Raw genomic sequence first — 83620 nt, 5'->3', positions numbered from 1 at the left:
GTCGACGAACCAACTACCGGAGACCTCCCTACTTTCCATCACCGACACGCCCACACCAGCTCAACCTGCTGAAGAAGACTTCGATACAGGCCCTAGCGGCCGATCCTGCTGGAAGCGCGATCGGGGCTTGGCTCACGACTCGCATACGGATTCCGACTTCACCGCTCGCCGCTCTCGTGCTCGCGGTTGCGGCCGGACTCGTCCTCGTGGTCTGCGGTCTCGGTCCCGGGCTGCCGATATCTGTAGCGCTCTGGGGACTCTCCGGCGCCCTTTCCACCGCATTCCTCATCCAGACGCAGACGATGGTCGTCGGGATCGTTCCTGACCGGCACCTCGGTCGGGTGATGGGCCGGATGGCCACCTGTATGTACTGCTCGCAGGGTGTCGCCGTGGTTCTCGGCGGGCTTGCTGCTGAATCGATCGGCTCGTTCCGTGCGGTCGCGGGTGCCGGGCTGATCGCTGCTGTCCTGGCGTTGGTGCTACTCGGTATCTGGAACTGGACCGGCTCCCGGCGAAGGCGCGGGAACCGGTCCGAACGCGTTGCGGATTCACCTCACCATTCCTTTCCGGCCACGACGAGCACCTCCTCCCAGGAAACGGACTGCACGGACGGCTCGGCGGCGGAGGCGGGAGCAACGCCAACCGCGGCTGGACCGTCCGGGGACGCAAGCGCAGCCAGTATGAAGGGTGAGGATCACAGGACGAGCGGCCGGACGCGCAGCGTATTCAGGCGCAACCGAAGAGCGACAAGGGGGAGACTCTTCGCCTTGCGGCCTCGTGTAGTCGCCTTCGTCGTTGGCGTCGTGACAGCTGCGACTGTCACGACGGTCGTGATGGCCGTGACCAGTTCGGTGACCTTGACAGGGTGGATCGGGTTCGCGGTACTGCTCGGCGCGGGGCTGGTCGTCGCGGAAGCGACGCGGTACATCGAACGCATTCGCAGGCAGCTTTCGGATACGCCGCACGTCAACATGAGCTCGGTTTCGATCTTGGCCGTGACCATGTTGGCCGGTCCGGCTCTGGGCGCGGCGACAGTTGTCCTCCTGTACCTGCATTTGTGGTGGAGGACGTGGCGCTGGACTTCCGGCGTCCCGATCTACCGAGCGGTGTTCAACGCCAGTGTGATGATCTTGTCGGTCTATGCGGCGTGGATCGTCGTTCACGCGGTTCCGCATGGCCAGATCCTGGACATCGTCCGGCCCCAGGACCTGATCGGGCCGGTGCTGGTCATCGCGACATTCTGGACGATGAACTCCGTGCTCGTCGGGGCGGTGATCGCGCTCGAGGACGGCGAACGATCTTGCGCGCGGCTGCTGGGCAGCTGGAGCGACAACGCCTTGGAAATCGTCACACTGTGCATCGGCGTTCTGACCGCGGCGTTGATGATCTGGCGGCCATGGCTGATCGCGTTCGTATTGCCCACCGTCTACGTGCTGCACCGCAGCGTCCTCGTCAAGCACCTCGAGCAAGCAGCGACCACGGATCGGAAGACCGGCCTCCTCAACGCGACCAGTTGGCGAAGCCTCTCTGAACGTGCGTTCGGCAAAGCCAAGCGCTACCGAACGTCCGTAGCGGTCCTGATGCTCGACCTCGACAACTTCAAACGCATCAACGACACCCATGGCCACCTTGTCGGCGACCGGGTGCTCCAAACCGTTGCTGACACCGTGCGGCGTCAGGTCCGCGCGTACGACCTGACTGGACGCTTCGGCGGTGAAGAGTTCGTTGTTCTCCTGCCGGACGCGGCGGTCGACGACGCCGTCAGCGTTGCCGAGCGGATCTGCGCGGCCGTTCGAGCGCTCCGCTTCGGCGAAGAAGACGAGCAGCTAGCTGACCTTCGAGTCAGTGTGTCGATCGGCGCCGCACAGTATCCCGGCGTTGGACAGGACCTCGAAGAGTTACTTCTCGCCGCGGACAACGCGATGTTCGCCGCCAAACAGTCGGGGCGCGATCGCGTTTGCGTGGTCAAGGGCGCACCGGTATCGCCGCGGGTTCCACAGGCTGAACACCGCTGACGTCAGTCGACCCGGACGGCGTCGTGGTCGTCCTGATCCTCGTGTTCCTGAGCCCACTCGACGAGCGGACGAACTGCCCGAAGGAGGGCTCGGCCCTTGGGCGTCAGCTCGTAGACAGAGACGCCGGAGCGCTGCGGGTCTGTGCGTTTATCGATCAAGCTATGTCCCTGCGCTCGCTTCAACGTGTCGGTGAATACGCGATCTGACAGCGGGGCACGCCCACCGGGACGATGCTCGGCTGTGTTGACCGCCGTCAACAGTTCCTTGTACGGCAGTTCCCCCAGCGCGAGCGCGGCGAGGACGGAGATCGTCCACTGCCCGCGGAGAATCGAGACGGCGTCGTTCACCCTTTGCTGATACGAGACGTTCTCCCCACCCATGCCCTCAGCTAACACGATCCGGCGGCGCGTCATGGGGGAAACTTCGGTTCGGTCGGTCGCCTGCCCCAAACGGGTGAAAGGTGGCCCACTGAGCCCACACTCACCCGGGTACTTACCTTGCACTCAGTCGGGCCCGTGGGTGTACGTGTTGATCTCAGCCAGGAAATGGACTGCCTGGTGACGCAAGAGGAGCACGGTCGGCCGACTGGGTGTGGCAAGCCAGCGGGACCAACGCGTTTTCGGGCTCGCTCATTCAGTTGGCCGCCGTTCATCAGCATCGCCCTCACAGGGACGTCCTCGCTCCGGTAGGCCCTGGGGCCGGTGCCGTGAACGCCGGCATAAGCAGTGAGAACGTGGGAGGACACGGTGCTGGAACGAAGTGACTACCGACTTCGCTGTCCTGTTCGGTTGGGAGGTTTCAGTGGTTTCGGCCATGGTGGTCGCGGTGGGCACGGGAAGCCTTGTTGCGGGCCCTGCACTGCTCGCGGCCGCGAAGCGCACGACGGGCACGGCGCTGGTGACTGGACTGTGGGCACAGGTCGCGGTCGCGGCCACTATGTCAGCCGCGACGGTGGCGGCGAGCTGGATCGGCTGGCTTCGACTGGGCGCGACGCCGAGCTGGCCGGTGTGGTGCTGGGCCTGCGCGTTGGGAATTGGTCTCGCGCTCACGGATCTCCGATGCCGACGGCTTCCGTTTCCAATGGTGACCGCGCTGGCGGGCGGTTGCGCCATTCTTTTCTTCGCCATCGCACTCATGGACAGGGCCTGGTCGAGGTTCGGCTTCGCCTGCGTGGCTGCCGTGGTCATTTACGGTCTCGTGTCTCTGGTTCAGATCTGCGCGCCGAACCACACCGGAGGAGGCGATACGGCGCTGTACGGCGCACTCGCGTTGTTCCTCGGTTGGTTCGGGTGGGACGGCTTACTTCGCGGCCTGCTATTCGCCAGCGGACTTACCGCGGTGATCGCCCTCGTGGTCGCGGTGTCGTCCAAGAGCAAACATGCCACTTTCGCTGCCGGCCCGTCACTGCTCGGCGGAGCGTTGGCGAGCGTCGTCGTGGCATAGACAGATCGTTGAGCGCGGGACGGCGTGGTTGGGCACGGACCGGAGTCAGCATTGGAGAGGAATCATGAACAAAGTCAGTACTCGGCGGGCGCTGGCGGCTGTCCTGGCCGGATCGGCAGTGGTGCTGCTGATAGTGAGCTGCAGTGCGGACACGGGGCAGGTTTCGCCGTCGTCACCGAATCTGTCCGCGCCATCCGCGCCACCACAGTCGGCGAGTTCTTCAGACCAGGATGAACGGGCAGCGGTCGAATCGGCTTACTCCGCGTTCTGGTCGCGGACACTTCGGACCGACGACGAGCCGGAGGAGACGTGGCGTGCCGCGATGGCGGCGGTGGCGGTCGATCCCCAGCTCACCACGACGCTGAACGCGATGCGTAGTCAGAAGCAAGCGGGAATCAAGGTCTACGGCGAAGTCACCGCGCGGATTCAGTCCGTTCGGATCGACGGCGCGTCCGCCATCGTGAGTGATTGCCAGGACGCGTCGCGCACGGGACAGGCGGATGCGGCGACCGGTGATCCGAAAACTGTCGGGGTGCCGAGGAACCCGGTGAGCGCCGACCTCAAGCGGGACAGCACGGACGGTCGGTGGCGAGTCGCCAAGGTCGCGTTCCCCGGCGGGACATGCTGATGTTCCGGCCACCCAGCATGCGGGCTACTTCGATCGGTCTCGTCTGCCTGATCGGAGGAGCGGTCGTCCTCGTCACGCCCCAGGCGCACGCCGCGGTGCCACCGACTGCCGATGATGGTCAGGTCATCGTGGTGCCGGGGGACTCGTCGGGATTGGTCGCTCCTCCGACGGTCGACATGGAGGCGCTGCGGCAGCGGGGGCAGGCTCCTGTCCGGCCAGGCGGACAGGGAAGGAAGTCCTCGGGTCAGGATCGGCGGGCGGCAATTGGCAACGGAGCACTGGAGCCGTCGGACGGGCTTCCTGCCGGCTGTTCGCTCGGCGGTTTCGGTGTTGGGGGCTCACCCGGCGTAGGTCGGCCGGGCGGCAGTGCGTTCGGGATCCGCTGCCTTCCTTCGTTGCCTGTCGACGAACTCGCGGCTTCAGGTGGTCCGGCGGCTCCGCCGTTGCCGACGCCGGCGGAGCTTGCCGCGCGCGCGTTCGAGCAGCTGCGGTTACCGTTGCCGGTGCCCCGGCATTCTCCGGACGTGCGGTTGCCCGATGGCCGGGCTGCCACGATCGTCGGGGAGAACACCTGGATCTGGACGGATCGCAGCGTGTGGAAACCGGCGGTCGAGCGGGTGCAGGCCGGGCCGGTGTGGGCCGAAGTGACCGCGATGCCGACGGGGATGACGTTCAACTCGGGATCCGGCGGGGCGACGTCCTGCTCGGGGCCGGGAACACCGTATGACCGGTCCCATGGGCTACATGCCGCCAGCCCTGATTGCGGTTTCGTGTACACCCGCAGTTCGGTCGGGCAGCCGAACGACCAGACCAACGCGGAGTGGGCGATCCAGTGGTCGGTGACCTGGATCGGCTCGGACGGTACCGGCTCTGTCGGCGGCGATTTCCCGCTGATGCAGTCCCGGGCGAGAGCGACGTTCGCCGTCGCCGAAGTGCAGGCCTTGCGCACGAACTAACACCACACTCTGTCAAAAGGTGCGATTAGCGCATTCTTAGGCGCACCGAAGCCGTAATTCGGAATTGTGGAGGAATACCGCTATGGGTACCGCTTTGTCTTTTTCGCGGCCACCGAAAGCGCACGGCGGTGACTCGGGTTTCGCCGAACAGCCCGAGGACGGCGAGGCGCCGCGGGTGCCGCGGCGACGGCGCTGGTGGCTGCTGGGGGTTGCGGTGGTGCTGGCCGCGGTCGTCGCGTTCGGCAACTACGCGTTGATCGCGGGGCAGGACGACCGTGTCGATGTCCTCGTGCTTGCCCGTGAGGTGAGCTGGGGGCAGACGATCGGCGAGGACGATCTCGGTGTGGTCAAGGCAGCGCCGGACCAGCCGCTGGCCTTCATCCCGGTTGGTGACAAAGCCAGGGTCGTGGGGCAGGTCGCGCGGTCGATCCTGCCCGCCGGGACGGTGCTGGCGCCTGGACAGCTATCCGCGCAGCCGATTCCGGGGCCTGGGGAGCGGCTGGTGGGGCTGATGGTACGGCCGGGTCACCTGCCCGCTCGTGGCTTGTCGGCGGGGGATCTGGTGCAGATTAACCCGGTCGCGGCCGGGAGCGGGCCGGACGTTGGGCAGTCCCCGGCGAGCACGTCCGGTCCGTTTCGTGCGCGGGTGCTCGGCGTCGGCCCGCCGGATTCCACCGGCGCGGTGACGGTCGATGTCGTCGTCGGCGCTGACGCAGCGCATGCCGCGACCAGTGCCTCCGCCGGGCAGGTCGTCCTGGTCCAGCTCGGACCGGGCGCGTGAAAAGAGACCGGCTGTCGAAGGGATTTGGTGAGAAGAGATGGCGATGATCGCGATCGTGTCGGGGAAGGGATCGCCCGGCGGAACCACGTCGCTGGCCGCGTTGGCGGCGGCGTGGCCGGCGCCGGTGCTGCTGGCCGACTGTGACCCTGCCGGGGGTGATTTGGCGCTGGGCTGGCTGGGGCATTGGGTGGTGAACGGGTTTCTCCGTACTGATGTCGGTGTGTTGTCGCATTTCATCGCGACTCGGCACTCGACGTCCGGAGACCCGGCGTCGCTGATCGAGCATGTGCAGGCGGTGCCTCCGGCGCGGCATGTCGGCCTGCTGGCCGGGCTGAGCACGCCGGGCCAGCACACCGCGGTCGGCACGGCCGGATGGACCCGCCTGACCGTGGCGTTGGCCGCGTTCAAGACCGTGGCCGGGCATCCGGCTGATGCACTGGTCGACCTGGGCCGTTTCAGCTCGGCGACGCCGTGGCCGGTGCTGCTCGCGGCGGATCTCGTGCTGGTCGCGGTGCGCCCGACGCAGCGGCATGTGCTGGCCGCGCGCCCTGTCCTGGCCGAGCTCGCCGAGCGGATTCTGCCGCAACGGCTGGGGCTGGCCGTCTGCGCGACAACGCCCGCGGGCACCCGCGAAGTCCGCGTGGCGCTGGGACGGGAAGCCGCGGTGGAAGTCCCGATGGCCGCGCGGACGGCGGCGGTGTTCTCCGACGGCATCGACGGAGGAACGCCTCCCCACCGGTCGCCACTGCTGCGCACAGCACGCCGCGCCGCGCGGCGCCTGCACGGCACCTACCACGCCTACACGCCGAGCGAACCGCGCATCCCGGCCACTGCCGTACCCTTCCGCCTGCTTTCCGGAGGCGCACGATGACGTTGCCGCGCAACGGGTTCCGCCCTCCAGATGATCCGGCGACGCCGCCGTATCCCGTGACGTTACCGCCACCGCGCAGCGACTCGGCGGGACCCGCAACAGCGATACCGCGGACACCACCGCAGGACAGTGTGCAGACCGGGCGGATCGACCCCGAGGCCGTCCGGGAGATCCGGGAAGCGGTCGCTGCCCGGCTGGAACGCGTCGCGGCAGGCGAGTCCTATGTGGACGTGCCGCTGACGAGCGAGGAACAACAGGCACGGATGCGTGCCTATGTAGCCGACGAGGTCGCCGGCTGGGTGCAACGCCGCGCGACTGCCGGACACGCGCCGCTGCCTGTTGCCGAAGAACGCCGACTAACCCGGGCTGTCGTGGCGGCGTTGTCCGGGTTGGGTGTGCTGGAGGAGCTGTTGGAGCGCGATGATGTCGAGAACATTCACGTGCACGGCTGTGACCGGATCCTGCTGGAGCTGGCGGACGGCACGGTCGAGCAGTGGCCGCACCCGGTGGCCGACACCGACGCCGATCTGGTGGAGATGTTGGCGGCGATGTTCGCTCGCCAGGGCCAGACTTCCCGGGAGTTCAACGCCGGGCGTCCGCTGGGAAACTTGCGGATCGGCGCTGGTGGCCCGTTGGGGGCGCGGGTGGCCGCGGTGATGGAGGTCTCCGACCGGCCGCGAGTGGCGATCCGCCGCCACCGCCTGGTCGACGTCGGCCTGGCCGATCTCGTGGCGAACGGCACGCTCGATCCGCTACTCAGCGCTTTCCTGCGGTCGGCGGTGCGGGCGGGCTGCAACGTGATCGTGTCCGGTGGCCCGGCCGCGGGCAAGACGACGTTGCTGCGCGCGTTGTGCACGGAAATCCCGGACTACGAGCACGTTGTCACGGTCGAGGAGGAGTACGAACTCGGGTTGCACATCGGCGCCCGTCCCTTGGTCACACCCTTGGAGGCCCGCCCGGCGAACTCGGAGGGGATCGGGGAGATCTCCTTGGACGACCTGCTGAAGCAGACGCTGCGGCACTCGCCGAGCAGGGTGATCGTCGGGGAAGTCCGGGCCGGGGAAGTCACCGCGATGCTGCGTGCTCTCGGGAACGGCGCCACCGGTGGCATGTGTACCTTGCACGCCACGAGCGCTACGGCGGTGTTCGACCGGATCGGCGCGCTGGGGCAGCTCGCCGATCCACCGCTGGCGATCGAGGCGGCTCACCAGTGGACTGCCTCGGCGATTGACCTCGTCGTGCACGTCGCCCGCGCCGACCACGACACACCTAGTGGGCGGCGCCGGGAGCGGTTCGTCACCGAGATCATCGAGGTCGGCCCGGTCGGCGATTCCGGCCGCCCGGACACCACCAGGATCTTCGCCCCACGCCCGGAAGACGGCCGCGCCGTCCCAGCCTATCCGCCGAGCTATGACCTGCTGGAACGCCTGGCGAGGCACAGGTTCGACGCCGCCGGTGCCGACACCTGGCCTACCGACGGTCTGCCGGGCGGAGGCAGGCGATGACGGGCGTATGGGCGGGCCTGCTCGGCGTCGCCGCGGTGGCGGCGATCGTATGCGCCGTCGCGGCCTTCCGCCCATCCGCTGCGCGGTCGACGACATCGGTCAGGACGTGTAGTGCGGGCTGGAGGACGTTCGTGGGACGGGTACCGAAGCGGCGGGTCGTCGTCGCGGTCGCCGCGGGCGGGGTCGTGTGGTGGGGCACTGGCTGGCCGGTCGCCATCATCCTTACCGTCGCCGCGTCGCTGACGGTGCCGATCCTTGCCCGCGGACACGACGCCCGCCGCGTGATCGCGAGGTTGGACGCCCTCGCCAGCTGGGTCCGGCGTCTCGCCGATGTCCTGGCCTCCGGTGCCGGCGGACTGGAGCAAGCGATCGCCACCTCCGCCCGCACCGCACCCGAAGCACTAAGCAGCGAGATCGAAACCCTCGCGGTTCGGCTGCGAACACGTGGCCTGGAGACCGCGCTCCGCGGCTTCGCCGAGGACGTGGGCGACGAAGCCGCCGACGAAGTCGTGCTCACGCTGATCCTGCGCGCCCGCGCGGGCGGACGCGGACTGGTCGACATTCTCGACAGTAAGGCCACCGCCCTGGAACGCGAGGTCGTCGCCCGCCGCGACATCGAAGCCGACCGCGCCAAGCCACGTACCGATGTCCGCGCCATCCTCGGTATCACCGCGCTCCTGCTCACCGGCCTGGTGGTCTTCGCGCACGAGTTCCTTACCCCGTTCAACGACCTGCTCGGCCAGTTCGTGATGGCCGGGGTCGGCGGTCTGCTGGGCGCTGCCGGGTGGTGGATGCACCTGCTGACCCGAACGCGCCGCCCCGCTCGCCTGCTTGGCGCCGTCTCGAGGATCCCTCCCGGGACACCGAAACCGGGGCGCACTGTGGCGGAGGTGCCGCGATGAACCCCGGGATCACCGCTGCGCTGTTGGGCGCACTGGGCGGGTTGGCGTTGGTCTGCGTGCTCCTGGCGCTGCTGCGCCCGGCACCGGTCAACGTGGCCGCCGCGGTCGCCGAACTGGACGACCGTGCCGCCCGCCGTGGTGACGGAGCGCCGCCACGCAGCCGCTGGTCGACCCGGTTCGAACGTCTGGCAGGGGTCTCTGGACGGTCGTCGAACCGCTGGTGGGGCATCCCTGCCGCCGACCTCGACGTCCTCGATCAGTCCGCCGATCGCTACCTTGTCCGCCGCCTGACCTGGGCTGCTGGCGCTGCCGGAACTGTGTTCGTGGTGGCCGGGCTTAGCTGGTTCGGCGGCATCGGCCTTTCCGCCCCGGTGGTGGTGCTGGCCGTGATCGCCGGCGCGGCGGCCGGATCGGCGGTGCCGGTCCTGGCCGTGCAGGAAGACGCCGCCCGTGCGCGGGAGGAATTCCGTCGCGCCACCGCCGCCTACCTCGACCTCGTCGCGCAGGAACGCGCCACCGGCCGAGCCCCCAGCCAGGCACTGGGGGAGGCCGCAGCAGTCGGAGACTCGTGGGTGTTCGCCCGGATCAGCCGCACCCTCGGCCGCGCGACACAGGCCGGTCATACCCCGTGGGAAGCCTTATCCCGGCTGGGAAAACGTATGGGAGTCGTCGAACTCAGCGACCTGGCCGACATCCTCGCCACCGCGGCCGACGGCGCCGCCATCTACACCACCCTGATCGCCAAATCGAGCGCCCTGCGCGCCGCCGCGCTGGCCGCCGACAAAACCGACGCCAACGCCCGCTCCCAACGCCTCGCGCTCCCCGTCGCACTGCTGCTGGTCGCGTTCCTGCTCCTGGTCATGTACCCCGCCATGATCAGGTTGGTCGCAGGAGGGGGCTAGGCAGAACGTGCGACGCTCCCGGTCGCCACCTCCGCTTTCCTTTCCAGAGACAGAAATCGGCCCCGGCTGAAGGAGAAGCCTGATGCACAACCATGAAGCACCTGCAACGGTACCGCCGGTACTCGACTGCATGCTCCCTGACGGCTACGCCACTGTGCTGCTCAATCCTGCGATGACCCCGCGGCAGTGGCGGCGCAGGCAAGTCCTCAGCCTCGTTCGCCCGACGACCATCCTCAAAGGACTCTTCGCTGCGGGGCTGGCCATTCAGATGTCCTGCGGCGGTCACGGATTCGGCGAGAAGTTCGGCATCGGCTTGGTGACCTTGATCGTGGTGCTGGGTGTCTTTCGTCTCCTTGGTCGCCCACCCAGTGAGACCTCCTTCGAGTATGAAGGCGTACCGCGGCTTCGGCTTCGGTGGGGAGAGTTCTACCGGCGTCGCGATTTCGATGACCTGGGTGCAGGTTCCCGTGAACTGGTCGCCGAGTTGCTGACGGGGGTGCAGACGCTGCACCGGAGTCCGGCTCTCGCCTGGCTCGATCCCGCATTGCCGCGTGAGATCCACACAGTTGTGTGGCGGACTTTGTGCTGCCTCGACCGTAGCCGCGAGGCCCGCGCTCTTGCTCAGGAGGTCGCTGCCGAGCTCGACACGACGGATGACTTGGTCACCGCGACGCGGCGAGCGGTCGACGACATCGATACGAGCCTGCGGGAGGTAGCGCAGCATGTGCGGGGGTGCGTCGTGCTCTGTCGTGCATGGGAGCAGAAACTCCGGCGACGCGATCTCGCTGCGCGCGTCAGTCACACCCTGGCCACGATCCCGGGGCAAGAGCACCTCACCAGGTTGTCGCAGGACTCCGACGCGTTGCCGCGATACGTGTTCGCTCACGTCACCGCGGCACGGGATATCACGCATTCCGGGGCATTCCCGTGGGAGCAACCTCCGTCCGAGTGGCCCGGCGCAGGTCGTCTCCCGGTCGGGCGAATCAGCAACACGCCTAATCATGAAGAGGCAGCCGTGAACGCGAAGTCAACCGGCAAGCCTTATAGGCCAACGACTTCCTCGGGAAAGGAGAACGAGACTCATGTTTAACGATCTCAAGCGCTGCGCGACCACAGTCCGGCGACGCGGCGCCCGGCTCGGGCTGTTCCTCACCGCGTGGGTGCTCAGTTTCGTCGTCACTGCAGAAGACCAGTGGACGCGGGCGCGTGCATCGGGAGACCGCGGATCCGAGTCCGTGGAAAAGGCGGTCCTCGTCGCGATCGGCCTCGCCGTGGCCATCGGGCTTGGCTTCGCCATCCGTGCCGCTGTCCAGACCTACCAAGGCCAGATCAAGTGAACCTGTATGTGCCAGGAAGCCCTTAACTGCAAAGGAGACCACACGATGCCGACCGTTGAGGAGATCGAACGACGTGTCGAAGTAGCAGACACTGCCCGGAGTGAGAGGAGGTCTGCCGCGGCGCGGCGCGTCGGTGACTTGGCAGATCGCCACGCCGAGCTGGCCGAGCAACTCGGCGACATAGAACGCGAGCTGGGTGAGGTGCTGGCCGAGTCCGGCGACGTGATCGAGATCGACGAGCTGGCCGCCTTTACCGACGTCCCTGCAACCGAGCTCGCCCGCTGGCTCAACAACGCCAAACCCGGACGCGCCAAGCGGAAGAAGTCCGCCGGAACGAATCCTGCGAAGACCACCCAGGCTCGGAAGCCGGCCTCTTCACACCAGCCAGCGCACACCAACGTCGCCGCGCAGGACATTCCACCCGCGCGCGGCGGCACCGTTCCTCTCCCGGCGGTAGCGCCGTGACAACATCAACATTCCCTCTCCGCCGCGACGACCGGCCACTATGGACACCGTGTCGAGTATTCGTCCGGGCGCGGCTTCACGACGACAGGGGAGCGGAGTCCGTCGGCTTGGCCGTGCTGTTTCCGTTGGTGTTGCTGCTGATTCTCGCTGTGGTGCAAGGCGGCTTGTGGTGGCACGCGCATTCCGTGGTCGCTCAGGCTGCACAGGCCGGTGTGGACGCCGGACGTCCTGTCGGTGCCACGCAACCCGTCGCGGCCGCCGCCGCGCGGTCGTTCGCCGACCGCGCAGGCCGCGGTGTCCTGACCTCACCCGAGGTTCGTGCCACCATGACCGCTGACACTGTCCAGGTCGCGGTGTCCGGCACGACGGTCCGGCTGCTGCCGATCCCCGGGCTTGATATCGGGGTAGAAGTGACCGCGCGAGCGGTCAAGGAGCGCTTCACGACGTCGTTGACCGGGGGCGGCTCGTGACTCGCCAAGCACGTGCGCTTCGTCTCGGTCGGTTGTGGACAGATACGGGTTCCGTCAGCGTCGAAGCCGCGGTGCTCGTGCCCGCCGTGATCATCGTGGGGCTGCTGATCATCGCGGGTGCCCGTGTCAGCTCCGCGGAGCAAGCCGTCGACAACGCCGCCACAGCGGCTGCACGGGCCGCGTCGATCGCCCGCAGCCCTCACTCGGCGCAGCAGGCCGGAGCGGCTGTGGCTCGTGATCGTCTTGGACGTGAGGGCATTACCTGCCAGGAAACCAGTGTGTCGGTCGACGCCAGCCAGATCGCCGTCGGCCGCGCCGGCTTGGTAAGGGCTAGCGTGACGTGCCGTGTCGCGCTCAGCGACCTCGCCCTCCCCGTCCCTGGCGGTACTCGCCTGATCACCAGTTCGTTCACCAGCCCTGCCGATCCGTACCGGGGACGGCCATGATCACCGTGGCACGGCCACGGGATGCCGGGTCGCTCAGCGTGATGATCGCGGTCCTGGTGCCCGCGTTGCTGTTCGTGCTCGCCTTGGTCGTCGACGGCTCCGCCCGGCTGCGGACCATCGCCCGCGCCGACGCCCTGGCCGCCGAAGCCGCCCGCGCCGCCAACACGGCCGTGGACACCCGCAGCCCGCAGGTCGGCATCGACACCGCCACGGCCGCCCGCACCGCGGGCGACTACCTCGCCCGTACCGGGCACCCCGGCCAAGTCAGCATTACCAGTACCCGCACGGTCCGGGTGACGGTCACGGTCACCGAGCCCGCGCCCATCGGACTGCTCGGCCGTGCCGTCCAGGCCACCGGTACCGCGGTGGCCGAACTCGGCGTCGGCACCCGCGACGGCGGCCTCCCATGACCCCGGCGGTACAGCGCGCCCGCGGCACGCTCGCCGCGCTGGCTCTGCTCGCGTTCGTCGCCGGCATCCCAAGCGGGCTCCTGGCCCTTGGCGCCGATCCCGCCCGTCTGATTCCCGAGCGCTGGCCAGACCCGGTACAGATCACCCAGTGGCCCGAGCAGATCTGGGCCACGCTGCGCTGGGCGTGGATCACCGGCGACCTGGTGATCTGGCTGATCGTCGCCGTGGCATGGACGGGCTGGCTGGCACTCACCGTATCCGTGATCGTCGAAGTGATCCGCCAGACCGGCCGAGCCGCCCGCGGCCCGCTGCGGCGAATCCCGACCGGCCGGTGGATCGCCGGGCTCGTCGCCGCCGTCCTGATCGCCACCTCCGCAGGCACCGCGGCAGCGTCCGGACTCCCCGCCACGCCGACCGCGGCCACCGCGCCACCACGGCCTCATCCGAACCCGGCCAGCGCGACCCGCGATTCCGCCGCGGGCACGGCGACGACAACCACGCACGGCACGATCCCGTACACGGTTGTGCACGGCGACACCCTGTGGGACCTCGCCGAACGCCATCTCGGCGACGGCAGGCGTTACCACGAGATCGTGCGGCTCAACCCCGGCCTGCTCGCCGGCAACCCGGACGACCTCGAACCCGCCTGGACCCTGCTGCTCCCGCTAGACGCCGCCGATCTTCCCCAGCGCCACGCCACCACCTCGCAGACCGGACGGACCGTCACCGTGCAGCCTGCGGACACACTCTCCGGCATCGCCGAGTGCCACCTCGGCGACCCGGACGCCTGGCGCGTGCTCTTTGACCTCAACGCAGGGCGGCCCCAGCCCGATGGCCGTGCCCTCCGCCACCCCGACCAGCTCCTCCCCGGCTGGACGCTCGCCCTACCCGTCATCGCGCCAACCGCACCACCGGCAGAAACCCAGGAACCACCGCCGAGCGTGCCTGCATCCGAACTCCCGGACGATCCACCCTCAACCGGCCAAACGCTCCCGCCCACACCCGGGAACGAACAGCAGAAGCCAGCAGTTTCCGGAGACGGCAGTGTGTCGCTGCCAGGCGGGGCGTTCGTCGGCCTCGGACTGGCCGCTCTGATCACCTTGGCGACGGTCACGGTCCGAATGCGACGTCGCCGCTGGTACCGGCCTGGTGACCGAACCGACGGCGATCCCACGGGATTGCCGGTCGTGCGCGCTCTGCGCATCGCTCACGACGTCGCCACGCAACCTCCGGCCGACGAGAAGACTCCGGCGACCGAACCGACGAACTCCCGCCACACCCGGCAGGCCGAGCTGGACACCCGCGACCGAGCTAAGGCCGTAGTCCGCGCCGCACACCCGACGACACCCGGGACCACGGTCGGCATCCGGGACGGACACACCATCGCGCTCGACCTCGCCCAGGCACAAGGCCTCGGGCTCGTCGGGCCCGGCGCCCGCTCCTCCGCGCTGGCCCTGATCGTCACCCTGCTCGCGCAAGCCGCCAGCGACGGCCTCGACACCACGATCGTCATCCCACGCCCAGTCGCCCGCTCCCTGTTCGGGGACACCCTCCCGGACCACATACCGCAACGGCTGAGAATCGTCGACGCCCTGCCCGCGGCTCTCGACGCCCTAGAAGCCGAACTGCTCGCCCGCACGCACGGCCAGAGCCTCGCCGGGAATGACCCGGATACCCAGACACCTCGCCCGTCGAGCCGCCCCGGGCCCTTTCTCATCGTGGCCGCGCCCAGCGCGGACGCCGACCGGCGCCTGCACACCATCCTCGAGACCGGAGCCCACCTCGGCCTTGCAGGATTGCTCCTCGGCCCATGGCGTCCCGGCGGTACCCTGCGCGTGACCGGTGACGGCATCGTCGACACGGCTTCCCCGGCACTCACCGGCAACCTCGCCGGCGCGCGGCTCTTCACGCTCCCAGACGCCGACGCCCGCGACCTGCTCGCACTGCTCCACGCCGCCGAGCCCGACCGCGCCGAACCGTCACAGCGCTCCGCTTGCGTCGATAGCGTGGCCGCGACCACCTCCGACTACGAATTCAGTAAAGCCGGTCCCGAACACGAGCCTGAAGCGGCTCCGCCAACTACGCAACGGGACATTAGGCCGGTCGAGACCTGCACCGCGGATCGATCCCCGGCTCGGTTGCTGCGGTTGCAGGTAGTCGGCCGTTTCCGTCTGAACCGCATCGGCCCCGAACCGTACGACCTTGTCAAAGCGCTCGCGCCGCGACAACGGGAGATCCTCGTCTACCTGGCATTGCACCGTGAAGGCTGCCGCCGCGAAACCCTCAGCGCCGCGCTCTGGCCGGACGCACCGGCCGATCGCCCCTACAACACCTTCCACGCAACCCTGTCCCAGCTTCGACGGAGCCTCCGCCGCGCCACCGAGAACGACGCCCTCGACATCATCACCACCCAGGACGGCCACTACGCCCTCAACGAACAGCTCGTGACCGTCGATCTCTGGCAGCTGCACGACGCGCTCACCGCCAGCCGAACCAGCACACCGGCGAAGGCCACCGAGGCGCTGAACGCCGCGATCGCGCTCTACCGCGGAGACCTCGCCGAAGGCATCACCGCCGACTGGATCGACGGACCCCGCGAAGCGCTCCGCCGCGATGTCCTCGATGCGTTTAGCACCCTGATCCGCGCAACCCGCCGCGACGCGCCCGAATACTCTCTCGCCCTGCTGGAACAAGCCCGGCAGCTCGACCCCTACAACGAAGCGATCTACCGCGACCTCATGCGCACTCAAGCCCGCCTCGACCAGTACGACAGCATCCCGCGCACCCTGAGACTCCTCACCACGGTGCTATCCGAGCTGAGCGAACGCCCCACTCGCGACACCTTCAGCCTCGCGACCGCCCTGCAACAGCTACGAGACGGCACGCCAAGCCGGAAAGCCAGCTGATCGTGGGGTGGTATCTGCTCGTGAACCTCGACGCCGTTCCTCCGACAACGGCGTGCCGATGTTTGCCAAACGAGGCCCACCGGGTTCTCTGGAGTAACCGACCTTGTACGCTCGGCATCGTCGCGCCCTCAGCGGAGGTCGAGGCATCAGACTGAAGAATGCTTCGGAGCTCCGCTAGGAGCCGCTGGGTGCGCACGTGGACGGCGATGTGAGCCGCTCCGGGTGACGTGACCGGGTGTTGGTGCAGTCTCGGACCTGCTGAGAGACGCAGCGTGGACGTTCGTGATCCCCACGTCCCCGGTGAGCGCACTGCGCGCTCCAGCAAGGGGCAGGGCCCGGTGACTACCGGATCGCACCCAGGGTCGCGGGAGGACAGACAAAAATGTCTGTTAAAGCTCAATTTCAATCACCGCAGGCCAGCAGGCCTCGCCACACCACCTTGACTCAGACACGGGACGAGGATCGATCGGATTCCATCACACTGCATTCTGGGGATGACACTCTCACCGTCTCCAACTTCAGCCGTGAGCTGCCCGCCGTGTCCGACGCTGGTGAACGTACGAAGCTGATCCGGAACGGCCAGAGCAACCCGTACTGCGCACTGTCGGACGATGCTTGGCATGCACTTGCCCGCGCGGTTGTTCATCCTCCTGCACTGACGGCACAACTCCGCCATCAGCCTAACGCTGGCGGTTCCGCGCTCATCGAAGAGCACGTTGGTGGGGCGACCCTTCGTTCGGTGAACGGCCGTATCTGGCTTACCGACGTGTTCCTGCTCGTGCAACCCCGTACCGGGCAAGAACCCAATGTCGAGATCGACCCTGAGGTCGAGGGTGAACTGACAACGGATGAGACCCCACAGGCGATGTTGGTGTATCGGTTCCGGGATCGCGCCCATTTGCGAAACTACATGCGTCAGACGATCATCACGACGCGGAACGCAAACAACCGCTACGACGAGTCCATCCTCACCCGCCGTATCACGAGGGCTGTCGTCGCTCATGTCGCTCGACTTGAGTTCTCCGATGGATCTGAGTCGACCTATGTGATGGTCGTTCGAGACGGCATCACTCGCGTGGTCAGCGCATGGGGTGCACTCTGCGGGGAACAGGCAACTCCTGAGGAGATCGCCGACCGCGCTGTTGAGGTGCTTCTCGCAGAGAAGCGGGACCGTCGCGGCGCGAGTAAGCCGCTCACCCAACGTATGGGGCTAGGACGACAGGGCGAACTTGAGAAGCTGCGGGCGTCCTTTGTCGCCGGGCTAACCGGCGAGACTCCGACCGAAGAAGCCATCAGGATCGGGCAGACGGTTATCTTGCCGGCGCAGATCGCTGTTGGACTGGAGCTGTATCGCGGCACCGGGCTGCCGGCGAGCGAGGTGTTCGACGACGCCATCCGCAGCATTCTGTCTTCCATCCATGTCGAGTTCGGCATGTGGGACTCGGCTGCACAGAACGCCGAGATCGGATCTCGCGCGCTCAAACGCACCATGCTAGATGGAGTTGCGGACATTACTGGAATCGGTGTCGCTGACGTCTACCGACTAGCGGTTGGTCAGGCGCCACCCGAGGAGACCTCTGAAGTCTTCGCCGACGACACTATTCCGGACACGCCCTTGTGGCGAGCGATATTTCTGGTTCATTACCTGACCCGGAAGCAGGTCTTCGCAGTCATGAAGAAGCACGTCAAGGCGATCGCCGGTAAGCAGCGGCTTCACATCAATCCATACTCGGAGATTCTTGCCCCGATCGTCGATCAGCCCTGGCGACTAACGAAAAAGCAATCACTACGCCAGGCGCGCAACGCCTGGGCTAACGGCGGAGTCCTCACGAAAGAAGTGATGGACTTGGACTGGCAACCGGTGCCCTGCTCCGACTTCACCACCCTGGTCGAACCGGCACAGTCCGGAGACGTCGATGCACGCCTCACCCTTGCTGTCGCTGGCGGCATAGCACTAATTACCGACAAGCTGCTGACTCGTAACGTCGGATCTTCTGTCGGCACCACCGTTCCGTTCCGCGCAGATGTCAATGATGCTATTGACGGACTCAGTAAGGCAACCAACAGCGCTGGATTACTCCTGCTCGCGCACGCAGCCAATCGATTCGAAGCCGACCGTGTTGCCCTGAACTCCTTTACGGAAAACCAGCTGAAAAAGAGCGATCAGAAAGATGAACAGAGCGTGGGCGATCGGTACATTATGACCGATGTCGATCCCGACAAAGAGGATGGGATTGCTCGGGATAATGCGGGTGCGCCCCGTCGTCTTAGCGAGTACGCAGTAATTAGACTTTCTGACCCTAAACGAGCTGCCCAAGAAGAGGGCGAGCGTAAAAATCACGGCGGCGCGGCGGAAAAGACCGTCCTTGATCAGATGGCAGACCTGCGCCGCCAACTTCTTGGCAACCTCACAGATGCCCATGACGCTCTGAAGCTGCTCATGAAGCTAGGTGATGCTCCGGACGCAGGAGTTGCTCACCCCCTTGGGTCGCAGCACGAATGGGAGAAGGTCTCAAAGCTGGCCGTCAAGGTGCAGTCCACGATCTACTCCAACGAACCCGAAATTGACAACGAGCCCGAAAATAACTCCGGCGACGAGTACGACGCAACCTGACAGGTGAGGCGGCTGGGGTCCGTTATGCGCGGAGGCGGACCCAGCCGCCGGCATCGGCGGAGAACGACTGCGGCGGAGGTCGACGGCGAACTGTCCATCTGTGCCACGGACAGATAACAAACCCACAACCTAACTCGGCTTCGTATCCCATAGCCTAACGGTAGGGGCGCCCTGGGTGAGCTCGGCGATGACGGTGTCGAGGGGCCACGCCTTGAAATGCTGGCTACTTCTCTGCACCAAGCAAGTCGACGCGCCGTGACAGCCGCCGTTTGTCGCCTAAGGTGCTTCGACCGACAAACACCCAATAGCGGAAACCGGCGAGCTTCGCTGCAAAATCCCACGGTGGCCGACTGGCACGACAAGCCTGGGTAGCCATCGTCGAGCAGGACACCTCACCTAGGACGCCACCGGATGGCGGCCTGGCTTGGCGGGATGATGGGTTCAGGCTGGTGGATGATCTCTTCGGCGAGGCCAAGACCCCGGCCCTTCGACCTACGGGGACCCGGTACCGCGGAAACTGGCCGTTCTGTCCCGAAAGACGTGCATTCAGTGCGACACTTAGGGATTATGGCGGAACGAGCGAACGAGGTACGCAACAACGTCAGTGGCGAGGTGGACGGCCCGGTGGTGCAGGCGGGTTCCATCCAACACGTCTCACTGACTGGCGCAATGTCTGTCGACCATGGGGTGCCGCGGCAGTTGCCATTGGCGGTAGGGGACTTTACAGGCCGCGTCGAGCAGATCTCGGCGCTGGATGAACTTCTACCGCCGGGAAGCGACGTCGACCTCAATTCGAATGCCAGCGCGGCGTCCGTGGTGATCTCGGCAGTTGACGGCGCCGGTGGAATCGGGAAGACCGCCTTGGCAGTGTGGTGGGCACACCGAGTGCAGCACCGCTTCCCGGACGGCACCCTGTACGTGAACTTGCGCGGTTACGGCCCTGGCGACCCAGCCAGCCCAAGTGAAGTTTTGGAAGGGTTCCTGCGCGCGCTGGGATTACCCGCTGAGCGGATACCGATCGGGGTGGAGGCACAAGCCGGAGCTTTCCGGTCACTACTGGCCGGTCGCCGAGCGTTGCTCCTGTTGGACAACGCCCACCACGCCGACCAAGTACGGCCGCTGCTGCCCGGCGCCCCGGGCTGCATGGTGCTCGTGACCAGTCGGGATCGACTGGCTGGGCTGGTCATCACCGAGGCTGCGACCCGACTCAGCCTCGACCTGCTCACCCAGGCTGAGGCCGTCGAGTTGGTCACCGGCATCGTCGGTCCGGAGCAGGCGGCGGCTGAACCAGACGCATTACAGGCGTTGGTCCGCTACTGTGCGCGATGGCCGCTGGCACTGCGTATCGCCGCCAGCCAAGCTGCTGGCCCCTACACCACAATCGCTGACGTGGTCGCCGAGTTGGCCGATGATCGCTACAGGTTGGACGTGCTAAGCCAGTCCAGGGACGATCGAGCCACGTTGCGGACGGTGTTCGACTGGTCCTACCACCGACTGACTGCTCCGCAAGCGCAGGCGTTTCGACAGCTTGGGTTGCATCCAGGAGCGGAGTTCAGTGTGGAGGTCGCTGCCGCAGCCACCGACCTGGCCCTGCAGCCGGCGCGACGGGTACTGCAGACGCTGGTCGACGCGCACCTAGTCGAACACGCCGGCCGCGGCCGATACCGGTTGCACGACCTGTTACGCACCTACGCCGACGACCGCGCCACCACCGACGACACGTCGGAAGAACGAGACGTCACCAGGAAGCGGATCTGGCAGTGGTACGCCCACCATGCCAAAGCAGCCAACAACATCCTGTGGCCTGCGCTCCGCGACTGGCATCCCGCTTTCAGCGTCCCCACCCGAACTCGACCTGAGATCGACCTGGTCGATGCGGAGCAAGCATGGGCGTGGTTCGCTTGCGAAGAACACAACTTGATCACCGTCGCCCACAGTACTGACCAGTATGACCACGCCGCGCTGAACCAGCTCGTCGCCGCCGCCGCAGTGACGCCTTTGTGGCGGCAGGGACGTTGGGGCGACCTCTTCATCCTCCAGCAACGGGCGCTGGTAGCGGCCCGGCGCCACGACGACCGCCTTACTGAAGCTCACTTCTTATCTAGTCTGGGCGAGGTGCAACGAGCGACGCGCCAGTGGCACGACTCCCGTGACAGTCTCCAGGCCGCCTTGGCTCTGGCTCGCGAACTCGGTGATCTAGGGCTGGAAACAGTTGTACTCAATGCCTTGGGGATCCTCCTTTTAAATCAAGGACGTTATGAACAAGCACGTGAGCCTCTTCAGGAGGCGTTGCCGTTGGCCCCTGGCTTTCAATCTGGACGGTTGGAAGCGGCGATTGAATGCAATCTCAGTCGGGTCTGCATCGAACTGGGTGACTATGCACAAGCGCTACAGCATGCTCGTCGCGGCCTTGCCCTGTATCGGCGCGCCCGCGTCCGCAATGGGGAAGCCGCTGCATTGGGTCAGCTCGCCAAGGCCCGGCAGGGTTTAGGCGAGCATCAGGAGGCGATTGCGTTGTGTGAGCAGGCCTGCCAGGTCGAAGCCCACCACCGCTACCCCCTGAACACCGCTGAAATCCTAGCTACCCTCGGCATCTCACTAGACCACACTGGCCACACTGCCCGTGCCCACGCATGCTGGCAGGATGCCTTGGCGATCTACGACCAGTACGGCGACCCCAGGGCTGTTGCATTGCGGCAGCGCTACGACGCCGGCAGCCGTGTCGACGACAGCACTCGAACGGTCTGACTCCGGGGCTGGTCAATCTTGTATGGGAACGATTCTCGCCACGATGCCGTATACGACATCCGTATGACATCGGTCGTGAGGTTACGACGTCAGCGGTGAGACCCTACCTGCTTGTCCGCCTACTTCTCCAGCTTCCTTTCCGCCTTCCTCTCCGAGGACCTGCTAGAGCGGAAGGGCAGGGAACGGGCTTGTCGCAGCACAGGTACGTCGGCACACCTTCCTCTGTGCCCCCCAACTTCGGTGCCAGCAGGCATCTGAACAGTCTGTTGGGTGGGTGGTCGGCTTCCGTCTGTTTGGATTCGGTGGTCACTTTTGGGCGTGATGGTCGACTTCTCGTGGTCGAGACCTACGGCTGTCGACGGTCGTGCACGCAGCTCGCAACAAGACGCGGTGCTGACGGCCGTCACTCTCGTGCTATGAGCATCAGGCTCCACTATGGACAGTGACGGAGATGAATGTCCGTAGTGGATGGCGTGGGGCCACTAAGCGGTCTCCTTGTGGCCAGGACTGCCGACGTCGACGCGTTTGGTTGGCCGCGCGTCTCGATCGTGGAGGTGTTGCGGCCGTGCGCCGGCTGTCGGCCAACTCGGGGCGGCTGGCTCGCACGTTTCCGTGTCATAGTCCGCCTGGTACAGGAATGCGCGCTTCGATCGACGATCCGCTTGTGCCAGCTGGTGAAGTCGTCAATGCAGATGTAACAGGGAGATAACGGGTGGTCCGCAGTGCTTGAAAGTGTCTAGCTAGGGTGTCACCCTAGACATGTAATCAAGACGCTCGCAGGTTGGGCGGGGAGGCTGCGAGGTGCGGCGTCTTGTAAGTGGCCTGCTTCGTTTCTCTTCTTGAAGGCTGGGCGTTGCAAAGGGTAAGGCACGTCTGGTGAATGGGCTGCGCGGACGACACGCGGTCAAAGTACGCTGAATGTGCAATAGCTGTGCTTGTGGCCCTGTCATGGCTGCTATTCGAAATGTTCGAGTATTTCGATGTGAACTCCTGGAAGGAAAGTGTCATGTCGTACAAAGGTGAACACGTGTACTCGCCTGAGCAATACGCCAAAGCAGTTGAACTTTGGCAAGAATTGTTGGAATGTCACCGGGTGAGCCTCTCCGAGGAACGGACAGGATATGCCTACCCGGTCCAGGCGGGAGGCCTGACTGCCGACGTGATCCACGCGTTGGTGTTGTCGGACGGAGCCGAAACGGATGACGACTACGCAATCACCGTGACCCTGGTTGACTACTCGGACTACGGCGGTACCGAACGTGACGCGGCAAACGTCCGCTACTTGACGGACACCCCTGGTGTTCAGACGTCCACAAACGGTCGGCACGGCTACGGCTCCGCGTGGGTGCAACTCGGGGAGCTCCCCCACGAACGGCGACGACATCGACACGGGTATCGAGTGGCTGGCCAGCCTGGTGCAAAATGCCCAGTCGATCGACGCCGGCGAAGTCGACGAAAGCACGTTGGAAGAATATGAACGAGAGTTGCAAGAGGTGGCATGGGACGCGTGGCTTGAGTCGGATACTCGATCTGAGCTGGCCGACTGGTTCGGTTGCGATGATCTTGACGACTTCGGCTACACGCATGACGAGATTCGAGACTTCTACTACTCGTTCAAGGGAAACGAATGGACGTGTGATTCGGCAACGTCCGCGACGAACCGCCAACACGAGAACGCCATAGAACACGTAGCCAAAACGATCCTGGCCGCCTGGCGCAAGCCGTTCGTAGACCCGGCTCAAACTGAGCTTTCCATCATCGTCTGACGATCGTTCAGTCCAATTTCTCCCTTTCGTGGGATGCCAAGTAGCTACCTGATAGCTGCCGTGGCAAGCGGCGAATAGTCCTTGTGCCCTTTCGGTGCCGCGCGTGATGATGCGCGGTCGCCGTGACCGCACAACGGTCTCCCGTAACAACTCCGAGTACGAAGGCGGGTTCCGTCATGTCCAAAGAAACCAGCGAATGGCTCAACAGCAACGTGCTGATCGGCTTCACCAGCAAGCGCGGGCACGCCTGGCACTACCGGGCCTCGGCACAGGGACACGAGCCGAACCATTACCCCGATGCCATCCCGGTAGTCGACGTTCAGCGCCGCCTGTTCCACTGGACCGCCGAACCGGAACCCGTGCTCGTCGCCGGCAAGTTCGGCCTTCGTCGCGTGCCCAACAAGCAGGCCATTACCGCATCGGACACAGGCGACGTCCTCGGAATCTTCGCCGACGGCTACACGGTGCATCAGTACCAGGAATGGTTGTTGGACAAGGTCGGAACGCTCCTTGACGACGGTCTGTCGATCGGCTCCGCCGGCCTGCTGCGTGACCGCCGACAGGCCTGGGTGAGTGTGGAAGTCCCCGAGAACATCACCACCCCGGAGGGTGTGGAGTTCCGGCCGAACCTGGTCGCGTGCACGAGCCACGACGGCAGCTTGGCCACCACCTACAAGCGGACCGTGACGAACGTGGTGTGCGACAACACCATGGCGGCCGGTCTCCGCGAATACGGCCAGCAGTTCAAGGTCAAGCATTCCAAGAACGGCAAGTTCCGCATCGTGGAGGCTCGCGACGCGCTAGCCATGGTTCACACCGTGGCCGAGGAATTCGCCGCCGAGGTCAAAGCCTTGTGTGAAACGACCGTGACCGACCAGGCATGGCGCGCGTTCCTGGACGCACACACCCCGCTGCCCGAGGACAAGGGCCGCGCCCGCACCACCGCGACAAACGAGCGGGCCGCGCTGAACCGCTTGTGGAACAGCGACGACCGGGTTAGCCCGTGGCGCGGGACCGCGTGGGGAGTGGTGCAGGCGATCAACACTTACACCCATCACGAAGCGATCGTGCGCAACGCTTCCCGGGCCGAACGGAACATGTCCCGTGCCGTGGACGGAAAGGCCGACGCGCTCGACCAGGACACCGTCTCGACGCTCGCCAAGGTGTTGGCCTCGGTCTGACAGGACCGTCGCCGCTTCGGTGCCCGCGCGGCAGTTGTCGCGCGGGTGCCGTGGCCACGGGACGGCCCTTGTTTCGCGCTTGAACCGACCATTGGCGCGGCCAACCCGACGCAGGAAGAAAAGAAAGACAGTCATGGACATGCAGGCATTCGCGGCAAAGATGGCGGACTCGCTCGTCGGGCGGTGGACGGTCGAATCGGGCTACCACGGTCAGCGAGACCGCTACCTCATCGGCCCAGACGGCGAACAGGTGCATCTGTGCTACTCCGATTCGGAGAAGACGCCACGGATAAGACTGTCCGCCGATCTTCCGGCCGTGCTGGCCGCTGTTCGGCATCTGCGCGGGAACCCGGTGCCATCGCACGAGATCACGGTCTCACCGACCAAGACACCGGAGACCGTCGCTGCGGAGGCCGCTCGGCGGCTGCTTCCCGCCTACCGGATGACGCTCGCGGAATCCCGGGAGCTGAAACAGCGGCTCGAGGATCAAGCAGCCGCGCGGGACCGGCTCGCGCGCGCCATCTCCGACCCGCTCGGCGCGACCGTCCAGCATCCCCGGCCCGCCGCGATCGGCTGTGACCCACAGGACGCGATCGTGCGCTATGCCAGCCCGCTGGCCGGTACCGCGACGGTGCCGCGCCACGGCGGACGCCTCGCTTTCGCCTTCTCCGTCGCCCCGGACCGCGCCGCCCAAGTCGCTGCGTACCTGGCCGCCTTCCCGGAAGCGGACCGGCCGTAGCGCAAAGCCAGAAGCAGAGGCACCGTCACTGAAGGAGGCAGTTCGCCATGTCCCTGGGTACCCTGACGATCCATCACGACTACGAGTCCGGCACCACCGTCGAGGGCATCACCCGAAACAGCCCCGCACACCTGGCGCTCAAGGCCCACCCGTCGTGGACCTGGTCCCGCCACGCCACGGCCTGGCTCTTGCGGTCCTCCCGCCACCGTCCGCCCAAGCCGTACGCCCTCGACGAGATCACACGCGTTCTCACCGAATCGGGCTACACCGTCGAACGCGATATCGACGACACCATGCCCAGCGTCGAGCAGCAGGAAACGGACCGCGAGGACCGGATGAACGGCCGCGTCCACCGACTCACAGAACGTGCCGGACGGCAAAAGGCCAAGGCCACACGCGCCAAAGCCGACGCCGTGTTCGACAGTATCCCCATGGGCCAGCCCATGCTGGTCGACCACCACAGCTACAAGGCCGACCGCAACCGACGCGAACGGGCCTGGAACAACCTCGGCAAGTCCATCGAACAAGGCGCCCACGCGGACGAACTGGCGCGCCGAGCCGAGACCGCATCGCACCACATGGGCGCCCGGAACAACCCGGTCACCGTCGGGAACCGGATCGAGCAGCTGGAGGCCGACCGGCGGTGGCGTCAACGCGAGGTCGACGGCGAGCCAGGATGGCTCGCCGAGACTGACGAACACGGCCAGACGCGCCAGCGATGGGGCATCCGCCACCCCAGCGACGAGCGCGCGGACCGCCTACAGCGCGGGATCGCCGCCCTCACCGAGCAGATCGACTACTGGAAGAATGTCTGCAACCGGCTCCAGGCCGACGGCAAAGCCCCTGCGCTGGGCCCAGACGTCGTAGCCAAAGGCGACTGGGTGCTTTCCAGCGGCATGTGGATGCGGGTACGGCGTGTCAACAAGAAGTCGGTGACCGTGCCGAACCCTGTCTTCCCGCCGCCGAGGCCCGGAGAGAAGGAGAACACCTGGACCGTCGCCTGGCACAAGCTCCGCGGTCACCGCACTACCGAGCAGATGCCGCCCAAGTTCGTCGAAGCGTACGAGGCGCCGGGTACCGACCGGATCAGCCGCACCCCTCGCCCCACCGATGTGCTGTGAAGGCCTCCGGGTAACAGACAGGCTCCTTTGGATCGAAGCATCGTCAGCACGCGTGGACCGCCACCTCGCAAGCTCGCTCGGCAAGAGCTGCGATCAATTGCCTGCTCAGCACGGTCCGGCCTTCAACTGCACCGAAGAGATGATCGTCGTCGGTGCCTCGTGTATCCACGGCCTCAGAAGGTGGACAGCGGGTGGCCGGGGTTGCGTGACCAAGGAGATCCCCGCGGGTACGAAGCTCCCGCGGCCCCGTCCTCAGGATGTCTCGCTAGGGTGTCTAGGTCGACACGGTTGGATGCATAAGTTCGACTGGCCCGGACCATGCGAGAGAGGTCGCAGATGGACCAAGAGGAGCACATCGCGCAACTGCGCGTCCGCCGACATCGGGTGGAGGTGATCGAGACTGCATTAGAGAGCATCCGAGAAGTCGAAGGCTCGCTGCACGAAATGAAAGAGCTTCTGGCCAAGCAGCTGAAAGTCGAACGGTCTGAACGGCTCTCCGACATCCAGGAGGCGGACAAGGCCGGCGTACCGAAGACCAGGATCTCCCGTGAGGTCGGCCTCAGCCGCGCGAATCTCTACAACCACCTCAAAGGTGCTTCAGCTGACGGCTAGGGACCCCACTAGCCCGGCCGGGGGCCGCGGTGCTCCGACGAACTTGTCGCGGACCTCGTCCTGCCGGCTCCCGTCCGGCTTCCCACAAGACTGATCGCGGGGACGGCGCTACTGAAGAACCTGATCCGGGCAAGGTGCAGCCACGTCTCCTGCGAACACGTCCGCAGGAGTGAGAGCCTATGCTCTTGCAGTGCGTTGCTACCTGGTGGTCGAGTATCAATCCGACTTGTCAGCCCTTCACCGGGCACTGCAAGAGCTTGAGGTCGAGGTCGTTACTCCTGATCGGGCGTTCCCGGCGTCGCCCTCGGGCTCAGCTGGCTACTGGCTACCTGACGTCGACTTCATCCTGGCGGTCTTTCCGGAACGCTCCCACTGGGAGACACCCTCGGCACTTCTTCTCGACATCGGTGTCGCGATCGGCCGAGGTACTCCCGTGTTGCTCATCGCCGAACCGTCACGAAGGGTCGACGCTTCGCTTGCGCCTCTGCCGCTGGCACCGATCTCGCTTCGTAACCAAGTAGCGCTCACCGATCGACTCACGCGGTTCATGCGTTCGCTTGGCAGCAGCAACGGGCGAATAGGGGAGGACGCACCAATAGTCGATCACCGATTATTGGACGAAGTCAGCCGAGATCTCGAAGCGCTGCGCGTCGAGCCGCTCATGGTAGCTGAAATCGCGCACCGGTTTGAGGAGATTGCGCTTCGCTTGCTGCGAGCTGCTGGAGCTGAAGTGGAGGAAGGGGGGCGGCGAGACGACGGTTACGACGCAGCCGGGTGGGTCCCTGGCACGGAGACCCTCTTCCCTGACCCACTCTTGTTCGAGTTCAAGCTGCTACGAGAGACTCATGTCCGGAGAGCGACCCTTGCCCAGCTGGGTGCTTACGTCGCTCAGCATGGTGCTGGCTTTGGCGTCCTGATCTGCTTCGCGACTGGTTCGGCGGCGATCAAATGGCCCGATGGCTCGTCGCCGATGGTCCTCGCATTCGAGATCACGGATCTTGTACGGCAACTACGCACCCAGACTTTGGCCGCCGTGCTGCGTAATAGAAGGAACGCCATCGTGCACGGTGGACCCATCGGATGAGCTCGCTATATACAGCGCGGGTCGAGGCGTATCTCCGGCGAGCAGACGGTGGGGCCACCCATCGCAGGCGGGGACGCAATTACGAAAACCTCCTCGACTACCTGATGTCGTCGATCCCGGGATGCGAGGTTGCGCGGAACGCGCTAAACCATTACGGCACGGAAGAAGCTGATCTGTCAGTCAGCAACATGCGCCTGCCAGAAGGACTGCCTCTTCTGCCTGAATACTTCCTCGTCGAGTGCAAGAACTGGTCAGCACCCGTTGACAGTACGACCCTCGGGTACTTCGTCAACGTAGTAGCCGACCGAGGCTGCAAGCTGGGCGTCCTCGCGGCAGCTAATGGGATCACTGGCCACGCGGAGCATCGCAGTCGCTCCTACGCCATCGGGGCGAGCGCTCTCGTCAGGGGCATCCGGATTTTGGTGATCACGACTGACGACCTCCGAGCGCTCACTGGTCCTGCCGATCTTGTGAAGCTTCTGCACAAGCGAAACAACCAGTTGACAGCGAACTCGACCATCTACCTTGGGGCCTAGCCGGGCACGTCGGCTGGATATTAGAACCGTATGCATCTCCTTCAGCTAAGCGGGCTGGTCTGCAGTGCGCACGAGTTCCTATCGCCGGTGTGCCCTACGTCCTGCTCGGACCTGGTTGGACAACCTGGTGCGACGCAGGGTGGAAGGTTGGTGGTCACGCTTCTGGGTCGACACTTCTGCCGATGGGTGGAGGATGCAACCGAACAGCAGTGACCTGATGCTGTGTTTTGCCGACGAGTTCATGGACGGTCGATCAGGCGGTAGTCGGCAGTCCGGCGCTGCTTCCGGATTTCGGTGCCCCATGCTGCCGTCCTGGGCGGTTCGGTTACGTCATCGGTGTGGTCCTCCGTCCTGGCTCCGAGCCGGGGTGGTTCCGCCTTCAAACTCATCCGTGATGCGCAGCTTCATGGCTCGGTGGTGGACGTCGAGGATCTGAACTTCGCTTGCGAGTGCGTCGGTGAAGGCTCTCACCGCAGACTCTATGCGTGCCGCATAATTATTGGCACGCAAGTAAGTCTTGCCGGACAAGGGTGTCTCATGACGTTCGGCGATAGTTACTGCAATCTCCACGCGGATTTGTCTTAAGCCGTTGGGGCGACGATGGGATCTAGTCCTCCAGGTGTGAATATTCATTAATTAATCCTTCCTCGATAAATACCCCCATGGGGTATGCTGGACTGCAGAGTACGTGCTCCTACGCTTGTCGTCAAGCGTGTGGGCGTGCCCCGGGGATGGCATTCGGTCGCAGGACGGCCAGCGTGTTCGATGAGGGCGTGACGCGACAATTGTCAATACACCGAGACGTGAATGTGGTCGTAGTGGCAGCCGGTGAGGTTGTCGGGGTTGGGGCAGCCGTACGCGTTGGATCGGTAGGTGTCCCATGTTGGTTTCTCAGCTGACCAGTACTTGCCCCTGCCAGATGAGGTAGTGGATGCCCAGGTCCGTCTGGTGGGCGATGAGCCAGTTCGCGATTTGCGATCCTACGGCTACTGATGGCTGGCTCCGGGGGTTGAACATGATGTCGCAGGCGCGGCCTTGTGGATGGTCGGAGTTCTGGTTGGCTGGTCGGTGTGCGAAGCAGCCAAGCCCGTTTCCGGTCATTCCGTTGGTGCGCAGTGTTTGCACGAGTTGCAGGGTGCGTGGAGTGATTCGTCCGCCGCTGGTGGGATCGGGCATGGTGGCTTGCTCGGGCGGCCACTTGGTGCGTAGCCGGCCCGGCGTGCCGGTTGTGCATGTGGCGCCGTGAACGGCGGCTACGATCTGCCGGGCTGTCTCTTCGAAGTGGGCGTATCGGTCCGGGAATCCTGAGCGTTGTACTAACTGGGCGGCTTCGGCGACAGGAATGCTTTGCCAGTTCGGTATTGCCAGGAGATGGCGGTAGAACTGTTCGCTGCTGTAGCTGGGGTCCATGATCCGATCCGGGGTTCCCCAGCCCATGGACGGGCGTTGTTGGAACAGGCCGAGACTGTCGCGGTCGCCGTAGTCGAGGTTCCTCAGCCGCGACTCGGTGAGCGCGGTCGTGATGGCGACGACCCAGCCGTGTTCGGGGACGTGCGTACGGCCCCCGACGGCGACGATCGTTGCTGCATGGGTCATTTCCTGAGGTCCGTATCCCGCCGTCGCGAGAGTGGTGCCTGTCGGAGCGCAGTTCAGGCCACTGCCTGTGGAGCCGAACACGGTCTGCACGACGGCGATCGCGCCGCCGCCGATGAGGAGAATGAGCACCAGGACCAATGTCACGCTCGTGCCGACGATCTTGCCCATGCCCGCTCACCTTCGTCGACCGCTGCTGTCGGGTGGCGGTATGGGGGACGGGGGCGCGAGTTCCGGCCGCGGGATCGCGGACGTTTGGCTCGCCTGGTGCGGGGCCGTCGGTGCCGGTGCGCGGAGACTGGGCCAGAGCGTTGGCAGGTTGGCCAGGGCTACCCGGCTGGTGGTGCCGAGCTCGTCGACTCGTCGCCAGCGGGGCGCGGCCATGTCGAGTGGATCGGCGCTGGCTTCGCCGCTGGTCGTCGCCACCGGCACACGAGCGGGCCGGTGAAGCCCCCTGAGCGCCTCGGCCAGCGCCGTGCGTGCGTTGGACTCACGCGCGGCACTGGGCACCCACACCAGCACCGGAGTGGTGATCCCCGTGGTGTCGGCCAGGCGTTCATAGCGAGCCAGCTTGGCCGCCAGTCGGGAGAGTTGCTCGGTGCCGAAGTCGAACTCGACGAACCATTCGACTTCTCGGTTGCCCTTGCGCCAGCGGCCGTAGCCGTCCGGAGTGATGATGTCGCCCCAGTGCCGGCCGCAGCGGGCAGCGGACCACCACGTGGTGAGCATGCCGGTGGCCCCAGGCTCACGTCCTCGGCGGATCAGAGCGGTGAAAAGGCCGTTGCAGCCCACCGTGTGGGCCAACTGCAAGGAGAAGGCGCGCCCGATCTCGCGCTCACGGCTGTAGCCCAGTTCCTTGGGGTCGACGCCGGCTTCGCGGGCGAGGGCGACAGCCCCGGCAGTGTCGAGGACGTAGTACATCGGGTGCGAGCCGCGGTCGCGGTGCGGCTGGAACCGGTGCACCACTCCCCATTGGTAGAGGTTGCGCAGACGCAGGTTCGCGGCACGCCTGCCGGTGAAGGCGATGTCGATGATCTGGGTGCTGGTGAGAACGTGGTGTTCGAACAACATCCGACACAGCCACCGATCGCGGTCGGTGAGATGCCGGGCCAGCCAGGCGTGGTGCTCGACGGAGTTGAGCACGCGCGCCACGGGACGTTCCGGCCGGTGCGAGCGCAGCTGTCGCTGAGAAGTGGGATTGCTGACCATCGGGACGTGCACCTCCAAACCCGCGCAGCGCGCGGAAACGATCTGCGGCAACGGAAAAAGCGGGCGGTGTGTCAGGCCGCTCGTCGGGGATCGAACGCCACGGGCCGGACGTTCTCGACAGGTGACGGCATACTCCGGGGCTCGGTATTCACCCGTGCGAGCCGACGGATCTCCTTGGCGCGCCCCGGAATTGCAGGTATGAGCTTCTCGGTGAGTGCGGTGAACGGGGGGACTTCCTCGCTATCGAGCACCAGTCGAGCGGCGATGTGGAACCGGCCGAGGTTGGCGAGGTCGTGTTCGGAGAGCCGGGGAGCGGTGTGCCGGGCCAGGTGACGCGCGTCTTCGGGTGACGCCGAGAAAATGATCTTCGAGCGGGCGTTAGTGCTGATGCCTTCTTCCAGTTCGGGCGAGAGCTGGCGCAGATATTGGTGCGCGAGCGTCATCGACATCCGATAGCCGCGTGCCTCGGCGAGCATGTCCTCCATCGGGTATGCCAAATTCAAGAAATTGTGGCACTCGTCGATGTAGAGCGAGGCATCGCGGCGGTCGCGTTGCGGAATCCGGGCACGCCGGGTCGCGGCCTGCCATGTCCGGGCCACGATGATCGAGCCGATCAGCCGGGCGGTATCCAACCCGAGCGCGTCCTTGCTCAGGCGTACCAGGCAGATGCCGCCGTCGAGCACTTCGTCCATATCCACGGTGGACCCGCCGCCGGCGAGAGAAGCGCGTACGAACGGGCGCAGCAACAGGCCGCGGAGCTTGTTCATCAAGGGCGCGACGACTTGTGCCCGGCTTGCGTCGGACAGGTCGTCGTACCAGGTCCAGAACCCGGTCAGGACGTCGTCGGAGATCTGTTCGAGCGCGCGATGCCGGAAGGCGGGCACGGTGAGCAGCTTCGGCAGGTCGGTCAGAGTGGGCGTGCCTGGCAGTTCGCGGAGGGTGAGCAGGCCCGAGCGAAGGATGTCCTCGGTGCGTGGACCCCAGCTGGAGATGTACACGCGGGAGAAAATCGAGACCAGGTTGTCCACGGTGCGAGCGGTATCGTCCCCCTCGAGAGGGTTGAGCACCGGTGGGCGGGAGCGGCTGTCGGCATCGAAGAGCACGACCTTCGTCCCCAGCCGGGAAGGCAACCTCATCAGCGTGTCGGCTACCAGGTCGCCCTTGGGGTCGATGACGACCAGTCCTCGGCCGGCGTCGGCGTCGTCGAGGATCATCCGCGCCATCAGCTCACTTTTGCCCGAACCGGTAGCTCCCAGGATGTGTACATGGTGGCGGGCGTCGGCAACGCGCAGGCCCACCGGTCGGGAGTGGCCGGAGTCGGTGATCCCGATCGGCTTGACCCCGGGGCCTTCGGTGGCGATCCCTGGTGGTGGCGGGACCGCTTTCGCTCCGGCGCGCTGCAGACCGGGCACGGCCTCGTCCGTGGGGACGTGTGCCAGCGCGGCCAGCTCGGCGATCGAGAGTAGGTCGCCTGACGTGAAACGCCGTTCGGCCAGCGCCTGGATCGGGTGCGGGAACCGGACCCGACGGTAATAGTTGTGCTCGCTGTAGGCCGCGAACGCCGAGGCGATCGCATGTCCGCGCCCGCGTAAGTGTTCCCGCACCGGAGCCCGCTCCGTGCGGGTCGTGTGCTTGTCGACCAAGGTGGCCACCGCGTACCGGACCCGGGTTTCGTACTGCGAACCGCGCTGCTTGGCCACGATGACACGGTCTTGTGCGGAGTTCTCCAGGACTGTCTGGCGATCGGTTACCGGCTTCGTCGCGCTAGTGCGGGGTTTACTTCCCCCTGCATGCGGGGTGATCAGGTCCAGAAGACGCCCGGCCAGCTTCGTGGAGCTTCCGGTGCGGACGTGGCGGGCGGCTCGGCGGGCCTTGCGGACACGGGAGCCGGTGACCGGGCGTCCGAGGATCTGCACGACGGCACGTTCATGGGCAGCCAGCCCTACCGGCGCCCCGAGCAGTGCACGGACCGGGTCGGCGGGGAATTCGGAGCGGATCGGTAGTGCCTCGCTGCGAGCTAGGCGCATTTCCCCGCCGATGACCTCGACGGCTTTTCCCGCGGGCGTGGATTCCGGGATCGGTGGTTTGGCCGGAGTGGTCCGGGTGTGGGCGCCGGGCCAGGCCGCTTCGATCGCGCGTTCGGCCATGCCAGGCGGCACGATCCCGGGCAGCCATACTCGGACGGCGACTCCGGCGTGGGAGAAGACGTATTCCCATACGATGTGCGGCTGGCCGTGGATCCGGCGTTTCCAGCCGGGACGCAAGAGTCCGACCAGGTTGGAGAACAGCGCCTCGGCGCCGCCCGGGTCCACGGTGGGCGGGGCGAACACCGTGACCAGCCTGGCTCCGGCGGCCATCTGGTCATGGCGTCGTCGCATCCACCATCGGCGCCCGAGGATGGCGCCGGTCCAGGCCAGTGCGAGCGCGGGACCGGCGACCGGCCCCCACGACACGGCGACGTCTCGCACCGCGGCGAGCAGGGCGTGCATCGCGCCTCCGGGATCGCGGAGGTAGTCCTGCAAGGGAGAGGTAAACGCCTCCGCGTAGGCAGCCACGGATTGAGGAGAAGACATCAGAACTCCGTTCTGCACTGGGGGAAATCAGGCGTTCAGGCTGCGTGGCGATCGACGTCCGCCGGGCGCGGAAGGCTTTGCGGCGACGGGACCGCCGGGCTCGTGCCGGGTACGAGCCGGAGGTGTCGGCGTCGTTTGCGGGCATGGTCGGCGTCGATTTCGGCTTGCCATTCCGACAGTCGCCGCCCGTCCATCCGTTTGAGGAAGTGCGGGATGTTGTTCGCGGGTACCCCGACGAGCCGCGGGCCGAGTACGGCCAGTAGGTCTGATGCTTCCTGCGAGGACCATCCGGCCGCGGTGATGGCGTCGGTGTCGGGGAAGACGTCGGCGACCCGGTCGCGACTGGGGTCGATGTGGGCGTCTTCCTTGCCGCCGAAGCTGTAGACCCACAGGAAGTTGCTGGGCGGATCCGGCTCGATCAGCCGCTTGAATCGGAGGACTTCCTTGGTATAGGCGTAGAACGTGACGTCCGGGCAGGCGCGCATTACGCGGCACCATCCCAGGGTGTAGGGGTCGTCGAAGAAGTCTCCGGCGTCGTGGACGCGGATGAACTTCCCGGTGAACCGTGACGCTGAGAGTTCACGGATCATGGCCGATTCCCAGCCGGGAAGGTCGTCGAGGACGAAGGCGAGATTGGTTTGGTGGCGGGCTTTCACGGCTGGGAAGCGGTAGGTTCCGTTGTACTGGTAACCCCGGGTATCAGAACTTGCGGAATGGGTCCATGAGTCTCGTGTGGTGCATGCCCCCTCGCGACCATGCAGGCGATTCGGCCAATCCGCACCACAGCCGGTGAGACGGTGGTATCGGAGATCGTCTGAGGTCGAAGGTTCGCGATAGTCCAGAACATGACCCTGTCGACGAGGGGTACGCTGAGGCGCAACCAGCGCTGCTAGGCATGACCTATCTATGGACGGCTCGAAGTGGTAGATGATCAGGTTAACCCCGTGGCGAATGAGTCCTCGGGCGGTCGCCTTGAGGCGTTGCAGACTTTCTCTGCGCGACTCGGCAGCGCGGTTCAGATCAACCCGCTGACTTGGGGCGAATCGAACCCGGACCTGCGGGCTCTTATGATCAACAACTGCGTGCGCAGGCAGCGAGACGCGCTTGAAGGGGCGATTGCGCTCGGGCAGGCCGGGCAAGGGCATCTCACAGTTGGCTTCGTTCGAGCATTCCTTGAAGAACGAATGTGGGCTACGTTCCTTGCCGCTATGGCGCGTAGTGAGGCGGACACCCTGCTGCTGGCAATGGGCCAATGGGATGCCGTACGGGCGTTGATCGCGCAGCGGAACTACGTCGGCGACGTGGAGATGACCGTCCACCTTTGGTATCCACCAGGTTTTGTCGACGCGCGCGCAGCGACACTGCCCGATATCAAGTCTGAGTTGCAGCGGCTTCGTGGCAAGTGGGGATGGCAAGGGACGCTCCCTTCTGCAGGATGGGTTGCGGAGCGGGTATCTCTAAGTGACGAATACGAATACCTGCATTCTGCAACAAGTCGTGCGTTACACTTTTCGGCTGGGGAAGCAATGCGTAGAGGATGGGGAACGTCAGGCGGCGTACTCATCACTGATAAGCCGGAATTTCGTGCACATCTAGCGGAATTCGCCTACGACCAACTGTGGCGGCAGTGTCTAGGGACGCTCATCGGGGCAATCGACCTCCTTGAGGATGCGGCGATTAGTGTGACGGCTGACTTTTGGACGGATGAGAATCAGCGGAAGTTAACGTCGGAACTGCAAGGTTTGGGGCGCGTCCCACTCGTTCATGCGTATGAATGGAATCTGACGCCGCCGCCAGCGGGGACACGCCTAGCATGGGCTGCTGTCATGCTCGCGAAATCGACGGATACTGGACACAAGCCAGATGGTGCAAGTGGCCAGTAGGCCGCTACGGATCTGACGCACTCGGTCTGCGTTGGTGATGTGCAGACTACTTCACCGCTGCCGCCCGACGAGTGCGCCGGCGCGGAACATGCTTCAAGCTTCGAAGGGCCGTAGGGTTGGCGCATGAAGCCTCCTTCGTTCGACAGCTGGCTCTCCCATGGGTGGGGCATTCAGGTAGACACGCCGCATGAGCTGTTCAGGATCATCAGCCATATCGCCCTGTTTGCGCAGGACCGGACGTATGCCTGGAGAGGCCAGAACGATGCGTCTTGGGACCTCAGTGCGTCGCTGTTCCGAGAGATTCGGAGCGAAGGTGGCGAGGTTACGGAGGAACGGGTCCGCGCTCGTGAGCTTGAAATCCTAGAGGAAGCGCGTCGTTGGGGGCTCGGCCGTGACCTTGGGTCGTCGGCGACTGACCTGCACATGCTTGCCGTCTTGCAGCACCATGGTGTTCCGACTCGCCTGTTGGATGTGACTGCGAACCCGATGACGGCGCTCTGGTTCGCGACTGAGGAGCACAGGCCGAACGAGTCTGGCGGTGCCCGCCGAAGTCCGGGTGTGCTGTTCGCGATCGACGTCACCAAAACCGCATGGTATGAAACCTTCCAACATGGCGAGCAGGGTCAGACATGGGAGCATATGTCGAATCCTCTCGGCGCCCTCTATAGTCAGGCGTTGAAGAAATCTACCGCTGGGCGACAGATGTTTAGAGCGTTTCCAGCGCTCCCTGATGAACGAATGAAAGCGCAGGAGGGCTTCTTCATTGGCAGTGCTGTACCGAAGCGTCATAAGGTACCCGGCGTCTTGGGAGTAAATCCCATTGGACAAGCCCCTGGTGCCGAGAAGCTGAGCAAGCTACTTTCTGCAGAAAAGGGCCCTGGACGCCCAGCTAGCCTTCCTTTCTGTGCAATTGTAATCCCCGCTGCCGTCAAGGATAAGCTCAGAGACCCGCTCAAGCGTACATATAACCGACGTCGGCGCGTGTTGTTCCCTGATGTTGACGGATTTCGTGAGGCGCTTATCCGCGGGCAGCTCGACTAGGGTTGCTTAACGTCTGTTTGTTGCTGTCGGTTGTTTGTTAAGGGCAGGTGTTAGAGGTTGTGAAATTGGCTGCGGCGGGTGAGTTCAGCTGCGTAGCTGGGGCGGGTGTTGCCGGCGTCGTGTGCCCATCGCGTGGCACGGTCGATGCTGATCCCGAGTATTCTCGCGATCACGGCGGCCGGCATCTCGGCAGCCATTTCCATGAGCGCGGTGTTGCGGCCCAGAGTCGGCGAGATGCCTAGGGTGCGTAGGCGTGTGAGCAGGTCGCGTGGAGCGAGTGGTTGGCCGAGGCGTGGTGCTGGATAGAGCCATCCTTCCTGATTTGACTTCGTTGCGGTTTGCATTTCGTCAAGTAGTTGCAGGACAAGGTTTCCGACGATCGGGGGCAAGGAGATCGGCGTGGAGGCGAGCGAGAGTTCGACTGTGTCGGGAGTGATGGTCACGTGTTTGGTGGTGAGCTGGGTGATGCGTGCGGCTCGCTGTGCGTAGAGCAGGACGAGGAGTCCAGCGACGCGGTCGGAGATCGTGATGGTGTCGTCGTTGAGGAGTCGTCGGACGAGGGTCCATCGCTCGTCGTGTTCGGTGAAGACTTCGCGGGTGGGTTCGTTCTTGAATCGAGGGATATCGATTCCGCTGGCGTGGCCTCGTTTCACGGCCCAGGTAACGAAGCTGCGTGATCGGGAGAAGGGGTCGTTGGGGAGCCAGTCGTCGATGTCGGCTTGGGTGCAGGTATCCAGGGGCATTCCTCGGTCGAGCAGCCAGTTCAGCAGGTTCGCGGCGGTAGTGAGGGAGTTGACGGCGTAGACGACCTGGTCCTGGGTCAGGCGTTGGTGGTCGGCGGTCGCGCGCAAGCGCCGGAGGTGGTGCCAGGTGGCGAAGCTCCGGAGGATCTTGCGGCTTGTCGGATCCTTAACGCGGGTGACACGGCGTTCGGCGGAGCGTTCCAGGCTGGCCAGTCGTTCGTCGCGTGCGGGCAGTACCCCTGCGTCGACCAGGATCGCGCGTAGATGCGCCGCCGCCGCGGCGGGCGCCAGTTCGTCCAGTTGCGTGTGGGTCAAAGAGCCGGAGGCGGCGGCGACATCGGCGAGCATTTTCTGTGTGCGACGGCGGGCCGTCCAGTTAAGTCCGGTCGCCGGGTCGGCAGCGGACAGGGCCACGGCGACCGGCTCGATCTCTGGGCGGACGGTGCCGCTGGGGCCGGTGAGAAGTCTACGGATTTCCGTCGGCCAGGCGCAGGCAACGCAGATTCCGAGGCGGTGCTGGGATCCGATAGCACCGCAGCGACTGCAGGCGAGCTGGGTTGCGGGGTCGTGCTTGTGGCAGGTCTGGCACAGGCCGTTGCTGCGAAGTGGCCGAACGCGGCGGCATCCCGCGCAGGTGCCTTGTGATCCGCATTCTTTGCACAGTGGCTTGCCGTCAGGGGTACGGCGGTTGACCACGCGGCTGTGTCCGCACTCCGAGCAGGGTTCGGCGCGTAGCTTGTCGGCGCAGTTCTTGCATCGCGGGGTCGCGGTGTCGGCTTGAAAGCACGGCTTGATGCGCCCGCACGATGAGCAAGTGGTGGTCGGCGGCTGGGAACAGTTCTTGCAGAGCACCGTCTCGCCGTCGCGACGGGCGGGGAGGGCGAGTCGGCCGCAGCCGCTGCATCTCTCGTGGAGCGACGGTTCGACGCGGGCGCACTTGCTGCACAGCGACTCGCCGCCGTCAGTGCGCCGGGCCATGGTGGTGACCTGTGCGCAACGGGCGCAAGGCTTGGCGTGAGCCTGCTTCCAGCAGCTCTTGCAGCAGCGCAGCCCGTCTCGGCCGTGGCTAAGGCGAACTACGCGGTCGCAGAACGGGCAGGCCGGGGCGACGATGCCTACGACGCCGCGCGAGCGCAGTTCAGCTATGAGCGCGACGATGGTCGCCGAGCCCTGCGCTCCGTTGCCGGTGAGCAGGTCCGGCCGGTCGGCCAACTGGTCGGCTGCCTTGCTGCGGTTTCGTTGATAGGGAACCATTTCGCAGATGAGTGCAGCGAGGTCGTCCTGGTCGGCAGTGGGGTCGATCCTGGCGATGATTGCGGCGATGACATGCTCGGGCTCGGCTGTCGTGTGCGTCATGAATCGGTGATCCTCGCTCGCTTGGGCCGCAGACCTCCGAGGCCGCTGTGCGGTCCGTCGCCGGGCTCGGCATTGTCTCCGACGGCTTTGGCGCGGCGTGCGGCAGCGACGGTCGGCACGATCAGTTCGTCCATCCGGCAGTCGAGAATGTCCATCAGCGCGACCAGAACCTTCAGGCTCAACCTTTCGGGCTTTTCGGTGACCAGCCGCCAGATCTGCGTGGGGGACAATGTGATGCCGCGTTCTGCCAGGTGTGGCCGGACGTCGGTGGTGCTGAACATGCCGCGGGCGGCCATGATCTCCCGCAGGTTCCAGGTGTAGTCGAGCTTGGCGGTCACGCCGCTCCTCCTTCAGTCGGTGGTCAGTCCGCGGTCCAGGTGCCGGCGCAGCATCGTGTTCATGAAGTCCCCGGAGACTCCGGTGTAGATCGCCGTCGTGCTGGCGAACCGGTGCCCGACCTGTTCCTGGACGAACTTCGGGTCGGCGCCGTCCTCGATCAGATGCGTGACGTGGCTGTGCCGCAACGAATGCGGCACTAGATCCGAGTCCATTCCCAACGCGTCGCGGTAGAGTGCGAAACGCTCTTCGATCTCGCGGGGCCGCAGCCGCCCGCCGCGCTCGGTCACCCACATCGCCGGATGATCCGGCAGGCGAAACCGCGGCCGGACGTGGACCAGGTAGTCCTCGACGGCGTCCACGGCCCACGGCATGGTGGAGGCGACCAACCGCCGCTTCGGTGGAGATCCTCGGGATCGCTTGCCCCAGCGCACGTTGAGCATCCCGAACTTGCCCAGTTCCGGAGCCTTCGGATTGCGGTACCAGTCGGCCCGTTCCAGCTTGCTGGCCTCGGTGACGCGCAGTCCCCATCCATAAAGGACTTTCAGGACTGTGGCGTCGCGGTACGCGGTCAACGCGCCCTTGCGGCCGAGGCGCACCGCCCGCTCGACCTGGTCGTCGGCGTAGTCGAACAACGCCTGGCATTCCTCGCGGGTCAACGGGCGTCGGCCCGGCCCTCCCTCGTAGTCCACCAGGTGGGCGACGGTGTTCCACTCGTGGACGATTTGCACCGGGTGCGTGCCGAAGCGCGCTTCGCACTGGTCGGCCCAGTCGTAGTGGGGCGAGGTGATGTAGTCGCAGAACATGCGGATCACGCCCTGGTAGTTGCGCAGCGTCGACTCCGCCAGCGCTTGCTCCATCACCAGTTCTGCCGTCCACTCGTCCATGTGCACTGCGGTCCAGTGCCATGGGTACTCGTTGGTGTACTCGAAAGACCGGCGAACGACGCTCTTGCGACTGTCGACGGTTTCCTGTCGCAACTGTCGTCCGCCGCGTTGCTGCTTCTCCCAGCCAGCCAGCATCGCGTCCAGCACTGCGTCCTCGGGACGCAGCAGCAGAACCCCGCCAGCCAGCTCCGATCGCGCCGAGCCGGGCGGCGGTTCGCCCCGACTGTCCACAGTGGCCTCCTTCCGTTTCTCGGAAGAATCTTGCATCAGATGAAAGGGTGATGGCAAGTGTGCAGGTGGAGGCGTTGACTCGGTGATGTAGTAGGTTGACGGCCAGGTGCTGACGCCGCAGCTCGGATGTCGCAGGGGGCTTTCGTTCGATGCAATTCCGCGCAGAGCGGGCGTAGCAGATTTGCGCGCATGCCGAGGCGGCGGGACAGGTCACCTGTGTTCGTCCGTCGGGCAGCCGGGCCGCGAGCGCGGGCAGTGTCCAGTTCCAGACGCCGATGGCGCGCATCGCCCGGTTCTGCGTCAGCAGCCGTGCGGGCCGGCTGGAGCTAGCGGGTTTCGTGGTCGGTAAAGACATACGGCACCTCACACAAGGCAGGCAGAGCAAGAAAGAGAGCGGCTAAGGGCGGCTTAGCGTCAGGCGGCGAGGTCGACGTGAGGGGCGGTTTCCTCGTCGAACGCTGGCTCGGTATCGAGGTCGACGAACGCGCTGTCGTCGATCTCGCCGCCGGGCTCTGCGTACGCGGCGAGCTCGGCCGGGTCGGTGGTGATAAGCGCGTTCTCTTGGGGCGAGGCGAGGCCTTGGAACGCGACTCGCTGTGTCCCGGTGCTGAGCAAGCCTTGTCCCTTGTCCGCGGAGACGAGGAACTGTTTCTCCCCGTCGGACAGGTTGAACGTCGCCACGATCTCGTCGATCGCTTGGGTGGCTTGGCGGAGAAGTATCTGTGTAGCGGCGTTGGCGATGATCGCCTTGCCCAGCTCGGTGCCGAGGACGTCGCCGACATCCTGTGTGGCGATTGTCAGGCCTGCCCAGTGTTTCCGGGCTGCTTTGGCCATGCGGTGTAGGAACCGCGCCCCGGCGGGGTCCTGCATGAGGAGCCACGCTTCCTCGACGGTGATCAGCCGCGGTCGCCGGATGGCGGGGTTGGAGACCCGCCGCCAGATCGTGTCCAAGGTGAGCAGGGTCCCGATCGCGCGCAGTTCGTCGGGCAGGTCGCGGAGGCTGAAGACGGTCAGGTGGCCTTCGGGCCTGGTGGTGGTGTGTCCGGCGAACATCGCCGCGGAGGCGCCGTCGACGAACGGATGCAGCCGGGACGCGAGGTCGGCCGCGACCGGGTCATCGGTGCCGGTCAGGGTCGCGGACAGGTCGGCCAGCAATGGTGCCTGTCGACCCCAGGTTCGGGGATCGCTGGTGATCCCGGCATTCTTGTAGGTGGCGAGGAACGCGCGGTCGAGCACGGCCCGCTGGTGCGCGGACAGTTCCATGCCGAGCAGGACACCGATCACGGTGTGCAGGAACAGGATCCGTCGGGTCAGTGCGTCCTTAGGCGCGGTGCGGCGCCCGTCCGGGCGAGTCGCGATCGGCAGGTCGAAGGGGTTGATACGGACCGCGGGATCGCCGAGGCGAATGTAGGTGCCGCCGATGGCCTCGCACAGCCGGCGGTACTCGTCTTCCGGGTCGATGATCGCGACTTCGATTCCCCGGTAGAGCGAGCGGAGCGCTTCGAGTTTGACCACGTAGCTTTTCCCAGCGCCGGATCGGCCGAGGACGACGCTGTTGTAGTTGTCCGCGGCGAACCTGTTCCAGTGCACCAGGCCCTGGCTGCCGATGTTGAACCCATACAGCACACCGTCCGGTGCGGCGACGCTGGTCGGGTCGGCGGGCGGAAGGTCCGGTGAGGTGAACGGGAACGCGGCGGCCAGCGCGCTGGTGTCGAAGGTGCGGCGCATGCCGATGAGGTCCAGTGCGAGCGGCAGGGTCGATACCCAGCCTTGCAGCGACCGGTAGGTGGTGGGCTGGGCGTTCATCAGCAGCGACGCCGCAAGCGACCGGACGGCGGCGACGTGCTCGGCGAGATCGTCTTCGCTGGTGGCGTGGACGGTCAGATACAGGCCGAACCGGTAGAGCTTTCCCTCGCCGCGGGCGACGCGGGCGGACAGGTCGTAGGCGTCTTCCGTGGCGGCCTCGACCATGGGGTCCAGCAGTCGCCCCTTCTCGTTGCTGTGCCGTCGACCGGATTCCAGTTTGGACAGCTGGCGCTTGAGCCGGTTGGCGGCGGTGACCGGGTCGATTGGCTCGATGTGCAGCGAGACGTCGACCCGTCCGGGATAGGACAGCAGCGGCTGAAGCCATCCCGCGTGTACTTCGCGCGGGTAGCCGGTGATTGCGAACGACGCGACCCATTCGCCGCCGATCTCCAGATGCCGCGGTGAGACCGAGAGGGAGTCCGGGGTGAACGCACTGGCTCCGCCCGCCGGTGTTGCCGCGGTGCGCCGGGCGCGTCCTCGAGTGTGGCTGGGTTTTCTGCTCATAGGTCGTCGCCCTCCCAGTCGTCCAGTGCTGTCGCCTCCGGCGCCGCACGGCGTGCGGGCCCCCTGTGGGTCCTTTGTGCTCGTAGGGATGGTTCGTCATCGGGATCGGCGGCGGTGGTGATCACCTCGTCCGCGCCGGCGAGCCCGGCCGACGGCGGGATCAGGGTGTCGGGATTGCAGGCGGTGGCGAGGACGGCGGTGGCCTGCCCGGCGTCCAGCGGGGTGATCGTGATCCCGGCGGGGGAGAGCAGCTCGATGGCTTCGCCCAGGCGGCGCACGAGCCGGGTTTCCGCGGACCGCAGCGCGCTCTCGGTGATCGTGTCGTTCCGGTTGGCGTGGCGGCGTGCGCGCAGGAGCGCGAGCGGTGGCGCGCCGCCGAGCCCGTCGGTCGGACCGGCCGCGCGTACCGGTTCGCGCAGGACGATCAGCACTTGACGGCGCAGCAGATCGGTCGAGCGGCAGAGTTGGTCGAGATAGGTCGCGTGCTCTCGCGCGGCCGTTTCGAGCCTCGGATGCGGCAGGCGGGGAGCGGCCTCGCGCAAGTCGTTGATCTGGTGGCTCAGGTCGAGCCGCTCGGCGCGGACGAGGATTTGCACGGGCGCGGAGATCGAGTGCAGGTACCGGCCGAACGACGCGACCAGCGCTTCCTGTTCGCCGGGGGTGCGGAGCGCGAAGTTCACGGTGCTGGCGACCGCGACCACGGCTACGCCGTCGGACCCGAGGTCGATGACACCGGCTTCGGTGACCCCTTCCGCGGGCAGTCGCAGCGCGGCCGGTGACACCTGCGAACCGTCCGCCGCGACCTGACTGGTCAGCCATTCGGGCGCGGGACGGACACCTTCGGGCGCGGCTACCCGATGCCGTGGCTGCATGCGCTGCCGGATGGCCGCGAGTACGAGCCGGTCGAGGCTCATACCGTCGCGCTGACCCAGGGCCAGCACTGCGGCCGCGACCCCGATCGGGACGGCGATGATCAGGTACACCAGCAGCGGTACCGTGCCGCGCGCCAGCGTCCACCCGCCGTACAGGACGATCCCGGTCACCACGAGGATCGCCAGCTGCCGCGCGGTGAGATTGACGAGTACACGGTCCTCCCGATCCACATCGGACGGTATGCGCACAGGTTGGGTCATGGCTTCTTGCCTCCACGGGACGAGGGCTTCGGCGCGGGTGCTGGGCGTGGTGGAGCCGGCGCCCGGAACGCGACCGGGGGAGCGGCCGGAGTGCGCGGACGGGCGTCCGCGGGGCGAGCCTCGGGATGCGGGGTCCGGAACACCGGTGCCGACGGCGTCGCGGTCGCGGGAGTGACCGGCCGGGACACATGGCCCGGTTCCGGTGCGGCGGGCTTAAACCGCAAGTGCGGCGGGACCGCCGCGACACCGACCGGCTGCGTGGGCGCCTGCCCGTTCCCGTGGCGGTGTGACGGGTTCGCCGTCTGGAATCGCGGGTTCGCCACGTGCCGCCGACCACGGCGGGACGGCGGGATGGGAACGGCGGGCCGGGGCGCCGAACTGAACTTCGGCTTGGGCGGCGGTCCCGACGGTGCGGGGCTGACCGCGGGGTCGTGCGTCGTGACTTGCGGGCCCGGTTGCAGGAACTTCGGTTCTTGCGAGGGGACGCGGGGGTGCTGGGCGGCGCGCAGCCGCTCGGCGTCGTAGTGCTGTTGCATGCGCTTGTTCACCGCTTCGGGAGTCGGGGCCAGCCGCGGTTGCGGCGGCCAGGGCGGGTCGGCGACACGGGCACGCCCATCCCCGCCGCGGCCGCGGGGTGTCGTGGCGATGCCAGCTGCGTGGGAGGCGCCTAACCCGCCGGAACGTCCGGCGATGGCGCCGAAGGTTTTCGCGGCGATCACGGCTTTGACCAAGCCGCCGAGAAACGAGCGGCCGCCCCCGCCGAGCTTCGTGGCGGAGAGGAACCAGGACGGGATCTTGATCAGGATGTAGAGCAGTCCGAGGACGGCGAAGAGCATCATCAGACCGCCGCCGACGGAGCTGAACAGCTTCGTGCTGCCGTTGAGGAAGGTGTTGACCGCGACGATCAGCGTGAGCGATTGGACGACCTGGATACCGAGGGTGGCGGCGAGTGCCTGCCAGCCCCAGCGGGCGATGCCGTCGGTATGGGGAAGGGCGTGGCAGGCGACCCACAGCGGGGCGGACACGGTCAGGAGCAGCGTGATGATCACCCGCACCACGTAGACCAGCAGCAGCGCGATGACCGCGATGACCAGGACGACGTTCAGCAGGATGACGAACAGCCCGCCGGAGGCCATCGCGGAGTAGGTGCCGTTGATCGACTGGGTGAGGTTGTCGCCGAGCTTGGGCGGATCCGCCCCGCCGGACAACACCGCGGTCGACAACGCGTTCGCGAGTCGGATCGCCTTGTCGATGACGAACAGCGACAGCATCGAGGCGATGAAGGAGATGACGAGACGGGGCGCGATCTCCTTGATCGAATAGCGGCTCTGGACCGACTCGTGCGACATCACGATGATCCCGCCGATCATGATCAGCCCGCTGTAGCAGGCCAGTACGATCAGCCAGGAGTTGTTCCACAGGTTCGTCACTCCGGGCAGCGAATCCAGCGTCGGCGTGCTGAACGCGGTGTCGCCCAGCAGCTTCAGCAGAGGGTCGAGCGCGGACTTGACCAGCTCGCGGAACACCGCGTTGATGGCCTTGTTGATACAGCCTTCGATGTCGGTGATCCCGCAGTCCGGGTCGTCACCGCCGACACCCGGCCCGACCGGCCCCGGAGGCGTTGACGGCGGCGGGGAGCTGGGTTGCGGGATGCACCCTTCACCGACGCAGGGACTGGTGGCCGGAGCCGTGTTTGGTTCGCCGGGTACGCAGCCGATCTGGCCGGGGAAACAGCTCTCCGGCGCCGGCAGCTCGGTGATCGGCGGCAGCGGAGTCGCAGGAACCGACGGCCGTGGCGACCCAGTTGGGAAGTTGCAGATCGGGTCCGGCGCACACGTCTCACCCGGTGCGACCGTCGGGAGAGGCAGGGGAAGCTCGGGCTGCGGTTGCGCCGCCGCGGCCTGCGACACGGTAGAGGGCGGCGAAGACTCCGGCTCCGCCCACGCCCCGACCGCGAGAAGACAGCCGAGGACCACGACCAGGCCGAGCGGAAGCAACCGCAGGAGGCGACGCCGTGGACGACCGGTCCCGCCCGAGGTGTATGGGCTGAGCAGGATGCGCCCGCGAATCGTCACACGCGTGTCGGTCTCGCTGCGATCGGATGTGAGCGCGGGGTCGGGACGGGGCGGGGCCATGACCTCAGGCCCCGACAATCCCGCGAAGGATCTCCACGGCGAGCGGTGCCAGCGCCGCCAACCCGTAGCCCCACGCAGCGTTGCGGAAAGCCGACTTCGCCTTCTCCGTTTCACCCGGGTCGCCACCGGCCAGCAAGTACCGAACACCGCCGACGGTCAGGAACACTGTCGCCAGGCCCGCCAAGATCCCGATCAACCAGTTGCGGATGTTGGTGAAGACCTGATCGATGGTGGTCGCGAGCGCGACGACGTGTGTGGCGGCCTGCGCTGGATCCACGGTTGCGCCACACAGCAGGAGCGCGCTCACTGTCACGAGCGCGCTGCGGATCATCGGCTGCGCCACCGGCCGCGTGCGCGGACGTGGTGTGTGGTGGAAGGGTGGCGGGGGTGTCATGCGCATCGGCGCACCTCCGAAGTCGGCTCGTGTTCGGCGGTACGCGGAGAGCCGGGTGTGGTCTCCCCGCGCCCCAAGAGGCCGGATTTCGGGTCGTTTTTCGACACCGAGCGTGAAGATTTCTTCTGGCCCGGCTGCCTGCCGTTGCGCAGACGTCCGCTCACAGCGCGTGATGCCTGTGCTGGGGCCTCGACCGGAACACCGCCGACATCGGAGGCCAATGCGGTCAGCGCCGCGTCCGCGACCGGGTCCTCGGAGTTGGGGGCCGTCACCTGATCGCGCAGCCACGCGACGAGTCGGTCCTCGGCCCGGTCGCGGGCCTTGAACGCGGTCTTGAGCGCGGTCCCGCAGCGCTGTGCCCACTCGGTCATCGAGTCTTCGCCGAGCCGCGTCGCCGAGATCAGCTCCGCTTCGGCGGGGGTGAGAATCCCTTCACCGACTGCCCGCGCGAGCACCAAGTCCGGGTGCCCGTAGGGCGGCCGCGGCGCGGTGGAGCGATAGCCCGAGCCAGCGGGCAGCGGAGCGTCGAGAGACTCTTCCAATGCCGCCTGCCCGGCGCGGCGGGCCGCGAAATGCAGCCGGACCGCGATGCCCGGATCGGTCAGATCCACTGTCGTAAGCGCCTGGATGAACCCGGCGAGAACTGCCGCGTGCACGTCCGCGCGATCACCGCGATACCGTGCCGCCAGCCAACGTGCACTCGAGGCGAGGGACGGCAAGGCCATCCCCACGCACGCCACCGTCCACGCGCCACCTTGGGCGCGCGACTGCAGCACCAGATGCGCCCAGACGTCGTCGCGGGTGCGGGGCGGGCACTGCTTGCTCATCACCCGGTCCCGCAATTCGTCCAACGGCACCGGCCGCCGCGGCAACCCGGCGAACTTCGCGCCGTGCAACGCCATCGGTTCCGGCCCGGTCACCAGCCAACCGAAGGCATCGCGTGCCGTGTCCAAGGGCAACCACTCTCTTGTCATCGCCTGCTCCTGTCCGGTTAGTGGAATTGCCCCGTCAGGAAGCCGGAGTGGCGACAAGAAAAGAACAAGAAAAGCTACTAAAGGATCGCTACTGAAATGATTCAGTGCGGCGAGTTTGCGTGCTGGCGGAGCACTGCCTTCTTGATGTCTACAAGGCCATTTAAGTGCTTCTTAGTTCGATCTTAGTCACACTTCTGGTCGGATAAGAAAAACAACTTCTAGCCGGGCAGATCTGAGAAACCTGAAGCTGGATTGATTGATTGGTCCAGCTGAATGTTATCGACGGGTTTTTGAAGAAGTGTCGATTTCGGTGTCGAAAAACGGGCTCTAAACCCGCCTCTTGGAGTGACTTGGCAGGCCACGCCGCGAGGAAGGGCAACCCATGGCATCGACACCTCACGATGAGCCGGGACGCGGTCGACACCGATCGTCCTATCGACGAACGCCGACACCGCCGCACAGCAATAGCCACCGGCGCAGGGTTCGCCTCCGCCCGCCCGCTGTCGGACGCGGTCGCGCGACGCGTCTGACCACTCTCTGGCCCTTCGTCGACGCCGAGCAGTTGCCCGGAACCGCGCTGCTCGCCGGCTGGCTCGGACGCACGATCCTCACTCTCGTCAGGACCTACACCCGCCCTGGCGACCGCGTGCTCCTGCTGACTCCGCCGGCGGCGACGCGCGCACCGCGGTCCGTCTCCGATCGGACCCGCGGCACCACCGTCTACGCCGGAGTCGACGAAGCGGTCTGGACCGTCGCCCGACTCGGTCGCGGCGTCGACACCGCGACCGCCGCGCCGGAACCGGGTCACCTCTGCGACGACACTGACCTTGCCCCGCCTGACCGGACGGAGTCCGAGTCGCGACCCCGACTCAGTCGGCCCGACTTCGGCCAGGTCAATGAAACGGACACCGACTCACCGCGCAGACGCCGCCGGACCGTGCACCGACCCCGGGGCCGGTTCGACCTCATCATCACCGCCCTCGATCCGTTCGCCACCGACTGGCTCGGTCACACCGATTGGGCCGACCTCCTCGCTCCGCGAGGGCTCGCCGCCGTCATCACACACAGTGAAACTCGAGGCGGGCGGCTGCGCGATCCTCAAGCACTGACCGTGGACACGTTGAGTAAGTGCGGATTGCGTTGTCTCGACGCCATCGCCGTGCTTACCGCGCCGGTCACTCCGGAAGCCGCAACCGTCGCCGAGCCGGTCCGCGGCGTGCTGCCGTCGCGCAGGGCCCACCACGACCTCGTGCTCTTTGGACGACTCGCGGACGCTGCCGATCGGACGGAGGTCCCGAATGCGTGAACAGCCAGACAGCCCGGCCCTAACTTCGGTCTGGCCGACCGGGACGGCCAGTGTGGCGACCCAGTTGGCCGAGGGCGGCTACCACGACGCCACCGGCACCGATGTCGCGTTGATGACCCCGGCCATTGCCCGGCACGCCATCGAAGTCTTTACCCCGCCTGGCGGTGTGGTGCTCGATCCGGACTGCGGAGCCGGAACGACAATCGTCGAAGCACTGCGCTGCGGGCGGCATGCGATCGGGCTCACCGGACAACGCCGATGGTGGCGCCTGGCCCGCGCGAACGTGACTGCCACGAAGGCTCGCGGCGTGTTCGTCGACGGGATGGTTCTCGTCCTCGACAGACGCCCTGGCACGGCTGCCGCCGCGGCAACGGCGGGGCTGGCTGGCCGCATCGACCTCCTGCTGACCACCCCTGCGCCGCGGTCCGGCCGGTGATCTCACAGCGGCGCTCGAGCGGCTTAACATACTGCTGACGCAGTACCGGCACCTGGTGCGCCCAGGCGGGTATGTCGTCGTCACCTGTGCACCCGAGCGGCATCCGGCCGGGCACGAACTGCTCGACGTTCCCGGCCAGATCACGGCCATCGGCGCCGCCGTCGGGCTTGCGCCGGTGGGGCGCAGTGTCGCGCTGACCGCTGACGTTCGCCAGCACCGAATCCGCACGCACGCCACGGCTGCCGAACGCCGCGCCGTGGCTCACGCGGAACGCGCTCTCGGCCACCCCATCGCCCTGCCCGCGCACCACACCGCACTCGTGTTTCGCGCAGATCCTGAAGCCGGGAGCCGCGTGACTGCGCTTCAAGTTCCGCCACTGCCCGCTCGCCGTGTGCTGCCGCGGCTGGGTGATACGGCACGTGTTCTGTCGAACGCGGCGTAGGGGTGCTCATGATGCTCGGTGACTTTTCTGAGTATCGGAGCGAGAGACCGTCCACTGGGGACACCGGCGACATATCCAGCCGCGGAGAGGCCGGACTCGGACCCGGCCGAGACGGTGCCCGCTCCTTCCACCGTGAACCGCCGAGTTCTATCGGTCGCGGCCGACCGGAGGTGCCGCAATGGGTTTGAGTATCGTCCCGGTCACCTTCCGCCAGGCGTGCGATTTCATCGCTGCGCATCACCGGCATCATCGGCCGCCACGTGGGATGAAGTTCGCGGTGGGCGTCGCCCAGGAGACCGAGCTCGTCGGTGTGGCGATCGTCGGGCGCCCGGTTGCCCGTCACCTTGACGACGGGGTGAGTGTCGAGGTGACGCGCACCTGCACGACCGGAGCCCGGAACGCCAACTCCAAGCTCTATGGAGTCTCGTGGCGCGTCGCTCGGACACTCGGGTTCCGGCGACTGATCACCTACACCCAGGACGGCGAGAGCGGAGCGAGTCTGCGCGCGGCCGGTTTCCGTCCGGTCGCCGACCTTCGGCCGCGGCCGGGTTGGTCCACTGTGTCGCGACCGCGCGAGTCGCGCGGCGTGGACGGGATCCGGCGAACGCGGTGGGAGATCCGAGCTGACCCGTAGTTCACGCGATCGGGTGGGTCGTCCGATTCGCTCAGGATTGCCTTGTGCGCCAGCTGTTTCAGCTGGTACAGCTGGCGACTGGCCGACGCTACCGCGTCTCATCAGCTGATCCGTTGCACGAGCCCTTCACGTCCGTGGCCGCCGGCACCATCCGGTGCCGTGACCTGGCAGGGCGGAACCGTGCTGTCCACGTCACTGGAGGAGGTGAACTGTTGTGACGGACGACAGTCCGCGCGCGAGCACTTCCGCGCTTGATTCCGTCGATGGTGCTGCGGCACTGGCGGCTTCGATCCGCGAGCTGGCCAGCGCGGTCCGCGCGTTGTCGGAGCACGCCCCGCGCGATCCCGCTGCGCTGCTGACGGCAGAGGACGTTGGTGCGTTGCTCGGCTTGTCTCCGAGGACGTTGAAGGACCGGGCCGCGGCCGGGGTGTTCCCGCATCGTCGGTTCGGCAAGCACTACCGGTTCAGCCGTGAGGACGTCGCGGAGATCGTGCAGTTGACGAAGAGCGAGGTGCGTCCGTATCGCGGTGGCATGCGTGCGGCGTGAGCGTCGGCCGTTCTGTTCACTCCCGGCTGATCCGGGAGTCACCCTAGGAAGAGAGTGTGTTCGACATGGCCTATGCGCAACCGACTGGCGGTAGTACGCCAGGGTGGCGTGCTCGGTTCAAACGTCCTGACGGGACGTGGGGGAGCCGAGCCGGGTTCAACTCAGAGAAGGCGGCCGAGGCGTGGGGTGTGGAGCAGGAGGCGCTGATCCGGCGCAACCTGTGGCTGGACCCGCGGGAAGCGGAGATGTTGTTCGGCGTATTCGCCGAAGAGTTCATGGACGCGGTCGGTCCGCGGCTGGAGCCGACGACATCGGCGAAGTACCGGTCCTTTCTGGACAACCATCTACACCCGCAGTGGTCGTCATGGCCGCTGGCCGGGATCTTCAACAGCTACGTCGAGATCGAGAAGTGGCTCTCGGAACTGCACGAGGACTACGCCGACTCGTCGGTGGCGTCGATCTTCTCGCTGTTCTCCACGATCCTTGGTGCCGCGGTCAAGGCGAGGAAGATTCCCGCGAACCCGTGTGCCGGGATCCGGGTCACTTCGGGCGAGTTCGAGATCGAGAACCTCGTCGCAACTCCGGTGCAAGCACTGAGGGCGTCGATGCGCCTCTACGAGAGCGGGCTCGGACTCGCCGGATTCGTGCTCGGTCTGCTCGACTTCTACACCGGTTCCCGGTGGGGCGAGTTGGTCGGTCAGCAGCGGCACGAGTACGACAGCGAAGCACGGGCGATCCAGATCCGCGAGCCGCTAAAGGAGATCGGCGGACGCCTCTTCAAGGGTGGTCGCCGGGTCGACACCTCGCGGCTGGCTGATCTCGGGCCGCGGCCGACTCGTCCGGTGACACCTCGACGACAGGGTGGCCGCGCGAAGAAGGGCCGGACGAAGACACCGGCCGGTACGCGAAGCGTGGAGTTGCCACCGAGTATCGCGGTCTTCTACGAAGAGCTGATCGACAGCCATACCTTCCCGTTCGTGCTCTGCAGCGCCGAGGGAGCACCGCTGCGGCGGTCGAACTTCCGCAACCGCTACTGGCGCCCGGTCTGGGATGGCAGTGACGCTGAACACACGCGGTCGGCGGAAGTGGTGCAGCCGATCCTGCCGACCTTCACCTTCCACGAGGGCCGGCACAGTCACAACACCTGGCTGGCCGAGGACGGCATCCCCGAAGTCGCCCGTCGGGCGCGGCTGGGTCAGAAGATGAAGGGGATCGCGAGGGTCTACGACCACGTGACTCCGCTGATGCGCCGTCAGATCCTGCAAGCGCTCGAGACCCGCTGGATCGGCTCGTTGGTCGCGCTCACGCCGAGTGAGCGGACGAAGCTGGGGGAGTGGTTCCCGCACCTGCACGCCACGTTCCGTGACGGGCAGTTGGAGACGGCCCCGAGGGCCATCGCCATTTCATCGCCATTGAACGACTGAAGCCCCGCCCCTCCGAGGAGGAGCAGGGCTTCTGACCTGCGAAAACAGATGGTGCGCGATACTGGGATTGAACCAGTGACCTCTTCCGTGTCAGGGAAGCGCTCTCCCGCTGAGCTAATCGCGCGAGGTGGAGACGGGATTCGAACCCGTGTACACGGCTTTGCAGGCCGTTGCCTCGCCTCTCGGCCACTCCACCGTGTCAGGCCCGAGAGGGCCTTCCGAGCGGATGACGGGATTCGAACCCGCGACCCTCACCTTGGCAAGGTGATGCGCTACCAGCTGCGCTACATCCGCACATCCTCGGTCCGGCTGAAGCTCAAAACCTCGCGGTTCTGTTCCTCACCCCGTCGCCGTGGTGTGTGTGAACACTATCGGACCCCGAAATCGGCCCTGCAACCGGGGTGCCACTTGCTGTTCGCAAGCCCGTCATCAGGCCAGATCGTTGGGGATCAGGTGAGTCAGGGCGTCGTCGACGTCGACCCAGAGGTGCTCGTTGCCCGGGAGTACGACGTCGTAGGTCCGGTCGAGGAAGTCGGCCAGCTCCTGAGCGGACGCCTCGAACATGGCGTGCCCGGACGGCGAGTTCAGTTCGATGAGGACGGACTCGGGGTCTTCGACGGAGGGGCGGATGCGTACGTCGCCGTCGCCCGCGTCGGCCAGGAGGCCGTCCGCGAGGAGATCGCGCGCGTAGACCCACTCGACCCAGCCGGCGCGGCCGGTGCGGAAGGCGGCCACGACCGCGTACGGGTCGCGTGTGTCGTATCGCAGTTCCACCTTGACCGGAACCGCGGGGGTCCGCGGCGCCAGGAGGTCGAACACCGCCGTCGAGCGGAGCGTCACGTGATCGTTGCGCATCGTCCTACCCTTCGTCTCCTTCCCGGCCCGGTCGAACCGAGTGGCGATGATGTGACGCATCGGCCGGCTGATCGGAACGCGGTTTTGCCGCAGATCACCCGGACGGGGTCATCGGACCCCGGGTCACCCCATCATCACCCGCGCGACGCGCAGCCATCCATGCGCCCTGCAGGCAGTCCACATGTACATACTGCGCGGTTTAGTCGTCACGCGATAGCACCGTCGCACGAATGTCGAAGCGCGTCGCGGGCGCCCCCCGGCCGTGACAACCCCGGCTAGCTCGCGGTTGTTCGCTCCGTATTTGCTGGTGAGCGGAGTGTGGTCGGACGGAACCACCCGTTTGCAGGCCCCCTAAAGTCGTGGGGTAGAGTTTCCCGAACACCGCGAGCGGGCGATTAGCTCAGCGGGAGAGCGCTTCGTTCACACCGAAGAGGTCACTGGTTCGATCCCAGTATCGCCCACCGGATGAAGGCCCTGGACCGATGGTCCGGGGCCTTGATTCATTTCCGGGGTGAGCTGTCCGGCGGCATTCGATCCCCAGGTCGGGTGCGGGTTATGTGGGGGCGGTACTTCTGCCGTCCCAGGCGGCGCCCCCGGTGCGGCCGAGTCCGCCGGCGTGGCCGCCGGCCGTGGTTCGACGATCTCCGAAGCCTCTCGTTCCGGCCGGTGTGGACACTCGTCGGACATCTCGCGGCACGTCGCGAAAATGTCGCATGATCCGACGATCGAGACACCTTTGTGATCCTCGGCACGAAGTGTCCGCCGAAAGGTTCAGACCACCGGAAAGGTGATGTGGGACATGGCCGGGCGGCTCACCCGCCCGGCCGCGGCGGCCGGGTCGTCGTGATGCTGACGTGATGTGACGAAACGCCACTCCGGTGACCGATTGACAAGGTAGGTCGGCTCGCGGTGAGCGCGTCCGGCGGCAGGCCGTCCGCCGGGACCGGGAAATCCACAGTGGACCGACCGGAGATCGACTTGCCCGGACCGTCCACTGTGGAGTTTTCGGGGCTGTTCGGCCGATCGGGGTGCCGGTGCTCCAAGTGGCCGGGAATCAGGGGAATTCGTGACTACTTTGAGTAGTTGTTCGCCGGATACGGTCTATTACGCATCGTCATCATGTTGTTATCAACACGGCATTCATTTGCCGGATGCCCGCCCAGGGTGTGGCTGGAAATCCTTGTAACGATGGCCGGAGAGTGGCCGATACCTTGGCGTGTGTCGCCCCATCGGCCGCGGAGAGACCTTGAGAATCGATCACTCTTCGAGATCACTCTCATTTACTCAGCGTGTTGATCCGGCGTTCGGGAATCCCCACTCCGGGAGGTCTGATGGAAGAGTCGGTGCGGCCGTCGTCCACCGTCAACGGGACGCCGCAGCACATCGACCTTCAGTCGATTCCGCTTCCCCCTCGACGGGGTGCGGGCAATGCCGACGCGGTCGGCACGATGTCGGCGCGGCCGCCTTACGCGGCTTGGGAATCGCGCTACCGAGCCTGGGTCGTCGGTAGTGACGTTTTCACCGCTTTCGTGCTCATCGTGATGAGCGCCTTCTTGATCGATCGATCCGATCCGCACGACATGCACGCGCTCGGTACCGCCGCGGCCTTCCTGTTCGGGCTGTCGGTCTGCCGCGCCTGGAGTCCCCGTGTGCTGGGCGAAGGGGCGGAGGAGTACCGGACGCTGGGGCGTGGCCTGGTGACCACCGCCGTTCTGGTCGCGCTGGGCGGCCTGCTCTTCGGCGCGCTCGCCGTGCAGCCGTGGGTCTTCATCGTCGTCCCGATGATCTCCGTCTTCATGTTCCTGCAGCGGTACGCGCTGAGACAGGTGCTGCACCGGCGCAGGCGGCTCGGTGAATGCCTGCTGCCGGTGCTCGCCGCGGGAAGTCCCGACACGGTCGCCGACCTGATCGCGCGCACCAAGGCCGATCCGCATGTCGGCTGGCGGGTGGAAGCCGTCTGCACGTATTCCGGTGCCGGCGCGGAACGGGAGAGCGGCGAGGTGGAAGGCGTCCCGATCGTCGGGAAGCTCGACGACCTCGCGGGCCACGTCCGCCGCGGCGGTTACCGGGTGGTCGCCGTGACCGCCGATCAGCACTGGAACCCGAAGCGCCTCCAGCGGCTCGCCTGGGACCTCGAAGGAACGTCGGCCGAGATGGTGGTCGCGCCGATGCTGATGGAGGTCGCCGGACCCCGGTTGAACGTCTCCGGCGTGCTCGGCATGCCGCTGCTGCGGGTGACCGCGCCGATGTTCACCGGCGGCCGCCGCCTGGTGAAGGAGGCGCTCGACCGCTTCGGTTCCGCTCTGCTCCTCACTCTCGTTTCCCCGTTGCTGCTGGCGATCGCCGTCGCGATCAGGCTCGACGACCGCGGTCCGGTGATCTACCGGCAGCGCCGCGTCGGCCGGGACGGCCACACCTTCACGATGCTGAAGTTCCGCACGATGGTCACGAACGCCGACAAGCTGAAGCAGCACCTCGAGGCGGACAACGAAGGCGCGGGCCCGTTGTTCAAGATGCGGAAGGACCCGAGGGTCACCCGGGTCGGTGGTCTGCTTCGCCGGTACTCCCTCGACGAACTGCCCCAGTTGTTCAACGTCCTGAGCGGACGCATGTCGCTCGTCGGCCCTCGCCCGCCGCTGCCCGAGGAGACCGCGAAGTACGCCCCGGACGCGCGCCGCCGCCTCCTGGTCAAGCCGGGGCTGACCGGGCTGTGGCAGGTCAGCGGCCGCAGCGACCTCAGCTGGGCCGACAGCATCCGCCTCGACCTGCGTTACGTCGAGGACTGGTCGCTCGCCCTCGACCTGGTGATCCTGTGGAAGACCTTCCGTGCCGTGGTGCAGGGACGAGGCGCCTACTGACGCCTTCCTGTGACCGTACCCACACGAAGAGGTAGTTGAGCGAGAAATAGTTCAGCGCTCAACTAGGTTGTGCCGGGTACAGGACGCGTACGGAAGGAAGATCCACCCATGACCACCAGCGTTGAGCCGACCGAAGCCTTGAACCTCCCGCAGGACGTTCAGGACCTGTTGTTCCGCGAGGCCCGTACCGCGAACAGCTTCAGCGACGAGCCGGTGACCGACGAGCAGATCCGCGCGATCTACGAGCTGGTCAAATGGGCCCCGACGTCGATGAACAACCAGCCGCTGCGCGCGCTGGTGATCCGCACCGAAGAGGGCAAGAAGCGCCTCGCCCCGCTGATGTCCGAGGGCAACCGCGCCAAGACCGAAGCCGCGCCGGTGACCGTCGTGCTGGCCGCCGACACCGAGTTCCACGAGAACCTGCCGCGGACGTTCCCGCACTTCCCTGGCGCCAAGGACCTGTTCGCCGACGAGGCGAGCCGCGTCGAGACCGCCAAGCTCAACGCGTTGCTTCAGGTCGGCTACTTCATCATCGGTGTCCGCGCCGCCGGGCTGGCCGCCGGCCCGATGACGGGCTTCGACGCCGAGGGCATCGACAAGGAGTTCTTCGCGGGCAAGCCGTGGAAGTCCCTCGTCGTGATCAACGTCGGCAAGCCGGGCGACAACCCCTGGTTCGACCGCCTGCCGCGGCTGGACTTCGACGAGGTCGTCGAGACCGTCTGACCTCGTCCGCCGATACGCGAAGGCCTTCTTCCGATGGGAAGGAGGCCTTCGTGGTGCTTGGGGTAATGCGCGTGAGCCGCGCGGCGGGTGACGACTAACATCACACGAAACATCCGCCTTCATCGCGAGGAGTCCATCGTGTCCCAGCCGTCGTCAGTAGCAGCCGCAACCGCCCCGCGCGTGGTGGTACCGGCGGGCACTACGGCGGGCACCGCGGTCCGCGAAGCCGGGCTGCCGACCAAGGGACCGGACACGATCGTCGTCGTGCGCGACGCCGAGGGGAACCTCCGCGATCTCTCCTGGGCCCCGGAATCCGAGACCGAGGTCGAGGCCGTCGCGGCGAACACCGAGGACGGCCGCAGCGTCATTCGGCACTCGGCCGCCCACGTGCTCGCCCAGGCCGTGCAGCAGCAGTTCCCGCAGGCCAAGCTCGGCATCGGGCCGCCGGTCAAGGACGGCTTCTACTACGACTTCGCCGTCGACACCCCGTTCACCCCGGAAGACCTGCAGGCGCTCGAAAAGCGCATGAAGCAGATCGTGAAGGGCGCGCAGCAGTTCTCCCGCCGTGTCTTCGACTCGGTCGACGAGGCGAAGAAGGAACTGGCCGACGAGCCGTTCAAGCTGGAACTGGTCGACATCAAGTCCGAAGACTCCACAGTGGACACCTCCGAGGTGATGGAGGTCGGCGGCGGCGAGCTGACCATCTACGACAACCTCGACCCGCGCACCAAGGAGCGTGTGTGGAGCGACCTCTGCCGCGGCCCGCACGTGCCGACCACCAAGTTCATCCCGGCGTTCAAGCTCACCCGCGTCGCCGCCGCGTACTGGCGCGGTGACGACAAGAACCCGCAGCTGCAGCGGATCTACGGCACCGCGTGGGAATCCGCCGAGGCGCAGGACGTCTACCTGGAGCGGCTCGCCGAGGCCGAGCGGCGCGACCACCGCAAGCTCGGTGTCGAGCTGGACCTGTTCTCCTTCCCCGACGAGATCGGCTCGGGGCTGCCGGTGTTCCACCCCAAGGGCGGGATCATCCGGCAGGAGATGGAGAACTACTCGCGCCAGCGGCACGTCGAGGCCGGGTACGACTTCGTCTACTCGCCGCATATCACCAAGGGCGCGCTGTTCGAGACCTCCGGTCACCTCGACTGGTACCGCGACGGCATGTACCCGGCGATGCACCTCGACGCCGAGCACAACGAGGACGGTTCGGTCCGCAAACCCGGCCAGGACTACTACCTCAAGCCGATGAACTGCCCGTTCCACGACCTGATCTTCCGTTCGCGCGGGCGTTCCTACCGGGAACTGCCGCTGCGGATGTTCGAGTTCGGTTCCGTGTACCGCTACGAGAAGTCCGGCGTGATCCACGGCCTGACCCGGGTGCGCGGGATGACGCAGGACGACGCGCACATCTTCTGCACCCTGGAGCAGGTCCCCGGTGAGCTGAAGTCCCTTTTGGACTTCGTGCTGAACCTGTTGCGCGACTACGGTCTCGACGATTTCTACCTCGAACTGTCCACTCGGAACGAGGAGAAGTACATCGGTTCCGAGGAGGTCTGGGCCGAGGCGACCGAGGTGCTGCGCACCGCCGCCGTGGACTCAGGGCTGGAGCTGGTGCCGGATCCGGGTGGCGCCGCGTTCTACGGGCCGAAGATCTCCGTGCAGGCGAAGGACGCGCTGGGCCGCACCTGGCAGATGTCGACCATCCAGCTGGACTTCATGCTGCCCGAGAAGTTCGAGCTGGAGTACACCGCGGGCGACGGCAGCCGTCAGCGCCCGGTGATGATCCACCGCGCGCTGTTCGGTTCGATCGAGCGGTTCTTCGGTGTGCTGACCGAGCACTACGCGGGTGCGTTCCCGGCGTGGCTGTCGCCGGTCCAGGTGGTCGGCATCCCGATCACCGAGGACCAGGTCGAGCACCTGCGCGGGGTCGAGAAGGCGCTGCGGGCCAAGGGGATCCGGGTCAACGTCGACGCGAGCGACGACCGGATGCAGAAGAAGATCCGCACCCACACCACGCAGAAGGTGCCCTTCATGCTCCTGGCGGGCGCGAAGGACGTCGAGGCGGGCGCGGTGTCGTTCCGGTTCCGCGACGGCGGCCAGATCAACGGTGTCCCGGTGGCCGACGCGGTCGAGGCGATCGCCGGCTGGGTCCAGCGCCGTGAGAACTCCTCGCCGACCGTGGCGGGCTTGGAGGCGGTACTCCGGTGACGGGCCTCGATGGCCCTGAAGTCGTCGGACAGGACGGTGTGGGGGTCCCGGACGCGTTGCAGCGCCTGTGGACCCCGCATCGGCTCGCCTACGTGCAGGGTGCCAAGAAACCCGACGAAGGCTGCCCGTTCTGCCATCTCCCCGAGAAGAGCGACGAGGACGCGCTGATCATCGCGCGCGGGAAGACCGTGTACGTGGTGCTGAACCTGTACCCGTACAACCCCGGTCACCTGATGGCCGTGCCGTACCGCCATGTCGCGGACTACACGGATCTGACCGCGGAGGAGACCGTCGAGGTGGCGGAGTTCACCCAGCACGCGATGCGGGTGATCCGGGAGGTTTCGTCGGCGCACGGGTTCAACATCGGGATGAACCAGGGTGTGATCGCCGGCGCGGGGATCGCCGCGCATCTGCACCAGCACGTGGTGCCGAGGTGGGGCGGCGACGCGAACTTCATGCCGGTGATCGGGCATACGAAGGTGCTGCCGCAGTTGCTGGGGGAGACACGGCAACTGCTGGCGGGTGCCTGGTAGCTCGATTTCAGTACATGAAGGCCCCTTTGCTTGCGCCAGGCGCAAGCAAAGGGGCCTTCATGTACTTCCGGCGGGTCTCAGGCGTTGAGCGCGGCCTGCAGCTCGATGTCGATCTTGACCTTCTCGGACAGGAAGGCGTTGCCCTCCGGGCCGATGCCGAAGTCGCGGCGGTTCACGGTCGCGGTGGCCGAGACGCCGAGGGTGGTGGCGTTGTCGTTGGCCGGGTTGGTGCCGATGCCGTTGAACTCGGCCTCGAGCGAGACCGGGACGGTCTTGCCGCGCCAGGTCAGCTCGCCGTCGATGACGTAGTCGCCGCCGTCCTCGCGGATGCCGGTGGAGCGGAAGGTGATGACCGGGTGCTCGTCGACGTGGAAGAAGTCCTCGGACTTGAGGTGCGTGTCGCGTCCGTCGACGCCGCTGGCGACCGACGAGGCGTCGATCTCGACGGTGACCGACGAGTCGAGGATGTTGCCTGCGGTGACGACCTCACCGGTGAAGGCGGTGAAGTTGCCCCGGGACTTGGCCAGGCCGAGGTGCTTCACGGTGTAGGCGATGTCGGAGTGGGCGGTGTCGATCGTCCACTTGCCTGCGACGTAGCCCGGGATCTCGGTGGTGGTCATGAGAGTCGGATCTCCAAAAGTCTGGGTGCGTTCGTGGTGAACCCTCGTCTGGTTGAGCGCTCAACAATGACTGTAGCGCAATTTGGTTGAGCGTTCAACCAGGGGTAGAATGGGCGTCATGTCCGAACCCCGATGGCTCTCCGACGAGGAGCAAAAGGTCTGGCGCGACTTCTCCGCGGCCACGCGCATGCTGCAAGCGCATCTGGAGGGCCAGCTTCAGCACGAGGCGGGCATGCCCCACACCTACTACGAAGTGCTCGTCGCCCTGTCCGAGGCGCCGGGCCGGCGGCTGCGGATGAGCGAACTGGCCGACGCGCGCAAGGCGTCGCGCAGCAGGCTCTCGCACGCGGTCGCGCGGCTCGAGGCGAACGGCTGGGTGCGCCGCGAGTCGTGTCCCACCGACAAACGCGGTTCCTGGGCGGTGCTCACCCCCGAGGGTTTCGCCGCGCTGGAGGAGGCCGCGCCCGGGCACGTCGAGGCCGTCCGCGAGAGCCTCTTCGACCCGCTGACCCCCGAACAGGTGAAGGCGCTCGGCGAGATCAGCGAGGCCGTGCTGGGCAGGCTGTCGCCGAAATGCGCCGCCGCCGAGGCGGAATTGGCACTGCGGGAAGAGACCCTCGCGGACCTCGATGACTCGGCCGAACTGGCCAAAGCGGACTGACCGGAACCCGGTCCGGGGGCGGGCGCGTCACTGCTGTCGGTGCGGGTGGATAGGCTTCGGGCGGCCACCCGACCCTGCTGCTTAGGTGCACCTGAAGAACCGATGCTCAACATTTTCGCGCGCGCCTCCGTTTCCCGCGTCACCGACCCGATGGGGAAGGTGCTCGTGCGCGCCGGTCTGACCCCGAACGCGATGACCGTCATCGGCACGGCCGGGGCGGTGCTGTGCGCGCTCGGGTTCTTTCCCAACGACATGCTGCTGTGGGGCACCTTCACCGTCTGGGGCTTCGCGATGCTGGACCTGCTCGACGGCGCGATGGCCCGCGCCCGCGGGTACGGCACGGCGTTCGGAGCGGTCCTCGACGCGACCTGCGACAGACTGGTCGACGGCGCGTTGTTCGCCGCGATCGCGTGGTGGTGCTTCGTCCACGACGACAACCGCCCGGCCGCGGCCGCCGCGCTGATCTGCCTCGTACTCGCGCAGGTCATCTCGTACGTCAAGGCCCGTGCCGAGGCCTCCGGGCTGGAGGCGGACGGCGGGCTCGTCGAACGCGCGGAACGCCTGATCATCGCCCTCGTGGGAACCGGACTGCACGGTCTGGGCGTTCCGTACACCGTGGACATCACGCTCTGGCTCCTCGCGGTGCTTTCGGTGATCACCCTGCTGCAGCGGACGGCCGCGGTGGCCAAGGCGGCGAGGGCCGCCAAGGCGGCCGGGCCACCCGCCGCGGAGGGCGGGGCATGAGCGGGTTCTCCCAGCGGCTCGGCGACTTCGGCTACGCGGCGGGCTGGCGGCTCGCGCGCTGGCTGCCGGAGTCGGCGGGCGCGGTGACCTTCGGGCTGGGCGCCGATCTGGCCGTCCGGCGGGACGGCGGCGGAGTACGTCAGCTGCGGCGCAATCTCGCCAGGGTGGTGCCGCAGGCCGACGGCGTCGAACTCGACGAGCTGACCCGCCGCGCGATGCGCTCCTACGCCCGCTACTGGCACGAGATGTTCCGGCTGCCCTCGATGGACCACAAGGAGGTCAGCCGCAAGGTCGCCCAGTCGATCACCGGCGTGGAGAACCTCGACGCCGCCCTCGCCGAGGGCAACGGCGCGGTGATGGCGCTGCCGCACAGCGGGAACTGGGATGCCGCCGGCGTCTGGCTTGCGGACTACCTCGGCGGTTTCACCACGGTCGCGGAGCGGCTGAAACCCGAATCGCTGTACCAGCGGTTCGTGTCCTACCGGGAATCGCTCGGCTTCGAGATCGTCCCGCTGACCGGCGACAGTTCCGCGATGCGCGTGCTGCTCAAACGGCTGCGGGAGAACAAGGCGATCTGCCTGGTGGGGGACAGGGACCTGACGAACTCCGGCGTGCCGGTGAAGTTCTTCGGCGAGCAGACCCGGATGCCGGGAGGGCCCGCCAGGCTGGCCGCCACCACCGGTGCCGCGCTGATCCCGGCCGGCTGCTGGTTCACCGAAGACGGCTGGCAGATCCGCCTGCATCCGCGGATCCGGGTGACGAACCGGTCCGAGGTCCCGGCGGCGACGCAGGCGCTGGCGGACATCTTCGCCGGGGACATCGCCGCGCATCCCGCCGACTGGCACATGATGCAGAAGTTCTGGCTCTCCGACTTCGAAGCCGGGGAACAGGCCGCCCTCGGCGAAGCGAGCTGAGCCGATGGCTCAGGCGCGGGTCATGAAGATCGGGATCGTCTGCCCGTACTCGTTCGACGTACCGGGCGGCGTGCAGGGACACGTCATCGATCTCGCGAAGGCGTTGCTGGCACGCGGGCATCAGGTCTCCGTCCTCGCTCCGGCGGACGAGGACTCCGACGTCCCGGATTTCGTCGTCCCCGCGGGGAAGGCGCTCGGGATCCCGTACAACGGCTCCGTCGCGCGGCTGCAGTTCGGCCCGGTGTCCTACGCCCGGGTGCGGCGGTGGATCCGGGACGGCGACTTCGACGTCCTGCACCTGCACGAACCCGCCGCCCCGAGTCTTTCCTTGCTGGCGCTGAAGGTCGCGGATGGCCCGATCGTGGCGACCTTCCACACCGCGACGACGCGTTCGCGCACGCTGGCGGCGTTCCAGCCGGTGCTGCGCCCGCTGCTGGAGAAGATCACCGCGCGGATCGCGGTGTCGGCGCTGGCCCGCCGGGTCCAGGTCGAACACGCCGGCGGCGACGCGGTCGAGGTGCCCAACGGCGTCGACGTCGACTTCTTCTCTCGCGCGCTCCCGCTGGACGGTTACCCGCGCGCGGGCGGCACGGTCGGGTTCGTCGGGCGGTACACCGAGCCTCGCAAGGGGATGGCAGTACTGCTGGAGGCGTTGCGGACGCTGCTGCCGGAGTTCGAGGAGCTGCGCCTGCTGGTCGTCGGCCGTGGCGACGCCGATCAGCTCCGCCGCGAGGCCGGGCCGGAGCTGGCGCCGCATATCGACCTGCTCGGCCAGGTCGACGACGAGACGAAGGCGCGGGCGCTGCGGAGCGTCGACGTCTACTGCGCGCCGAACACGGGCGGCGAGAGTTTCGGGATGATCCTCACCGAGGCCATGGCGGCGGGCACGCCGGTGCTGGCGAGCGGGCTGGACTCGTTCCGCCGGGTGCTCGACGACGGCAAGGCCGGGATGCTGACCGAGACCGGCGACGCGGCGGCACTCGCCGACGGCCTGCGCGAACTGCTCGGTGATCCGGCCCGGCGGGTGTCGCTGGCGGCGGCCGCGGGAGAGCGGGTCGCGATGTTCGACTGGTCCGTGGTCACCACACAGGTGCTGCGCGTGTACGAAACCGCGATCGCCGCCGATCCCCGGCGCGTCGGCGCGGGTGAACGCGAGTTCAGCCGATGACGACCTGGGTGTGGATCGCCGGTCTCGTGGCCGCGATCGTCGTGCTGGGCGGGCTTTTCCTGCTCGCGACGGCGAACAGGCTGGACAGGCTGCACGTCCGCACGGACGCGGGCTGGGCGGCGCTCGACGCGGCCCTCGCGCGGCGCGCCGTCGTCGCCAGGGCGGCCGCCGCGATCCTGGGTGACGAGGAGCTGCGCGCGCTCGCCGAGCGTGCCGAGCGGGCCCCGAGGCCGGATCGCGAAGCCGAGGAAAGCGAACTGACGCTGAGGCTGGCGCGCGTCGACCGGGCGGCCCTGCCGGCGCCGCTGGCCGAAGAGCTGACCGACGCCGAGCACCGCGTCGTCATCGCGCGGCGCGTGCACAACGACGCCGTCCGGGACACCCTGCACCTGAGGCGGCGGCGGAAGGTTCGGTACTTCGGACTCGCCGGGACCGCCCGGCTTCCGGAATACTTCGAGATCGCCGAGCCCGAACTTTAGGAGGACGGACCCATGAGCGATCGGCTGCTGGTGGCGGTGTTCGCGACGCCGGTCGCTTCGTTCCTCCTGCGCTACGGAAAGGATCTCGGCTACAAGGCCGTGCTGTTCGAGCCGGACGGCGCACGCGCGACGGACGTCGAGACCGGCCTGGAAGCCCTCACGACGATGCCCGATCTCGGCCCGGACGCCGACGTCGTCGTCACCGATCACGACCGGCCCGAACTCGGCGACGTCCTCAAGGCCGTGCTGGAGCGCCCGGCGCGGTGGGTGGGGGTGCTGGGCAATCCGCGCCATGCCGGCCCGCATGTCGCCGCGCTCAAGGCGCTGGACGTCCCCGACCGCGAGATCGCACGCGTCCATCGCCCGGTCGGGCTGAACATCGGCTCGCGCACGCCGCCCGAGATCGCCGTCGCCACCCTGGCGGGTCTGCTGGCGGACCGGAACGGCCGGCCGGGCGGCTTCGAGTTCCCGCCGCCCGGCGTTTAGTCCTCTGAATGCGGTACTTGCGTGCGCAAGGACCGCATTCAGAGGACTGAACGCGGCGTCAGTAGGCCACCGCTCCTTCCGGCATCGGCTCGAACCGGGCGTGCCTGCGGGTGAACGTGGCCGTGCCCGAAGTCAGCGAACGCAGGTCGATCGCGTAGCGCAGGAGCTCGACCGCGGGGACTTCGGCGCGGATGACCGTGCGGCCGCCTTCACCCGATTCGGTACCGAGCACGCGGCCACGCCGGGACGAGAGATCGCCCAGCACGGTGCCCAGGTGCTCGTCCGGAAGCCGCACCGCCACCTCTTCCAGTGGTTCGAGTAGCGCGATCTTGCCCGCCGCGGCGGCTTCCTTCAGCGCCAGTGCGCCCGCCGTCTGGAACGCGGCGTCCGACGAGTCGACACTGTGCGCCTTGCCGTCGACGAGGGTCACCCGGATGTCGATCAGCGGATGGCCGTCGACCAGTCCTCGCTGGGCTTGCGCCCGGACTCCCTTTTCGACACTCGGGATGAACTGGTGCGGCACCGAGCCGCCGACGACCTTGTCCACGAACTCGAAACCCGACCCCCTCGGCAGCGGCTGGACCTCGATGTCGCAGACGGCGAACTGGCCGTGCCCGCCGGACTGCTTGACGTGCCGTCCGTGCCCGCGACCCGGACCGGCGAAGGTCGAACGCAGGCTGATGCGGACGGGCTCGGTGTCCACGTCGGCGCCTCCCGCGCGCAGCCGGGACAGCACGACGTCGGCGTGCGCCTCGCCCATGCACCACAGGACGAGCTGATTGGTCTCGGCGTTCCGGTCCAGCCGGAGTGTCGGATCGCCCGCGACGAGCCGGGAAAGGTTGCGCGCCAAGGTGTCCTCGTCGCTGCGTGTCTTCGCGACGACGGCGACCGGCAGGAGCGGTTCCGGCATCGCCCACGGCTTCATGATCAGCGGATCGTCCGGTGAGGAAACGGTGTCGCCCGTTTCCGCCGAGCCGACCTTGGTGAGCGCGCAGAGGTCGCCGGCGACGCAGTACGGGACTTCGCGGAGGTTCGCCCCGAGTGGCGAGTACAGATGCGCGACCCGTTCGTCGGCGTCGTGATCCTCGTGCCCCCGTTCGGCGAGGCCGTGGCCCGAGACGTGCACCGGCCGTTCGGGGCGAAGCGTCCCGGAGAACACTCGCACCAGCGACACCCTGCCGACGTAGGAGTCGACAGCGGTGCGGACCACCTCGGCCGCCAGCGGGCCGTCGGGGTCGGCACGCAGCCCGGCGTGCGGTTCGCCGGTGGGAGAGGTGACCTCCGGCGGGACGTGCTCCAGCGGCGAGGGGAAGGCGCGCACGATCCCGTCGAGGACTTCGGCGAGCCCCACCCCGGTCGTCGAACACACCGGGATCACCGGATGGAAGGACCCGCTGGCGACGGCTGTTTCGAGGTCGGCGATCAGCGTGTCCTCGGGGATCTCCTCGCCGGCGAGGTAGCGGTCCATCAGGGACTCGTCCTCGCTTTCGGCGATGACCCCCTCGATCAGTTCGTTGCGGGCCTCGGTCATCCGGGCGAGATCGGCCTCGTCCGGCTCGCCGACCTGGGGCGGGAAGCCGTTCGAATAGTCGAAGTAGCGGCGCGTGATGAGCCCGACGAGGCCGTCACGCGCGGGCAGGTACAGCGGAAGGACTCCGGCGCCGAAAGCCTCCTGGCAGGCCGCGATCTCGCCTTCGGGGTCGGCGCGGTGATGGTCCAGCCGGGAGACGACCACCGCCCTCGGCATGCCGACGGCGGCGCATTCCTCCCAGACCGCGATCGTGGCGGCGTCGACACCTTCCGCCGCGCAGACCACGAACAACGCCGCGTCGGCGGCGCGGAGCCCGGCGCGCAGTTCGCCGACGAAATCGGCGTACCCCGGGGTGTCGATGAGGTTGATCTTGTGGCCCTGATGCAGCACCGGTGCGACCGAAAGGCCGACCGACCGTTGCTGCCGGACCGCCGCGGGGTCGTGGTCGCACACCGTGGTGCCCTCGACGACCGAGCCCGCCCGGGTCACCGTGCCGGACGCGGCGAGCAGCGCTTCGGCGAGTGTCGTCTTGCCTGATCCCGACGGGCCGACCAGGACGACGTTGCGGACCTTCGCCGGGTCGTCCACAGCGACGGCGGCCCCGGAGTCTCCGTTCTTGCTCTGTTTGTCGGCCATGCCGGTCTCCTCACCACACGATGCCGCGTACAGGTGTGTCCTCGATCACACACCCGCGACGGGCGTCGCGGCAAGGCGACCGGCGAGGGAACCCCCGAATGTCGACCCGCCGTTATGCTCGATGGCGGACACCCGGAGGCGGATCCGACGGTGGGGGATGAGCGATGGCGCTCGACAGACGCACTGTGTTACGGCTGGCAGGGGCGGTCCCGATGATGGCGGCGGTGCCCGCCGCGATTCCCGGCGGCGGTGGTCCGTGGGAACGGTTGCGCGCCCGGTTGACGGGTGAGCTGTTCCGGCCCGGCGACCCGGGGTACGACGAAAAGAGGCTCGGGTTCTTCAGCCTCTACGACCATCGGCTGCCCGCCGGGGTCGCCGTCTGCGCGAACGAGGACGACGTGCGGCACTGCGTCGATTTCGCGGCCAGGCAGCGGATTCCGCTCGCGGCCCGCTCCGGCGGGCACAGCTACGCCGGCTATTCCATTGTGGACAAAGGGCTGGTGGTCGACCTGTCCAGGCTGAACGTCGTCGAGATCCTGCCCGGCGGCCGGGCGGCGATCGGGGCGGGCGCGCGGCTCGGCCCGGTGTACGAGGCCTTGGCCGCGGCGGGTCGCGCGCTGCCCGCCGGTAGTTGTCCCCAGGTCGGTATCGCCGGGCTGACCCTCGGCGGCGGGATCGGTGTCCTGGGTCGGAAGTATGGCCTGACCTGCGACAACGTCGAGTCCGTGCGCTTCGTGGGCGCGGACGGGAAGGTGCGCCTGGTGTCGGAGGACACGGCGCCGGACCTGTTGTGGGCGTTGCGCGGCGGTGGTGGTGGCAACTTCGGCATCGTCACGTCGTTCACCTTCCGGACGGCGGTGGCGAGGACGCTGACGAACTTCAATCTGATCTTCCCGCCCGCCGCGCTGGCGGCGCTGGTCGCGGCCTGGCAGGAGTGGCAGCCCGCGATGCCGGACGAACTGTGGGCCGGGATGGGGCTGGGCGCGACGGCCGCGAACTGCGGTGGCTGCTTCGTGGGTTCCGCCGCTCAGGTGAACCCGTTGCTGGACGATCTGGTCCGTCGCGTCGGTATCGAGCCGACCGAACGCGAAGTGATCGAACAGGGCCACCTGGCCTCGATGCGGGCCTTCGCCCAGGAGGCCGCGTTCCCCGCCGCGGTCGCGCAGCGAGGGGAGTACGTGGCCACTTCGAGGATGTTGACGCATCCGGTGCCCGATCCCGACGCGCTCGCGGCGTTGCTGAGCGGCGATCCGCAGCTGTACTCGATCGTGGACGCGTACGGCGGCGCGATCGCGCGGGTGCCGTCGAGCGAGTCGTGCTTCCCGCACCGGTCCGCGCTGGGCAGCGTCCAGATCATCCGCGGTCTGGAGGGCGGCGAGGCGTACGCGCGCCAGGTGATCGGCCGGGTCCGGGACGAGCTCGGCCGCGAATACGGGCAGGCGGGGTACGTCAACTACATCGATCCGGAGATGCCCGAGTGGGCCACGGCGTACTACGGCGACAGCCTGCCGCGCCTGCGGCGGGTGGCACGGAAGTACGACCCGGACGGCCTGTTCGCCTTCGAACAGGGCCTGGTCCACTGACGCGTTTCGTCCTCTGGATGCGGTAGTTCGACAGCGAACTACCGCATCCAGAGGACGAAACGCGGGAGTAGGTGCGGGCCAGATCACCCAGTGGACTGCTGAAATCGCCGCGAACTGGCCTGCTTCAGAGGTCCAAAAGCGGCCTACCCTCGGAGTCGTCACCCCACCTCGTGCGCTTTCCGAAAGGTCCAGCAGTGTCTGACGACTCCACGAACACGGCCACCACCTCGCTCACCGGCACCGCCCGGGTCAAGCGCGGGATGGCGGAGATGCTCAAGGGCGGTGTGATCATGGACGTGGTCACCGCCGAGCAGGCGAAGATCGCCGAGGACGCCGGCGCCGTCGCGGTGATGGCGCTCGAGCGGGTCCCCGCGGACATCCGCGCGCAGGGCGGCGTCGCCCGGATGAGCGACCCGGACCTGATCGACGGCATCATCGAGGCCGTCTCGATCCCTGTCATGGCGAAGGCCCGCATCGGCCACTTCGTCGAGGCTCAGCTGCTTCAGTCGCTCGGCGTCGACTACATCGACGAGTCCGAGGTGCTGACCCCGGCCGATTACGAGAACCACATCGACAAGTGGGCCTTCACCGTGCCCTTCGTCTGTGGTGCGACCAACCTCGGCGAGGCGCTGCGTCGCATCAACGAGGGCGCGGCGATGATCCGTTCCAAGGGTGAGGCCGGTACCGGCGACGTCTCGAACGCGACCACGCACATGCGCAAGATCCGCGCGGAGCTGCGCCGCCTCTCCTCGCTGCCCGAGGATGAGCTTTACGTTGCGGCGAAGGAACTTCAGGCCCCGTATGACCTCGTCAAGGAGGTCGCGGAGAAGGGCAAGCTCCCCGTCGTGCTGTTCACCGCCGGTGGTATCGCGACCCCGGCCGACGCCGCGATGATGATGCAGCTCGGTGCCGAAGGCGTGTTCGTCGGCTCCGGCATCTTCAAGTCCGGCAACCCGGCGCAGCGCGCCGAGGCGATCGTCAAGGCCACCACGTTCTACGACGACCCGGACGTCATCGCGAAGGTTTCGCGCGGCCTCGGCGAGGCGATGGTCGGCATCAACGTCGACGACGTGCCCGAGCCGCACCGCCTGTCCGAGCGCGGCTGGTAAAGCCGGACGATCGTGGGACCGGCCCGGCGCTTCTCGTGAGCGCCGGGCCGTTTCGCGACCACTTCCCCGGAACCCGGCTCAGTTCGACCTGCCGGCCTATAAGGTCCGGCGCATGAGCCAGACGATCTCGTTCACCGACCTCAACTTCAAGCTCGCCGTGGTGCAAGAGCTGATGTACGCCCAGGAACTCCTGCCGAAGTTCGACCTGAGGGAGTACGCCGCCGAGAAAGGCTTCACCTACGACGGTGGCAGCGTCGAGGCGGTCCCCGAGGCCCTGGCCTACTTCGAGGAGCTCGAGGTCCCCGTCGAGCTGGCGGAGAAGATCACCGAGATCGAGATGGAGGGCGGCAACGAGATCTACCTCGAGATCGCGCCGAACTGGGACGGCGAGGACTCCCTGTTCGACGTCGACGAGTTCGCCGACGTCGCGCACTTCCCCAACCTGAAATCGATGACCCTGCTCTACACGGGCAACGACGAGGCGCTCGAGACGCTGCGTGCCCGCGGCATCGAGGCGGACTGGGTCTGATCGGCCGCCGGTGGCGACACGTCTTGACCCGTGAGGCAGCCGCCGGCGGAGTGCGATGTCGTGCCCGCGCCGCGCGCTGGAACTGCTGGACGAGATCTGCTTCGGGCAGGTCCGGCTGGACCTCGAGCGGGCTTCCGCGAAGGTGGTGACCGCGACCTAGACCGCGCGCCACCGCGCCGTCGGCAGCGCGGGAACCCGGTGCCCGCGGTGACCGGTCATCTCCTCGTTCGCGAACAGCGCGTTGAGCACCGCTTCCTCGGTCGCCTGCACGACGGCCTCGAAGAAGGGATCGAGCCTGCCCCACGGGACGAACCGCATGCTTTCGTACTCGGCCTCGTCGGTGCGCGGGAACCGGCTGGTGAGCGCACCCGGGTTCGCCGTGCTGAACGCCAGGAAGAGGTCGCCGGAGAAGTGCGAACCAGCGGTTCCCGTGCGGGCGAGGCCGAGCGGGACCCGGCGGGCGAGCGACGTGCACTGACCGGGCAGCAGGGGAGCGTCAGTGCCGACGACCACGATCACCGACCCCGCACCGGACGGCGCCGCCCAGGCCTCCTCCATCGGGTTGTCCGCGCTCAGTTCGAGTCCGACCGGAGAGCCCGCGACGGTGAGCTCGCGACGTGAGCCGAAGTTGGCCTGTACCAACGCTCCCACGGTGTACTCGTCGTCCCCGTAGGACACGACGCGAGAGGCCGTGCCGGTGCCGCCCTTGAAGCCGTAACACGTCATCCCCGTGCCGCCGCCGACCGAGCCTTCGTTGACCGGACCCGTTCGCGCGGCGTCGATCGCGGCGATGGCGTGTCCACTGTGGATGGTCGGCGCGGTGCTGTCGTTCAGGTAGCCGTCCCAGGTCTCGGCGACCACCGGCAGCAGCCATTCCGCGGCCACGTCGGGCCGTTCGCGCACCACCCAGTCGATCGTGCCGCGGTGGCACGCGCCGACGGCGTGCGTGGAGGTGATCAGCACCGGCAGGGTCAGCGAACCGGTCTCGGCCAGCCACGCGGTACCGGTCATCTCGCCGTTGCCGTTGAGGGCGTACGTCCCGGCCGCGCAGGGCACGGCGAAGTCCTCGCGCCCGCGCGGCAGGACGGCGGTGACGCCGGTGCGCACCGACTCGCCTTCGACGAGGGTCGTGAAACCGATCTCGACGCCGGGGACATCGGTGAGCGCGTTGTGCTCGCCGGTCCGGCCGGACAGCGGGACACCCAGATCGCGGGCGCGGGTCATGGACGGTCCTCCAAGGGGTTCGAGGTGGCTGTGCGGGCGTAGGAGAGCAACATCGCTTCGGCGGTGGCGGTTTCCAGCGTCGGCACGGCCTGGGTGAGGTGCAGGCCGTAGCCGTCTTCCAGCGCGACGAGGTTCCGCGCGATCGACACCGGGTCCGCGGTCAGGGTGAACTCGCCGGTGGCGGCACCCGCTTCGAGGATGCCGGTGTAGATCCGTACCTGCTGCTCGTAGAGCGTGATGTGGCGGGCGGCGTACACGGGATCGCGGCGGGCGATCGTGCCGAGTTCGTAGAGCAGCACGCAGAGTTCGTCGTCGGGACCGGTCGGCAGACCGCTGCGGATCATCGCCCGCAACCGGTCGGACGGGTTCGTGGTCGTGCTCGCGGCCAGTTCCCTCGCCGAACAGAACCGTGCCACCGCCTCGCGCTGCACCTCCTGGAGCAGGTCGGTGAGGGTGGGGAAGTAGTACAGGACCGAACCCGACGACAGGCCCGCGCCCTCGGCGACGTCCCTCAGCCGCAGGTTCAGCACGCCGCGTTCGAGGACGGCCTGTCTGGCCACCTCGATCAGTTCGGTACGTCGCTCCGCTGCCTTGCTGGGTCTCGCCATGCACTCATTCTTCGAATCTTGTTCGAAAAACGCAAGAGCTGAGCGCGATCAGCTCTTGACGTCACACGGTGGAGGGCCTTTGATGCGTGCTCAACAGTTCTTCGAAGGAGATTCAAGGAATCCACCTTGTAGGAGGTCGGCCGTGTCCACTCCCGCCCTGCGCCGCGGTCTGCGCACCCTCGGCACACTGCTCATCACGCTGTCCGCGATCAGTCCCGCCTCGTCGGTCTTCATCATCGCTCCGGGGGTGATCTCCGGTGCCGGGACGGGCGCCTTCTACAGCTTCGTGGCGGCCGCGGTGGTCGGGGTGTTCATGGCCTTCGTCTACGCCGAACTCGCGTCGGCCTTTCCGCTGGCGGGCGGCGAGTACGCGATCGTCACCCGCACTCTCGGGCGTTTGCCCGGATTCGCCGTACTGGGCCTGATGATCGTCACGCAGGTGCTCATCGTCGCGGTCATCGCGCTCGGCGTCGGCACCTATCTCGGCGTGCTCCTGCCCGGCGTGCCCGGCTCGGTGATCGCCGCCGTGACCTGCGTGGTCGCGGCCGTCGTCGGGGTGTTCGACATCAAGCTCAACGCCTGGGTCACCGGGATCTTCCTGGCGATCGAGATCCTCGCGCTGATCGTGGTCAGCGCGCTGGGACTGCTGAACCCGGCACGTTCGTTCACCGAGCTGCTGGCCCATCCGGTCGCTCGGACGGCGGCCCGGCCACGGTCGGCGCCATCGCGATCGCCACGTCGGTCGCGATCTTCGCCTACAACGGCTACGGCTCGGCGGTGTACTTCGGCGAGGAGACACAGGACGCCTCGCGCGGCATCGCCCGCGCGATCCTGATGGCCCTCGGCATCACCGTGCTCGCCGAGCTGATCCCGGTGACCGCGGTCCTGCTCGGCGCGCCCGATCTGAACGCGCTGTTCGCCTCGGGGAACATGCTGTCCTACTTCATCGATTCGCGCGGCGGCGGAACCCTCGACACGGTGCTCGGGCTGGCCGTCGCGCTCGCGATCATCAACGCGGTGCTGGCGATCGTGCTGATCAGCTCGCGGATGCTGTTCAGCAGCGGCCGCGACCGCGCGTGGCCCCGGCCGGTCAGCCGGGCGCTCGCCGCGGTGCACCCGAAGTTCGGGACGCCGTGGGTCGCCACCGTCGGCACCGGGCTGGTCGCCGCCCTGCTCTGTTTCGTCGACCCGAAACTGCTGCTGGTGGTGACCAGCACGTCGATCGTGGCGGTCTACGCGGCGCTCTGCCTCGGCGCGATCGTCGGAAGGCGCACCGGCGCCACCGCGCACGCCAAGTACCGGATGCCGTGGTTCCCGGTCGCGCCGGTGCTGGCGCTGGGCGTCCTGGTGTTCGTGGTCTACCAGAACGTGCTCGACCCGGCGGTGGGGCGGCCGAGCCTGATCGTCACGGCCTGCGTCGCCTTGTTGTCGGTCGCGTACTACGTCCTGGTGCTACGGCGGAAAGGCGGCTGGAAGCTCGCCGACGTCACCGAGGAGAAGGAGCCCGTCTGATCAGGTGTACTCGGCGATCTCCACGCCGTACGTGCCCGGTTCGAGTGCCTCGAAGATGTGCGGGACGTCGCCGGGGTAGCAGATGTAGTCGCCGGGCAGCAGTTCGACCGGCTCGTCCAGCGGGCCGACCTTGGCGCGGCCCGCGCTGAGGACGATGTGCTCGACGATGCCGCTCATATGCGGATCCGAGAGCCGCGGTTTCCCGGGCTCGGCGCGGATCAGGTACACGTCGCGCCGGGCGCCGGGCGGGCAGGAACTGAGCAGCGTGCAGGCGTAATCGGCGTGCTCGGCGAACACCGTCGGCCCGCTGCCCGAGCGGATGACCTGCACCCGGGGGCGCTCGGGTTCGACGACGCGGGAGAACGGCACGTCGAGCGCGACGCACAACGCCCAGATCGTCTCGACGCTCGGATTCCCGGTCCCGGACTCCAGCTGCGAGAGCGTGGACTTCGCGATGCCGGCGCGCTTGGCGACCTCGGTGAGGGACAGCCCGGTGCGGGCACGTTCCCGGCGCAGGGACATGGCGATGACGTCCAGAGGTGCGCCGTCGGACGCGGTCGGGGACATGCGTTCGCTCCATCGGTCGTTGCGTTCGCCTTGACGAACACGGGTGCGTTCGTTCATTGTATGACGCTATGCGTTCGATATGGCGAACAACCACTCGTGTCCTGGGGCGCGATCTTCTCCGTGACATCGGGCTGGTCTGCCTCGCCGACACCATTGTCGGCATCTCCTACGGCGCCATCGCGGTGGGCTCCGGCTTCCCGATCTGGGCACCCATGCTGCTTTCCGTGCTGGTCTTCGCCGGTGCCTCACAGTTCATGTTCGTCGGCATCATCGCCGCCGGTGGCAGCCCGGTCGCGGCCGTCGCGGCGGGTCTGCTGGCCAACGCGCGGCATCTCCCCTTCGGCTTCGCGATCGGAGACGTCCTGGGGAAGCGATGGTCGTCGAGGATCGTCGGAAGTCACCTGATGATCGACGAATCGGTCGCGTTCGCGCTGGCCCAGCGCGACGAGGAGCGGCGCAAGGCGGCGTACTGGGTCTGCGGGATCGGGCTGTTCGTCTGCTGGAACGTCGGCGTCCTCGCCGGGGCCTACGCCGGGACCGCGATCAGCGACACCGACGCCTTCGGCCTCGACGCCGCCTTCCCGGCGGTCCTGCTCGCGCTGGTGCTGCCGTCGCTGCGCGACCGCGCCGCCCGGCTGCCGGTGCTCGTCGGCGTGGCCGTCGCGCTGGCCACGACGCCGTTCCTGCCCGCCGGGCTGCCGGTGCTGCTCGCGCTGGTCGGCGTGCTGGCCGGAGTGGCCGCGAAGGAGCCCGCCGAACGCGAACCCGAGGGAGTGCACTGATGGACCCGCTGGAACTGATCATCGCCGGCGGTGTGCTCGCGGCCGGGACCTTCGCCTTCCGGTTCGCCGGACCGGTGCTGAAGGCGCGGTTCACCGTGTCGCCCAAGGCCGAGAAACTGATGGCGCGTTCGGCCGTGGTCCTGCTGGCCGCGCTGGTCGCAGTCGCCGCGCTCACCGAGGGGCACGAGTTCGCCGGCTACGCCCGGCCGGCGGGAGTCCTGGTCGGCGGCGTGCTCGCCTGGCGCAAGGCACCGTTCGCGCTGGTCGTCGTGGCGGCCGCCGCGACCGCCGCCCTGTTGCGGCTGGCCGGGGTCCCCTGACCTGGCCGTTCCCCGGAGCGCCTAAGCTGGGGGGAAGGTCTTTCGGGAGGTCGGGTGGCGATCGCGACGGGGGCACGGCCGGTGGTCGGCGTGCTCGCACTGCAGGGCGACGTGCGGGAGCACGCCGCGATGGTGGAACGCGCCGGCGCGCGGGCGCTGCCGGTCCGTCGTGCGAGCGAACTGTCCGAAGTGGACGGTCTGGTGCTGCCGGGTGGCGAGTCAACCACCATGTCGAGGCTGCTGGAGACCTTCGAACTGCTGGAGCCGCTGCGCGAGCGCATCGCGGACGGGATGCCCGCGTTCGGCTCCTGCGCCGGGATGATCCTGCTCGCCCGCCAGGCCCTCGACGGGCGGCCTGACCAGCGGCAACTCGGCGGTCTCGACGTCGTCGTCCGGCGCAACGCGTTCGGGCGGCAGGTGGACTCGTTCGAAGCCGACCTCGACTTCACCGGGGTCGAAGGCGGCCCGGTGCACGCTGTGTTCATCCGCGCCCCGTGGGTCGAAAAGGCGGGCGACGGGGTCGAGGTACTCGCCAGTGTCCCCGAAATGCCGGGCTCCGAGGACGCGGCCGCTAGGATCGTCGCGGTCCGGCAGGGGGCGGTACTCGCCACGTCGTTCCACCCGGAACTCACCGGGGACGAACGCGTGCACAGGCTGTTCGTCGACCTCGTACGGCAGGCTTAGCAAAACCGACACTGTGCTCAGCGGCGGGCACAGGAGTAGATGGAGGAGAGATGAGCGGCCACTCCAAGTGGGCCACCACGAAGCACAAGAAGGCCAACCTGGACGCGAAGCGCGGCAAGCTCTTCGCCCGGTTGATCAAGAACATCGAGGTGGCGGCCCGGACCGGCGGTGGCGACCCGGACGGCAACCCGACGCTCTACGACGCCATCCAGAAGGCCAAGAAGAACTCGGTCCCGCAGGACAACATCGAGCGCGCCCGCAAGCGTGGTGCCGGTGAAGAGGCCGGTGGTGCCGACTGGCAGACCATCACCTACGAAGGCTATGGCCCGAACGGTGTGGCCGTGCTGATCGAATGCCTCACCGACAACAAGAACCGCGCAGCCATGGAGGTGCGGACCGCGCTCACCCGGAACAACGGCTCGCTCGCCGACCCGGGTTCGGTCGCCTACATGTTCAACCGCAAGGGCGTCGTGATCATGCCCAAGGGCGACGCGGGCGAGGACGACGTCCTCATGGCCGTGCTCGACGCGGGTGCCGAAGAGGTGAACGACCTCGACGAGAACTTCGAGATCGTCTCCGAGGCCACCGACCTCGTCCCGGTCCGGAAAGCCTTGCAGGAAGCCGGTTTCGAGTACGAGTCCGCGGATCTCACGTTCCTGCCGTCGGTCAGCGTCCCGCTGGACGTCGAAGGCGCGAAGAAGGTCTTCAAGCTCATCGACGCGCTCGAGGATTGCGACGACGTGCAGAACGTGTACGCGAACTTCGATGTGTCCGACGAGGTCATGGCCGAGGTCGGCTGATCGATTTTCCCGCCATGCCGCGGAAAATCGGTCCCGGGACTAGGTGCGGCCGCTCGCGTGGGGCACAATGTCGCGCGTGACGACCTCCGAAGCCGATGCCCTCACCGCCGAAGAAACCGAACTCATCCAGTGGATCGAGGCGCAGGCGAAGGCGAGAGGGAACGCGGTCATCGCGGTCGAAGGCGACGAGGAGGAAGCGGCCTTCTGCTTCACCGCGTGCGCCTGGGCGCTGCACAACGTCGCGGAAGCGGTCGTGATCGGACTGCCCGAGCACATGGGGCCGGTCCTGCTCGACGCCTACGTCGACCGCGCGGCCGCCGGCGAGATCTTCGAGGTCGGCAAGCAGTACGACGATTTCTTCGAGGGCGCGCCGGTGGTCTTCGAACGGGTCGCGAAGGGGCACTATCCCGAGTACTTCGGGAGCGCGTTCCTGATCTACCCGGACGGGGACTTCCCGGCGCTGCAGCTGATCGTCGCGACGCCGGACGGGCACTTCCCGTGGCACGCGGACGCGCCCGAGGGCTTCGCGCGATACCAGCCGGTGCTGACCGAATCCGGTGATCCGGAGAGCTGGACGCCGGGCGTCGACGGCCCCTGAGCGTTCTGATCGAATGTCCGTGAAGGCCTCCTTGAGGGACCCAGGGTCCCCCAAGGAGGCCTTCACGGACTCGGGAAGTCACCACAGGCCACAACACGACTGCGCGTGAAGGCCCCCTTCCCTCGGCTCAGCCGGAGAAGCTCGGCCTTCACACCTCCGTACTACAAGGGCGAAACCGCCGGACCCCGGCCCTCGAACCCACGTCCGTGAAGGACTCCTTACCTACCCTGAAGGTAGTGAAGGAGGCCTTCACGGACTTCGGCGAGCGCCAGGGCTCACGTGAGCCAAGGCGCGAGGTCTTCCGCAGCTTCCGGCCACTCGACGGCCAAAGCCGCCGCGGACCGGAACTCCACGCAGTCGTCCGTATAAGGCGGCACCACCACCGTGCCGACCAGGCTCCACTCGCCGGTGCTCACCGACGCCTGCCACACCCCGGCGGGCACCACCACCTGCGGACGCTGACCCGCGGCGACGTCCGGGCCCAGCACCGGCCGCGCGATCCGCCCGTCCGGGAACAACAGCAGCATCCGCACCGGCGCCCCGGCGTGGTGCGCGTAGATCTCCAGCCGATCCAGCCGGTGCGGCGCCGACGTCTCCGGTGGCGCCAGCAGGTAGTAGATCGCGGACGCGGTCTCGTCGCGCCAGCTCTGTGCCCAGCGGCCACCCTCGACGGGCAACGGCTGAAGACCCAGATGGGCGGTGAAGTCGTCGGGACTCGGCATGTCCTCATCTTGCCCGGAGCCTGCTCCGGGTAGCCTCGGATCTCGAACTGATGTTCGCCGGAGCGGAGGAAACGCGTGCGGGTACTCGGGGTCGACCCCGGTCTGACCAGGTGTGGGCTCGGGGTGGTCGACGGCGGCACGGGCCGCACCGTCCGCGCCGTGGCCGTCGACGTCGTGCGGACCCCGGCGGACGCGGATCTTTCGGTGCGGCTACTGGGGATCTCCGACGCCGTCGAGCGCTGGCTCGATCGGTACAAGCCCCAGGCCGTCGCCGTGGAACGGGTTTTCGCGCAGCACAACGTGCGCACCGCGATGGGCACCGCGCAGGCGGGCGGCGTCGTCGCGCTCGCCGCCGCCCGGCGGGGGCTGCCGGTCGTGTTCCACACCCCGAGCGAGGTCAAGGCCGCCGTAACGGGCTCCGGGCGCGCGGACAAGGCGCAGGTCACCGGTATGGTCATGCGACTGCTCGGTCTCGAGGTCAAACCGCATCCGGCGGACGCCGCGGACGCGCTCGCGCTCGCCATCTGCCACCTGTGGCGCGAGCCGATGCGCGTCCGGCTCGCCGAAGCCGAGGCCAGGGCGGCCGAGATCGCCAAGAACCACAAGGCCAGGCTCGCCGCCGCGGCCAAAGAAGCGAAGACGCAGGGAGCGGCTCGATGATCTCCTCGGTACGCGGTGAAATCCTCTCCATCGGTCTCGACCACGTCGTGATCGAGGTCGGGGGAGTGGGCTTCGCCGTGCAGGCCACCCCCGCCACCCTCGCGACGCTTCGCCGCGGCGAGGAGGCGATGCTGCACACCGCGCTCGTGGTCCGCGAGGATTCCTTGACACTGTTCGGTTTCGCCGACGCGGACGCCCGCGAACTGTTCGGCTTGCTGCAGACGGTCTCCGGGATCGGCCCCCGGCTCGCGCTCGCGACGCTCGCCGTCCTCGATCCGGACAAACTGCGTTCCGCACTGGTCGAAGGCAACATCACCGTGCTCACCCAGGTGCCCGGCATCGGCCGCAAGGGCGCCGAGCGGCTCACGCTCGAACTCCGCGACAAGGTCACCGCGCTCGCGGGCCCGACAGACGGTTCGCCCGCGGTCGTCGCGCCCGGCGCGCTGCGGGGTGAGGTCGTCGAGGCGCTCGCGGGCCTCGGCTTCCCGGCCAAACAGGCCGAACAGGCCGTCGACAAGGTGCTCGGCGAAGGCGAAGGCCACACGACGTCGTCCGTGCTGCGCGCCGCGTTGGCCACCCTCGGGCGTAAGCGGTAGCCGGCCACATGGACTATGAGGCCGTGACGGATTTCGACGCCGACGACGAGACACTTTCGGCGCTGCCGCAGACCGGCGAACGCGAGGTCGAGACCACGCTGCGCCCACGCAAGCTGGACGAGTTCGTCGGTCAGCCGCGGGTGCGTGAGCAGCTCGAACTCGTCCTGGAAAGCGCGCGCCGCCGGGGTGTCCCGCCGGATCACGTCCTGCTCTCCGGTCCGCCGGGGCTCGGCAAGACGAGTATGGCGATGATCGTCGCCGCCGAGCTCAACGCCGCCATCCGCATCACCTCCGGGCCGGCGCTGGAACGCGCGGGCGACCTGGCCGCGATGCTGTCGAACCTGGCGCCCGGCGACGTCCTGTTCATCGACGAGATCCACCGCATCGCCCGCCCCGCCGAGGAGATGCTGTACCTCGCGATGGAGGACTTCCGCGTCGACGTCGTCGTCGGCAAGGGGCCCGGCGCCACCAGCATCCCGCTGGAGATCGCGCCGTTCACGCTGGTCGGCGCCACGACGAGGTCCGGCTCGCTGACCGGCCCGCTGCGCGACCGGTTCGGTTTCACCGGCCAGATGGAGTTCTACAGCGACAGCGAACTCGAACTCGTCGCCCGGCGCGCCGCCACGATCCTCGACATCGACATCGACCGGGACGGCTGCGCGGAGATCGCCCGCCGGTCCCGCGGCACACCCCGGATCGCGAACCGGCTCCTGCGCCGGGTGCGCGACTACGCCGAGGTCAGGGCCGACGGCAAGGTCACGCGCAAGATCGCGCGTGCCGCGCTCGAGGTCTACGACGTCGACGAACTCGGCCTCGACCGGCTCGACCGCGCCGTGCTGACCGCGCTGGTCCGCTCCTTCGGCGGCGGCCCGGTCGGCGTGTCGACGCTGGCCGTGGCGGTGGGGGAGGAACCGACCACCGTCGAAGAGGTGTGTGAGCCGTACCTCGTCCGCGCCGGTATGCTCGCCCGCACTCCTCGCGGCCGGGTCGCCACAGCGGCCGCGTGGGAACACCTCGGCCTGCCGGCCCCGGCCGGTGCCACCCGCGGCGAGCAGGGCGGACCGACCCTGTTCGACCAGGACTGACCGGACCGTTCACCCGGCCCGAGGCCCGTGGTGACGACGGGTGGTGGTGGAGTTTCCGCTGGCACCTGGCACACTCGGAGAGAGCACACCCCGCCAAATCGGACAAAACAGCGCACCGCGCGGCGTCCGCTCGAAATGGAGAATCATGAACCAGTTATTGCTGCCGCTGCTCCTGATGCTCGTTGTGGCGATTCCGCTCGTCATGGGCACCCGTAAGCAGAAGAAGGCGGCGGCAGCGCAGCAGGAGCTGCTCGCGAGCCTGGCTCCCGGTGACCGGGTGATGACCACCTCCGGTCTCTACGCGTCCGTCGCCGACGCCACCGCCGACACCACGATCGACCTCGAGATCGCTCCGGGCGTCGTGACCACCTGGCTGCGCCAGGCCGTCCGCGAGAAGGTCGAGCCGGTCGTCGAGACCGACGAAGACGCCACCGACGCCATCGACACCGACGAGGTCGTCGAGGCGCCGGTCGTCGAGTCGAAGGACGACGAGCGCGTCGAGGAGAAGTCGGGCGCGCAGATCGCTCCTCCGCTGGAGCACGGCAAGAAGTAGCGGTTGTAAGGCCATCCCCGACACCAGACTTTCGTAGGTGCGGGGCCAACGCCGGGCTCACGCAGCACCGAGTAGTGTCTCGGTGCTGCGTGCGTGTCCGTCGTCATAGTCGTGCTCGTTCGCGGTACCGCCGGACTCCCGTCCAGTGAGTGAACAGCCAAGTCCATTGGGGAACACCCAGTCCGTCCGAGGAGACCGAAGCACAGTGGCCGCACCGGCCGGGCATCTCCGCCCGGGACGCTATCTCGCCTTCTTCGCCCTGATCGTGGTGGCGCTGTACGCCCTGGTGTTCTTCACCGGTAGCGGCAAGCCGACGCCGAAGCTCGGCATCGATCTGCAGGGCGGCACGAGGGTCACCCTGACCGCCCGAAACCCCGACGGCGGCGACCCTCCGCGAGAGTCCCTCGAACAGGCCCGCTCGATCATCGAGCGCCGGGTCAACGGTATCGGCGTCAGCGGCACCGAGGTCGTCCTCGACGGCAGCAACGTCGTCATCACCGTCCCCGGCGAGCAGGGCGACCAGGCCAAGACCCTGGGCAAGACCGCGAAGCTGGGCTTCCGGAAGGTCGTGACGTCGCAGCCGGTGACCCCGGCTCAGCAGCCGTCGGCCCCGCCCGCCTCGGGCACGCCGTCGCCGCCGCCGACCTCGCCGGGCGCGAGCGCGCCGCCGAGCAGTCCGGCCAACGGTGGCGGTGGAGCCGTGGGCGCGCCGCAGCAGCAGCCGGACGAGAACGCCGACGAGAAGACCAAGAGGGAGATCGAGGAAGCCCGGAGCGTCCGGCAGAACCCCGATCTGCTGTCGACGGACCAGGCGAAGCAGGCCGCGGCCGCCGAGAAGGCCTTCGCGGCGCTCAACTGCGACCCCAATATCGCGGACCCGCTGGTCGGCAACGACCTCACCGACAAGCCGCTGGTCGCCTGTGGTGACAAGAACACCATGAAGTACCTGCTGGAGCCGGAGTTCCTGCCCGGAACCGAGATCTCCGACGCTTCCTCGGCCTACGACACCCAGAACTCCCAGTGGGTCGTCAACCTGAACTTCAAGGGTGACGGATCCCGGATCTGGGGCGACTTCACCTCGAAGAACGTCCAGAAGCAGGCCGCGTTCGTCCTCGACACGCAGGTCGTCTCCGCGCCGACCATCCAGGCCGCGATCCTCGGCGGCCAGACGCAGATCACCGGCCGGTTCAGCCAGGCCGAGGCGAAGGACCTGGCGGATGTGCTGAAGTACGGTTCGCTGCCGCTTTCGTTCGAGTCCTCGGACGCGACGACGGTGTCCGCGACGCTGGGTCTCGCGTCGCTGCAGGCGGGCCTGATCGCCGGCGGTATCGGCCTGCTGGCCGTGTTCATCTACTGCATGTTCTATTACCGGCTGCTCGGCCTGCTGACGATTCTGTCGCTCGGCTTGTCGTTCGCGATCGTCTACGGGGTCCTGGTGCTGCTGGGGCGGTGGATCGGGTACACCCTCGACCTCGCCGGCGTGGCGGGCCTGATCATCGCGATCGGTATCACCGCGGACTCGTTCGTCATCTACTTCGAACGGCTGAAGGACGAAATCCGCGAAGGCAGAACCTTCCGATCCGCGGTCCCGCGTGGCTGGTCCCGGGCCCAGCGCACGATTCTCGCGGCGGACGCGGTCAGCTTCCTCGCCGCGGCGATCCTCTACCTGCTGGCCGTCGGTGACGTGAAGGGCTTCGCGTTCACCCTCGGCATGTCGACGGTCCTCGACCTCGTGGTCGTCTACCTCGTCACGCATCCCCTGGTCGCGATGGTGTCCAGGTCCAAGTCGAAGTTCCTGTCCAACCCCAAGAACCTCGGCCTCGGCGCCGTGCAGCAGGTGGGTTCGGACCGCAAGTCCGCTCGCGCCGTTCCCGGCCGTACGAACGTGAAGGAGGCGTGACCGTGGTCGACGACAAGAGCACCACCGAGAACAAGCACGAGAGCGTCTTCCGCCGCATGTACGTGGGCACCGGCGTGTTCGACGTCGTCGGGGTCCGCAAGCGCTGGTATCTCTTCTTCGGGGCACTGGTGCTGGTGTGCATCGCTTCGATGGGGGTCAAGGGCTTCAACTTCGGCATCGACTTCGAGGGCGGCACCCAGATCCAGCTGCCCGCCAACGGCAAGAGCGGGCAGATCACCGAAGAGCGGGCCAAGGAAGTCTTCGCGGACGCGCTGGGCAAGTCCGCCGACGAGGCGCAGAAGGTCGGCAGCGGTGCCTCGTCGACCATCCAGCTCCGTACGGACACCTTGGACGCGGCCGAGGTCGCCAAGGTGAAGCAGGCCCTGTTCCAGGAACTGGGCCCGATCGGGTCCAGCGGGCAACCGAGCGTCCAGGCGATCAGTGACAGCGCGGTCAGCGCGTCCTGGGGCGGGGAGATCTCCCGGCAGGCGCTGATCGCGCTCGGGGTCTTCCTGCTGGCGGTCACGCTGTTCCTGGCGTTGTACTTCGACCCGCGGATGGCGGCCGCGGCACTGGTCACCCTGCTGAACGACATCGTGGTGACGGCGGGCGTGTACTCGCTGATCGGCTTCGAGGTCACGCCGGCGACGGTGATCGGTCTGCTGACGATCCTCGGCTTCTCGCTGTACGACACGGTGGTGGTGTTCGACAAGGTCCGCGAGAACACGCGCGGCCTGCTCGGGCTCACCCGCCGCACCTTCGGCGAGGCGGCCAACCTGGCGCTGAACCAGACGCTGATGCGGTCGTTCAACACGTCCTTGATCGCGGCGCTGCCGATCCTCGGTCTGCTGGTGATCGGGTACCTCCTGCTGGGCTCCGGCACCCTGCAGGAACTCGCGCTGGTGCAGCTGACCGGCACCGTGGTCGGCGTGCTGTCGTCGGTCGCCCTGGCGACCCCGCTGCTGGTCGACTTCAAGATGCGCGATCCCAAGTTCCGCCAGCAGGCCGAGCGGGTCGCTTCGCGGCGTGCGAACCAGGCCCGCAAGGCCGCCGAGCGCGACGACGACTTCGACCCGAACGACGAGGACGCCTTGGCCGCCGAACTCCGCAAGGAGAAGGCGTACGCCGCCGCGGCGAGCGTCCCCGCCCGGAACCAGAAGGCCCACAAGGGCCGTCCCTCGGGCAAGCGCAAGAGGTAATCGAGTTCGACCCCGGAAAGGTCCTTTCCTTGCGCACTCCGTGAGGGAAGGACGGCGGTTTCAACTGGTTGTTGCAAGTAGTGCTTTGTCGAGTGCTTGTGCTGGTGTGAGGAGGCCGAGTGTAGGGCGTGGTCGGGTGTTGAGGCGT

The 83620-nt window shown here is 67.2% G+C and carries 78 protein-coding genes, 4 tRNA genes and 2 pseudogenes; 60 read left to right on the top strand and 24 right to left on the bottom strand.

All coding sequences use genetic code 11. From position 1 onward, the window contains the following. Nucleotides 1-2015, top strand: a 2015-nt coding sequence (locus ACZ3HL_RS42495; RefSeq protein WP_465537512.1) for an MFS transporter, incomplete at its 5' end; no start/stop codon positions are given. 2 nt (nucleotides 2016-2017) lie between these two features. On the opposite strand, the gene ACZ3HL_RS42490 is transcribed toward ACZ3HL_RS42495, so the two are convergent. Next, nucleotides 2018-2428 (bottom strand): winged helix-turn-helix transcriptional regulator, encoded by a 411-nt coding sequence (locus ACZ3HL_RS42490; protein ID WP_465537511.1) that lies wholly within the window; start codon nucleotides 2426-2428, stop codon nucleotides 2018-2020. A 346-nt stretch (nucleotides 2429-2774) separates the two neighbouring features. Between ACZ3HL_RS42490 and ACZ3HL_RS42485 the strand changes: the two genes are divergently transcribed. The 24 genes from ACZ3HL_RS42485 to ACZ3HL_RS42370 all read left to right on the top strand — a co-directional run bounded on the left by ACZ3HL_RS42485 (nucleotide 2775) and on the right by ACZ3HL_RS42370 (nucleotide 28438). Next, nucleotides 2775-3458 (top strand): A24 family peptidase, encoded by a 684-nt coding sequence (locus ACZ3HL_RS42485; protein ID WP_465537509.1) that lies wholly within the window; start codon nucleotides 2775-2777, stop codon nucleotides 3456-3458. A 322-nt stretch (nucleotides 3459-3780) separates the two neighbouring features. Beyond that, nucleotides 3781-4086 carry a hypothetical protein gene (locus ACZ3HL_RS42480; RefSeq protein ID WP_465537507.1) on the top strand — a complete coding sequence of 102 codons (306 nt, stop codon included), beginning with the start codon at nucleotides 3781-3783 and terminating at the stop codon, nucleotides 4084-4086. Between the two features lie 395 nt (nucleotides 4087-4481). Continuing rightward, nucleotides 4482-5042, top strand: coding sequence for a hypothetical protein (locus ACZ3HL_RS42475; RefSeq protein WP_465537505.1), 561 nt, complete (start codon nucleotides 4482-4484; stop codon nucleotides 5040-5042). An 82-nt stretch (nucleotides 5043-5124) separates the two neighbouring features. Beyond that, on the top strand, nucleotides 5125-5823 hold the full coding sequence (locus ACZ3HL_RS42470) for an SAF domain-containing protein (RefSeq protein ID WP_465537504.1): 699 nt from the start codon (nucleotides 5125-5127) through the stop codon (nucleotides 5821-5823). A 43-nt stretch (nucleotides 5824-5866) separates the two neighbouring features. Further along, nucleotides 5867-6694 (top strand): hypothetical protein, encoded by an 828-nt coding sequence (locus ACZ3HL_RS42465; protein WP_465537502.1) that lies wholly within the window; start codon nucleotides 5867-5869, stop codon nucleotides 6692-6694. After that, the gene (locus ACZ3HL_RS42460) at nucleotides 6691-8199 is read left to right on the top strand and encodes a CpaF family protein (RefSeq protein ID WP_465537500.1); all 1509 of its coding nucleotides are present in this window, start codon (nucleotides 6691-6693) and stop codon (nucleotides 8197-8199) included. Before ACZ3HL_RS42465 ends, ACZ3HL_RS42460 begins: the two co-directional genes overlap by 4 nt. A gap of 131 nt (nucleotides 8200-8330) precedes the next feature. Continuing rightward, nucleotides 8331-9101, top strand: a complete 771-nt coding sequence (locus tag ACZ3HL_RS42455; RefSeq protein WP_465537498.1) for a type II secretion system F family protein — start codon at nucleotides 8331-8333, stop codon at nucleotides 9099-9101. Then, on the top strand, nucleotides 9098-10003 hold the full coding sequence (locus ACZ3HL_RS42450) for a type II secretion system F family protein (protein ID WP_465537497.1): 906 nt from the start codon (nucleotides 9098-9100) through the stop codon (nucleotides 10001-10003). The genes ACZ3HL_RS42455 and ACZ3HL_RS42450 overlap by 4 nt, the downstream gene beginning before the upstream one ends. Before the next feature lie 82 nt (nucleotides 10004-10085). Beyond that, nucleotides 10086-11093, top strand: a complete 1008-nt coding sequence (locus ACZ3HL_RS42445; RefSeq protein ID WP_465537496.1) for a hypothetical protein — start codon at nucleotides 10086-10088, stop codon at nucleotides 11091-11093. Continuing rightward, nucleotides 11086-11340: a hypothetical protein gene (locus ACZ3HL_RS42440; RefSeq protein ID WP_465537495.1), complete on the top strand. Its 255-nt coding sequence runs from the start codon at nucleotides 11086-11088 to the stop codon at nucleotides 11338-11340. Before ACZ3HL_RS42445 ends, ACZ3HL_RS42440 begins: the two co-directional genes overlap by 8 nt. Nucleotides 11341-11385: 45 nt before the next feature. Further along, nucleotides 11386-11805, top strand: coding sequence for a hypothetical protein (locus tag ACZ3HL_RS42435; RefSeq protein ID WP_465537490.1), 420 nt, complete (start codon nucleotides 11386-11388; stop codon nucleotides 11803-11805). Between the two features lie 107 nt (nucleotides 11806-11912). Further along, the gene (locus tag ACZ3HL_RS42430) at nucleotides 11913-12275 is read left to right on the top strand and encodes a TadE/TadG family type IV pilus assembly protein (RefSeq protein WP_465537488.1); all 363 of its coding nucleotides are present in this window, start codon (nucleotides 11913-11915) and stop codon (nucleotides 12273-12275) included. Beyond that, on the top strand, nucleotides 12272-12721 hold the full coding sequence (locus tag ACZ3HL_RS42425; RefSeq protein ID WP_465537487.1) for a TadE/TadG family type IV pilus assembly protein: 450 nt from the start codon (nucleotides 12272-12274) through the stop codon (nucleotides 12719-12721). Before ACZ3HL_RS42430 ends, ACZ3HL_RS42425 begins: the two co-directional genes overlap by 4 nt. Then, complete coding sequence (locus ACZ3HL_RS42420; RefSeq protein ID WP_465537486.1) at nucleotides 12718-13131, top strand: hypothetical protein; 414 nt, start codon at nucleotides 12718-12720, stop codon at nucleotides 13129-13131. The genes ACZ3HL_RS42425 and ACZ3HL_RS42420 overlap by 4 nt, the downstream gene beginning before the upstream one ends. Further along, nucleotides 13128-16037 (top strand): BTAD domain-containing putative transcriptional regulator, encoded by a 2910-nt coding sequence (locus tag ACZ3HL_RS42415; RefSeq protein WP_465537484.1) that lies wholly within the window; start codon nucleotides 13128-13130, stop codon nucleotides 16035-16037. The genes ACZ3HL_RS42420 and ACZ3HL_RS42415 overlap by 4 nt, the downstream gene beginning before the upstream one ends. 382 nt (nucleotides 16038-16419) lie before the next feature. Continuing rightward, a complete protein-coding gene (locus ACZ3HL_RS42410) occupies nucleotides 16420-18651 on the top strand; it encodes a hypothetical protein (RefSeq protein ID WP_465537482.1) in 2232 nt (743 codons plus the stop codon). 567 nt (nucleotides 18652-19218) lie between these two features. After that, on the top strand, nucleotides 19219-21399 hold the full coding sequence (locus tag ACZ3HL_RS42405) for an ATP-binding protein (protein ID WP_465537480.1): 2181 nt from the start codon (nucleotides 19219-19221) through the stop codon (nucleotides 21397-21399). A gap of 1298 nt (nucleotides 21400-22697) precedes the next feature. Next, the gene (locus ACZ3HL_RS42400) at nucleotides 22698-23165 is read left to right on the top strand and encodes a hypothetical protein (protein ID WP_465537479.1); all 468 of its coding nucleotides are present in this window, start codon (nucleotides 22698-22700) and stop codon (nucleotides 23163-23165) included. Nucleotides 23166-23287: 122 nt separating this feature from the next. Then, the gene (locus tag ACZ3HL_RS42395; protein WP_465537478.1) at nucleotides 23288-24346 is read left to right on the top strand and encodes a DUF932 domain-containing protein; all 1059 of its coding nucleotides are present in this window, start codon (nucleotides 23288-23290) and stop codon (nucleotides 24344-24346) included. Nucleotides 24347-24479: 133 nt separating this feature from the next. Beyond that, complete coding sequence (locus ACZ3HL_RS42390; protein ID WP_465537477.1) at nucleotides 24480-25085, top strand: hypothetical protein; 606 nt, start codon at nucleotides 24480-24482, stop codon at nucleotides 25083-25085. A gap of 47 nt (nucleotides 25086-25132) precedes the next feature. Beyond that, a complete protein-coding gene (locus ACZ3HL_RS42385; protein WP_465537475.1) occupies nucleotides 25133-26206 on the top strand; it encodes a DUF3560 domain-containing protein in 1074 nt (357 codons plus the stop codon). A 336-nt stretch (nucleotides 26207-26542) separates the two neighbouring features. After that, nucleotides 26543-26818 carry a hypothetical protein gene (locus tag ACZ3HL_RS42380; RefSeq protein ID WP_465537474.1) on the top strand — a complete coding sequence of 92 codons (276 nt, stop codon included), beginning with the start codon at nucleotides 26543-26545 and terminating at the stop codon, nucleotides 26816-26818. A 190-nt stretch (nucleotides 26819-27008) separates the two neighbouring features. Further along, nucleotides 27009-27902 (top strand): hypothetical protein, encoded by an 894-nt coding sequence (locus ACZ3HL_RS42375; RefSeq protein WP_465537472.1) that lies wholly within the window; start codon nucleotides 27009-27011, stop codon nucleotides 27900-27902. Continuing rightward, nucleotides 27899-28438, top strand: coding sequence for a restriction endonuclease (locus ACZ3HL_RS42370; RefSeq protein WP_465537471.1), 540 nt, complete (start codon nucleotides 27899-27901; stop codon nucleotides 28436-28438). The genes ACZ3HL_RS42375 and ACZ3HL_RS42370 overlap by 4 nt, the downstream gene beginning before the upstream one ends. A gap of 891 nt (nucleotides 28439-29329) precedes the next feature. On the opposite strand, the gene ACZ3HL_RS42365 is transcribed toward ACZ3HL_RS42370, so the two are convergent. The 4 genes and pseudogenes from ACZ3HL_RS42365 to ACZ3HL_RS42350 form a co-directional block, all read right to left on the bottom strand. Then, the gene (locus tag ACZ3HL_RS42365; RefSeq protein WP_465537470.1) at nucleotides 29330-30202 is read right to left on the bottom strand and encodes a VldE C-terminal domain-containing protein; all 873 of its coding nucleotides are present in this window, start codon (nucleotides 30200-30202) and stop codon (nucleotides 29330-29332) included. Between the two features lie 6 nt (nucleotides 30203-30208). Further along, nucleotides 30209-31240, bottom strand: a complete 1032-nt coding sequence (locus tag ACZ3HL_RS42360) for a replication-relaxation family protein (protein WP_465537468.1) — start codon at nucleotides 31238-31240, stop codon at nucleotides 30209-30211. 71 nt (nucleotides 31241-31311) lie between these two features. Then, nucleotides 31312-33813 (bottom strand): type IV secretory system conjugative DNA transfer family protein, encoded by a 2502-nt coding sequence (locus ACZ3HL_RS42355; protein WP_465537466.1) that lies wholly within the window; start codon nucleotides 33811-33813, stop codon nucleotides 31312-31314. A gap of 35 nt (nucleotides 33814-33848) precedes the next feature. Beyond that, nucleotides 33849-34502 (bottom strand): annotated as a pseudogene (locus ACZ3HL_RS42350) (GP88 family protein); the annotation flags it as partial. A 255-nt stretch (nucleotides 34503-34757) separates the two neighbouring features. On the opposite strand from ACZ3HL_RS42350, the gene ACZ3HL_RS42345 reads away from it, so the two are divergent. Together ACZ3HL_RS42345 and ACZ3HL_RS42340 are read left to right on the top strand one after the other, a co-directional pair. After that, a complete protein-coding gene (locus ACZ3HL_RS42345; RefSeq protein WP_465537517.1) occupies nucleotides 34758-35696 on the top strand; it encodes a hypothetical protein in 939 nt (312 codons plus the stop codon). Nucleotides 35697-35819: 123 nt separating this feature from the next. Next, nucleotides 35820-36737 (top strand): FRG domain-containing protein, encoded by a 918-nt coding sequence (locus tag ACZ3HL_RS42340; protein ID WP_465537464.1) that lies wholly within the window; start codon nucleotides 35820-35822, stop codon nucleotides 36735-36737. Between the two features lie 50 nt (nucleotides 36738-36787). Here ACZ3HL_RS42340 and ACZ3HL_RS42335 read toward each other — a convergent pair whose 3' ends face one another. The 9 genes and pseudogenes from ACZ3HL_RS42335 to ACZ3HL_RS42295 all read right to left on the bottom strand — a co-directional run bounded on the left by ACZ3HL_RS42335 (nucleotide 36788) and on the right by ACZ3HL_RS42295 (nucleotide 47236). Further along, a complete protein-coding gene (locus tag ACZ3HL_RS42335) occupies nucleotides 36788-38836 on the bottom strand; it encodes a hypothetical protein (protein WP_465537515.1) in 2049 nt (682 codons plus the stop codon). Continuing rightward, nucleotides 38833-39174, bottom strand: a complete 342-nt coding sequence (locus ACZ3HL_RS42330; RefSeq protein WP_465537463.1) for a helix-turn-helix domain-containing protein — start codon at nucleotides 39172-39174, stop codon at nucleotides 38833-38835. Before ACZ3HL_RS42330 ends, ACZ3HL_RS42335 begins: the two co-directional genes overlap by 4 nt. A 12-nt stretch (nucleotides 39175-39186) precedes the next feature. Continuing rightward, a complete protein-coding gene (locus ACZ3HL_RS42325; RefSeq protein ID WP_465537461.1) occupies nucleotides 39187-40290 on the bottom strand; it encodes a tyrosine-type recombinase/integrase in 1104 nt (367 codons plus the stop codon). Between the two features lie 163 nt (nucleotides 40291-40453). Further along, nucleotides 40454-40645, bottom strand: a pseudogene (locus ACZ3HL_RS42320) (GP88 family protein); the annotation flags it as partial. A 59-nt stretch (nucleotides 40646-40704) separates the two neighbouring features. Next, a complete protein-coding gene (locus ACZ3HL_RS42315; protein WP_465537459.1) occupies nucleotides 40705-42600 on the bottom strand; it encodes a VirB4 family type IV secretion system protein in 1896 nt (631 codons plus the stop codon). Further along, nucleotides 42597-43733 (bottom strand): PrgI family protein, encoded by a 1137-nt coding sequence (locus tag ACZ3HL_RS42310; protein ID WP_465537457.1) that lies wholly within the window; start codon nucleotides 43731-43733, stop codon nucleotides 42597-42599. Before ACZ3HL_RS42310 ends, ACZ3HL_RS42315 begins: the two co-directional genes overlap by 4 nt. Continuing rightward, nucleotides 43730-45808: a TrbL/VirB6 family protein gene (locus ACZ3HL_RS42305; protein WP_465537455.1), complete on the bottom strand. Its 2079-nt coding sequence runs from the start codon at nucleotides 45806-45808 to the stop codon at nucleotides 43730-43732. Before ACZ3HL_RS42305 ends, ACZ3HL_RS42310 begins: the two co-directional genes overlap by 4 nt. Before the next feature lie 64 nt (nucleotides 45809-45872). Further along, entirely contained in the window at nucleotides 45873-46199 is a 327-nt protein-coding gene (locus ACZ3HL_RS42300) for a pilin (protein ID WP_465537453.1), read from the bottom strand. A 59-nt stretch (nucleotides 46200-46258) separates the two neighbouring features. Then, complete coding sequence (locus tag ACZ3HL_RS42295; RefSeq protein ID WP_465537450.1) at nucleotides 46259-47236, bottom strand: hypothetical protein; 978 nt, start codon at nucleotides 47234-47236, stop codon at nucleotides 46259-46261. A 562-nt stretch (nucleotides 47237-47798) separates the two neighbouring features. Here ACZ3HL_RS42295 and ACZ3HL_RS42290 point away from each other — a divergent pair. From ACZ3HL_RS42290 to ACZ3HL_RS42265, 6 genes are all read left to right on the top strand, one after another. Beyond that, a complete protein-coding gene (locus tag ACZ3HL_RS42290; protein ID WP_465537449.1) occupies nucleotides 47799-48542 on the top strand; it encodes a hypothetical protein in 744 nt (247 codons plus the stop codon). Continuing rightward, nucleotides 48535-48978: a DNA methyltransferase gene (locus ACZ3HL_RS42285; RefSeq protein ID WP_465537447.1), complete on the top strand. Its 444-nt coding sequence runs from the start codon at nucleotides 48535-48537 to the stop codon at nucleotides 48976-48978. Before ACZ3HL_RS42290 ends, ACZ3HL_RS42285 begins: the two co-directional genes overlap by 8 nt. A gap of 55 nt (nucleotides 48979-49033) precedes the next feature. After that, nucleotides 49034-49420: a hypothetical protein gene (locus ACZ3HL_RS42280; RefSeq protein ID WP_465537445.1), complete on the top strand. Its 387-nt coding sequence runs from the start codon at nucleotides 49034-49036 to the stop codon at nucleotides 49418-49420. A gap of 178 nt (nucleotides 49421-49598) precedes the next feature. Then, complete coding sequence (locus ACZ3HL_RS42275) at nucleotides 49599-50054, top strand: XF1762 family protein (RefSeq protein WP_465537443.1); 456 nt, start codon at nucleotides 49599-49601, stop codon at nucleotides 50052-50054. Nucleotides 50055-50268: 214 nt separating this feature from the next. Next, the gene (locus tag ACZ3HL_RS42270; protein WP_465537442.1) at nucleotides 50269-50601 is read left to right on the top strand and encodes a helix-turn-helix domain-containing protein; all 333 of its coding nucleotides are present in this window, start codon (nucleotides 50269-50271) and stop codon (nucleotides 50599-50601) included. Nucleotides 50602-50789: 188 nt separating this feature from the next. Continuing rightward, nucleotides 50790-52025, top strand: a complete 1236-nt coding sequence (locus tag ACZ3HL_RS42265; RefSeq protein ID WP_465537440.1) for a tyrosine-type recombinase/integrase — start codon at nucleotides 50790-50792, stop codon at nucleotides 52023-52025. Nucleotides 52026-52074: 49 nt separating this feature from the next. Here the strand turns inward: ACZ3HL_RS42265 and ACZ3HL_RS42260 are convergent. The 4 genes from ACZ3HL_RS42260 to ACZ3HL_RS42245 form a co-directional block, all read right to left on the bottom strand. After that, nucleotides 52075-52149: transfer RNA gene (locus tag ACZ3HL_RS42260), tRNA-Val, on the bottom strand. A 1-nt stretch (nucleotide 52150) separates the two neighbouring features. Beyond that, nucleotides 52151-52221: transfer RNA gene (locus ACZ3HL_RS42255), tRNA-Cys, on the bottom strand. A gap of 25 nt (nucleotides 52222-52246) precedes the next feature. Further along, nucleotides 52247-52319, bottom strand: a tRNA-Gly gene (locus tag ACZ3HL_RS42250). A 135-nt stretch (nucleotides 52320-52454) separates the two neighbouring features. Continuing rightward, entirely contained in the window at nucleotides 52455-52880 is a 426-nt protein-coding gene (locus ACZ3HL_RS42245) for an SsgA family sporulation/cell division regulator (protein ID WP_005159130.1), read from the bottom strand. 389 nt (nucleotides 52881-53269) lie between these two features. Between ACZ3HL_RS42245 and ACZ3HL_RS42240 the strand changes: the two genes are divergently transcribed. The 5 genes from ACZ3HL_RS42240 to ACZ3HL_RS42220 all read left to right on the top strand — a co-directional run bounded on the left by ACZ3HL_RS42240 (nucleotide 53270) and on the right by ACZ3HL_RS42220 (nucleotide 59202). Beyond that, nucleotides 53270-53341: transfer RNA gene (locus ACZ3HL_RS42240), tRNA-Val, on the top strand. A gap of 870 nt (nucleotides 53342-54211) precedes the next feature. Beyond that, nucleotides 54212-55738 (top strand): sugar transferase, encoded by a 1527-nt coding sequence (locus tag ACZ3HL_RS42235; protein WP_465537438.1) that lies wholly within the window; start codon nucleotides 54212-54214, stop codon nucleotides 55736-55738. A 108-nt stretch (nucleotides 55739-55846) separates the two neighbouring features. After that, the gene (locus ACZ3HL_RS42230) at nucleotides 55847-56461 is read left to right on the top strand and encodes a malonic semialdehyde reductase (RefSeq protein WP_465411699.1); all 615 of its coding nucleotides are present in this window, start codon (nucleotides 55847-55849) and stop codon (nucleotides 56459-56461) included. A gap of 138 nt (nucleotides 56462-56599) precedes the next feature. Continuing rightward, nucleotides 56600-58669 (top strand): threonine--tRNA ligase, encoded by a 2070-nt coding sequence (thrS, locus tag ACZ3HL_RS42225; protein ID WP_465537437.1) that lies wholly within the window; start codon nucleotides 56600-56602, stop codon nucleotides 58667-58669. Further along, nucleotides 58666-59202 carry an HIT family protein gene (locus ACZ3HL_RS42220; RefSeq protein ID WP_465411697.1) on the top strand — a complete coding sequence of 179 codons (537 nt, stop codon included), beginning with the start codon at nucleotides 58666-58668 and terminating at the stop codon, nucleotides 59200-59202. Before thrS ends, ACZ3HL_RS42220 begins: the two co-directional genes overlap by 4 nt. Nucleotides 59203-59279: 77 nt before the next feature. On the opposite strand, the gene ACZ3HL_RS42215 is transcribed toward ACZ3HL_RS42220, so the two are convergent. Continuing rightward, nucleotides 59280-59822, bottom strand: coding sequence for a YceI family protein (locus tag ACZ3HL_RS42215; RefSeq protein WP_465411696.1), 543 nt, complete (start codon nucleotides 59820-59822; stop codon nucleotides 59280-59282). Nucleotides 59823-59940: 118 nt separating this feature from the next. On the opposite strand from ACZ3HL_RS42215, the gene ACZ3HL_RS42210 reads away from it, so the two are divergent. The 6 genes from ACZ3HL_RS42210 (at nucleotide 59941) to ACZ3HL_RS42185 (ending at nucleotide 64274) form a co-directional block, all read left to right on the top strand. After that, on the top strand, nucleotides 59941-60483 hold the full coding sequence (locus ACZ3HL_RS42210; protein WP_465411695.1) for a MarR family winged helix-turn-helix transcriptional regulator: 543 nt from the start codon (nucleotides 59941-59943) through the stop codon (nucleotides 60481-60483). A 102-nt stretch (nucleotides 60484-60585) separates the two neighbouring features. Then, the gene (gene pgsA / locus ACZ3HL_RS42205) at nucleotides 60586-61227 is read left to right on the top strand and encodes a phosphatidylinositol phosphate synthase (protein ID WP_016334780.1); all 642 of its coding nucleotides are present in this window, start codon (nucleotides 60586-60588) and stop codon (nucleotides 61225-61227) included. Continuing rightward, complete coding sequence (locus tag ACZ3HL_RS42200; protein ID WP_465411694.1) at nucleotides 61224-62141, top strand: phosphatidylinositol mannoside acyltransferase; 918 nt, start codon at nucleotides 61224-61226, stop codon at nucleotides 62139-62141. The genes pgsA and ACZ3HL_RS42200 overlap by 4 nt, the downstream gene beginning before the upstream one ends. A 22-nt stretch (nucleotides 62142-62163) precedes the next feature. Next, a complete protein-coding gene (locus ACZ3HL_RS42195; RefSeq protein WP_465537435.1) occupies nucleotides 62164-63309 on the top strand; it encodes a glycosyltransferase family 4 protein in 1146 nt (381 codons plus the stop codon). Continuing rightward, nucleotides 63306-63788: an NUDIX hydrolase gene (locus tag ACZ3HL_RS42190; protein WP_465411692.1), complete on the top strand. Its 483-nt coding sequence runs from the start codon at nucleotides 63306-63308 to the stop codon at nucleotides 63786-63788. The genes ACZ3HL_RS42195 and ACZ3HL_RS42190 overlap by 4 nt, the downstream gene beginning before the upstream one ends. A 12-nt stretch (nucleotides 63789-63800) precedes the next feature. Then, nucleotides 63801-64274, top strand: coding sequence for an XdhC family protein (locus ACZ3HL_RS42185; RefSeq protein WP_465411691.1), 474 nt, complete (start codon nucleotides 63801-63803; stop codon nucleotides 64272-64274). A gap of 58 nt (nucleotides 64275-64332) precedes the next feature. On the opposite strand, the gene ACZ3HL_RS42180 is transcribed toward ACZ3HL_RS42185, so the two are convergent. Beyond that, nucleotides 64333-66441, bottom strand: coding sequence for an elongation factor G-like protein EF-G2 (locus ACZ3HL_RS42180; RefSeq protein ID WP_465411690.1), 2109 nt, complete (start codon nucleotides 66439-66441; stop codon nucleotides 64333-64335). 164 nt (nucleotides 66442-66605) lie between these two features. On the opposite strand from ACZ3HL_RS42180, the gene ACZ3HL_RS42175 reads away from it, so the two are divergent. The 3 genes from ACZ3HL_RS42175 to ACZ3HL_RS42165 all read left to right on the top strand — a co-directional run bounded on the left by ACZ3HL_RS42175 (nucleotide 66606) and on the right by ACZ3HL_RS42165 (nucleotide 69662). Then, nucleotides 66606-68024 (top strand): FAD-binding oxidoreductase, encoded by a 1419-nt coding sequence (locus ACZ3HL_RS42175; protein WP_465537433.1) that lies wholly within the window; start codon nucleotides 66606-66608, stop codon nucleotides 68022-68024. Between the two features lie 194 nt (nucleotides 68025-68218). Further along, on the top strand, nucleotides 68219-69133 hold the full coding sequence (gene pdxS, locus ACZ3HL_RS42170) for a pyridoxal 5'-phosphate synthase lyase subunit PdxS (protein WP_034307818.1): 915 nt from the start codon (nucleotides 68219-68221) through the stop codon (nucleotides 69131-69133). A 112-nt stretch (nucleotides 69134-69245) separates the two neighbouring features. Next, entirely contained in the window at nucleotides 69246-69662 is a 417-nt protein-coding gene (locus ACZ3HL_RS42165; RefSeq protein ID WP_465537431.1) for a DUF6892 domain-containing protein, read from the top strand. A gap of 156 nt (nucleotides 69663-69818) precedes the next feature. Here the strand turns inward: ACZ3HL_RS42165 and ACZ3HL_RS42160 are convergent, their stop codons facing one another. Both ACZ3HL_RS42160 and ACZ3HL_RS42155 read right to left on the bottom strand, forming a co-directional pair. Then, nucleotides 69819-70886, bottom strand: coding sequence for a DmpA family aminopeptidase (locus ACZ3HL_RS42160; RefSeq protein ID WP_465537429.1), 1068 nt, complete (start codon nucleotides 70884-70886; stop codon nucleotides 69819-69821). Further along, nucleotides 70883-71494, bottom strand: coding sequence for a TetR/AcrR family transcriptional regulator (locus tag ACZ3HL_RS42155; RefSeq protein ID WP_465537427.1), 612 nt, complete (start codon nucleotides 71492-71494; stop codon nucleotides 70883-70885). The genes ACZ3HL_RS42160 and ACZ3HL_RS42155 overlap by 4 nt, the downstream gene beginning before the upstream one ends. A gap of 142 nt (nucleotides 71495-71636) precedes the next feature. On the opposite strand from ACZ3HL_RS42155, the gene ACZ3HL_RS42150 reads away from it, so the two are divergent. Then, nucleotides 71637-72329: an APC family permease gene (locus ACZ3HL_RS42150; RefSeq protein ID WP_465537425.1), complete on the top strand. Its 693-nt coding sequence runs from the start codon at nucleotides 71637-71639 to the stop codon at nucleotides 72327-72329. Continuing rightward, complete coding sequence (locus ACZ3HL_RS42145; protein WP_465537514.1) at nucleotides 72218-73006, top strand: APC family permease; 789 nt, start codon at nucleotides 72218-72220, stop codon at nucleotides 73004-73006. Before ACZ3HL_RS42150 ends, ACZ3HL_RS42145 begins: the two co-directional genes overlap by 112 nt. On the opposite strand, the gene ACZ3HL_RS42140 is transcribed toward ACZ3HL_RS42145, so the two are convergent. Then, nucleotides 73007-73573, bottom strand: coding sequence for a helix-turn-helix domain-containing protein (locus ACZ3HL_RS42140; RefSeq protein WP_034308044.1), 567 nt, complete (start codon nucleotides 73571-73573; stop codon nucleotides 73007-73009). It abuts the gene before it with no gap. Nucleotides 73574-73641: 68 nt separating this feature from the next. Between ACZ3HL_RS42140 and ACZ3HL_RS42135 the strand changes: the two genes are divergently transcribed. The 5 genes from ACZ3HL_RS42135 to ACZ3HL_RS42115 all read left to right on the top strand — a co-directional run bounded on the left by ACZ3HL_RS42135 (nucleotide 73642) and on the right by ACZ3HL_RS42115 (nucleotide 76757). Continuing rightward, nucleotides 73642-74355 (top strand): AzlC family ABC transporter permease, encoded by a 714-nt coding sequence (locus ACZ3HL_RS42135; RefSeq protein WP_148116051.1) that lies wholly within the window; start codon nucleotides 73642-73644, stop codon nucleotides 74353-74355. Next, nucleotides 74355-74675, top strand: a complete 321-nt coding sequence (locus ACZ3HL_RS42130) for an AzlD domain-containing protein (RefSeq protein ID WP_007034928.1) — start codon at nucleotides 74355-74357, stop codon at nucleotides 74673-74675. Before ACZ3HL_RS42135 ends, ACZ3HL_RS42130 begins: the two co-directional genes overlap by 1 nt. A 54-nt stretch (nucleotides 74676-74729) precedes the next feature. After that, nucleotides 74730-75359, top strand: coding sequence for a pyridoxal 5'-phosphate synthase glutaminase subunit PdxT (gene pdxT, locus ACZ3HL_RS42125; RefSeq protein WP_192742036.1), 630 nt, complete (start codon nucleotides 74730-74732; stop codon nucleotides 75357-75359). 50 nt (nucleotides 75360-75409) lie between these two features. After that, on the top strand, nucleotides 75410-76159 hold the full coding sequence (locus ACZ3HL_RS42120) for a YebC/PmpR family DNA-binding transcriptional regulator (RefSeq protein ID WP_016334762.1): 750 nt from the start codon (nucleotides 75410-75412) through the stop codon (nucleotides 76157-76159). Between the two features lie 67 nt (nucleotides 76160-76226). Continuing rightward, on the top strand, nucleotides 76227-76757 hold the full coding sequence (locus tag ACZ3HL_RS42115; protein ID WP_465411682.1) for a DUF4262 domain-containing protein: 531 nt from the start codon (nucleotides 76227-76229) through the stop codon (nucleotides 76755-76757). A gap of 275 nt (nucleotides 76758-77032) precedes the next feature. Here the strand turns inward: ACZ3HL_RS42115 and ACZ3HL_RS42110 are convergent, their stop codons facing one another. Then, complete coding sequence (locus ACZ3HL_RS42110) at nucleotides 77033-77479, bottom strand: cupin domain-containing protein (protein ID WP_465537423.1); 447 nt, start codon at nucleotides 77477-77479, stop codon at nucleotides 77033-77035. A gap of 75 nt (nucleotides 77480-77554) precedes the next feature. On the opposite strand from ACZ3HL_RS42110, the gene ruvC reads away from it, so the two are divergent. From ruvC to secF, 6 genes are all read left to right on the top strand, one after another. Continuing rightward, nucleotides 77555-78139 carry a crossover junction endodeoxyribonuclease RuvC gene (gene ruvC / locus ACZ3HL_RS42105; protein WP_465411680.1) on the top strand — a complete coding sequence of 195 codons (585 nt, stop codon included), beginning with the start codon at nucleotides 77555-77557 and terminating at the stop codon, nucleotides 78137-78139. Beyond that, nucleotides 78136-78735, top strand: coding sequence for a Holliday junction branch migration protein RuvA (ruvA, locus tag ACZ3HL_RS42100; RefSeq protein WP_125683140.1), 600 nt, complete (start codon nucleotides 78136-78138; stop codon nucleotides 78733-78735). Before ruvC ends, ruvA begins: the two co-directional genes overlap by 4 nt. Nucleotides 78736-78743: 8 nt before the next feature. Continuing rightward, nucleotides 78744-79820, top strand: coding sequence for a Holliday junction branch migration DNA helicase RuvB (ruvB, locus tag ACZ3HL_RS42095; protein ID WP_465411679.1), 1077 nt, complete (start codon nucleotides 78744-78746; stop codon nucleotides 79818-79820). A 145-nt stretch (nucleotides 79821-79965) separates the two neighbouring features. Further along, complete coding sequence (yajC, locus tag ACZ3HL_RS42090) at nucleotides 79966-80373, top strand: preprotein translocase subunit YajC (RefSeq protein WP_465411678.1); 408 nt, start codon at nucleotides 79966-79968, stop codon at nucleotides 80371-80373. Between the two features lie 205 nt (nucleotides 80374-80578). Then, nucleotides 80579-82273 carry a protein translocase subunit SecD gene (secD, locus tag ACZ3HL_RS42085; RefSeq protein ID WP_465537421.1) on the top strand — a complete coding sequence of 565 codons (1695 nt, stop codon included), beginning with the start codon at nucleotides 80579-80581 and terminating at the stop codon, nucleotides 82271-82273. Between the two features lie 56 nt (nucleotides 82274-82329). Further along, a complete protein-coding gene (gene secF / locus ACZ3HL_RS42080) occupies nucleotides 82330-83472 on the top strand; it encodes a protein translocase subunit SecF (RefSeq protein WP_465411919.1) in 1143 nt (380 codons plus the stop codon). Nucleotides 83473-83620: the final 148 nt, after the last annotated feature.

The sequence above is a fragment of the Amycolatopsis sp. NPDC000009 genome (genome assembly GCF_055563465.1).
This window is presented reverse-complemented; position numbering and strand designations above follow the sequence as displayed.

What these genes read in the sequence shown, in the direction of transcription:
- ACZ3HL_RS42275 (WP_465537443.1), top strand. Translation starts at nt 49,599, where the DNA reads ATGGGTTTGAGTATCGTCCCGGTCACCTTCCGCCAGGCGTGCGATTTC.
- ACZ3HL_RS42440 (WP_465537495.1), top strand. Translation starts at nt 11,086, where the DNA reads ATGTTTAACGATCTCAAGCGCTGCGCGACCACAGTCCGGCGACGCGGC.
- ACZ3HL_RS42285 (WP_465537447.1), top strand. Translation starts at nt 48,535, where the DNA reads ATGCGTGAACAGCCAGACAGCCCGGCCCTAACTTCGGTCTGGCCGACC.
- ACZ3HL_RS42115 (WP_465411682.1), top strand. Translation starts at nt 76,227, where the DNA reads ATGTCGCGCGTGACGACCTCCGAAGCCGATGCCCTCACCGCCGAAGAA.
- ACZ3HL_RS42235 (WP_465537438.1), top strand. Translation starts at nt 54,212, where the DNA reads ATGGAAGAGTCGGTGCGGCCGTCGTCCACCGTCAACGGGACGCCGCAG.
- ACZ3HL_RS42195 (WP_465537435.1), top strand. Translation starts at nt 62,164, where the DNA reads ATGAAGATCGGGATCGTCTGCCCGTACTCGTTCGACGTACCGGGCGGC.
- yajC (WP_465411678.1), top strand. Translation starts at nt 79,966, where the DNA reads ATGAACCAGTTATTGCTGCCGCTGCTCCTGATGCTCGTTGTGGCGATT.
- ACZ3HL_RS42490 (WP_465537511.1), bottom strand. Translation starts at nt 2,428, where the DNA reads ATGACGCGCCGCCGGATCGTGTTAGCTGAGGGCATGGGTGGGGAGAAC.
- ACZ3HL_RS42130 (WP_007034928.1), top strand. Translation starts at nt 74,355, where the DNA reads ATGGACCCGCTGGAACTGATCATCGCCGGCGGTGTGCTCGCGGCCGGG.
- ACZ3HL_RS42390 (WP_465537477.1), top strand. Translation starts at nt 24,480, where the DNA reads ATGGACATGCAGGCATTCGCGGCAAAGATGGCGGACTCGCTCGTCGGG.
- ACZ3HL_RS42245 (WP_005159130.1), bottom strand. Translation starts at nt 52,880, where the DNA reads ATGCGCAACGATCACGTGACGCTCCGCTCGACGGCGGTGTTCGACCTC.
- ACZ3HL_RS42450 (WP_465537497.1), top strand. Translation starts at nt 9,098, where the DNA reads ATGAACCCCGGGATCACCGCTGCGCTGTTGGGCGCACTGGGCGGGTTG.
- ACZ3HL_RS42120 (WP_016334762.1), top strand. Translation starts at nt 75,410, where the DNA reads ATGAGCGGCCACTCCAAGTGGGCCACCACGAAGCACAAGAAGGCCAAC.
- ACZ3HL_RS42380 (WP_465537474.1), top strand. Translation starts at nt 26,543, where the DNA reads ATGGACCAAGAGGAGCACATCGCGCAACTGCGCGTCCGCCGACATCGG.
- ACZ3HL_RS42365 (WP_465537470.1), bottom strand. Translation starts at nt 30,202, where the DNA reads ATGGGCAAGATCGTCGGCACGAGCGTGACATTGGTCCTGGTGCTCATT.
- ACZ3HL_RS42160 (WP_465537429.1), bottom strand. Translation starts at nt 70,886, where the DNA reads ATGACCCGCGCCCGCGATCTGGGTGTCCCGCTGTCCGGCCGGACCGGC.
- ACZ3HL_RS42335 (WP_465537515.1), bottom strand. Translation starts at nt 38,836, where the DNA reads ATGACGCACACGACAGCCGAGCCCGAGCATGTCATCGCCGCAATCATC.
- ACZ3HL_RS42230 (WP_465411699.1), top strand. Translation starts at nt 55,847, where the DNA reads ATGACCACCAGCGTTGAGCCGACCGAAGCCTTGAACCTCCCGCAGGAC.
- ACZ3HL_RS42370 (WP_465537471.1), top strand. Translation starts at nt 27,899, where the DNA reads ATGAGCTCGCTATATACAGCGCGGGTCGAGGCGTATCTCCGGCGAGCA.
- secF (WP_465411919.1), top strand. Translation starts at nt 82,330, where the DNA reads ATGTACGTGGGCACCGGCGTGTTCGACGTCGTCGGGGTCCGCAAGCGC.
- ACZ3HL_RS42340 (WP_465537464.1), top strand. Translation starts at nt 35,820, where the DNA reads ATGAAGCCTCCTTCGTTCGACAGCTGGCTCTCCCATGGGTGGGGCATT.
- ACZ3HL_RS42295 (WP_465537450.1), bottom strand. Translation starts at nt 47,236, where the DNA reads ATGACAAGAGAGTGGTTGCCCTTGGACACGGCACGCGATGCCTTCGGT.
- ACZ3HL_RS42175 (WP_465537433.1), top strand. Translation starts at nt 66,606, where the DNA reads ATGGCGCTCGACAGACGCACTGTGTTACGGCTGGCAGGGGCGGTCCCG.
- ACZ3HL_RS42215 (WP_465411696.1), bottom strand. Translation starts at nt 59,822, where the DNA reads ATGACCACCACCGAGATCCCGGGCTACGTCGCAGGCAAGTGGACGATC.
- ACZ3HL_RS42315 (WP_465537459.1), bottom strand. Translation starts at nt 42,600, where the DNA reads ATGAGCAGAAAACCCAGCCACACTCGAGGACGCGCCCGGCGCACCGCG.
- ACZ3HL_RS42360 (WP_465537468.1), bottom strand. Translation starts at nt 31,240, where the DNA reads ATGGTCAGCAATCCCACTTCTCAGCGACAGCTGCGCTCGCACCGGCCG.
- ACZ3HL_RS42135 (WP_148116051.1), top strand. Translation starts at nt 73,642, where the DNA reads ATGCGTTCGATATGGCGAACAACCACTCGTGTCCTGGGGCGCGATCTT.
- ACZ3HL_RS42385 (WP_465537475.1), top strand. Translation starts at nt 25,133, where the DNA reads ATGTCCCTGGGTACCCTGACGATCCATCACGACTACGAGTCCGGCACC.
- ACZ3HL_RS42445 (WP_465537496.1), top strand. Translation starts at nt 10,086, where the DNA reads ATGCACAACCATGAAGCACCTGCAACGGTACCGCCGGTACTCGACTGC.
- pgsA (WP_016334780.1), top strand. Translation starts at nt 60,586, where the DNA reads ATGCTCAACATTTTCGCGCGCGCCTCCGTTTCCCGCGTCACCGACCCG.
- ruvA (WP_125683140.1), top strand. Translation starts at nt 78,136, where the DNA reads ATGATCTCCTCGGTACGCGGTGAAATCCTCTCCATCGGTCTCGACCAC.
- ACZ3HL_RS42405 (WP_465537480.1), top strand. Translation starts at nt 19,219, where the DNA reads ATGGCGGAACGAGCGAACGAGGTACGCAACAACGTCAGTGGCGAGGTG.
- ruvB (WP_465411679.1), top strand. Translation starts at nt 78,744, where the DNA reads ATGGACTATGAGGCCGTGACGGATTTCGACGCCGACGACGAGACACTT.
- ACZ3HL_RS42155 (WP_465537427.1), bottom strand. Translation starts at nt 71,494, where the DNA reads ATGGCGAGACCCAGCAAGGCAGCGGAGCGACGTACCGAACTGATCGAG.
- ACZ3HL_RS42460 (WP_465537500.1), top strand. Translation starts at nt 6,691, where the DNA reads ATGACGTTGCCGCGCAACGGGTTCCGCCCTCCAGATGATCCGGCGACG.
- ACZ3HL_RS42480 (WP_465537507.1), top strand. Translation starts at nt 3,781, where the DNA reads ATGGCGGCGGTGGCGGTCGATCCCCAGCTCACCACGACGCTGAACGCG.
- ACZ3HL_RS42190 (WP_465411692.1), top strand. Translation starts at nt 63,306, where the DNA reads ATGACGACCTGGGTGTGGATCGCCGGTCTCGTGGCCGCGATCGTCGTG.
- ACZ3HL_RS42210 (WP_465411695.1), top strand. Translation starts at nt 59,941, where the DNA reads ATGTCCGAACCCCGATGGCTCTCCGACGAGGAGCAAAAGGTCTGGCGC.
- ACZ3HL_RS42410 (WP_465537482.1), top strand. Translation starts at nt 16,420, where the DNA reads ATGTCTGTTAAAGCTCAATTTCAATCACCGCAGGCCAGCAGGCCTCGC.
- ACZ3HL_RS42200 (WP_465411694.1), top strand. Translation starts at nt 61,224, where the DNA reads ATGAGCGGGTTCTCCCAGCGGCTCGGCGACTTCGGCTACGCGGCGGGC.
- ACZ3HL_RS42110 (WP_465537423.1), bottom strand. Translation starts at nt 77,479, where the DNA reads ATGCCGAGTCCCGACGACTTCACCGCCCATCTGGGTCTTCAGCCGTTG.
- ACZ3HL_RS42470 (WP_465537504.1), top strand. Translation starts at nt 5,125, where the DNA reads ATGGGTACCGCTTTGTCTTTTTCGCGGCCACCGAAAGCGCACGGCGGT.
- ACZ3HL_RS42355 (WP_465537466.1), bottom strand. Translation starts at nt 33,813, where the DNA reads ATGTCTTCTCCTCAATCCGTGGCTGCCTACGCGGAGGCGTTTACCTCT.
- ACZ3HL_RS42180 (WP_465411690.1), bottom strand. Translation starts at nt 66,441, where the DNA reads ATGGCCGACAAACAGAGCAAGAACGGAGACTCCGGGGCCGCCGTCGCT.
- ACZ3HL_RS42415 (WP_465537484.1), top strand. Translation starts at nt 13,128, where the DNA reads ATGACCCCGGCGGTACAGCGCGCCCGCGGCACGCTCGCCGCGCTGGCT.
- ACZ3HL_RS42300 (WP_465537453.1), bottom strand. Translation starts at nt 46,199, where the DNA reads ATGATCCGCAGCGCGCTCGTGACAGTGAGCGCGCTCCTGCTGTGTGGC.
- ACZ3HL_RS42310 (WP_465537457.1), bottom strand. Translation starts at nt 43,733, where the DNA reads ATGACCCAACCTGTGCGCATACCGTCCGATGTGGATCGGGAGGACCGT.
- ACZ3HL_RS42165 (WP_465537431.1), top strand. Translation starts at nt 69,246, where the DNA reads ATGAGCCAGACGATCTCGTTCACCGACCTCAACTTCAAGCTCGCCGTG.
- ACZ3HL_RS42140 (WP_034308044.1), bottom strand. Translation starts at nt 73,573, where the DNA reads ATGTCCCCGACCGCGTCCGACGGCGCACCTCTGGACGTCATCGCCATG.
- ACZ3HL_RS42420 (WP_465537486.1), top strand. Translation starts at nt 12,718, where the DNA reads ATGATCACCGTGGCACGGCCACGGGATGCCGGGTCGCTCAGCGTGATG.
- ACZ3HL_RS42435 (WP_465537490.1), top strand. Translation starts at nt 11,386, where the DNA reads ATGCCGACCGTTGAGGAGATCGAACGACGTGTCGAAGTAGCAGACACT.
- ACZ3HL_RS42185 (WP_465411691.1), top strand. Translation starts at nt 63,801, where the DNA reads ATGAGCGATCGGCTGCTGGTGGCGGTGTTCGCGACGCCGGTCGCTTCG.
- ACZ3HL_RS42465 (WP_465537502.1), top strand. Translation starts at nt 5,867, where the DNA reads ATGATCGCGATCGTGTCGGGGAAGGGATCGCCCGGCGGAACCACGTCG.